At 33.2% G+C, this 115343-nt stretch carries 123 protein-coding genes, 1 other RNA gene and 1 pseudogene (2 of these 125 only partly in view); 90 read left to right on the plus strand and 35 right to left on the minus strand.

The genetic code is table 11. The features are described from left to right. Positions 1 to 1151, minus strand: the 5' portion of a protein-coding gene (gene hutI / locus MN581_RS05255) for an imidazolonepropionase (protein ID WP_117972628.1). The gene continues 115 nt to the left of window position 1, outside the view; 1151 of the gene's 1266 nt are visible here — the first part of the coding sequence; the start codon lies at positions 1149 to 1151; its stop codon lies beyond the left edge, outside the window. A gap of 247 nt (positions 1152 to 1398) precedes the next feature. Here hutI and MN581_RS05260 point away from each other — a divergent pair, with 247 nt between their 5' ends. From MN581_RS05260 to purD, 15 genes are all read left to right on the plus strand, one after another. Then, a complete protein-coding gene (locus tag MN581_RS05260; RefSeq protein WP_241699328.1) occupies positions 1399 to 3423 on the plus strand; it encodes a urocanate hydratase in 2025 nt (674 codons plus the stop codon). Between the two features lie 197 nt (positions 3424 to 3620). Then, the gene (locus MN581_RS05265; RefSeq protein ID WP_241699329.1) at positions 3621 to 6617 is read left to right on the plus strand and encodes an AAA family ATPase; all 2997 of its coding nucleotides are present in this window, start codon (positions 3621 to 3623) and stop codon (positions 6615 to 6617) included. A 120-nt stretch (positions 6618 to 6737) separates the two neighbouring features. Continuing rightward, complete coding sequence (locus tag MN581_RS05270; protein WP_241699330.1) at positions 6738 to 8138, plus strand: gluconokinase; 1401 nt, start codon at positions 6738 to 6740, stop codon at positions 8136 to 8138. A 49-nt stretch (positions 8139 to 8187) separates the two neighbouring features. Next, entirely contained in the window at positions 8188 to 8703 is a 516-nt protein-coding gene (purE, locus tag MN581_RS05275; protein WP_241699331.1) for a 5-(carboxyamino)imidazole ribonucleotide mutase, read from the plus strand. Continuing rightward, entirely contained in the window at positions 8687 to 9817 is a 1131-nt protein-coding gene (purK, locus tag MN581_RS05280; protein WP_241699332.1) for a 5-(carboxyamino)imidazole ribonucleotide synthase, read from the plus strand. The genes purE and purK overlap by 17 nt, the downstream gene beginning before the upstream one ends. A 14-nt stretch (positions 9818 to 9831) precedes the next feature. Next, positions 9832 to 11130, plus strand: a complete 1299-nt coding sequence (purB, locus tag MN581_RS05285) for an adenylosuccinate lyase (protein WP_117972633.1) — start codon at positions 9832 to 9834, stop codon at positions 11128 to 11130. Between the two features lie 213 nt (positions 11131 to 11343). Further along, the gene (gene purC / locus MN581_RS05290) at positions 11344 to 12057 is read left to right on the plus strand and encodes a phosphoribosylaminoimidazolesuccinocarboxamide synthase (protein WP_241699333.1); all 714 of its coding nucleotides are present in this window, start codon (positions 11344 to 11346) and stop codon (positions 12055 to 12057) included. A gap of 2 nt (positions 12058 to 12059) precedes the next feature. Further along, positions 12060 to 12311 (plus strand): phosphoribosylformylglycinamidine synthase subunit PurS, encoded by a 252-nt coding sequence (purS, locus tag MN581_RS05295; protein WP_241699334.1) that lies wholly within the window; start codon positions 12060 to 12062, stop codon positions 12309 to 12311. A 2-nt stretch (positions 12312 to 12313) separates the two neighbouring features. After that, positions 12314 to 12994: a phosphoribosylformylglycinamidine synthase subunit PurQ gene (purQ, locus tag MN581_RS05300; RefSeq protein ID WP_241699335.1), complete on the plus strand. Its 681-nt coding sequence runs from the start codon at positions 12314 to 12316 to the stop codon at positions 12992 to 12994. 1 nt (position 12995) lies between these two features. Continuing rightward, on the plus strand, positions 12996 to 15218 hold the full coding sequence (gene purL / locus MN581_RS05305) for a phosphoribosylformylglycinamidine synthase subunit PurL (RefSeq protein WP_117972636.1): 2223 nt from the start codon (positions 12996 to 12998) through the stop codon (positions 15216 to 15218). Continuing rightward, positions 15203 to 16621, plus strand: a complete 1419-nt coding sequence (gene purF, locus MN581_RS05310; protein ID WP_241699336.1) for an amidophosphoribosyltransferase — start codon at positions 15203 to 15205, stop codon at positions 16619 to 16621. The genes purL and purF overlap by 16 nt, the downstream gene beginning before the upstream one ends. Before the next feature lies 1 nt (position 16622). Then, positions 16623 to 17669, plus strand: a complete 1047-nt coding sequence (purM, locus tag MN581_RS05315; RefSeq protein ID WP_241699337.1) for a phosphoribosylformylglycinamidine cyclo-ligase — start codon at positions 16623 to 16625, stop codon at positions 17667 to 17669. After that, positions 17666 to 18244: a phosphoribosylglycinamide formyltransferase gene (gene purN, locus MN581_RS05320; RefSeq protein ID WP_117972639.1), complete on the plus strand. Its 579-nt coding sequence runs from the start codon at positions 17666 to 17668 to the stop codon at positions 18242 to 18244. Before purM ends, purN begins: the two co-directional genes overlap by 4 nt. Then, positions 18237 to 19781, plus strand: coding sequence for a bifunctional phosphoribosylaminoimidazolecarboxamide formyltransferase/IMP cyclohydrolase (gene purH, locus MN581_RS05325; RefSeq protein ID WP_117972640.1), 1545 nt, complete (start codon positions 18237 to 18239; stop codon positions 19779 to 19781). The genes purN and purH overlap by 8 nt, the downstream gene beginning before the upstream one ends. 14 nt (positions 19782 to 19795) lie before the next feature. Next, positions 19796 to 21049 (plus strand): phosphoribosylamine--glycine ligase, encoded by a 1254-nt coding sequence (purD, locus tag MN581_RS05330; RefSeq protein ID WP_241699338.1) that lies wholly within the window; start codon positions 19796 to 19798, stop codon positions 21047 to 21049. A 43-nt stretch (positions 21050 to 21092) separates the two neighbouring features. On the opposite strand, the gene MN581_RS05335 is transcribed toward purD, so the two are convergent. Together MN581_RS05335 and MN581_RS05340 are read right to left on the minus strand one after the other, a co-directional pair. Beyond that, complete coding sequence (locus MN581_RS05335) at positions 21093 to 21386, minus strand: bacteriocin immunity protein (protein WP_071457271.1); 294 nt, start codon at positions 21384 to 21386, stop codon at positions 21093 to 21095. Positions 21387 to 21454: 68 nt separating this feature from the next. Then, positions 21455 to 22273, minus strand: coding sequence for a MurR/RpiR family transcriptional regulator (locus tag MN581_RS05340; protein ID WP_241699339.1), 819 nt, complete (start codon positions 22271 to 22273; stop codon positions 21455 to 21457). Positions 22274 to 22419: 146 nt separating this feature from the next. Between MN581_RS05340 and MN581_RS05345 the strand changes: the two genes are divergently transcribed. From MN581_RS05345 to MN581_RS05400, 12 genes are all read left to right on the plus strand, one after another. Then, positions 22420 to 23121 carry an N-acetylmannosamine-6-phosphate 2-epimerase gene (locus MN581_RS05345; protein ID WP_079347626.1) on the plus strand — a complete coding sequence of 234 codons (702 nt, stop codon included), beginning with the start codon at positions 22420 to 22422 and terminating at the stop codon, positions 23119 to 23121. A 1-nt stretch (position 23122) separates the two neighbouring features. Beyond that, on the plus strand, positions 23123 to 24628 hold the full coding sequence (locus MN581_RS05350) for a PTS transporter subunit EIIC (RefSeq protein ID WP_241699340.1): 1506 nt from the start codon (positions 23123 to 23125) through the stop codon (positions 24626 to 24628). A gap of 55 nt (positions 24629 to 24683) precedes the next feature. Continuing rightward, positions 24684 to 25166: a PTS glucose transporter subunit IIA gene (locus tag MN581_RS05355; RefSeq protein ID WP_241699341.1), complete on the plus strand. Its 483-nt coding sequence runs from the start codon at positions 24684 to 24686 to the stop codon at positions 25164 to 25166. A gap of 193 nt (positions 25167 to 25359) precedes the next feature. After that, entirely contained in the window at positions 25360 to 25890 is a 531-nt protein-coding gene (locus MN581_RS05360; RefSeq protein ID WP_117972645.1) for a YqeG family HAD IIIA-type phosphatase, read from the plus strand. Then, on the plus strand, positions 25883 to 26992 hold the full coding sequence (gene yqeH, locus MN581_RS05365) for a ribosome biogenesis GTPase YqeH (RefSeq protein ID WP_117972646.1): 1110 nt from the start codon (positions 25883 to 25885) through the stop codon (positions 26990 to 26992). The genes MN581_RS05360 and yqeH overlap by 8 nt, the downstream gene beginning before the upstream one ends. A 20-nt stretch (positions 26993 to 27012) precedes the next feature. Next, complete coding sequence (gene yhbY, locus MN581_RS05370) at positions 27013 to 27324, plus strand: ribosome assembly RNA-binding protein YhbY (protein WP_241699342.1); 312 nt, start codon at positions 27013 to 27015, stop codon at positions 27322 to 27324. A 10-nt stretch (positions 27325 to 27334) separates the two neighbouring features. Next, positions 27335 to 27973 (plus strand): nicotinate-nucleotide adenylyltransferase, encoded by a 639-nt coding sequence (locus MN581_RS05375; RefSeq protein ID WP_241699343.1) that lies wholly within the window; start codon positions 27335 to 27337, stop codon positions 27971 to 27973. Next, on the plus strand, positions 27963 to 28562 hold the full coding sequence (gene yqeK / locus MN581_RS05380) for a bis(5'-nucleosyl)-tetraphosphatase (symmetrical) YqeK (RefSeq protein ID WP_117972649.1): 600 nt from the start codon (positions 27963 to 27965) through the stop codon (positions 28560 to 28562). The genes MN581_RS05375 and yqeK overlap by 11 nt, the downstream gene beginning before the upstream one ends. 27 nt (positions 28563 to 28589) lie before the next feature. Continuing rightward, entirely contained in the window at positions 28590 to 28931 is a 342-nt protein-coding gene (gene rsfS / locus MN581_RS05385) for a ribosome silencing factor (RefSeq protein ID WP_233519168.1), read from the plus strand. Further along, positions 28931 to 29671 (plus strand): class I SAM-dependent methyltransferase, encoded by a 741-nt coding sequence (locus MN581_RS05390; protein WP_117972651.1) that lies wholly within the window; start codon positions 28931 to 28933, stop codon positions 29669 to 29671. The genes rsfS and MN581_RS05390 overlap by 1 nt, the downstream gene beginning before the upstream one ends. 53 nt (positions 29672 to 29724) lie before the next feature. Beyond that, on the plus strand, positions 29725 to 30918 hold the full coding sequence (locus MN581_RS05395) for a nucleotidyltransferase (RefSeq protein WP_199500885.1): 1194 nt from the start codon (positions 29725 to 29727) through the stop codon (positions 30916 to 30918). Between the two features lies 1 nt (position 30919). Continuing rightward, positions 30920 to 31255, plus strand: coding sequence for a DsrE family protein (locus MN581_RS05400; RefSeq protein ID WP_241699344.1), 336 nt, complete (start codon positions 30920 to 30922; stop codon positions 31253 to 31255). 34 nt (positions 31256 to 31289) lie between these two features. On the opposite strand, the gene fni is transcribed toward MN581_RS05400, so the two are convergent. The 5 genes from fni to MN581_RS05425 form a co-directional block, all read right to left on the minus strand. Further along, positions 31290 to 32330 carry a type 2 isopentenyl-diphosphate Delta-isomerase gene (gene fni, locus MN581_RS05405; RefSeq protein WP_241699345.1) on the minus strand — a complete coding sequence of 347 codons (1041 nt, stop codon included), beginning with the start codon at positions 32328 to 32330 and terminating at the stop codon, positions 31290 to 31292. A gap of 6 nt (positions 32331 to 32336) precedes the next feature. After that, entirely contained in the window at positions 32337 to 33446 is a 1110-nt protein-coding gene (locus MN581_RS05410) for a phosphomevalonate kinase (RefSeq protein ID WP_241699346.1), read from the minus strand. 13 nt (positions 33447 to 33459) lie between these two features. After that, on the minus strand, positions 33460 to 34461 hold the full coding sequence (mvaD, locus tag MN581_RS05415; protein WP_199500891.1) for a diphosphomevalonate decarboxylase: 1002 nt from the start codon (positions 34459 to 34461) through the stop codon (positions 33460 to 33462). Beyond that, complete coding sequence (mvk, locus tag MN581_RS05420; RefSeq protein ID WP_117972657.1) at positions 34455 to 35405, minus strand: mevalonate kinase; 951 nt, start codon at positions 35403 to 35405, stop codon at positions 34455 to 34457. Before mvk ends, mvaD begins: the two co-directional genes overlap by 7 nt. Positions 35406 to 35991: 586 nt before the next feature. Next, positions 35992 to 36753: a peptidylprolyl isomerase gene (locus tag MN581_RS05425; protein WP_117972658.1), complete on the minus strand. Its 762-nt coding sequence runs from the start codon at positions 36751 to 36753 to the stop codon at positions 35992 to 35994. A gap of 305 nt (positions 36754 to 37058) precedes the next feature. Between MN581_RS05425 and obgE the strand changes: the two genes are divergently transcribed. From obgE to MN581_RS05450, 5 genes are all read left to right on the plus strand, one after another. Further along, positions 37059 to 38375 carry a GTPase ObgE gene (obgE, locus tag MN581_RS05430; RefSeq protein WP_117972659.1) on the plus strand — a complete coding sequence of 439 codons (1317 nt, stop codon included), beginning with the start codon at positions 37059 to 37061 and terminating at the stop codon, positions 38373 to 38375. A 117-nt stretch (positions 38376 to 38492) separates the two neighbouring features. Further along, positions 38493 to 39422 carry a ribonuclease Z gene (gene rnz, locus MN581_RS05435; protein ID WP_117972660.1) on the plus strand — a complete coding sequence of 310 codons (930 nt, stop codon included), beginning with the start codon at positions 38493 to 38495 and terminating at the stop codon, positions 39420 to 39422. Between the two features lie 15 nt (positions 39423 to 39437). Continuing rightward, positions 39438 to 40235 (plus strand): SDR family oxidoreductase, encoded by a 798-nt coding sequence (locus MN581_RS05440; RefSeq protein WP_256463836.1) that lies wholly within the window; start codon positions 39438 to 39440, stop codon positions 40233 to 40235. Positions 40236 to 40252: 17 nt separating this feature from the next. Then, positions 40253 to 40681: a LapA family protein gene (locus MN581_RS05445; protein ID WP_117972661.1), complete on the plus strand. Its 429-nt coding sequence runs from the start codon at positions 40253 to 40255 to the stop codon at positions 40679 to 40681. Between the two features lie 4 nt (positions 40682 to 40685). After that, complete coding sequence (locus tag MN581_RS05450) at positions 40686 to 41861, plus strand: FtsW/RodA/SpoVE family cell cycle protein (protein WP_241699347.1); 1176 nt, start codon at positions 40686 to 40688, stop codon at positions 41859 to 41861. A gap of 36 nt (positions 41862 to 41897) precedes the next feature. Here MN581_RS05450 and MN581_RS05455 read toward each other — a convergent pair whose 3' ends face one another. Further along, a complete protein-coding gene (locus MN581_RS05455; protein WP_117972663.1) occupies positions 41898 to 42551 on the minus strand; it encodes a metal-dependent transcriptional regulator in 654 nt (217 codons plus the stop codon). 158 nt (positions 42552 to 42709) lie between these two features. Between MN581_RS05455 and MN581_RS05460 the strand changes: the two genes are divergently transcribed. Beyond that, the gene (locus MN581_RS05460) at positions 42710 to 43066 is read left to right on the plus strand and encodes an arsenate reductase family protein (protein ID WP_117972664.1); all 357 of its coding nucleotides are present in this window, start codon (positions 42710 to 42712) and stop codon (positions 43064 to 43066) included. Positions 43067 to 43082: 16 nt separating this feature from the next. After that, entirely contained in the window at positions 43083 to 43364 is a 282-nt protein-coding gene (locus tag MN581_RS05465) for a glycine cleavage system protein H (protein ID WP_117972665.1), read from the plus strand. Between the two features lie 31 nt (positions 43365 to 43395). Here MN581_RS05465 and MN581_RS05470 read toward each other — a convergent pair whose 3' ends face one another. From MN581_RS05470 to MN581_RS05500, 7 genes are all read right to left on the minus strand, one after another. Next, the gene (locus MN581_RS05470) at positions 43396 to 43551 is read right to left on the minus strand and encodes an SPJ_0845 family protein (RefSeq protein ID WP_199500886.1); all 156 of its coding nucleotides are present in this window, start codon (positions 43549 to 43551) and stop codon (positions 43396 to 43398) included. Continuing rightward, positions 43552 to 44691 carry an FAD-binding oxidoreductase gene (locus MN581_RS05475; RefSeq protein ID WP_241699348.1) on the minus strand — a complete coding sequence of 380 codons (1140 nt, stop codon included), beginning with the start codon at positions 44689 to 44691 and terminating at the stop codon, positions 43552 to 43554. 20 nt (positions 44692 to 44711) lie between these two features. Next, on the minus strand, positions 44712 to 45590 hold the full coding sequence (locus tag MN581_RS05480; RefSeq protein ID WP_117972667.1) for a cation diffusion facilitator family transporter: 879 nt from the start codon (positions 45588 to 45590) through the stop codon (positions 44712 to 44714). Positions 45591 to 45712: 122 nt separating this feature from the next. Continuing rightward, positions 45713 to 45976 carry a hypothetical protein gene (locus MN581_RS05485; RefSeq protein WP_117972668.1) on the minus strand — a complete coding sequence of 88 codons (264 nt, stop codon included), beginning with the start codon at positions 45974 to 45976 and terminating at the stop codon, positions 45713 to 45715. A 62-nt stretch (positions 45977 to 46038) separates the two neighbouring features. Beyond that, positions 46039 to 47190, minus strand: coding sequence for a pyridoxal phosphate-dependent aminotransferase (locus MN581_RS05490; protein ID WP_117972669.1), 1152 nt, complete (start codon positions 47188 to 47190; stop codon positions 46039 to 46041). A 51-nt stretch (positions 47191 to 47241) separates the two neighbouring features. Continuing rightward, the gene (locus MN581_RS05495) at positions 47242 to 47964 is read right to left on the minus strand and encodes an amino acid ABC transporter ATP-binding protein (RefSeq protein WP_241699349.1); all 723 of its coding nucleotides are present in this window, start codon (positions 47962 to 47964) and stop codon (positions 47242 to 47244) included. Beyond that, the gene (locus MN581_RS05500) at positions 47957 to 49414 is read right to left on the minus strand and encodes an ABC transporter substrate-binding protein/permease (protein ID WP_241699350.1); all 1458 of its coding nucleotides are present in this window, start codon (positions 49412 to 49414) and stop codon (positions 47957 to 47959) included. The genes MN581_RS05495 and MN581_RS05500 overlap by 8 nt, the downstream gene beginning before the upstream one ends. Before the next feature lie 318 nt (positions 49415 to 49732). Here MN581_RS05500 and MN581_RS05505 point away from each other — a divergent pair, with 318 nt between their 5' ends. From MN581_RS05505 to MN581_RS05545, 9 genes are all read left to right on the plus strand, one after another. Beyond that, entirely contained in the window at positions 49733 to 49942 is a 210-nt protein-coding gene (locus MN581_RS05505) for a hypothetical protein (protein WP_241699351.1), read from the plus strand. Positions 49943 to 49955: 13 nt separating this feature from the next. Continuing rightward, on the plus strand, positions 49956 to 50099 hold the full coding sequence (locus tag MN581_RS05510) for a hypothetical protein (protein ID WP_158559381.1): 144 nt from the start codon (positions 49956 to 49958) through the stop codon (positions 50097 to 50099). A gap of 77 nt (positions 50100 to 50176) precedes the next feature. Then, complete coding sequence (locus tag MN581_RS05515) at positions 50177 to 50491, plus strand: hypothetical protein (protein WP_158559383.1); 315 nt, start codon at positions 50177 to 50179, stop codon at positions 50489 to 50491. A 220-nt stretch (positions 50492 to 50711) separates the two neighbouring features. Beyond that, complete coding sequence (locus MN581_RS05520; protein ID WP_117972674.1) at positions 50712 to 50843, plus strand: LPXTG cell wall anchor domain-containing protein; 132 nt, start codon at positions 50712 to 50714, stop codon at positions 50841 to 50843. Between the two features lie 54 nt (positions 50844 to 50897). Beyond that, positions 50898 to 52118 carry a peptidase T gene (pepT, locus tag MN581_RS05525; RefSeq protein ID WP_117972675.1) on the plus strand — a complete coding sequence of 407 codons (1221 nt, stop codon included), beginning with the start codon at positions 50898 to 50900 and terminating at the stop codon, positions 52116 to 52118. A 111-nt stretch (positions 52119 to 52229) separates the two neighbouring features. Then, complete coding sequence (locus MN581_RS05530) at positions 52230 to 53075, plus strand: NAD(P)-dependent oxidoreductase (protein WP_241699352.1); 846 nt, start codon at positions 52230 to 52232, stop codon at positions 53073 to 53075. Positions 53076 to 53222: 147 nt separating this feature from the next. Continuing rightward, positions 53223 to 53423: a helix-turn-helix transcriptional regulator gene (locus MN581_RS05535; protein WP_241699353.1), complete on the plus strand. Its 201-nt coding sequence runs from the start codon at positions 53223 to 53225 to the stop codon at positions 53421 to 53423. A 2-nt stretch (positions 53424 to 53425) separates the two neighbouring features. Then, positions 53426 to 53638: a hypothetical protein gene (locus MN581_RS05540; RefSeq protein WP_241699354.1), complete on the plus strand. Its 213-nt coding sequence runs from the start codon at positions 53426 to 53428 to the stop codon at positions 53636 to 53638. Continuing rightward, positions 53639 to 53935 carry a hypothetical protein gene (locus MN581_RS05545; RefSeq protein WP_241699355.1) on the plus strand — a complete coding sequence of 99 codons (297 nt, stop codon included), beginning with the start codon at positions 53639 to 53641 and terminating at the stop codon, positions 53933 to 53935. Positions 53936 to 53979: 44 nt separating this feature from the next. On the opposite strand, the gene MN581_RS05550 is transcribed toward MN581_RS05545, so the two are convergent. Further along, positions 53980 to 55014: a lactonase family protein gene (locus tag MN581_RS05550; RefSeq protein WP_241699356.1), complete on the minus strand. Its 1035-nt coding sequence runs from the start codon at positions 55012 to 55014 to the stop codon at positions 53980 to 53982. 250 nt (positions 55015 to 55264) lie between these two features. On the opposite strand from MN581_RS05550, the gene MN581_RS05555 reads away from it, so the two are divergent. Continuing rightward, positions 55265 to 56185, plus strand: a complete 921-nt coding sequence (locus MN581_RS05555) for an RluA family pseudouridine synthase (protein ID WP_117972680.1) — start codon at positions 55265 to 55267, stop codon at positions 56183 to 56185. A 186-nt stretch (positions 56186 to 56371) separates the two neighbouring features. Here MN581_RS05555 and MN581_RS05560 read toward each other — a convergent pair whose 3' ends face one another. Then, entirely contained in the window at positions 56372 to 56689 is a 318-nt protein-coding gene (locus tag MN581_RS05560) for a YxeA family protein (protein WP_117972681.1), read from the minus strand. Positions 56690 to 56721: 32 nt separating this feature from the next. Here MN581_RS05560 and MN581_RS05565 point away from each other — a divergent pair. The 13 genes and pseudogenes from MN581_RS05565 to upp all read left to right on the plus strand — a co-directional run. Further along, a pseudogene (locus MN581_RS05565) lies at positions 56722 to 56928 on the plus strand (ABC transporter ATP-binding protein); the annotation flags it as partial. A gap of 235 nt (positions 56929 to 57163) precedes the next feature. Beyond that, a complete protein-coding gene (locus tag MN581_RS05570) occupies positions 57164 to 57973 on the plus strand; it encodes a TrmB family transcriptional regulator (RefSeq protein WP_117972682.1) in 810 nt (269 codons plus the stop codon). Between the two features lie 2 nt (positions 57974 to 57975). Next, positions 57976 to 58854, plus strand: a complete 879-nt coding sequence (locus tag MN581_RS05575) for a sulfite exporter TauE/SafE family protein (RefSeq protein ID WP_117972683.1) — start codon at positions 57976 to 57978, stop codon at positions 58852 to 58854. Positions 58855 to 58867: 13 nt separating this feature from the next. Next, positions 58868 to 59851: an ornithine cyclodeaminase family protein gene (locus MN581_RS05580; protein ID WP_117972684.1), complete on the plus strand. Its 984-nt coding sequence runs from the start codon at positions 58868 to 58870 to the stop codon at positions 59849 to 59851. Positions 59852 to 60075: 224 nt separating this feature from the next. Next, positions 60076 to 60552 (plus strand): VTT domain-containing protein, encoded by a 477-nt coding sequence (locus MN581_RS05585; RefSeq protein ID WP_158559387.1) that lies wholly within the window; start codon positions 60076 to 60078, stop codon positions 60550 to 60552. An 89-nt stretch (positions 60553 to 60641) separates the two neighbouring features. After that, entirely contained in the window at positions 60642 to 62123 is a 1482-nt protein-coding gene (locus tag MN581_RS05590) for a DEAD/DEAH box helicase (RefSeq protein WP_117972686.1), read from the plus strand. 69 nt (positions 62124 to 62192) lie between these two features. Further along, on the plus strand, positions 62193 to 62546 hold the full coding sequence (locus MN581_RS05595; protein ID WP_117972687.1) for a prepilin peptidase: 354 nt from the start codon (positions 62193 to 62195) through the stop codon (positions 62544 to 62546). A 113-nt stretch (positions 62547 to 62659) separates the two neighbouring features. Further along, a complete protein-coding gene (locus MN581_RS05600; RefSeq protein ID WP_117972688.1) occupies positions 62660 to 63256 on the plus strand; it encodes a thymidine kinase in 597 nt (198 codons plus the stop codon). Continuing rightward, on the plus strand, positions 63249 to 64319 hold the full coding sequence (prfA, locus tag MN581_RS05605) for a peptide chain release factor 1 (RefSeq protein WP_117972689.1): 1071 nt from the start codon (positions 63249 to 63251) through the stop codon (positions 64317 to 64319). The genes MN581_RS05600 and prfA overlap by 8 nt, the downstream gene beginning before the upstream one ends. Continuing rightward, the gene (gene prmC / locus MN581_RS05610) at positions 64312 to 65151 is read left to right on the plus strand and encodes a peptide chain release factor N(5)-glutamine methyltransferase (RefSeq protein ID WP_241699357.1); all 840 of its coding nucleotides are present in this window, start codon (positions 64312 to 64314) and stop codon (positions 65149 to 65151) included. Before prfA ends, prmC begins: the two co-directional genes overlap by 8 nt. A gap of 14 nt (positions 65152 to 65165) precedes the next feature. After that, entirely contained in the window at positions 65166 to 66203 is a 1038-nt protein-coding gene (locus MN581_RS05615) for an L-threonylcarbamoyladenylate synthase (RefSeq protein ID WP_117972691.1), read from the plus strand. Between the two features lie 57 nt (positions 66204 to 66260). Then, a complete protein-coding gene (glyA, locus tag MN581_RS05620) occupies positions 66261 to 67499 on the plus strand; it encodes a serine hydroxymethyltransferase (protein ID WP_117972692.1) in 1239 nt (412 codons plus the stop codon). 81 nt (positions 67500 to 67580) lie between these two features. After that, positions 67581 to 68210: a uracil phosphoribosyltransferase gene (upp, locus tag MN581_RS05625; protein ID WP_117972693.1), complete on the plus strand. Its 630-nt coding sequence runs from the start codon at positions 67581 to 67583 to the stop codon at positions 68208 to 68210. A gap of 553 nt (positions 68211 to 68763) precedes the next feature. Here upp and MN581_RS05630 read toward each other — a convergent pair. After that, positions 68764 to 69375 (minus strand): FMN-dependent NADH-azoreductase, encoded by a 612-nt coding sequence (locus MN581_RS05630; RefSeq protein WP_117972694.1) that lies wholly within the window; start codon positions 69373 to 69375, stop codon positions 68764 to 68766. Between the two features lie 228 nt (positions 69376 to 69603). Between MN581_RS05630 and MN581_RS05635 the strand changes: the two genes are divergently transcribed. The 3 genes from MN581_RS05635 to nth all read left to right on the plus strand — a co-directional run bounded on the left by MN581_RS05635 (position 69604) and on the right by nth (position 72284). Continuing rightward, complete coding sequence (locus tag MN581_RS05635; RefSeq protein ID WP_117972695.1) at positions 69604 to 70527, plus strand: nitronate monooxygenase; 924 nt, start codon at positions 69604 to 69606, stop codon at positions 70525 to 70527. 399 nt (positions 70528 to 70926) lie between these two features. After that, positions 70927 to 71631 carry a DnaD domain protein gene (locus MN581_RS05640; protein ID WP_117972696.1) on the plus strand — a complete coding sequence of 235 codons (705 nt, stop codon included), beginning with the start codon at positions 70927 to 70929 and terminating at the stop codon, positions 71629 to 71631. 8 nt (positions 71632 to 71639) lie between these two features. Beyond that, complete coding sequence (gene nth / locus MN581_RS05645; protein WP_117972697.1) at positions 71640 to 72284, plus strand: endonuclease III; 645 nt, start codon at positions 71640 to 71642, stop codon at positions 72282 to 72284. Positions 72285 to 72331: 47 nt separating this feature from the next. On the opposite strand, the gene MN581_RS05650 is transcribed toward nth, so the two are convergent. Together MN581_RS05650 and recU are read right to left on the minus strand one after the other, a co-directional pair. After that, complete coding sequence (locus MN581_RS05650) at positions 72332 to 74578, minus strand: PBP1A family penicillin-binding protein (protein WP_117972698.1); 2247 nt, start codon at positions 74576 to 74578, stop codon at positions 72332 to 72334. Further along, positions 74568 to 75188, minus strand: coding sequence for a Holliday junction resolvase RecU (recU, locus tag MN581_RS05655; RefSeq protein ID WP_117972699.1), 621 nt, complete (start codon positions 75186 to 75188; stop codon positions 74568 to 74570). Before recU ends, MN581_RS05650 begins: the two co-directional genes overlap by 11 nt. 255 nt (positions 75189 to 75443) lie before the next feature. Between recU and gpsB the strand changes: the two genes are divergently transcribed. The 10 genes from gpsB (at position 75444) to MN581_RS05705 (ending at position 83885) form a co-directional block, all read left to right on the plus strand. After that, positions 75444 to 75872 carry a cell division regulator GpsB gene (gene gpsB, locus MN581_RS05660; protein WP_117972700.1) on the plus strand — a complete coding sequence of 143 codons (429 nt, stop codon included), beginning with the start codon at positions 75444 to 75446 and terminating at the stop codon, positions 75870 to 75872. A gap of 16 nt (positions 75873 to 75888) precedes the next feature. Continuing rightward, positions 75889 to 76262: RNase P RNA component class B (rnpB, locus tag MN581_RS05665), an RNA gene on the plus strand. A gap of 75 nt (positions 76263 to 76337) precedes the next feature. After that, entirely contained in the window at positions 76338 to 77495 is a 1158-nt protein-coding gene (locus MN581_RS05670; RefSeq protein WP_117972782.1) for a class I SAM-dependent RNA methyltransferase, read from the plus strand. A 1-nt stretch (position 77496) separates the two neighbouring features. Continuing rightward, the gene (locus MN581_RS05675) at positions 77497 to 78999 is read left to right on the plus strand and encodes a carboxypeptidase M32 (protein ID WP_117972701.1); all 1503 of its coding nucleotides are present in this window, start codon (positions 77497 to 77499) and stop codon (positions 78997 to 78999) included. Between the two features lie 103 nt (positions 79000 to 79102). Beyond that, a complete protein-coding gene (locus tag MN581_RS05680; protein ID WP_117972702.1) occupies positions 79103 to 80446 on the plus strand; it encodes a TrkH family potassium uptake protein in 1344 nt (447 codons plus the stop codon). Positions 80447 to 80554: 108 nt separating this feature from the next. After that, entirely contained in the window at positions 80555 to 81445 is an 891-nt protein-coding gene (locus MN581_RS05685) for a class I fructose-bisphosphate aldolase (protein WP_241699358.1), read from the plus strand. 69 nt (positions 81446 to 81514) lie between these two features. After that, entirely contained in the window at positions 81515 to 82195 is a 681-nt protein-coding gene (locus tag MN581_RS05690; protein ID WP_241699359.1) for an NAD(P)H-dependent oxidoreductase, read from the plus strand. Continuing rightward, positions 82195 to 82371 (plus strand): hypothetical protein, encoded by a 177-nt coding sequence (locus tag MN581_RS05695; RefSeq protein ID WP_241699360.1) that lies wholly within the window; start codon positions 82195 to 82197, stop codon positions 82369 to 82371. Before MN581_RS05690 ends, MN581_RS05695 begins: the two co-directional genes overlap by 1 nt. A 60-nt stretch (positions 82372 to 82431) precedes the next feature. Beyond that, positions 82432 to 83016 (plus strand): hypothetical protein, encoded by a 585-nt coding sequence (locus MN581_RS05700; RefSeq protein ID WP_241699361.1) that lies wholly within the window; start codon positions 82432 to 82434, stop codon positions 83014 to 83016. Positions 83017 to 83135: 119 nt separating this feature from the next. Beyond that, positions 83136 to 83885, plus strand: coding sequence for a tyrosine-protein phosphatase (locus MN581_RS05705; protein WP_241699362.1), 750 nt, complete (start codon positions 83136 to 83138; stop codon positions 83883 to 83885). A 10-nt stretch (positions 83886 to 83895) separates the two neighbouring features. On the opposite strand, the gene MN581_RS05710 is transcribed toward MN581_RS05705, so the two are convergent. Further along, positions 83896 to 84369, minus strand: a complete 474-nt coding sequence (locus MN581_RS05710) for a methylated-DNA--[protein]-cysteine S-methyltransferase (protein WP_117972707.1) — start codon at positions 84367 to 84369, stop codon at positions 83896 to 83898. An 81-nt stretch (positions 84370 to 84450) separates the two neighbouring features. On the opposite strand from MN581_RS05710, the gene MN581_RS05715 reads away from it, so the two are divergent. From MN581_RS05715 to MN581_RS05730, 4 genes are read left to right on the plus strand one after another with little or no spacing between them, the layout of a single operon-like run. After that, positions 84451 to 85818, plus strand: a complete 1368-nt coding sequence (locus tag MN581_RS05715) for a bifunctional UDP-sugar hydrolase/5'-nucleotidase (protein WP_241699363.1) — start codon at positions 84451 to 84453, stop codon at positions 85816 to 85818. Between the two features lie 18 nt (positions 85819 to 85836). Then, entirely contained in the window at positions 85837 to 86439 is a 603-nt protein-coding gene (locus MN581_RS05720; RefSeq protein ID WP_241699364.1) for a YutD family protein, read from the plus strand. A gap of 10 nt (positions 86440 to 86449) precedes the next feature. Next, positions 86450 to 87214 carry a TIGR01457 family HAD-type hydrolase gene (locus MN581_RS05725; protein WP_241699365.1) on the plus strand — a complete coding sequence of 255 codons (765 nt, stop codon included), beginning with the start codon at positions 86450 to 86452 and terminating at the stop codon, positions 87212 to 87214. A 3-nt stretch (positions 87215 to 87217) separates the two neighbouring features. Then, a complete protein-coding gene (locus MN581_RS05730; protein WP_241699366.1) occupies positions 87218 to 87850 on the plus strand; it encodes a TIGR01906 family membrane protein in 633 nt (210 codons plus the stop codon). 11 nt (positions 87851 to 87861) lie between these two features. Here the strand turns inward: MN581_RS05730 and MN581_RS05735 are convergent, their stop codons facing one another. Then, positions 87862 to 88368: a phosphatidylglycerophosphatase A gene (locus tag MN581_RS05735; protein ID WP_241699367.1), complete on the minus strand. Its 507-nt coding sequence runs from the start codon at positions 88366 to 88368 to the stop codon at positions 87862 to 87864. A 67-nt stretch (positions 88369 to 88435) separates the two neighbouring features. After that, positions 88436 to 89425, minus strand: coding sequence for an NAD(P)/FAD-dependent oxidoreductase (locus tag MN581_RS05740; protein ID WP_117972712.1), 990 nt, complete (start codon positions 89423 to 89425; stop codon positions 88436 to 88438). A gap of 150 nt (positions 89426 to 89575) precedes the next feature. On the opposite strand from MN581_RS05740, the gene MN581_RS05745 reads away from it, so the two are divergent. From MN581_RS05745 to manA, 6 genes are all read left to right on the plus strand, one after another. Then, positions 89576 to 90244 carry a TetR/AcrR family transcriptional regulator gene (locus tag MN581_RS05745; protein WP_117972713.1) on the plus strand — a complete coding sequence of 223 codons (669 nt, stop codon included), beginning with the start codon at positions 89576 to 89578 and terminating at the stop codon, positions 90242 to 90244. Positions 90245 to 90256: 12 nt separating this feature from the next. Next, a complete protein-coding gene (locus MN581_RS05750) occupies positions 90257 to 91975 on the plus strand; it encodes an ABC transporter ATP-binding protein (protein WP_241699368.1) in 1719 nt (572 codons plus the stop codon). Then, a complete protein-coding gene (locus MN581_RS05755) occupies positions 91972 to 93816 on the plus strand; it encodes an ABC transporter ATP-binding protein (RefSeq protein WP_241699369.1) in 1845 nt (614 codons plus the stop codon). Before MN581_RS05750 ends, MN581_RS05755 begins: the two co-directional genes overlap by 4 nt. Before the next feature lie 128 nt (positions 93817 to 93944). Beyond that, entirely contained in the window at positions 93945 to 94829 is an 885-nt protein-coding gene (locus tag MN581_RS05760; protein WP_158559391.1) for a VOC family protein, read from the plus strand. A gap of 74 nt (positions 94830 to 94903) precedes the next feature. Then, complete coding sequence (locus MN581_RS05765) at positions 94904 to 95926, plus strand: serine hydrolase domain-containing protein (RefSeq protein WP_117972717.1); 1023 nt, start codon at positions 94904 to 94906, stop codon at positions 95924 to 95926. A 52-nt stretch (positions 95927 to 95978) separates the two neighbouring features. Next, positions 95979 to 96941 carry a mannose-6-phosphate isomerase, class I gene (gene manA, locus MN581_RS05770; RefSeq protein WP_241699370.1) on the plus strand — a complete coding sequence of 321 codons (963 nt, stop codon included), beginning with the start codon at positions 95979 to 95981 and terminating at the stop codon, positions 96939 to 96941. Positions 96942 to 96988: 47 nt separating this feature from the next. Here manA and ald read toward each other — a convergent pair whose 3' ends face one another. The 6 genes from ald to MN581_RS05800 all read right to left on the minus strand — a co-directional run bounded on the left by ald (position 96989) and on the right by MN581_RS05800 (position 103899). Continuing rightward, positions 96989 to 98107: an alanine dehydrogenase gene (gene ald, locus MN581_RS05775; RefSeq protein ID WP_117972719.1), complete on the minus strand. Its 1119-nt coding sequence runs from the start codon at positions 98105 to 98107 to the stop codon at positions 96989 to 96991. Between the two features lie 126 nt (positions 98108 to 98233). After that, entirely contained in the window at positions 98234 to 98920 is a 687-nt protein-coding gene (locus MN581_RS05780; RefSeq protein ID WP_241699371.1) for an adenosylcobyric acid synthase, read from the minus strand. Position 98921: 1 nt separating this feature from the next. Next, the gene (locus MN581_RS05785) at positions 98922 to 100265 is read right to left on the minus strand and encodes a Mur ligase family protein (RefSeq protein ID WP_241699372.1); all 1344 of its coding nucleotides are present in this window, start codon (positions 100263 to 100265) and stop codon (positions 98922 to 98924) included. 140 nt (positions 100266 to 100405) lie between these two features. Then, entirely contained in the window at positions 100406 to 101785 is a 1380-nt protein-coding gene (locus MN581_RS05790) for a potassium transporter TrkG (RefSeq protein WP_241699396.1), read from the minus strand. A 194-nt stretch (positions 101786 to 101979) separates the two neighbouring features. After that, complete coding sequence (cls, locus tag MN581_RS05795) at positions 101980 to 103419, minus strand: cardiolipin synthase (RefSeq protein ID WP_241699373.1); 1440 nt, start codon at positions 103417 to 103419, stop codon at positions 101980 to 101982. 60 nt (positions 103420 to 103479) lie between these two features. Then, positions 103480 to 103899, minus strand: a complete 420-nt coding sequence (locus tag MN581_RS05800) for a ribonuclease HI family protein (protein ID WP_158559393.1) — start codon at positions 103897 to 103899, stop codon at positions 103480 to 103482. Positions 103900 to 103983: 84 nt separating this feature from the next. Here MN581_RS05800 and MN581_RS05805 point away from each other — a divergent pair, with 84 nt between their 5' ends. Continuing rightward, positions 103984 to 104409: an EbsA family protein gene (locus tag MN581_RS05805; protein WP_117972724.1), complete on the plus strand. Its 426-nt coding sequence runs from the start codon at positions 103984 to 103986 to the stop codon at positions 104407 to 104409. Between the two features lie 17 nt (positions 104410 to 104426). Here the strand turns inward: MN581_RS05805 and MN581_RS05810 are convergent, their stop codons facing one another. Then, positions 104427 to 104639, minus strand: coding sequence for a cold shock domain-containing protein (locus MN581_RS05810; RefSeq protein ID WP_117972725.1), 213 nt, complete (start codon positions 104637 to 104639; stop codon positions 104427 to 104429). 191 nt (positions 104640 to 104830) lie between these two features. Between MN581_RS05810 and lspA the strand changes: the two genes are divergently transcribed. After that, on the plus strand, positions 104831 to 105286 hold the full coding sequence (lspA, locus tag MN581_RS05815) for a signal peptidase II (protein WP_117972726.1): 456 nt from the start codon (positions 104831 to 104833) through the stop codon (positions 105284 to 105286). 66 nt (positions 105287 to 105352) lie between these two features. Continuing rightward, positions 105353 to 105799 carry a peroxide-responsive transcriptional repressor PerR gene (perR, locus tag MN581_RS05820; RefSeq protein WP_117972727.1) on the plus strand — a complete coding sequence of 149 codons (447 nt, stop codon included), beginning with the start codon at positions 105353 to 105355 and terminating at the stop codon, positions 105797 to 105799. A gap of 42 nt (positions 105800 to 105841) precedes the next feature. Here perR and MN581_RS05825 read toward each other — a convergent pair whose 3' ends face one another. Both MN581_RS05825 and MN581_RS05830 read right to left on the minus strand, forming a co-directional pair. Beyond that, positions 105842 to 107035 carry a toxic anion resistance protein gene (locus MN581_RS05825; RefSeq protein ID WP_117972728.1) on the minus strand — a complete coding sequence of 398 codons (1194 nt, stop codon included), beginning with the start codon at positions 107033 to 107035 and terminating at the stop codon, positions 105842 to 105844. Beyond that, positions 107035 to 107706, minus strand: a complete 672-nt coding sequence (locus MN581_RS05830) for a 5-bromo-4-chloroindolyl phosphate hydrolysis family protein (protein WP_241699374.1) — start codon at positions 107704 to 107706, stop codon at positions 107035 to 107037. The genes MN581_RS05825 and MN581_RS05830 overlap by 1 nt, the downstream gene beginning before the upstream one ends. Positions 107707 to 107890: 184 nt before the next feature. On the opposite strand from MN581_RS05830, the gene MN581_RS05835 reads away from it, so the two are divergent. Genes MN581_RS05835 through MN581_RS05850 form a run of 4 tightly spaced genes read left to right on the plus strand, consistent with a single transcriptional unit; the run spans position 107891 to position 109882 of the window. Continuing rightward, positions 107891 to 108439: an NUDIX hydrolase gene (locus MN581_RS05835; protein ID WP_241699375.1), complete on the plus strand. Its 549-nt coding sequence runs from the start codon at positions 107891 to 107893 to the stop codon at positions 108437 to 108439. A 10-nt stretch (positions 108440 to 108449) separates the two neighbouring features. Then, a complete protein-coding gene (locus MN581_RS05840) occupies positions 108450 to 108620 on the plus strand; it encodes a hypothetical protein (protein ID WP_158559395.1) in 171 nt (56 codons plus the stop codon). A gap of 12 nt (positions 108621 to 108632) precedes the next feature. Further along, positions 108633 to 109325 (plus strand): 5'-methylthioadenosine/adenosylhomocysteine nucleosidase, encoded by a 693-nt coding sequence (locus tag MN581_RS05845; RefSeq protein WP_117972731.1) that lies wholly within the window; start codon positions 108633 to 108635, stop codon positions 109323 to 109325. 11 nt (positions 109326 to 109336) lie between these two features. Next, the gene (locus tag MN581_RS05850) at positions 109337 to 109882 is read left to right on the plus strand and encodes an isochorismatase family cysteine hydrolase (protein ID WP_241699376.1); all 546 of its coding nucleotides are present in this window, start codon (positions 109337 to 109339) and stop codon (positions 109880 to 109882) included. Positions 109883 to 109927: 45 nt separating this feature from the next. On the opposite strand, the gene MN581_RS05855 is transcribed toward MN581_RS05850, so the two are convergent. Next, positions 109928 to 110932, minus strand: coding sequence for a putative sulfate exporter family transporter (locus MN581_RS05855; protein ID WP_241699377.1), 1005 nt, complete (start codon positions 110930 to 110932; stop codon positions 109928 to 109930). 108 nt (positions 110933 to 111040) lie between these two features. Here MN581_RS05855 and MN581_RS05860 point away from each other — a divergent pair, with 108 nt between their 5' ends. Beyond that, on the plus strand, positions 111041 to 111868 hold the full coding sequence (locus MN581_RS05860) for a LysR family transcriptional regulator (RefSeq protein ID WP_117972734.1): 828 nt from the start codon (positions 111041 to 111043) through the stop codon (positions 111866 to 111868). Positions 111869 to 111870: 2 nt separating this feature from the next. Here the strand turns inward: MN581_RS05860 and MN581_RS05865 are convergent, their stop codons facing one another. Then, complete coding sequence (locus MN581_RS05865; RefSeq protein WP_158559397.1) at positions 111871 to 113337, minus strand: helix-turn-helix domain-containing protein; 1467 nt, start codon at positions 113335 to 113337, stop codon at positions 111871 to 111873. A 301-nt stretch (positions 113338 to 113638) separates the two neighbouring features. On the opposite strand from MN581_RS05865, the gene MN581_RS05870 reads away from it, so the two are divergent. Together MN581_RS05870 and MN581_RS05875 are read left to right on the plus strand one after the other, a co-directional pair. Beyond that, a complete protein-coding gene (locus MN581_RS05870) occupies positions 113639 to 115063 on the plus strand; it encodes an amino acid permease (protein WP_241699378.1) in 1425 nt (474 codons plus the stop codon). After that, a protein-coding gene (locus MN581_RS05875; RefSeq protein ID WP_241699379.1) for a YhgE/Pip domain-containing protein crosses the window boundary here: on the plus strand, positions 115060 to 115343 show its 5' end (the start). It continues 2185 nt past the right edge of the window; only the first 284 of its 2469 coding nucleotides appear in the window; it begins with the start codon at positions 115060 to 115062; its stop codon lies beyond the right edge, outside the window. The genes MN581_RS05870 and MN581_RS05875 overlap by 4 nt, the downstream gene beginning before the upstream one ends.

The following is a 115343-nucleotide window of genomic DNA, read 5'->3' on the forward strand; positions in this document are numbered from 1 at the left end:
ATGTCAGCACGTTTTCCTTCTGTGAAACTTCCGATTGATTCCCCTAAACCAACTGAGTAAGCAGCATTGATTGTCACGGCATTAAATACTTGGATTGGTGTTAAATGCATTTTGAAACAACCAAGTTGCATAATAAATTGAATGTTTGCTGTTGGACAGCTTCCAGGGTTTGAGTCAGTGGACAATGTAATAGCCATACCAGCATCTAACATTTTTTTGGCAGGAGCGTAAGTATCAGCCATTAAACTGAACGTTGTTCCTGGTAATAAGTTACCAATAACACCTGCTTCACTCATTTTTTTGATCCCTTCATCAGTAGCAGCCATTAAATGTTCCGCACTCACTGTTTCAAGTTCTGCCGCCACATCAACTCCACCGATTGAGTCGATTTCATCAGCATGAATACGCAATTTGAAGTCTAAGTCTTTTGCTGCTTGAAGTAAGCGACGAGATTGCTCCGCTGTAAATACACCAGTTTCACAGAATATATCACAGAAGTCTGCTAAATTTTCTTCTTTTACTTTTGGTAGCATCTCAATGATGATTTGATCGATAAACGCATCCCCATCGTCATTAAATTCTTCAGGAATAGCATGAGCTGCCATAAATGTTGACACTAAATCAATTGGATGAGTATGATTTAATTCTTTTACCACATTCATTTGTTTTTTTTCTGTTTCCCAATCAAGACCATAACCACTTTTTGCTTCAACTGTTGTTACACCGTGGATTAACATCTCATCTAATAAATGACTTGATTTATCGTAAAGGGTGTCAAAAGAAGCACTCTTTGTCGAGCGTACAGTACTTAAAATACCGCCACCTTCTTTTAAAATATCTAAGTAAGAGACACCATTTAATTTTTTGGCAAATTCATTTTCACGGCTGCCACCATATACTAAGTGAGTATGACAATCAATCAATCCTGGTGTTGCAAGTTTTCCTTTATAATCATGGATTTTAGTATGATCACCAATTAGAGAGTCGTCAGGAGTCCCACTACCAATTTTTAAAATTTTACCATTTTTAATGGCAATGTAACCATCTTCAATAATGGTTGCTTCAGACATTTCTGCTCCCTTTAATGCTCGTTGTTTATCTATCGGTGAAAAAATTTGACTAAAGTGTACTAATAGTTTATCTGCTTTCATGAAGATTCCTCCTTTTATTCTTACACTAATTATAACCATTTAATGAGTATAATGTAGTCTTGTATCATCTAAAAAGGGTCAAAAAATTTTTTTTAGAAAAAAAAGAGAAAAAAAGAGACTTTTTGCTGTAAATTGACCCATAATAGACTATGGGAGGATAAACTAAAGCCATAACTTAATGATTCATTCACTTATGTCTGCAGGAAAAGAGATAAGTAACTCAAGATAAACTAAGGAGGAAGTAACAATGATTAAAAATACTGATATTAGTAAAGCAATGACGATTAAATTGCCAGATGTGTTACCAGATATTCCGAAATTCGAAGAAGGCATTCGTCGTGCCCCAGACAGAGGATTCCGTTTAACTGAAGCACAAACTGAATTAGCATTAAAAAATGCGCTTCGTTATGTACCAGAACAATTTCATGATCAAGTGATTCCAGAATTCTTAGAAGAATTAAAAACAAGAGGTCGTATTTATGGCTATCGTTGGTATCCAAAAGAACGCATCTATGGTAAACCAATAGATGAGTATAAGGGAAAATGTACCGCAGCTAAAGCAATGCAAGTGATGATTGATAATAACTTAGACTTTGACATTGCACTATATCCATATGAATTAGTGACTTATGGAGAAACAGGCCAAGTCTGTTCAAACTGGATGCAGTATCAATTAATTAAACGTTACTTAGAAGAGATGACTGATGAACAAACATTGGTTCTTGAATCTGGTCACCCATTAGGCTTATTTGCTTCTAAAAAAGATGCTCCAAGAGTCATCATCACAAATGGTTTACTTGTTGGGGAATATGACAATATTCACGACTGGGAAATCGCAGAACAAATGGGTGTCACAAACTACGGACAAATGACTGCTGGAGGATGGATGTACATTGGTCCTCAAGGGATTGTTCACGGAACATTTAATACATTATTAAATGCCGGTCGTTTGAAATTAGGAATTCCAGACGATGGAGATTTAACTGGAAAACTATTCATAACATCAGGTTTAGGTGGTATGAGTGGGGCTCAAGGTAAAGCTGGTGAGATTGCTAAATCAGTGACAATTGTAGCTGAAGTTGACCGCTCTCGTATCGATACTCGTTTAGAACAAGGATGGATTAGTCATGTGACTGAAACACCAGAAGAAACAATGACATTAGCTAAAGAATATTTAGATAACAAAGATTCAACATCTATTGCTTATCATGGTAATGTTGTTGACTTACTTGAATATGTTGACAAACATGATATCCATGTTGATTTATTATCAGACCAAACCTCTTGTCATAACGTATATGAAGGTGGTTATTGTCCAGTTGGTATCACATTTGAAGAAAGAACTCGTTTACTTGCTGAGGATCAAGAAACATTTAGAAAAATGATTGATGACACGTTAGCTCGTCACTTTAACGTGATCAAATCATTAACAAGCAAAGGAACTTACTTCTTTGACTATGGTAATTCATTTATGAAAGCTATCTATGACACAGGAATTAAAGAAATTTCTAAAAATGGTGTGGATGATAAAGATGGATTTATCTGGCCATCATACGTAGAAGATATTATGGGTCCTATGTTATTTGATTATGGTTATGGTCCATTTAGATGGGTATGTTTATCACGTAAACATGAAGACTTAATGGCAACAGATAGAGCTGCAATGGAAGTAATCGATCCAACTCGTCGTTATCAAGACCGTGATAACTACAACTGGATTCGTGATGCTGAAGATAACAAATTAGTTGTTGGAACAGAAGCTCGTATATTATATCAAGATGCAATGGGACGAGTGAATATTGCGCTTAAATTTAACGAAATGGTTCGCCGTGGGGAAATTGGCCCTGTGATGATTGGTCGTGACCATCATGACGTATCTGGAACAGACTCACCATTCCGTGAAACATCAAATATTAAAGATGGGAGTAATGTAACGGCTGATATGGCAACACAATGTTACGCAGGGAATGCTGCTCGTGGTATGAGTTTAATCGCTTTACATAACGGTGGTGGTGTTGGTATTGGTAAATCTATCAACGGTGGCTTTGGTCTAGTATTAGATGGAACTGAATTAACAGACGACATCATCAAATCTGCGATTGCATGGGACACTATGGGTGGAGTTGCTCGTCGTAGTTGGGCAAGAAATGACCATGCGATTGAAACATCAATGGAATATAATGAAGTGAGAAAAGGATCAGATCATATCACGATTCCATATTTAGCTGATGATGAAAAAGTAAAATCAGCAGTAAGTGATTTATTTAAATAACGATTAGAGTGGACTTCCTATCCAAATCTCTAAACCCTCTCGTTTTTTACATTGAGAGGGTTTTATTATCTTGATTTTTCCGAAAACGATTTCTTTTACTATAACAAAATAGTATAATTATGGTGACAGGGTATATGTGTATATCGTTAATATACAAAAAAGGTGTGATTTGTTAAAGTGGGGAGAGTTTTTACGGTATGGGAAATTATTTAAATTGTCGATTGTTTGGAACACCAGAAGTAAGTTTAGATGGTGAGATTGTTTTGTTTTCTTTTTCTAAAATCAATGCCATGCTTTATTATTTATTAATTAATAAAACCGTTAGTCGTGATGAATTATCAGGACTGTTATGGCCAGATAAGAGTGATAAGAATGCAAAAAAAAATCTTCGAAACGCCATTTACCAAGCAAATAAAAGTTTAGGCATGGAGCTAATTATTTCTCCAAATAAATCATTGTTAATGTTAAATGACACAATTAACTTCACAAGTGATGTGGCGCAATTTACTCAGGATCCTGAAACGTATTATTATCTTTATAAAGGTGAATTTTTGAAAGGGTTTTATTTAAAAGAATGTGAAGGATTTGATTTTTGGGTTGTTAGGATGAAAAGCTTTTTTGAGAAAAAGTTCGTTGAGACCGTTCATCGCCGAATAGAACAAGATATTGCCAATGGTGTGAATGAGCATGTGGAAGAAGCGATTGAACAATTAATGTTTATTGATGAATTTAATGAAATTAACTATCAGTATTTGATGACTTTTTATCAACAACAAAGCCGAGATAATAAAGTAGTAGATGTTTATCATAAGTTATCCAATTTGTTGAAATCAGAGCTTGGCGTTACACCAAACAAACAAACAAAAGTCATTTATGAAACGTCACTTGAGAGGATTTTGTCAGAAAATACGACGAACAATCAACGTTTTTCATCACTATTTTATGGTCGTTCAGAAGAGTTACAACAATTATCAGTCAATTTTGCGGCTTTTAAAAGTCGTCAGTCTTATCAATCTGTGGTGGTTCGTGGTGAAGCAGGTATTGGAAAAAGTGCGTTGATAAATCGGGCGATAGATAGCGTGTCAGATGAGTTTAAAGTCATCGAAACACAGTGCTATCAAGCAGAAGAAAATCATTTGTTACGTCCATGGAAAAAAATTATTGATCAATTGACGGTTATAATAGAAAATCAAGAATTAATTGATCCACTTGTTTGGCAAAAAGTGATTCGAAAAGTTTTTCCTAGTTTTACTCAGCCATTTCTTGAAGTGATTTCGCATGGAGAGACAGAACCTTACAAGGAAAAGATGTTGTCAGATTTGATGATAGAAGCTATTAATAAGTTATCTCAACAACAACAACTTATTTTCTTATTTGATGATATTCAGTGGATGGATGAATCCAGTTTAGATTTGTTGACGACTGTTATACTACATTGCCATACAAATGCGATGTTTCTGATGTCCGCTAGAAGTGTTGAGCGTTATCCATTGGACAAATTTATCAATACATTAAAACAGAGTGGTAAGTTAGCAGTTATCAATCTAGAACCTTTCTCATATGAGGAAACAGATGGATTTATTCGCAAAAAATTGCCGCATTTTGATGTGACAACTACAATAGTCGACAATGTGTATCAACATACGGAAGGAAACTTATTTTTCCTAATTGAGTACGTGTCCCTATTAAATAGCAATATGAATTTAAATACCATGACAGTGAAGATGAAAGATGCTTTACGAAATCGCTTTTTATATCTAACAGAAGAAGAACAAGAACTAGTGTCTATTATTTCTTATTTTTATGATTATGCCTTAATTGATAGTCTGGTGTTTTTAACCAATAGATCAAGTTATGACATCGTGGCGATGATTGAAAGCCTCGTATCGAAAAATATCTTAGTTGAAAAAGTGGTTAGAGATAAAATTGCGACAAGTTTTACTCATGTTAAGTTACGGGAGTTTGTTTATATGAATCAATCTCTTGCTAAAAAACGTGTACTTCATCACCGTATTGCTGAATTTTTAGAATTGCAACTTAAACCTGGAGGCAATGATATTCTTCAGTATGACACGATAGCCTATCACTACAAACATGGAAAAGATGAATTAAGTGGTTTGAAATATCGTCTAAAATATTTTGAAGGGTACCTGGGTTTTTATCATGAGCTATTCCCAGTTGAAGGACAATACGGTGTGGATCCATTTAGTTTCAACAAAGAATGGGCAACAGAGCAATTTGCAAAAATTAATCAACGATTAACACAATTAAGTCCAGATGATAAACAAACAAATATATATAACTTACTCAGACTTCAATATTTGTATCTGGAAGGTCGTTTTTTGATAAAATATGGAGAGTATGAGCGAGGTGTGGCAAACATTCAAAGCGTGTTGATTAGAGCAAGAGAATTAAACGAGAGCTCTTATTTATTAAATGGGTATAAGCAAATGATTTATTATTATATTCAGATAAATGAACCTAAAGAGATGATTTATTACATAGAACTGGCTTTGGATTTGTCGATTCGAGAAAACAATCATCAATCAATCGGTATTTTATTACGTCTTAAGGGACTTTATCATATGATGAGCGGTAATAATACGGTGGCTGAGAAGTTACTAAAAGAGTCTATTAATACGTTTATGTTGACTGATGAAATCAGTAAAAAGTATTCAGTGAGCATTGCAGCAGCCTATAACTACTTAGGTGAAATACGGATGAATAATGGAGCGTATCAAGATGCTGTGGGTATGTTTGAAAAAGCCATTGATTTGTGTCAAAGTAATCAAGCACTCTCAAGTTTAACAATATTCTATATTAATGTTGGCGTGGCGTTGTTTGCTTTAGAAAATTGTGAAGAAGCAGAAATCTATTTCTTAAAAGCAGAAGAAATTTTTTCTAGTCTAAATTTTTACTGGAAACGAGCTAAATTGGATGCATATCTTTCTATTTTGTATGCGCAAAAGAATCATATGCAGAAATCTCAATTTTATTTAATTCAAGGTGAAAAGCACGCAAAACGGATGGGGAATTGTCGTGATATAGGTATGGTAGAATATGCAAAATATATCAATTATCACGTGTACCATCATGACGCTATAGATGATTTTTTACCAGTTGAAACGATTTGTGAGTATTTAAATGACTACCAAGATGCTTATGAAATTAGTAAATTAAAAGAAATTAGATAATAAATTCAAGTCTCAATAAGAGGCTTGAATTTTTTTATCTTTAATCATCGAAGATATTTAGTGAAACCAGTGATTTGATGTTAAAATAAAACTATAAAGAAAAAGAAGGGTGGATATGGGATGTATCCTTTAGCGATTGACGTTGGGACAACCAATATTAAGTTACAAATTTTTGAAAAAGACACGATTATAGAAGAATTAGTCTTACCGATAGAAACATTTACAGATAGAGGAAGTAGAGTTTTCCAAAGTCCAGCTCACATTTATCGTCAAATTGTACGAGGTATTCGTACCATGACACAAGAGGGTTACAACATTGATTCAATCGTTTTGACAACAGCTATGCATAGTATTATGCCAATAGTTGAGGGACGAGACGAAGAGATGTATATTTGGCTAGATGCACAAAGCAAGCCATTTGTTGAAACAATAAAATCAGAAAAAAACTATCTAAATTATTATAAAAAAACGGGCACACCCATTCACGAGATGTCACCTTTTGCAAAAATTGGGCATTTCCAAAAAGAAAAATGGTTTAACGATGTTATTCGGTGGGTTGGAATGAAAGATTACTTAATGGAACGATTGACAGGAGAATTTGTCGTAGATTATTCCATTGCCTCAGCAACAGGCTTATTTAATATCCATGATAAGAAATGGGATGACACCATTTTGAAAAAAGTTGGAACAGATGAATCAATGTTAGCTAAGTTAGTTGATACGGATTATTCTGCCCCACTCCTTGAAGATGTTGCGGATGAATTATTCTTAACACCAAATATCCCAGTTTATATTGGTGCAAGTGACGGTTGTTTAGCGAGTTATGCTAGTTATGTCGCAAATGGTACGCTTAATACCATCACGATTGGAACGAGTGGCGCGGTGCGTAAATTATCTAAAACAATTGAGTTAGATGATAAAGGACAGACGTTTTGCTATTACTTAAACGATACTTATTGGGTCATTGGTGGTGCGACAAATAATGGCGGACAAATTATGACATGGGCTGAAAATATCTTTTTTGAAGGTCAGTCTATTTATCAAGAGCTAAATCATTCTCTTAGTCAATCACCAATCGGAAGTGACGGGCTACTATTTTTCCCTTATTTAACAGGAGAACGTGCCCCAATTTGGCAATCAACTCCTCAAGGAAAATACATTGGACTAAGTTTACAACACACTAAACATCATATGGTTAGAAGTATAGTCGAAGGTATTTTTTATAATTTACGCTATATCAGTGAATTAATTGAATTAGAGCCACGAGAAATTACTGTGAATGGCGGCTTTTTTGCGAATGAGTTATTAGCCATGATGGCGGCTGATATTTTTGGTCAAAATGTTGTTCAATCGGTTTATAATGAACCAAATTTTGGAGCAGTGAGCCTAATTCATCCAGTTAAGTCGTTTTTATTATCAGACCATCGTCGAACATTTTATACGGAAGATAACCATCATTTATATAATCATAGCTATGAATCATTTAAAAAAGAAATAGAAACGAACATTATAAACAAATAACTTTTGAAACTTACGTATATTTTTGACAGAATTTTTATCACTTGTTACAATGAACAAAAAGACAGAATGGAGAATAGTCATGAGTGATATTGCTGTGATTATGGGTAGTAAATCTGATTGGGATACGATGAAAGAAGCATGTGATGTCTTAGATGAACTAAATGTAACATATCAAAAAAAAATTGTCTCAGCTCACCGGACACCAGAGTTAATGTTCGCTTTTGCTCAAGAAGCAGAAAGTAAAGGCTATAAAGTCGTTATCGCAGGAGCAGGTGGTGCGGCTCATTTACCAGGAATGGTGGCAGCTTTAACGACGTTACCAGTGATTGGTGTACCAGTAGAATCAAAAAGTTTAAAAGGAATGGATTCACTTTTATCAATTGTTCAAATGCCAGGGGGAATTCCTGTCGCAACGACAGCTATTGGTAAACCTGGCGCTAAAAATGCTGGTTTATTAGCAGCTCAAATTATTGGCATTACAGATAAAAATATTGGAAAAAATCTGCATCAATATAGACAGCAGTTAAAGAAAACTGTACTAGAAAGTGGTGACTCTTTTGATTAATTCTATCTTGCCTTCGCAAACAGTTGGTATTATTGGTGGTGGACAACTCGGTCAAATGATGGCTCAAAGTGCAAAAGAAAAAGGATTTGTTGTTGGGGTACTTGATCCTAATGACAATTGTCCAGCTGCTCAAGTGTGTGATTTTCATATTCAAGCGTCATATGATGATATCTCTGCTATTAAGAAATTAGCTAATCAATCAGATGTTTTGACGTATGAATTTGAAAATGTCGATGCTAAAGTATTAGAACCATATGACAATATAGGCAAACTCCCTCAAGGGTTGAAACTATTAAAAATATCGCAAAATAGACAATTTGAAAAAGAATTTTTAGTTCAACATAGTATCCCAGTTTCTCCATTTGAAGTCATTCGTTCAGTCGACGAATTAAAAAAAGCACTTAAAGTGATTGGGTTTCCAAGTGTACTGAAAACGATCATTGGTGGGTACGATGGAAAAGGTCAAATTGTGTTGCGCAGTGAAGAGGATATAAAAGACTGTCAAGAATTACTAAAAAATGCGACATGTATTTTGGAAAAATGGGTGTCGTTTGAAAAAGAAATCTCTGTGATCATTTCAAACAATAAGCGTCAAGAGATTAGTGTGTTTCCTGTGGCAGAAAATAAGCATGTGAACAATATTTTGTTTACTAGTATCGCACCAGCTAGAATCAGTGAAGCATGTGCAAAAGAGGCTATATCACTAGCCAAGCGAATTAGTAAAGAACTTGAAGCATGTGGCACAATTACGATTGAAATGTTTGTAACTGAGACAGAAGAATTGGTAGTCAATGAAATTGCACCAAGACCACATAATTCTGGTCATTACACGATTGAATCGTGTTCAGCAAGTCAGTTCGATACACATATATTAGGAATCTGCCAATGGGCAATGCCTAATATCAAAAGTTTTAGTGATGCAGTGATGGTGAACTTAATTGGAGACGAACAAAGCAAAGCGAAACAGGTTGTCTCTGAAAAAAATAATTGGAATTTTCATTTTTATGGAAAAAAAGATGAAAAACCAGGTAGAAAAATGGGTCACATTACGATATTATCAAATAGTATGTCAGAAACATTAACAGAAATTCAAAATCAAGATATTTGGCAATAAGAAAGGAAAAGACAATGATAGAACGTTATACTCGTAAAGAAATGGGAAATATCTGGTCAGATGACAACCGTTATGCTGCATGGTTAGAAGTTGAAATTTTAGCTGCGGAAGCATGGGCAAGCTTAGGAGAAATTCCTAAAGAAGATACTGTATTGATTAGAGAGAATGCGACGTTTGATATTGATCGTATTTTAGAAATCGAACAAGAAACACGTCATGATGTTGTGGCGTTTACGCGTGCAGTTTCTGAGAGTTTAGGACAAGAGAGAAAATGGGTTCACTACGGCCTAACAAGTACAGACGTTGTTGACACAGCTTATGGCTATTTAATGAAACAAGCTAATGATATTTTACGTAAAGATTTGTCTGAGTTTCTTGAAGTAATAAAAGAAAAAGCATTAGAGCATAAATACACAGTTATGATGGGTCGAACGCATGGCGTACACGCGGAACCAACGACATTTGGACTTAAATTAGCGTTATGGTATTCAGAAATGAAACGAAACATCGAGCGCTTTGAACATGCTGCTCGTGGTGTTGAAGCGGGTAAAATTAGTGGTGCTGTTGGAACATTTGCTAATACACCACCTGAAGTTGAAGCGTTTGTCTGTGATAAGTTAGGGATTCGCGCGCAAGAGATTTCAACGCAAGTATTGCCTCGTGACCTACATGCTGAATATATTGCAACAATTGCATTAATCGCCACAAGTATTGAAAAATTTGCAACAGAGATTAGAGGGTTACAAAAATCTGAAACACGTGAAGTCGAAGAATTTTTTGCAAAAGGACAAAAAGGTTCTTCAGCTATGCCGCATAAACGTAATCCAATCGGCTCTGAAAACATGACAGGGTTGGCTCGTGTGTTGCGTGGACACGTGGTAACAGCTTATGAAAATGTGTCTTTATGGCATGAAAGAGATATCTCTCATTCATCTGCAGAACGTATTATTATTCCAGATTCAACGATTTTATTAGATTATATGTTACAACGATTTACTAACATTGTTAAAAATTTAACAGTATTCCCTGAGAATATGAAACGTAACATGGGTGCTACGTTTGGTTTGATTTATAGTCAACGTGTGCTATTGAAATTGATTGATAAAGGTATGTCTCGTGAGGAGGCGTATGATTTAGTACAACCAAAAACAGCTATTTCTTGGGATGAACAAACTGATTTTAGACCATTACTAGAATCTGATGAAAAAATTATGTCTGTCTTGTCTAAAGAAGAATTAGACGATGCATTTGACTATAACTATCACTTAAAACATGTTGATGATTTATTTGATAGAGTAGGATTAATAAAATAATGACTGAGGTTCGCGAAATCTATTTTCGTGGCCTTTTTATTTTGTCTAAAATCATACTAATTATATTAAAAGCGAACGTTTTAGAGAATGTTTTGTTTTATCGTTAATAATTAATTGACGTTCAAAAAAACTCTTGTTACTATATGTTTATTAAATGAATAATGTTAATAAAATATATGAAAATGTTCTTTAATGACGAAAGGAAGAAAAGAAATGTCAGAATTTTTATATTTAGGTAAGGCTAAAAGCGTACATTCGACAGAAAAAGAAAATGAGTTAAGGTTGGTTTATCTAGATCAGGCAACGGCATTAAATGGTAAAAAGAAAGATGAAATTATTGGTAAAGGTCAATTGAATAATTCAATTAGTTCTGAAGTGTTTCGATATCTATCTTCAAAAGGAGTTATACATCATTGGATTAAGCAACTTAGTGAGAATGAGCAGTTAGTTAAAGCTGTGACAATAATTTCGCTTGAAGTCGTCGTTCGAAACATTGCAGCAGGAAGTTTTTCAAAGCGTTTTGGTATAAAAGAAGGAACGATCTTACCAACACCCATTCTTGAGTTTTATTATAAAGACGATGCCTTGGATGATCCATTTATGAATGAAGATCATATTGATTATTTAGATATTGCAACAAAAGAAGAAGTGGCTTTTATTAAAGAACAATCTTTTACAATTAATGATTGTCTAAAAGAATTGTTTTCATCTATTGGATTGACATTAGTTGATTTTAAATTGGAGTTTGGACGAGATAGTGACGGACGCATTATTCTAGCAGATGAGGTAACACCAGATACGTGTCGTTTATGGGAAGATAAGACGAACAAATCATTAGATAAAGACGTTTACCGAAAAGACATTGGAGATTTGGTGAGTGTATATAAAGAAGTTGAAAAACGATTAAGCGAAAGAAAAGGAGAATAATCATGTTTAAAGTAAGAGTGTATGTAAACTACAAAGCATCCATTTTAGATCCGCAAGCTGCAGTTATTGATGGAGCTATCAAACGTTTAGGTGAAGATGGTGTATCAGATATTCGCGTGGGAAAAGTATTTGATTTTGTGATTAAAGCAGATAGCAAACAAGATGCTGAAGCAAAAGTTGATAAGATTAGTGATAATTTATTAGCTAATCCGAACATGGAGACCTATGACTTTACTGTTACGGAGGTTAACTAATCATGGCAAAATTTGGTGTAGTAGTATTCCCTGGTTCAAATGGTGATCAAGATTTATTGTTAGCTATTCAAGATGTGATTGGTGAAGAAGCCGAATATGTGTCACACAGAACAACTGACTTGTCAGAGTATGACGTTGTTTTATTGCCAGGTGGTTTTTCTTATGGTGATTACTTAAGATGTGGGGCTATTGCTAAATCAAGTCCAGTGATGGAAGCAGTAAAACAGTTTGCCAGTGAAGGAAAACCAGTCTTTGGCACATGCAATGGATTCCAAATCTTAACAGAGACAGGTCTTTTACCAGGTGTTTTATTAAATAACACATCGCTGAAATTCATTTGTGGCATGCAACCATTAAAAGTGAAGAATAATCAAACAATGTTTACAAATGAATATGAACAAGATGAAATCATTACCTTACCGATTGCTCACGGTGAAGGAAATTATTACTGTGACAATGCAACTTTAAAAGAATTAAAAGAAAACAATCAAATTATTTTTACTTATGAAAAAACAAATCCAAATGGCAGTGTGGAAGACATTGCAGGCATTACAAATAAGGAAGGAAATATTATTGGTTTAATGCCCCATCCAGAACGCGCGATGGAAGATTTATTAGGTAGTTCTGATGGCAAAAAACTATTTCAATCAATCGTAAATCATTTAAGAAAGGTGACGGCATAACATGGTAAAAGCACAAACAATGACTCCGGAAGAAGTGAAAGAATCTAAGATTTATCAAGAATGGGGTTTGAAAGACTCTGAGTATGAGTACATAGCTGATTCGATTTTAGGTCGTTTACCCAACTACACAGAAACAGGTTTGTTTGCTGTCATGTGGAGTGAGCATTGTTCTTATAAAAATAGTAAACCTGTGCTAAAACATTTTCCAACATCGAACCAACATGTTTTACAAGGGCCTGGTGAAGGTGCTGGTATTGTGGATATTGGAGATGGGTTAGCTGTTGTGTTTAAAGCAGAAAGTCACAATCATCCATCAGCGGTTGAACCTTATGAAGGGGCAGCTACAGGAGTTGGTGGAATTATTCGTGATATTTTTAGTATGGGTGCTAGACCGATTGCTATGTTGAATTCTTTACGTTTTGGTGAAATTAAAACTAATCGTACTAAATATTTAATTGAAAAAGTAGTCGCGGGGATTGGTGGCTATGGTAATAGTATTGGGATACCAACTGTTGGTGGCGAGATTGCGTTTGACGCGTGTTATGAAGGCAACCCATTAGTGAATGCAATGTGTGTTGGTTTAATTAGACATGAAGACATCCAAAAAGGACAAGCAAAAGGAATTGGCAATCCAATCATGTACGTTGGAGCAAAAACAGGACGAGATGGGATTCATGGTGCAACGTTTGCGTCAGTTGAGTTTGTAGAAGGTGAAGAACAACAACGTTCTGCGGTACAAGTAGGCGATCCATTCATGGAAAAAGGCTTAATGGAAGCGTGTCTTGATTTGATTTTAAATCATTCAGATTGTTTAGTCGGAATTCAAGATATGGGTGCGGCTGGTTTGGTTTCTTCAAGTTCAGAGATGGCGTCAAAAGCTGGATCAGGATTAGAACTTTACTTAGATGACGTGCCACAACGTGAAACAGACATGACACCTTATGAAATGATGTTATCTGAGTCACAAGAAAGAATGTTACTTTGTATCAAAAAAGGAAAAGAACAACAAGTCATCGAATTATTTGAATCTTACGGTTTAGATGCTGTAACAATTGGTCATGTAACAATGGACAAGCGTTATAAATTATTTTTCCAAGGAGAAAAAGTCGCGGATATTCCTGTTGACTCGTTAGCGGAAGATGCGCCGGTGTATCATAACGAACAAGAAAAACCAAAACGCATCATTGAATTTGAAAAACAAGAAGCATATAAACCTAAAATAAAAGACTTTAAACAAACAACATTATCTCTTTTAGCTCAACCAACTATTGCGTCAAAACAATCATTATACGGAACTTATGACTCACAAGTTCGTACTAATACTGTTGTAGGTCCTGGTAGTGATGCTGCTGTCCTACGTGTAAGAGGAACACAAAAAGCTCTTGCGATGACAACTGATTGTAATGGGAGATACTTGTATTTAGATCCAAAAGAAGGCGGAAAAATGGCGGTGAGTGAAGCAGCTAGAAATATTGTGGCAAGTGGTGCAAGACCATTAGCTATTACAGACTGTTTAAACTTTGGTTCACCAGAAAAATCTGAAGGATTCTATGAGTTAGATCAAGCAGCAAGAGGAATTGCTCGAGCGTGTGAAGCATTTGATACGCCCGTTATTTCAGGTAATGTTTCGTTATACAATGAAACGAATAATCAGTCTATCTACCCAACACCTATGATAGGAATGGTTGGCGTAGTTGAGGATTTATCCCATGTTACAACTCAAGATTTTAAAGAAGCATCAGATTTGATTTATGTGTTAGGTGAAACGAATGCTGATTTTTCAGGTAGCGAAATTCAAAAATTATTAACTGGTAAGATTTCAGGGACTATATCAGCTGTTGAATTAGAAGAAGAAGTGGTCATTCAAGCTAAATTATTACAAGCTATTCAATCAGGTTATGTAAAAAGTGCTCATGACTGTGCTGAAGGTGGGCTATTAATTAGTGTGATTGAATCAACATTTGGAAATGGATTAGGTGTTGATATTAAGACGAACCTAGCAACAGAATTAGTGTTTGCCGAGACATCAGGACGATTCGTTGTCAGCGTGTCACCTGAAGATAAAGATGCATTTGAATCTGTATTAAAGAAAGATGCTACTTTATTAGGAAAAGTGACAAATGATGGTGTGATAAAAGTTAGTACAGCCGACGATTCATTAGAATTACCAGTTGCAAAAGCCAAAGAAGTATGGGAGGAAGCAATACCATGTCTCATGAAATAAAAGGGATAAATGAAGAATGTGGTGTGTTTGGTGTATGGAACCATAAAGATGCCAGTCAAATGACTTATTATGGCTTACATAGTTTACAACATAGAGGACAAGAAGGTGCAGGGATTGTGTCATTAGAGAACAATCGCCTGCATGGTCATCGAGGACTAGGGTTATTGCATGAGGTATTTGCTAACCCTGATTTATTAACACAATTAAAAGGCCACTCTGCGATTGGTCATGTGCGTTATGGAACAAGTGGCGGGGGAGATATTATTAACATTCAGCCCTTTTTATTTCGCTTTTACAATGCTGAAATGGCATTAGCTCATAATGGAAATTTGATTAATGCTAAAACGTTACGTAAAGAATTAGAAGAAGAGGGGGCTATTTTTCATTCTAATTCTGATACAGAAATCTTGATGCACTTAATTCGTCGTAGTAATAAAGACACATTCATCGACAAATTATCTGAAGCGTTGACTATTGTCAAAGGCGGGTTCGCTTATTTACTGCTAACGGATGATGCCATGTATGCAACGCTTGATCCAAATGCTTTTCGTCCTTTATCTATTGGCCGTACGAGTAATGGTGCTTATGTTGTCTCAAGTGAAACGTGTGCTTTAGATACGATTGGAGCAATGTTTGTCAGAGATGTCGAACCTGGTGAAATTATTGAGATCAGCGATAACGGATTAAAAAGCTACCGTTACACTGATGAGACGATGTATTCAATTTGTTCAATGGAGTACATTTACTTTGCACGACCTGATTCAAACATCAAAGGAATTAATGTTCACTCTGCTCGTAAACGCATGGGAAAAACATTAGCTAAAGAACATCCTGTTGAAGCAGATATGGTCATTGGTGTGCCTAATAGTTCTCTTTCAGCGGCTAGTGGGTATGCTGAAGCAAGTTCTATTCCTTATGAAATGGGATTGGTAAAAAACCAATATGTCGCTAGAACGTTTATTCAACCAACACAAGAACTGCGAGAAGAAGGTGTTCGATTAAAGCTATCTGCTGTTCGTGGTGTTGTGGAAGGAAAACGCGTGATTTTAGTGGATGATTCAATCGTCCGTGGGACAACATCAAAACGTATTGTTCGTTTGTTAAAAGAGGCTGGTGCAACAGAAGTTCATGTTAGAATTTCATCACCTCCATTAGCATATCCATGTTTTTATGGGATTGATATTCAAACAAAAGAAGAATTAATTGCTGCAAATTATTCAACAGATAAAATTAGAGAAATTATTGAAGCTGATTCGTTAGAATTTTTAACAGAAGAAGGTTTGATTAACTCGATTGGATTAAAGTTAGATGCCCCTTATAACGGGTTATGTATGGCGTATTTCAATGGTGATTACCCTACACCTTTATATGATTATGAATACAGAGAAAACAAGGAGGACTAGTATGTCAACAGCATATGAAAAATCAGGAGTCAATGTTGAAGCAGGATACGAAGTCGTAGAAAGAATTAAAGCTCACACAAAAAAAACAGAGCGTTTAGGGATGATGAGTGCATTAGGTGGATTTGGTGGCTGCTTTGATTTAAGTCAGTATCATGTGAAAGAGCCTGTCCTTGTTTCTGGAACAGATGGTGTGGGAACAAAATTAATGATTGCCATTGAAGTAGACAAACATGACACAATAGGGATTGATTGTGTTGCCATGTGTGCAAACGACATTTTAGCTCAAGGAGCGGAACCTTTGTTCTTTTTAGATTATATTGCTACAGGAAAAACATATCCTGAAAAAATCGAAAAAATTATTGAAGGTGTAGCTAGTGGCTGTGTGGAATCCAAAATGGCTTTAATTGGTGGCGAAACAGCTGAGATGCCTGATATGTATGGTGAAAACGATTATGATTTAGCTGGATTTGCGGTTGGATTGGCAGAAAAATCAGAATTAATCGATTCATCAACTATTTCTGAAGGTGATGTATTAATCGGCGTTGCATCAAGTGGGATTCATTCAAATGGTTTTTCACTAGTCAGACAAATCTTATTTAAAGATCATGATTTTTCTTTAGATACAGTTTTAGATGAGTTAAATGGAAAAACTTTAGGTGATGTGTTATTAACGCCAACAAAACTTTACATAAAAAGTGTTTTACCATTAATTAAAATGCAAAAAATTAAAGGCATTGCTCATATTACTGGTGGAGGTTTCTATGAAAATATTCCTAGAATGTTACCAGAGAATATATCAGCCACTATAACAAAAGGTACGTGGCCAGTACTACCTATTTTTGATTGTTTACAAAAACTTGGAAATATCAGCGAAAAAGATATGTTTAGTACATTTAATATGGGAATTGGTATGGTACTAGCAGTTGATAAAAGAGATGCTCAGACAGTTTTAGATTATATCAATGATCATGATGAACTTGCTTATACAATTGGACAAGTTGAACTAGGTGAGACAAGTTCTGTTCACATTAAAGGAGAGAGTCGATGAGATTTGCCATTTTTGCTTCAGGAAACGGATCAAATTTTGAAGCAATAGTTAAAGCGAGTCAACAAGGAAATATTGCTGGAACATTGGTCTGTTTATTTTGTGATAAAAAAGATGCCTACGTGATTGAACGAGCAAAAAAGTATGACGTGCCTTATTTTGTGATGGAAAAAAAGGTACATCAGACAAAAGAAGCGTATGAACAAAATATTTTGACGATGCTAGAAAATGAAGACATAGATTTCATTGTGTTAGCAGGCTATATGAAAATTATCGGCCCAACACTTTTGAATCAATACAAAAAGAAAATCATTAATTTGCATCCATCCTTATTACCAAAATATCCGGGAAATAAAAGCATAAAAGAAGCCTATGAAAGCACTGATGAAAAGACTGGTGTGACGATTCATTTAGTGGATGAAGGTGTGGATACTGGCCCAATTATCTATCAAGAAAGTTTAGCAATTAACCGTGAGCTTTCTTTAGAAGAATTTGAGGAAGAGATGCATCAATTAGAGCATCATGTATTACCAATTATTTTAAATCAATTTATCTTGGAGGAATTTAAGAATGTCTAAAAAGCGTGCACTCATTAGCGTTTATGATAAAACTGGTGTAGCAGATTTTGCAAAAGAGTTAGTTAAGTTAGGTTATGACATTATTTCAACTGGCGGAACAAAACGAATACTTGAATCTGAGGGAATTAAGTGTTTGAGTGTGGAAGAAGTAACGAAGTTTCCAGAGATGCTTGATGGACGAGTAAAAACACTGCATCCATTTATTCATGGTGGATTATTAGCTAGACGAGATAATTCAGAACACATGAATACATTAAAAGAACACCATATAGAGATGATTGATTTAGTGTGTGTCAATTTGTACCCATTTAAAGAAACCATTGCTCAACCTAATGTGACACAAAATGAAGCGATTGAACAAATTGATATTGGTGGCCCGAGTATGTTACGAAGTGCCGCGAAAAACTTTGCTAGTGTGACGGTTGTTGTTGATAGTAGTGATTATGAGATTGTTTTAAATGAATTGAGTGAAGCAGGGGACACAACACTTAAAACAAGACAATCATTAGCAGCAAAAGTATTTGCAACCACATCAGACTATGATGCAAGCATCGCTAATTACTTGTCAGAAGAAAATGATGAAAAAGGGTTACCAAACCAATTGTCACTAAACTATACAAAAGTTGATACTTTAAGATATGGTGAAAACAATCATCAAAAAGCGTATTTCTATCAATCAGATGATAATCAATCAGAAATCGGAATAGGAACAGCAAAACAATTACATGGGAAAGAATTATCTTATAACAACTATAAAGATACTAATGCAGCGATACATTTAGTCAAAGAATTTGATGAACCAACAGTGGTTGCTGTGAAACATATGAATCCATGTGGTGTTGGTTTTGGAAAAACGATACATGAAGCTTACAGCTTAGCTTATGAAAGTGATCCGATTTCGATTTTTGGTGGCGTACTAGCTTTTAATCGTGAAATTGATGCTGATTTGGCTGAAAGTTTAAATCAATTGTTTTTAGAAATTATTATTGCCCCAAGTTTTACAGCTGACGCTTTAGAGATATTAGAGAAAAAGAAAAATCGTCGTTTGCTTCAATTAGACACAACGAAACCAAACCAATCTGAGTGGGAGTTAGTCAGTGTCTCAGGTGGTTTACTAGTGCAAGAGTCTGATACTAAAATTGACGATGAGACAGAATGGACAGTTGTTACGGAGACATTACCAACAGTTGAAGACATTGATGCATTGAAAAAAATGTGGCTAGTGGTTAAATCTGTAAAAAGTAATGCGATTGTTGTCGGTAACGCTCGCCATACATTAGGTATTGGTGCTGGACAAATGAATCGTGTCGGGTCAGTAAAATTAGCAATTGATCAAGCAGGTGATTTAGCCAAAGGTGCTGTATTAGCTAGTGATGCCTTTTTCCCAATGCCTGATAGTGTGGAATATGCAGCAAAACATGGGATAAAAGCAATCATACACCCAGGTGGTAGTGTGAAAGACCAAGAATCAATTGATGTAGCAAATGAGTATGGTATTGCAATGATTGTCACTGGAACAAGACATTTCAAACATTAAGAGGAGAAGACTTGATGAAAAGAAAACTATTGGTAATTGGTAGTGGTGGACGCGAGCATGCGATTGGTAAAAAATTATTACAAAGTCCACTAGTTGAAACAGTCTATTGTTTACCGGGAAATGCAGGAATGGTCATAGATGGGATTCAGTTAGTAGATGGAAACGAAAGTGATCAAGAATTTATTGCATCATTTTGTCAGGATAAAGAGATTAGTTGGGTATTTGTCGGACCTGAAGTGCCTTTAATAGATGGATTAGTTGATTTTCTAGAGACAAAAGGGATAAAAGCGTTTGGACCTAAAAAAAATGCAGCCATTATTGAAGGTTCAAAAGATTTTGCAAAACGACTAATGGCCAAATATGATATTCCAACGGCAAATTATGAAACATTTACTGATAGAGATGATGCAATTGCCTATTTATCAACACAGGAATTACCGATTGTCATCAAAGCAGATGGATTAGCTGCAGGTAAAGGTGTTGTGATTGCCCAAACCATTGAAGAAGCAACACAAGCTGTTGATGATAATTTATTAAATAATGTTTTTGATAGTGAAGAACCTAAAATTGTGATTGAAGAATTTTTAGTTGGTAAGGAATTTTCTTTATTGTCATTTGTGGGAGACTCTTTTGTGTACCCAATGGTTGCAGCGAAAGATCACAAAGCAATTTTTGATGGAGACAAAGGACCAAATACTGGTGGAATGGGTGTATATACTCCTGTGCCGTATGTGACAGATTCAGTGTATCAAGCGTCACTATCAAAAATAGTTTCCCCAACAGTAGATGCGATGAAAAAAGAAGGAAGAGCTTTCCAAGGGATTTTATATACTGGATTAATCCTGACAAAAGATGGTCCGAAAGTCATTGAGTATAATGCTCGCTTTGGGGATCCTGAAACACAAGTATTGCTTGAAAGATTAGAAACAGATTTAGTTGAAGTAATCGAATCTATTTTGGATGGTCAATCATTAGAAGTTTCTTGGAAAAATACTGGATTTGACTTAGGGGTTGTTGTCTCTGCAAAAGGATATCCAAATAGTTATGAAAAAGGAAAACCTTTAAACATTGATACAACGAATAAAGAAGTGAACCTTTTCTTTGCAGGAGTTGCAAAGAAAAATGATTCTCTTGTCTCAAATGGTGGTCGAGTATTTATGGCTGAAAGTAGTGGAGCAACACTCGAAGAAGCGAGACAAAAAGTATATGGTTGGTTATCTGAGCAACAGTTAACTGATTTTTATTATCGAACAGATATTGGAAAATAAAACAAGCTGACTAGGACTATTTTAACCTGGTCAGCTTGTTTTATTATTTTAAATTATTGCCAAAAACACTGATTAATCCGCCGCCCAAATTATTATTAGTATAGGGATAATTTGTGATAGTCAGATACAATTCACCGGTTTCTTTTGATAACTGTCCACTTACAGCTAATGGAGTAAGTGACGCTCTTAAATCAGAAACGACACGTGGTAAGTAGCTGTTATTCTCAAGAGTTGTTTTAGCTTTTGTTAGTATCGCTTTTTCATTTTTGGGAATTTCTTTAAGTATCAGCTTATCAATACAACATATAAACTCCTTGTTAGACATTTGTTTTTGCATGAAATATCCTCTTTTCGTTTTTATGATAATATTACGACATGTTTTACTCTGTGTAGTAATAAAAGTTATTATTCTAGACGTTTGTCAATAATGGAACGTAGCACTTTTTCTCTTAATTCAAGGGAATCAACATTATATTTAATTTCATATCCTTTAATTAGTAAATCACAAATATATAATTGGGACATTTTACCGGCAATTGATCCACCATCTAAAAATTCATCAACAGTTGTTTGAAGTACAACATCTGCTAATTGAGCGATTGGTGATAACAAATAATTTGTAATGGCTATAATTGTTGCTTGATTTTGTTTCGCGATTTTTAAAGAGCTATAGGTGTCCTTAGTCTTACCAGAAAGAGATAATCCAATCACCAAATCTTCTTTGGTTAGTAATGAGGCAATTTGTGCTTGTAAATGGGGATCAATACTTGCATTAGCTTGAAGGCCAACTCTTAAAAACATAGATTCTAAATCATTGGCGGTGTTCCCGCTTGATCCCATGCCAAAAATATGAATGTTTTTGGCCGAGCTTAGAAGATTAATGGCTGTATCCAAAGCATGATTATCTAATATCTTTTCTGTCATTTTTAACGTATGAGCCAAATTAGTAGCAAAATCACTGTAGAAAAAGGTCGAATTATTTTGTTTTTTTTTGTTGGTGAAGTCTTCTTTAGCAATTTCTATTTTTAAGTCAGTAAAGCCAGAAAATCCTAATTTTTGACAAAATCTAATTATTGTAGCGTCTCCAACACCTGTTTCTTGTTTGACTTCACTCATTGTAGAATGGATAATTTTTTCATTAGTGGTTGTAATATAATCAGCAATTTTTTTCTCTGATTTAGTTAATGTTTCGTAATGATCCTGCAATAGCTGTTTAAAGCTCATAATAACCCTCCGTCAATATAGTTACTGTTATAAGTATACGATAAAAAAAATAAATTGACTAATCTATTTACATTTATGAAAACGTATGCTAAGTTAATTTTGGAGAATAAATCCGAAATTAATTAAAAACGGAGCGGAAGTGGAGTATGAAGAAAGAAGAATTTTTATCGCAAATTCATAAAGGCTTAATTGTTTCCTGTCAAGCATTACCGGGAGAACCCCTATATACTAAAGAAGGTGGTGTAATGCCTTTATTGGCTTTAGCAGCAAAGGAAGCTGGAGCAGTTGGAATCAGAGCAAATTCAGTTAGAGATATTCAACAGATTAAAGAAAAAGTTGATTTGCCAGTCATTGGTATTATTAAGAGAGATTACTTACCTGAGAAACCTTTTATCACAGCAACCATGAAAGAGGTAGATGAATTAGTAGAAACAGGTGTAGAGGTTATTGCTTTAGACTGTACGTTAAGACAACGTCATGATGGCTTAACGATTAATGAATTTATTAAACAAATAAAAGAAAAATATCCACAACAACTATTTATGGCAGATATCGCTACATTAGAAGAGGGGATAAATGCCCATAAAGCAGGGATTGATTTTATTGGGACAACACTTTGTGGCTATACAGAAGAAAGTAAGGATATGGTAGTACCAAATGATGATTTAATTAAATCATTGATTGAATGCGGAGCTAATGTAATAGCTGAAGGACAAATACATACACCAGAAGTAGCAAAACGTATCATGGATTTAGGTGTGAGTGGCCTAGTCGTTGGTGGTGCAATTACACGTCCAAAAGAGATAGCAACTCGTTTTATTAACGAATTAAATAAGGAGGAAAACTAATATGTTTAAAAAATTTTCTCAATTGGGTAGAGCATTTATGTTACCAATATCGATTTTACCAGTAGCAGGATTGTTACTTGGTTTAGGCGGTGCGTTAACAAATGAAAGTGCTGTGGCTGCCTATCCATTTTTAAATCAAGGTTGGTTACAAACGATATTGACTGTGATGAGTTCAGCAGGAAATGCCGTGTTTGCTAACCTAGCATTAATTTTTGCTATTGGTATTTCTGTTGGGTTAGCTAAAGGAGACAAAGGAACAGCTGGATTAGCTGGTGGTGTAGCCTTTCTAGTTTATACAGCAACTATTAGTGGGTTATTACAATTATTTTCAGCAGAAGGTGCCACGATTGATACAGGGGTTGTTGGGTCAATCGTTATAGGTGTCACTGTTGCTACGCTACATAATAAATATCGTAAAATTCAATTACCACAATTTTTAGGTTTTTTTGGTGGGTCAAGGTTTATTCCAATTGTTTCATCATTTGCTGCAATTATTATAGGTAGTTTCTTCTATATTATTTGGCCACCAATTCAAGATATGTTAGTTGTCGCAGGAAATCACATTGCTGATATGGGAAGTATCGGAACGTTTTTCTATGGATTCTTATTACGTTTAACTGGTGCAGTTGGACTACATCATACAATTTACCCAATGTTTTGGTATACCTCTCTTGGTGGTAGTGAAGTTGTGGCAGGTCAAACGATTTCAGGTGCACAAAATATCTTTTTCGCTCAGTTAGCTGATCCTCAACATACAGGACTATTTACTTATGGAACTAGATTCTTCGCTGGTCGTTTTATTACAATGATGTTTGGGTTACCTGCTGCCTGTTATGCTATGTATCGTGCTATTCCGAAAGCTAATAGGGAAAAAAATGGCGGATTATATTTTAGTGGAGCTTTGACATCATTTTTGACAGGTATTACAGAACCAGTTGAATACATGTTCTTATTTGTTGCGCCATGGTTATACGTCATTCACGCATTTTTGGATGGATTAGCCTTTTACTTTGCTGATATTTTAAATATTCGTATAGGTAATTCTTTTTCTGGTGGATTAATCGACTTTTTATTATTTGGTTTACTTCAAGGTGAAGATAAAACAAATTGGATAAAAGTCATTCCTTTAGGGTTATTATGGGCAGTTATATACTACTTAGTATTCACTGTATGCATTAAAAAATTCCATGTTGCCATTCCAGGAATGGAAGATGCAAGTAGTACGTTAAATGAAGTTGATGTAGTGGATAAAAATAGTACATTGCATGAAGATGCTGTGAAGATTATTGAAGTGTTGGGAACAGAAGAAAATATTGAGTCTGTTACAGCATGTGCAACACGTTTAAGAGTATCAGTGAAAGATAGTCAAAAAGTTCAAGTAGATGTATTTAAAACTCTTGGTGCAACAGCAGTATTTGAAGTTCAAGGAGGAATTCAAGCTGTATATGGTGGTAAAGCCGATTTGTTAAGTCAAGAAATTAATCAAATTTTAGGGTTGGATGAGTAAATTTTTTAGTCGAATAAATGAATTAATCTAATCTTAATTATGTGAGGTGTTTTAAATGTTTAAGATGTTTAAAAAGAAAGAAAAATCAATATATGCAGTAGCAACAGGACAATTGATTGAATTAGCTAATGTGTCTGATGCGATGTTCTCTCAAAAAATGATGGGAGATGGTTTTGCAGTGTTACCAACAGATGGTAATGTGTCATCACCTATAGATGGAAAGGTAATGTCTGTTTTTCCAACGAAACATGCTATCACATTGGAAACAAATGATGGCTTAGAGTGTTTAATTCATATGGGGGTTGATACGGTTGAATTAAATGGAGAACCATTTACTATCCATGTTCAGGAAGGAGATAATGTATCTTCAGAGACGTTATTAGCAACTATCGATTTAGATAAACTAAAATCAGCAAGTAAACATATAGATATTATCGTTGTTTTTCCAAATTATGCCGAAAAAATTAAATTAATGGAAATGGACACGTTAAAGCAAGTTGTTTCAACAAATCAAATAGGCAAGCTAATTTTAAAATAAATAAATGGTATATCTGACACACTAAGAGTTAAGTGAATCATTCTGACTTTTAGTGTTTTTTTTATTATAGACTTCTTTTTTTTTCGATAGAAATTAATTAGTCGTAACGGATGAAATATCATTAAAAATAGCGTATAATAAGAATTGACGTAGAGTGCCTAGGAGCCTCTATTTTTTTTGAAAGGAAGAAACTATGTTTAATCAATATAAACCGACATGGATGGTAGATAAAATTTACAATATTACGCCTGCGCAATTGAAATCAAAAGGGATTGATGCAGTGTTGACTGACTTAGACAACACTTTAATTGCTTGGAATAATCCTGATGGAACGCCTGAGTTATTGGAATGGATTAAAAATATGAAAGCAGCTAATATTCCAGTAATTGTCGTGTCTAATAATAAAGCATCACGAATTGAACGAGCTGTTAATTCATTAGGTCTTGATTATGTGTCACGAGCGATGAAACCTTTTAATAAAGGATTTAAGGAAGTTGAAAGACGCTATAATTTACCAAATAAACATCTAGTGATGATTGGTGACCAGTTGATGACGGATATTAAAGGAGCTAATAGTGCGGGTATTCGTACTATATTAGTAAAACCGATTGTTGAAACCGACGCTTGGAACACCCAATTTAATCGTGCGATGGAAACGAAGATCATGTCTTATTTAGTAAAAAAACATCCAGATATGAAATGGAGGACGTCATTAAATGACTGATGAACTAAAATGTATAGGGTGTGGCTCAACTATACAAACTGAAGATGCCGATAAAATAGGTTATACACCTCAATCTGCCTTAGACAAAGGAATGGAATCTGGTGAGTTATATTGTCAAAGATGTTTTCGTTTAAGACATTATAATGAGATTCAAGATGTGGATTTAACAGATGGTGATTTTCTAGCTTTGTTAAATAAAATAGGTGATGCGGATGCATTAATTGTCAATGTTGTGGATATTTTTGATTTTAATGGAAGTTTAATTCCAGGTTTACATCGATTCGTCGGTGATAATCCTGTTCTTTTAGTTGGAAATAAAGCGGATATTTTACCTAAATCACTTAAAAAACCACGCTTAATTCAATGGATGAAGGAACGCTCTCACGAAGCTGGTTTACGACCAATAGATGTGACGTTGACTAGTGCTAAACGTAAGCAAGATATAAGTGATTTACTTGAGTTGATTGATAAGTATCGTGATGGTAGAGATGTATATATAGTAGGTGTAACAAATGTTGGTAAATCAACATTAATCAATGAAATTATTAGACAATCAGCAGGTGTTGATAATGTTATTACAACGTCTCAATTTCCTGGAACGACACTTGATTTGATAGAAATTCCATTTGAAGATGGTAGTTGTTTAATTGATACACCTGGAATCATTCATCGTCATCAGATGGCGCATTATCTTGGAAAAAAAGATTTACGATTAGTGTCACCAACTAAAGAAATCAAGCCAAAAGTGTATCAATTAAATGATGGGCAAACACTCTTTTTAGGAGGATTAGCTCGTTTTGATGTGATTCAAGGTGAAAAAATGGGATTTATTGTTTATGTTTCAAATGAACTAGTTCTTCATCGGACAAAGCTTGCAACGGCAAGTGAATTTTATGAAAAACATGTCGGTGGATTGTTACAACCACCTAGAGAAGACGAAGTAGAAGAATTTCCAGAGCTTGTTCGGTTTGAATTCTCTATAAAAGAAAAGACAGATTTAGTATTTGCTGGACTTGGTTGGGTTACTATACCAAAACCATGTGTCATTGCAGGATGGGCACCAAAGGGCGTTGATGTTATCATCAGAAAAGCCTTGATTTAAGAAAGAGGGATAAAACATATATGGAATTACGTGGAAAACAAAAACGATTTTTAAGAAGTCAGGCACATCATTTAGATCCAATCGTACAAATTGGTAAGCATGGCTTAACTGATACAGTATATGATCAGGTAGATGATATTCTAGAAAGACGTGAATTGATTAAAATAACGTTATTACAAAATACTGATGAAGATATTCAAGACGTTGCTTGGCGAATGGAAGAAGAACTTGATTGTGCGGTTGTTCAAATAATTGGACGCATTATAGTGCTATTTAGACCTTCTTCAAAAGAAAAATACCAAAAACTATCACCTCTTGTCAGAAAAATGTAGGAGTAGAGCTATGTTAACTCATGTAGATAACCATACAATCGTACACGAAAAAACGGAAATGATTAATGAGCCAAGAAAACGAGTTGGGATTTTAGGTGGAGGGTTTAATCCAGTTCATCTAGGGCATTTGGTGATGGCAGAACAGGTGTATGCCCAACTAGCTTTAGATGAGTTTTATCTCATGCCAACTTATCAACCACCGCATGTTGACAAAAAAACAGTGATTGATGCAAGCCACCGAGTTGCAATGTTAGAATTAGCGACAAAATCAAATCCTCATCTTAAGGTTGAATTAGAAGAAGTATATCGTGAAGGAAAAAGTTATACGTTTGATACGATGGAGTCTTTAATTGCAAAAAATCCAAATACGGATTATTATTTTGTTATAGGTGGAGATATGGTTGACTACTTACCAAAATGGTATAAAATTGATGAGTTAATGAAGATGATTCAATTTGTTGCGATTAAACGGAGTGGTTTTCCACAAACATCTGATTACCCATTAATCTGGGTCGATTCTCCAATGATGGATATCAGCTCGTCTTTGATACGACAAAATATTCAAAGAGGATGCCCAATTAAGTATTTGGTACCTGATAACGTGATTGACTATATACAAAAAAAGGATTTGTATCGCCATGACAACTGAGTTAGTTTATAGCAAACAATATACTGATTTAACTCGTGAAGACTTAATGCAAAAAGTATCTGAACAAATGTCTGATAAACGATTTCAGCATGTGTTACGAGTAGAAAAAAAAGCATTGGAATTAGCGAATAACTATCAAATTGATAAAGAAAAAGCAAGTATTGCAGCGTTAACTCATGATTACGCAAAGGAAAGACCTGATGAAGAGATGATCGATATCATTCAAAACGAAGGTTTTTCTCGTGAATTATTGGAGTATGGAAATGCGATATGGCACGGCATACTAGGTGCTTATCTGGTGAAAATAGAATTAGGTATTACTGATCAAGAGATTCTTGATGCGATCACGATACATACGACTGGTGCTAAAGAGATGAGTGATTTGGCTAAGGTGATTTATGTGGCAGATTATATTGAGGATGGTCGTGATTTTCCTGGTGTTGTCGAGGCAAGAGAAAGTGCAGAAAGAAGTTTAGATGAAGCTGTTTCATATGAGACATATCACACCTTAACTTATTTATTAAAAAGTAAAAAGAAAATATACCCAAAAACATTAGAAACATACAATTATTGGGTTGTAAGTCATTAGGAGGGATTTATTATTAATAGTGAGCAGATTTTAGAATTAGTAGTAAAGGCAGCAGATGATAAACGTGCAGAGGATATCGTTGGTTTAGATGTATCAAAGGTGTCTCTGTTAGCAGATTATTTCGTAGTTTGTCATGGAAATAGTGACAAGCAAGTATTAGCGATTGCAAAAGAAATTATTGACGAAGCATATAAACATGAGGTTGATGTTAGACGTGTTGAAGGAAAAGAGTCAGCTCGTTGGATTTTAATTGATTTAGGTGATGTCATTGCACATATTTTTTACGGAGAAGAACGTGAATTTTATAATCTAGAAAAATTATGGTCAGATGCACCACTTGTTAATATCGATCATATGGTAGTTAGTTAATGACAATTTATAAAACGTTCGCTAAGATTTATGATGAGGTCATGGACGAAACATTATATGAAGATTGGTTGGATTTTACAACGCGTCATATTGGAGAGTCACAAAAAGATATTTTAGAACTTGCGTGTGGGACAGGCATATTATCGGTTGAATTAGCCAATATCGGTCATCAGGTAACAGGACTAGATTTGTCTGAAGAGATGATTGAATTAGCGAAAGAACGAACAACAGAAGATGATGAATTGTTATCTTTTGAAGTTGGAGATATGCTAGATTTGAAGAAAACGAACCAATATGATGTGGTAACGTGTTTTTCAGATTCATTGTGTTACATGCCAGATGAAGAAGCAGTTCAGACTGTTTTTAATGAAGTAAATCGTGCGTTGAAATCAGGTGGGATATTTTTATTTGATGTTCATTCTATTTTTAAAATAGAACACGAATTTCCAGAATATAGTTATCATTATCAAACGGATGAATTTGCCTTTTTATGGGAAAGTTATCCAGGAGATGTACCGTATAGCGTTGAACACTTTTTGACATTTTTTGTAAAAGAAACAGAAGAAAAGGACATCTTTAAACGTTATGATGAACTGCATGAAGAACGTACTTATTCAATCGAAACATATGAAAAAATGCTTTCTAAATCAGGGTTCACTGATATTAAAGTCGTTGCTGATTTTACAGATAATGAACCAAATGACGAAAGTATACGTTGGTTTTTCATTTGTCAAAAATAATTATGTAGCTTAGAGACTCGTTCTCTGAGCTATTTTAATACGTTGGGAGTAGTTTGATGAGGTTAACAAGTTGTGGTGTTATTGTAGAGTATAATCCATTTCATAATGGACATATCTACCATTTGAAAGAAGCAAGGAAAAAGTCAGAAGCAGATGTGTTAGTTGCGGTCATGAGTGGTAATTTTTTACAACGAGGAGAACCAGCTATCATTGATAAATGGCAAAGAGCCGAAACAGCCCTACATAATGGAGCTGATTTAGTTATAGAGTTGCCTTTTGCTTATGCGGTACAGTCAGCAGATTACTTTGCAAAAGGTGGTGTTAAGTTGCTTCATAGTTTAAACGTGGAGTCCCTTTGCTTTGGAACAGATTTAACACAGTCAATGGATTATGAATTATTTGGTCAAACATATGTAGAAAAAGAGGAACTTATTAATCAACGATACCAAGAAATAAAAAATAATGGACAGAGTTATCCGCAACAAATGACACAGATTTATAGGGAGTTATTACAACAAGTTCCGCTTGATTTCTCATCACCAAATCATATTTTAGGGATGGCTTATGCCAAAGAAAATGCAAGGTATAATAACCCGATGTCACTCATTCCTATTACTAGACAAGGTTCCGGTTATCATGATGAAACCATAAAGTCACAAGAGTTTTCTAGTGCAACAGCTATCAGGCAACGTGTTTTAGAAAAAGATATGACAAGTATTTCTCATACAGTACCAAGTGAAACACGTGAGTTTTTAAAAAATAATAACTTACATTCTTGGGAGGATTATTGGCCATTATTAAAGTATCACTTGTTAACTCACTCTTTTGAAGAATTATCTGATACTTATCAACTAAGTGAAGGAATTGAGTATCGATTGAAAGAATTGGTAAAAAAAGCGGCTAGTTTTTCAGATTTTATGTCTCTTGTTAAAACGAAACGGTACACATGGACAAGGTTACAACGTTTAGCAACATACTTATTATTAAATGTGACACAAGAAGAAATCGAGCAAGTTTGGACTCACTCCTATCTTAGAGTACTTAGTTTTAATGAAACAGGTAGGCAGTATCTAAAACAAGAAAAAAATATGAGCGAACTACCAATTATTACTAAAATTAGCCAAAAAAATGAACGTCAATTGTCTTTAGATATACGCGCTGGTCAGATTTATCAGTTAATTGAAAAAGATATTGCCAGTGAGCAAGATTATTATCGCTCACCCATTTATTTAAGAGAGGAGTGTTAACATGAGAGTGGTTTTTCATATTCATGATGAGTCAATGTGGATAACTTGTTTAGCAAATGTTAAAAATTTTTTAGAAATGGGTCAAGATGAGCAAGAGATTAAGGTCGAAGTGGTAGCAAATGGTCCAGCTATAAAGGGATACCTCAATGGGTCTATATGTCAAAAGATAGAACATTTTATCCAAACGGACCATGTTACTTTTTCAAGTTGTCAGAAAGCCATGGTAAATCAAGGAATAAAAGAGAGTGATTTTTTAACAAAGATAACAATAGTTCCCTCAGGTGTGTTTCGCTTAGTTGAGTTACAGCAACAAAAATTTGCCTATATAAAAGTGTAGCCTACCTGTTAGATAAAGGTGTGCTACACTTTTTTTAATTTATTGGTAGATGTCGTTGATAACACCAATTTGTTAGATGACTATCTAAAACAAGTGGTTGATCTTTTATAGTCGAAATTGATTGTGCTCCGACTAAAACCATTAAGTGTGTTAATTCTGCTTTGAAACGTTCAATTTGCTGAATCGTTTCATCCGTTCCTTTTGTTAAAATAAGATGTAGAAATTCACCAGATAATCCAGTTGCTACCGCGCCTAATCCAAAGCTTTTTAACATATCAAGTGGTGTTTTTATACCACCGGAGGCAACAATCGCTGCTTGTGATGAAAATTTTCTAGCTTCTAGTAGCGATTCAGCAGTTGTTTGTCCCCAATCATATAAATAAGAATATTCTTTCAGTTCTCGTCGTTGATTTTCGATTTCAATAAAGTTGGTGCCACCTTTTCCTGCCACGTCGATGATGGTTACCCCAACATCAATTAGTTGTTGAATCGTTTCTTTAGACATACCAAATCCAACTTCTTTAACAATCACAGGGACATTAAGTCTATTAACAATTGATTCAATATTTTTTAGCCAACTCGAAAAGTCACGATCACCCTCTGGCATAACGAGTTCTTGTGGTGTATTTAAATGAAGTTGTAAAGCATTTGCTTCAATCAAATCAACGGCTCTTTTAGCATTTTCAACAGAGTGATGGGCACCTAGATTGGCAAATATAACACCATTAGGGTTTGTTTTTCTGACAATTTTAAAAGATTCTTGCTGTTTCGTGTCATTTAAGGCAATACTGATAGAACCCACAGCCATAGCTACATTTGTTTCACGAGCCACATAGGCTAAGTTTTTATTGATGATAGTTGCTTTATCACTACCACCAGTCATAGCATTAATAAAAAAGGGAACAGTCAATTTTAAAGTACCCAAATTGGTGTGTAAGGATACATCCTTCACGCTAATTTCAGAGAAAGATTGATGAACAAATCTTACACCATCTAAGCCATTAGATTTGGATTGGTTGTATTGCATCTCAGCATAATGAATATGTTGATCTTTACGATTCCAAGAGGTTGTCATAGAACATTAAACCTCCGATACAATGGCTTGATGTGTGGTATTAGGAGTACGGTAAACTTTTAGTGGTAAATTTGTAATACCATGTTCTTCCCATTTTTTCAGTATTGAAGAAGCATTATCTTCTTTTTTAAATAAAACAATGCCGCAATCACCACCACCAGCACCAGAAGATTTAGCAGCTCCACCAAATTCTTCTGCACTTTGACACAAGTTTAATAAGGCTTCAGTTTCAATATCAACTCCACTTTTTTGTGCTAATGATGTGAGAAGAGAGCGATTCAAACGAATACCTTCTTGGAATGATTCAATGTTTCCGTCTTTGAAAGCTTTAATTAAATCTTTGACACATTTTGCACTTTTTTCTAAAAAGTCTCGGTAAAAACCGTTCATTTCATGTTGCTCATCGTTCATTGTGTCAACAAGTAACGTCGTTGAAGCTGGTGTTCCTGTCCAACCAATATACAAATCTAAATTCGTTGGGGCTTCAAGTGGTTCAATCATTAGTTTTGGCCATGGTTTTTTTAATAACTCTACCAAAGTAAGTGACTTATTTTCTAGGTGGTTTAATACCCAATCTTTTTCAAAGCATGAGTAAGCAACCCATCCTTCAAATGAACTGGCAGCTAGGTCTCCAAATGATCCGTTACTGTGCAATGAAAGATGAGTAATTGCTGCTAATTTATAAAGTAATTCTGCGTTATAGTTAATATCATAAAATTGTAACATGGCTTTAATAGTAGCAATAGTAACCGCACCACTTGAACCAAGCCCATATTTTCGTCCATCTTTATTATCTAATTCACTTTCAATCGTTAAATCAAAATATTTTAATGGTAATCCTAGTTCTTTTAAATACGATTCAACAATCATTACAGAGCTAGCAATGTAAGAAAAAGGATTATCGCGCTCATCCATGTAAAATTTTCCATTTTTTCTTGTCCACGGAATGGAAATACCATTTGAATAAGATGAACAAATGCTTCCTTGTGTATCTGCTTTTTTTAGCGTTACAGTAATAAATTGATCTAATGCAACGATTAGCGCAGGGTTTCCAGGTTCTAGTACAGCATATTCACCAGCTATGTACAATTTCCCTGGTGCACTTGCTTTAATCAAAAAAATCTCCCCTTTAGTAACTCCATTCTGTATCAGTTAATTGTTTAATTCCTTCTCCAACAGCGGAACAAATTAACTGATCATTTGTAAAACTTTCTTTTAATTTATCTAATATGTCAGACATTTGTGATTGCCTACATAATACTTTTACATTCGGTCCAGCGTCCATTGTAACATAACAAGGGATACCATTGTTACGAATTTCTTTCACTTTATTAATTGCTTTAACACTATCAGGTTCCCAGTATGAAATAGGAGGAGTTGCTCCAAGCATTGTTGCATGCATTTTCATCCCATTTGATTCGGTGATTTCTCCTAGCGTGATAAAATCTTTTTGTTTGATAGCCTCTTTCATAGCGATTAAATCCTTTTTCGCTTCAGTTACCCATACTGGGTAAAATGGTGAGGTATCGACTGTTAGTTTCATACCAACACGGCTTGATAATTTCTTTTTATGCTTGTTAATCGCAATGACAATCATTCCGATGTCCCATGATGCGTCATCAATTTCGATTGCGTAACTGGATTCAGATATATCTCCTTCTCCCATGTTCCATTCAACTAAACCACCGTAGATACTTCTAGTTGAACTTCCACTTCCACGACGAGCGTAAGTAGAGAGGGTTTGTTTGTCTAAATTAAGTTGCCAAGCAGTATTTGCAGCACCAGCAAGGGCAGCAAAAGCTGAAGCAGAAGAAGCAAGACCTGCAGCAGTTGGTACATGATTGTAGCTTTCAATTTTAGCATGTACATCTCTGTTTGCTGTTTGACGAAATAAATCAAGAAAGCGGCTAATTTTTTTTGTTTCGTCTTTATTTTGTTTTATTCCATTTAGGAAAAATTCATCCGTTTCAAGATTAGAATCAAGAGTAACAGAGGTATCAGTATAAAAAGCATCTAAGGTTAAAGATAGACTACTATTCATTGGTAAAAAAAGATCACTATTTCTTTTACCCCAATATTTAATTAAGGCTATATTTGTATGGGCACGACAGCGTCCAATTTGTCTCATAATAGTTGTTCACTCATTTCATAAACCCATGTTTGTTTTGCTCCATGAACTTCTAAAGCTTGAGCAATTTCATGAGCCGATTTTTTATCCATCGCTAATGCTATCATACATCCACCACGACCGCCACCGGTTAATTTTGCCCCAAGAGCGCCATGACTTAGGGATTCTTCAACAAGTTTGTCTAATTTTTCGCTAGATACATCTAACTCTTTTAAGATATTGTGAGCTTGTGTCATATAATTACCTAAAATCGTTGCTTGATTAGTCTCTAATGCAACTTTTCCTTTTTTTGGTAAGTCACCAAGAGAGCTGATTAAAAATTGATAATGTAGAGAATTTTTTTGTTGTAGCTTTTGGTTAATACTTTCAACAGCCTCTTTTGTTTGTCCAGTTTCACCAGTATCGGCAACGACTAAGTAAGCTTCTAAAACCATATTTAAAGGAACCTCTTCTTGTCCTTTAATAAAATAATAAGGTGAAGAGGAACTTGTCATTAGGGCATCTAACCCACTTGGGTTACCATGAGCGATTTTTTCAGATGTGTTGACCAGTTCGAGTAGTTTTGATTGTGTTAATTCAGTATCAAAATAATCAAAAATCCCTCTAACAGTCGCCACAGCAACTGCAGCACTTGATCCCATACCGCGTTCAGCAGGAATGGTGCTCTTTATAGTGATAGATAAAGGATAAGTTTCTTGATTTAATGTCTTCAGACTTAGGTGAATCGCTTCTTTTAAGCTATCTAATAACTCTGGCATATCATCAAGTAATCCAGTATAAAAGTCACAAGAGATAGTTTGATGAGATGTCGCTTTTTCTACGATTGTTTGGATAGATGTTTTAGGAAAAGGTATAGCAATCGACGGATAATTATAAACTACTGCATGTTCTCCTAGCAAGATAATTTTTCCATGTGATTGCCCCATTCCAGTTTGTTTTGGTACCATGTACAAACTCCTTTTATAACGTGACATGTTTCATAAAAAATGAATCTCTCTTAGCATAATACAATAAATGACTATATAACAACTAAAACTAGCCAATATTTTATAAATTCTTATATTATTTTTAGAAAAAAATGTTTAATGAACGAATCATAGTTATATGTTTTTTTATATTAGACAATGAACAATTGAAAAAGTTTTAATTAATAAAATGGAGGAGGTTATATGAATAAAAGTATGATTGATTCAATCCCCTGGAATGGTTGATACTAGTAGTTACGTACTTGTTAGTATATTATCTTTTCCAATTACTTTGTTAGGTACATATGCTGTAAAAAATGTTTCTATGATAGATTGGCTTCACAAAAAATTTCCAGTATACCATTATCAGTTGCCTTTACCATAAATATGGTATTGTTTTAAATTCTACTGATAGGCATATTACCTTCGTGGGGGAATCTTTTAATATCGTGTTAACATTGTTAATGGTTTTATGGTCTGTTTTATCGAGTTTATCAGAGCTTTACTTTTTAAATAAAGCATAAAACATTCTACTAACTGTTATCTATCAGCTAGTAGAATGTTTTAATTATTTAGTTGCTTCTTGAAGAATATTGATTTTTTCAATCTTAATATCTTTTTTAGGTTTATCATTTTCTCCTGTTTCAGCTTTTGCAATGTTATCAACAACATCCATGCCTTCAATAACTTGTCCAAACACAGTATGTCTTCCATCTAAGTGAGGTGCGCCACCTTTTTTATAAGCGTCGATAATTTTAGTTGGAACATCTTCTGCTAATAATCCATCAGACATGTCATCACTATTTTGAACGATAAAGAATTGACTCCCATTTGTATTTGCACCAGAGTTTGCCATAGATAGAGCACCTCTTAAGTTGTACAATTGATTTGAGAATTCATCTTCAAATGGTTTATTCCAAATACTTGCTCCACCTGTTCCGTTTCCTTCAGGATCGCCACCTTGAATCATGAAATCATTTATAACACGATGGAAAATTAACCCATCATAGTACCCATCTTTTGCGTGTGTCATAAAGTTTTCCACAGCTTTAGGAGCAATTTTAGGGAATAATTTAATTTTGATTGAGCCTTCTGTTGTCACCATTTCAACCAAGTCTTCATCTTTTGCTACCTCAGTTGATAATTGTGGTAGCTCTAAAGAATTAATATCTACTGATTCTGAAGTTGCTGTACTTGAAACAGCTGTTGATTGTTCTGTTTTACTTGTTGCAGTTTCTTTTTTTGCTGAATCGTTATTACCACAAGCGGAAAAGAGAGCCAAAGATAAAAGAAGAGTTGTTGAAGCAATTAGCCATTTATTATTTTTCATTAATAAAGCCTCCGTATGTTATTTAATTTATAACCTCCTCATAATAGTAACAGACTTTAAAACTCTTGCCAATTACAAAAGGAGGTATAAAAGTAATTATATTAAAAATAAAAACAGTTTCATCAACAATTTTTATGTAATTTTTTTGTTTTAGTTGCGTTAATGAATAAAAGCCTATATTCTATAGTATGGAACTAGGTTCAATAGTAGGAAAGCAAAGTGAAGAATTGATGAACTTTGTAGACAAACAAAAAATGAACCGATACAATAGAAAAGAGATTTTAATAGAAAAGAGGTGGACTAACATGTCCATGTTTTTAGATCAAGTCACAATTGATGTGAAAGCCGGTAATGGTGGAGACGGAATGGTGGCATTTAGACGAGAGAAATATGTTCCAGATGGAGGACCAGCTGGTGGAGATGGTGGTCGTGGTGGAAGTATTATATTTCAAGTAGATGAAGGATTACGAACTTTAATGGATTTTAGATACAATCGTCACTTTAAAGCACATCCAGGGGAACATGGGATGAGTAAAGGGATGCATGGTAGAGGAGCAGAAGATACTTATGTCAGTGTCCCACCAGGAACGGTTGTAAGGGACGTTGAGACAGGTCAAATTTTGGGTGATTTACTAGTCAAGGGGCAAACACTTTTAGTGGCTAAAGGCGGTCGTGGTGGTCGCGGAAATATTCGATTTGCGACACCAAGAAATCCTGCACCGGAAATATCAGAAAATGGTGAACCAGGACAAGAAAGAAAAATCGAGTTAGAATTAAAAGTTTTAGCTGATGTTGGTCTTGTTGGGTTTCCTTCAGTTGGAAAATCAACGTTGTTATCTATTGTATCAAAAGCTAGACCCAAAATTGGCGCGTACCATTTTACAACGATTGTTCCTAATTTAGGAATGGTCACAACAAGTGATGGACGCAGTTTTGTTATGGCTGATTTACCAGGATTAATCGAAGGAGCTTCTGAAGGAGTAGGACTTGGAACGCAATTCTTACGCCATATTGAGCGAACACGCGTTATTTTACATGTGGTTGATATGAGTGGAATGGAAGGGCGAGATCCATTTGAAGATTACTTATTGATTAATAAAGAGCTAGAATCTTATGATTTACGTTTGATGGAAAGGCCACAATTAATTGTGGCTAATAAAATGGATATGCCAGATTCAGAAGAAAATTTAGCCATTTTTAAAGAAAAATTAGCAGAGTTGAAAACAGATGAATGGGAAGATGATATTAAAATATTCCCAATTTCAGGTGTCACACAACAAGGTGTTGCGCCATTGTTAAATGCAACGGCTGATTTATTGGAAGTAACACCAGAATTTCCTCTTTATTTTGAAGATGAAGAAGAGGATGATGTGGTTAACTATACCTTTACAGAAGATGAACCTGAATTTGTGGTATCTCGTGAAGATGATGCGACATGGGTCTTATCAGGTGATAAACTTGAAAAATTATTTGTTATGACAAACTTTGATAGAGAAGAAAGTACCATGAAATTTGCTCGTCAATTACGTGGAATGGGTGTAGACGAAACACTTAGAACGATGGGAGCAAAAGACGGTGATTTAGTTCGTATCAAAGATTTTGTGTTTGAATTTGTGGATTAATCAAAATGAGAAAGAGTTATTCTTTCTCATTTTTTTATTTTTTAAGGTGCGATACTCTGTAAAAATTGATACAATAGTTGTTATAATTAAAAAGAATGAAAGAAAAGCAGGGGAAAAATGGAATTACAATTTTTAGGAACAGGTGCAGGAGTACCTGCCAAGCAACGTAATGTGACTAGCATTGCTTTAAAGTTATTAGATGAAAGAAATGAAGTTTGGTTATTTGATTGTGGGGAAGGAACACAGCAGCAAATACTGCACACGACCATTCGTCCTCGAAAAATCGCTAAAATATTTGTGACGCATTTACACGGGGATCATATCTTAGGATTACCAGGGCTTATTAGTAGTCGTTCATTTCAAGGAGGGTCAGACCAACTTGAAATATATGGGCCAAAAGGAATCAAAGACTATATTGAATTAACTCTTAGGATTTCTGATACACATTTAAAATACCCTATTAAATTTATTGAAATAGATAAATCAGGGCTTATTTTTGATGATAAAACCTTTAGTGTGTATTGTGATTATTTGGATCACCGGATTGAATGTTTTGGTTACAGAATAGTAGAAAAAGATTATCCTGGTGAATTAAATGTTCAAAAATTACGTGAAGAGCAAATTATGCCAGGACCGATTTATAAAAAAATAAAAGACGGTGACATAGTGACTCTACCTGACGGACGAATAATTAATGGAAAAGATTATTTAGGCCCTAATATCAAAGGTCGTATTGTGACGATATTAGGTGATACTAGAACACATCCTAATTGCTACACATTAGCCGAACAAGCGGATTGTTTAGTACATGAGAGCACATTTAGTGCCTCAGAAGGTAAGTTAGCGAGAAATTATTATCATTCCACCAGTTTACAAGCAGCAACAGTAGCTAAGAAAGCAAACGTTAAGCAATTGTATTTAACGCATATTAGTGCACGATACTTAGGAAGACAGGCACTTGAATTACAACATGAAGCACAGACTGTGTTTAAATCTTCTACAATTGTAAAAGATTTTGATGTGTTTGATATTCCTTTAACAAAATAAAAAGGAGGAGTCAAATTGACAGTAAAAACATTGAAAAATAACTATGTATTAATCACAGGAGCATCTAGTGGACTGGGTGAAATGATTGCTTATGAGGCGGCAAAAAAAAATGCCTCTTTAATATTATGTGCTAGAAATATGGAAAAATTAAAAAAAGTGGCAAGTATATCTCAAGCTATGACAACGGGGAAAGTATTGATTCAGTCATTGGATATTTCTGATTATAATAGTGTAGAACAATTAATGACATTTATTGAAGAAAATGAGCTACCTATTGATGTATTAGTTAATAATGCAGGGGTTGGTATTTTTAAACCATTTTTAGAGACAAGTCAAGAAGAGATAGATATGATGTTTTCAGTTAATATTTTAGGATTAATGACTTTAACGCAAAAAGTAGCTGTGATGATGGCTGAAAATAAAAAAGGTCATATCATTAATATCGCATCACAAGCAGGAAAAATGGCAACACCGAAATCTAGCGTGTATGCGGCAACAAAATTTGCTGTGATTGGATGGTCCAATGCACTAAGATTAGAATTAAAACCATTTGGTATTAAAGTGTTAACCGTTAATCCTGGACCGATGAGAACGAATTTTTTCGATACAGCAGATCCAACAGGTGACTATTTAAAACAAGTTTCAGCGTTTGTTACAGAACCTGAGCGATTAGCTAAGAAGGTTGTTAATACGATTGGTAGTAATAGACGTGAAATTAATACACCATGGATGATGGAAGTTGGCAGTATTGGTTACACGTTATTTCCAAGAGTGGGTGACTTTTTAACTGGGGGATTATTTAATAAAAAATAAGGAGTGACATAAATAAAATGAAAAATACAACTAAAACGATTGTGATATTATTACTATTGTTTGTCGTCGTGTTATTTGCTGTGATTAATGCTCAACCTATTGCGATTAATTTTATCTTTACTAAACAAAGGGTACCATTAGTATTAATCATTATTACTTCAGTCATCATTGGAGCATTAATCGCTTTAATAGGCACTATAGGTACTATCTGGAAGAAAAATCGTTTAGTGAAAGAATTAAATCAACAATTAGTTGATTCAAAAAATACTCAATTAGAAGGGGATGACAACCAACAACGAGTTGAATTAGAGCAAAAGTTAAAAGAAAGTCAGCTTGAGATTTCTGATTTAAGACACAAGTTAGTCAACCAAATGATGTCTAGTTCAACAACTACGTCAACTCCTGAAGAAGAACCTGAAATTGTTGAAGTAACAAAGAAGGATTGATAGTATGTTACGAGTAGAAAAAAGGGAGTTACATCAGGTTGATTATCGAATCTTATTGCCAGTTTTTTTATTAAGTATTATTGGGTTAATGTCAATGTATGTTGCTATTAGTGGGGAGTATTCTTCTGCTGAGGCCATAAAAAAAATGATGCAGCAAATTTTATGGTATGCCATTGGGGGAATTGCTTTATATGTCACAATGGTGATTAAACCGGATACCATTTGGAAATTAATACCATATGCCTATATTATAGGGATTATATTAATGATTGCGCTACTGTTTTTTTATGATGCAGCTCTTGCTATAGAAACAGGATCGAAAAATTGGTTTCGATTTGGACCATTAACGTTTCAACCAGCAGAACTAGTCAAAATATTATATATATTAATGCTATCATACGTCGTGACAAGGCATAATCAAGAATTTGGAAAACGAGATATGAAAACGGATGGATTATTAATAGGTAAGATGTTGTTGGTTACCTTGCCTATTGCTATATTACTTAATCTACAAAATGATTTTGGAACGATGTTAGTATTTTTGGCTATATTAGGAGGTATATTTTTAGTTTCTGGTATTTCGTGGAAAATTGTATTATCCGTTGTGGGAATCTTTTTAGTATTAGGTGTCACACTGATTTTTTTAGTGACAACAGAAAATGGTCGTCAATTTTTGTACAGATTGGGATTTAAATCTTATCAGTTTGCTAGAATTGATGCATGGATTAATCCATTTTTTGATCCGACAGGTCAATCCTATCAACAAGTTCAAGCATTATTAGCTATAGCGACTGGTGGCTTTTTTGGTAAAGGATTCAATGTATCTGATGTTTATGTTCCTGTTAGATCATCTGATATGATTTTTTCAGTAATTGCGGAAAATTTTGGTTTTGTGGGTAGTATTTTCGTGATTCTTTTATACTTACTACTGATTTATCGAATGATTCATGCCTGTTTTGAAACAAAAAATGTATTCTTTTCTTATGTGACAGCTGGTGTGGTGATGTTGATTCTTTTCCATGTTTTTGAGAATATTGGAGCAAATATTGGTTTGCTTCCCTTAACTGGAATTCCTTTACCTTTTATTAGTCAGGGTGGTTCAGCTTTAGTCAGTAATATGATTGGTGTGGGCTTAGTTATGAATATGAGATATCATTATTCATCGAAAAAAACAAGCTAGCGTAGTTTAATAACTATGTTAGCTTGTTTTTGTAGCTTAATTTGTTGAAAAAATAATATTGGCTTGTTTATTACTAATATGATGTTGTGAGTCATTTTTATTAATCTTAAATATAATTAATTCATTGAAGTCATCGATATCTAAAATAGTGATGGTATCACCAATAGATAAGTTGATACTATCCAGATAAGTTAAGACAGATACATCATCCATCACTCGTCCAATAATTGGCATATCGCCAATTTTAAATTCAGTTAAGGGAATAATCGCTTGTTCGCGGTAATTTTCTTCTGTTGGGATAATACCACCATGGGGACAATTTGTTGGGTTACCTAGATAGTCATAGAGTCTATCAAAAAAGACAGAGTCTTTGACATGTTCTAATTCTTCAGATAAATGGTGTAAATCATATAAAGAGTATCCCAATTTATCATATAAGAATGTTTCGATGATACGATGATTTCGAATGATGATAATTGTTTGATTTAATCCTTCTAAAGTTAATTTAGCACCAGTATAAGGTTTATACTCAATCAAGCCATCTTTCTGCAGTTTTTCAACCATTTCACTAACAGATGCTGGGGATACATGAAGATGTTGGGAGAGTGTCTTGTTTGAAACAAATTCGTCAATTCCATTATTTTCATAAATTGCTTTTAAATAGTCTTCTTTATTGGAAGATCTTGACATGCTTGTCCCTCCTACAAAATAATTGCTAAAATATATTAACTAATTTATTCTATCATAAAATTTAAAATTATATTAGAAAAAAGAAAAAATGAATCTTTTTTTTAATAATTGATATGCTATACTATAAACGTATTAAATAAAGAAGTGAAGGTGAGAAAATGACAACTTTTTATTGGTATCCTAAATGTTCAACTTGTAAAAAAGCGATAGCTTGGTTAGATGAACATAATATTGAGTATAACTTAATAGATATGATTGAATCACCACCTACAAAAGAACAATTAATTCATTGGATGGAGACAAATGACTATCCAATTCGTCGTTTTTTTAATACAAGTGGTGTACGTTATAGAGAACAACATTTAAAAGAAATTGTAAATGATTTTTCTAAAGAAGAGGCTGCAACACGTTTAACTGCTGACGGTATGTTGATTAAGCGACCTATTTTAGAAGTAGGAGATAAAGTGTTATTAGGCTTTAAAGAAACAGATTATGAGTCATTATTGTTAAACTAAATAAGGAAGTGTTAATATGTCAGAAGAAACATTATGGGTTAAAGACGTTGAGAAGGGGAAAATGGTTGGCTTAACTTCTACAGCTCAAGACGATTTAGGAAGTATCACATTTGTGATGTTGCCAAAAGTAGGTAAAGAGATAAAAATAGGCGATCCTATCGTTGAATTAGAAGCTGAAAAAGCAGTTGTTGAATATGATTCACCTGTTTCAGGTACTATTGTATCCATTAACGAAGAAGCTGAAAAAAATCCTAAGTTACTTGATGAAAAAGATGCTTGGCTATGTATTATTAAATAGAAAAGAACCCACATAATGTGTGGATTCTTTTTTATTTTCTGTCCTTATCAGTAGGGGATGGCTTGACTGAAAAATTAACGGTTGTTTTTTCTTTTTCAGGTTTATCTTTTTTATCCTCTTTTGGTTCTATTGCAAATTCTTCAAACATCTTTTCAAGTGAGTCTTTTCGTTTAAATGTTAATCCCATTTATAATTCCTCCCAGGTTATAGGTTTGATATAGTGATTGGGTTGAGCTTTATACCTGTCAAAATTTGTTTCTTTCTTTAATAACCAGTCTACCAATGTTTTACCAATTATTGGTCCAGTTGTCAAACCAGAAGACCCTAAGCCACTGGCAACCCACAAGTTTTTAAGGCCTTTTACTTCGCCAAAAAATGGTAAAAAATCTGATGTGTAAGCACGAGTTCCCACTCTGTGTCGTGTGATAGGTAATTCAACTAAAGAATTAATAGTATCACTTGCCACCAGTTTTAGATGCTCTAATTGTGTATAATCGGGTGTTAAGTCAAATCCTTCATCATTTTCATGAGTAGCACCAATTAATATGTTTCCATCATAAAAAGGGATGATATCAGATTCTCCAACAGGCATGATAACAGGTAAATCTGCTGTAGAAAGATTAGATTGTACTTCAATGAGTTGTCCTTTTTGTGGTCTAATATCAACATGATAGTGAAGTGGTTCTAACAACTGAGGTAACCATGCTCCAACACTTAAAATTAATGAATCAAACATCAAAATGTCATGTTTAGTATGGACGTTCCATTGATGATTCATATATTCTATCTTGGATACGCTCGTTTTTATTAACTGATCACTTTCTTTTAAAATAGAATGAATCCCATTGATTAGTTGTTCTCCATCAATTTTAGCACCACCTGTAATAAATAAGGCATCATCTGTTGATGTGATAAATGGGTACAATTGGTTGATTTCTTTGTCTGATAGATGAGAGATATCGCCAATTTCTGGAGCATCTACTAAACGTTTGTGAGCCATTGATTCTAATTTATCAAGAAGTTTAGGCGTTTTTTTATAAAGTAACGTTCCAGTTTTATGATAGATTTTTGTTGTATCTAAAAAATCTGATAAATCTGACATGTACCGAGTGTAAAACTTAGCCCCTTCTTTAGCTAGAAAGTACCACTCCTTATTTCTTCTTTGTGATAACCAAGGTGAAATGATACCGGCAGCAGCTGAGCTGGCTTGACCAGTTCCATCATCAAACAAGGTGACATCAATAGTTGGTTCCTGAGATAAATAAAAGGCGGCAGTTGAACCAACAATACCGCCACCTATAATTCCTACTTTATGTTTTAATGACATATTATCATATCCTTTTAGCTTTATTTACTTGGATAAAAAGGCTCGACATGGACATCAATGTCAAAAATATCATATTTTTCTTTTAGCTCAGTTTCTAATTGATCGACTAATTGATGACTATTTTCAACAGTTAGAGTTGGATTCATTGAGACAACAACGTCTAAGAACACATTAGCCCCTAAACTTCTAGCACGAATGCTAACGACATCCATAATACCATCCATATTCAGGATATCATTTTTATATACTGTTAACAAATCTTTATCAAAACCATCAGATAAATAAAATGTACTTTCTTTGAAAATTTCATAAGCTGTTTTCAAAATGATACAGCCAATAATAATCGCAGTTAATGTATCAAGCCAACCTAATTTAAATGAAGCAGCAAAAACAGCAATAGAAGTACCAATACTTGTTAGCATGTCACTAAAATTGTCTTTGGCGACGGCATGTAAAGCTTGACTGTTATTTTTTTCTGCAATTTTTTTATTAATCAAGTAAACCCCATACATAATTGAAGCAGAAAATAGACCAACATAGGCAGCTAATTGACTTGGTTGTTCCATTTGCCTATCTACAATAGAACGGATACCATCCATCACCACTTGAACCCCCACAGCAAACATAATTAAAGAAGTTAATAAAGAGGCGACGTTTTCTGCTTTCCAATGCCCATATCGATGCTCATTATCAGCAGGTTTACGAGAAACTTTTAGTCCAATTAAAACAGCAATAGAAGCAATCATATCTGTGAAGTTATTCAACCCATCAGCAGATAAAGCTTGAGATTTACCATAATAACCAGCAGCTAATTTGATAAAAGCTAAAAAAATGTACGTAAAAATACTAATAAGGGCGCCTTTTTCTGCTTGTTTAATTTCATTAATCCTTTTTGTCAATAAACTCACTCCTTAAATGATACGAGAGTTAGTATAACAGACAAATGACCATTTAGAACAGATAGAAAAAAATATTAAGGCAACCTAAAAAATAAAATAAAAAGCCCCAAAATTAATTGAGACTAAGCTGCAGGATTAATTAATACCCCGTTAATATTATGGACTGTTGTTAAATTAATACGTTCATCATATTTTTCATCTGTTCCTTTTTTAGAAAAATTAAAGTATAGGTCATCCCCGTTATAAACTAATTCAAAAAAGTCGATATCATCATAGATAAAACGTTCAGAATTATTATAGATAACGACAATTCGTCCTTTTGTAATATATAAATTTGATAATAATACTTTATTTTTTAACTCAATAAGTGAATGTTTTCTTGGCATAATTATCTCTCCTTTTGTATGTAGTGTATCATAAATAACAGAGTTGATAAAATAATTAGAAATTATTCAAACGTTAGAGTTTCTAAACGATCAAAAGCTTCTTCTAAAACAGGAATATCTTGTGTCGCTGCTAATCGAATAAAGTTTGAACCACTTTCTCCAAAGGCTTGACCTGGGATAACAAGAATTTGTTTTTCTGTTAATAATTTCTTAGAAAAGGCGACAGAGTCCAAACCTGTCCGACTAATGTTAATGAAGGCATAAATACTTCCTTTTAGTGAGTGAACACTTAAAAATGGAATGTCTTGGATACGTTTTTCAATATATTCTAAACGTTCTTTAAATAAATGAACCACTTCTTTTGATACATCTTGATAGTGGTCTAAAGCATAAATACCAGCCCGCTGAGAAGGAGTAGGAGCAGAGTAAGTCACATCTTCAGATAATAAATGACAGGCATCGTTAATATATTTTGGTGCAATCATATAGCCTATTCTCCAACCAGTCATAGCAAATGTTTTTGAAAAACTACTAAAGGTAATCGTATTATCTGGCGCTAATGAAGCCATAGGAGTAAAAGGTTCGCCAAAAGTGAATGCTTCATAAACTTCATCTGATAAGATAAATAAATTATGTGTTATTGCGAGTTCCGCTATTTTAGTTAAGGTACCTTTAGAAAAAACGGCACCAGTTGGATTATTTGGAGAGTTAATGATAATGGCTTTTGTTTTTGTCGTAATAGCTTTTTCTAAAATAATTGGATCAATTTGAAAGTCATCTTTCTCATAAGTTGGAATGATAATAGGTGTTCCACCAGCCTCAATAACTTGTGTTTTATAAGGAGAAAAGTAAGGTTCATGTATAATGACTTCATCTCCTTCATTTAATAAAACTTGAAGAGTAAGATACATACCTTGTAAAGCACCCACAGTAGCGCGTACTTGATTTTTTTCAAAAGATAAATCATATTGTTTTTTATAAAAATTGATAACGCTTGTTAAAAAGTCGTCACTTCCATCAGAAGCAGTGTAATGCGTGTGTCCGTTATAAGTGTCTTTAAATGCCGAGTCAATAATTTCTTTAGGAGTTGTGATGTCGGGATCGCCAATAGATAGATTTAATAGGTTAGGGGTTTTACTGGCTAAATCAGTAAATTCCATTAATAAATTTTCGCTTGGTATTTGGTAAAAAGTATTTAACATTGTTTTATTCATTGATATCCTCCTTAATAATAAAAAAAGTCAAAGGTTTCTCCTTTGACTTTTTTATAGTACTTTTTCTAAAAAGCCTTGTGTTCTGTCATTTTTTGGGTGTAAAAAGATATCATCAGGGGCTCCTTCTTCTTGAATTACCCCTTTATCCATAAAAATCACTCGATCGGCTACTTCTCGGGCAAATCCCATCTCATGAGTCACGACGACCATGGTCATGCCTTCTTCGGCTAACGCATTCATAACGGCTAGAACTTCACCAACCATCTCAGGATCTAGCGCACTCGTTGGTTCGTCAAATAACATGACATCTGGATGCATCGCTAGGGCACGCGCGATCGCGACACGTTGTTGTTGACCACCAGATAAACTTTTTGGGTATTGATTGGCTTTATCTTTTAGTCCAACTCGTTCTAATAGAGCAAGTCCTTCTCTGTCAGCTATGTCTTGTGACTCATTTTTTACTTTTACTGGGCTAATAGTCAAATTTTCTAACACTGTTTTATGTGGGAAGAGGTTAAAGTTTTGGAACACCATCCCCATTTTTTGACGGAGTTGATTGATGTCTACTTTTGGATCAAGTAGGTTGGTTCCCTCAAATTCAATCATACCACTAGTCGGTGTTTCGAGTAAATTTAAACAACGTAGAAACGTACTTTTTCCGCTACCAGAAGGGCCAATCACTACAACCACTTCACCTGCTTTTATATCTAGATTAATTCCTTTTAAGACGTCATTATCACCAAAGGATTTTTTTAAATCGTGTATCTTAATCATTGGTACCAATTCTCCTTTCAGCTACACCTAATGCACGAGATAAGGTGAAGGTTAATACAAAATAAATCAATGATGCAATTAAAATTGGTAAGAATGGTTTGAAACTTGCACCACGTACTACGCCTGCTTGGAACATTAATTCAGATACCCCGATAACAGATACCACAGATGATTCTTTAATGACAGTCACAAACTCATTTCCTAAAGCAGGTAAAATATTTTTAATCGCTTGTGGCATGATAATATATCGCATCGCTTTTTTCTGACTCATACCTAGAGATCGTGCCGCTTCAGCTTGTCCTTTATCAACGGCGTTTAACCCAGCACGAATGATTTCAGCTACATAAGCCCCACTGTTTAGTGATAAGGCCACACAACTTGATGCAAGAGCACTTAGGTTAATTCCTAAAACATTTAGTCCAAAGAACACTAAAAAGATTTGAACCAGTAGGGGAGTCCCACGCACGTATTCGATGTAGATGACTGAAATCCACTTAAATAATTTATTTTTCGATTGTTTCATTAACGCAAGCAGTGTTCCTAAAATACTACCAAACAGTACCCCAATAATGGCTAGGAAAATCGTGTAGCCAGTCCCTTTAATGTAGTAGGGAGCATATTTTTTCATAAAAGACTCATCTTGGAACATATAAGGAATGACTTCTTTTTTGTACTCAGTCATTAAATCTTTATCATTAATTTCCTTTATAGAAGCATTAACTAAATTTAAAAAATCAGGTGCATTTTTTTGTATAGCCACTGCCGTTCCTTTATTTGCATTATCAAGTCTAATATCAGCAAACATTAATGAGTTGTCTTGTGTTAGGTAAGCTTCAGCGACTGGCTCTTCAATGACAGCAGCATCAATTTTCTTTTTTTGGAGTTGTAAAATAATATCAGGTACTTGTTGGAGAGAGACTGTATTGGCATGTAATTCATCGTTAGAAAGTTCTTCTTGCATGGATTGAACTTGTGCTCCAACTTTTATACCGTTAAAATCATCAACTGTTTTAAATTTATCTTTGTCTTCTTTTCTAATAACTATTTTTTGTTCGACTGTCATATAAGGATCAGAAAAATTAACTTCTTTTAATCGTTCTGGAGAGGGAGACATACCAGAGATAATTAAATCAATTTTTCCAGTTTTAAGCGCCCCAATTAACGCATCAAATCCATACTCTTCGACTTTTAATTTAACGCCCATATCATCTGCAATTTTTTGAGCGATTAAAATATCAGTCCCAACGACTTGATCTTTTCCATCCATTGTTGCGTGGAACTCATATGGAGCATAATCAGCAGACAAACCAACTGTCAATACCCCTTTATCTTTAATATTTTTCAAAATAGTCTCTTCTTCTGCAAATGTATGTAATGGCACTATAGTAGTTAGTACACCAATAATAAGTGTAAATAATAGCATTAACTTTTTTCTTAGTGAGCGTTTCATTACAAAACTCCTTTCTTTTTATCATGTTTTTCATTATAGAACAAATATAATTATTATTCAATATTTTTTGGATAAATGTATAAAAATGACTTATATTCAATTTTTTAAGACTGTTTATACATTTTAAGGATAATTATATTTTTATAATGATAAAAATTAAAAAATAATTAAAAATAGATTGAGTTTGTTATAATCAAGCAGGTTGAATAAACCTCATTAGATGGAAGAGGAGGAGTAGGATGAATAAAAAATAAAAATTGGGTTAGCGCTATTTGGTGCAACAGTACCGAGAAGATGCAAATCTTGTTGGGGTGCCTGATGGTAGAACCATTTATTGAGAGACGAATCAAGAAAAAAGATAAATATTTTGACAATTTAAACTTACGTAAAGCTCTATCATATGCAATAGATGGAGAAGCCATTATCAACCATGTACTAGGAGATGGATCTAAGATTGTATGCGGGATTGTATCTAAAGGGCTTTCGTCAAATCCCAAAACAGTAAAAGATTTTGTTGCAGATTCATAGAAGTACAAAGAGTTTGATGAAAAAAGAAAAAGAATATTTTGAAAAAGCTAAAAAAGAGTTGATTATTGATACGCATCGTTTCGAGATTTTAACAGATGATCATGACTCAACGAAAACATTGCTGAGTACATTCAAAGTGCTTATAAAGATGTATTAGGAATTGAAACAAACGTAGCAATTACCACAAAACCCATTCGTCCTGACTGTACGACTGCAAAAGGGGGGGAGATGGTCGTGACTGGTTGGGGAGCAAATTATAACGATGTGAGTTCATTCTTAAATTTATTTGTGACAGGAAATAGTTACAACAAAGGGAAATATTCTAATCCTAAATACGATAAATTAATCGAAGGATCTAGAACAACGCATGCAACTAATTTAGAAGCGAGATGGCAAAATCATTTGGATGCTGAAAAAGTATTGTTGGGTGAAGGTTATGCTGTCATTCGACTATATCAAGTAGTTGAAGGACATTTAATTAATCCTAAAACAAAGGATATGGTCGTCATGTTGCTGGAGCTCCCTATGATTATAAATATATGTCAGTAGAGTAATCATAAATTTGAGTATAGAGATTTTACTTAGAATAGTTTTTATATAATTAATCAATAAAATGTAACAAAGTACCCCGTTGAATTCATGTAAGAGTGAAGCTGAACGGAGGTGTTTTTTATTTTTAAATTTGTTTTGAGTATCAAATTAAAATGATTTTTGTTATAATTAGACAATAGTTACTGAATGTCTAGATGTCTAAAGGAGGCGTATTTGTATGTTACCACAAACAGGAGAAGTTATTATGAATTGGCTGCCATATATAGGCATTGCACTTGTTGTCGTTGTAGCTTTTTTATTGTTTAAGAAAAAAAAATCTAATGACGATGAAGAACAAAATGAACCATAACACAAGAAGCACCTTTTTAGGTGTTTTTTTGCTATAAAGAAAAGGAGAGATAATATGTCAAAACTACTAGAGCGTTTTATTACATATGTCAAACTAAATACACGTTCAGATGCAAGTAGTAGCACCATCCCAACGACTTATTCTCAAGTGGAATTTGCCTTAATATTAAAAAAAGAATTAGAAGAAATGGGATTAGATAGTATTTTTTATAATGAAAAAAATGGTTTTTTGACAGCCAAATTACCTAAAAATAGTGATGAAAAGGTGACGTCAGTTGGATTTATTGCACATTTAGATACAGCTGATTACAATGCTGATAATATCACACCACACGTCTTTTCTAATTATGATGGTGGTGATGTGGTATTGAATAAAGAAACGAACATCATCATGAAGGTGGATGAGTTTCCTAACTTGAAGGACTATGTAGGAGAAACATTAATTACAACTGATGGAACAACTCTCTTAGGTGCAGATGATAAGGCAGGAATTGTGGAAATATTAGAACTGTTGGACTATTTCATTAGTCATCCAGCGATTGAGCATGGAGATATTTATGTTGCTTTTGGTCCTGATGAAGAAATTGGAACAGGGGCAGACCATTTTGATGTATCATATTTTCCAGTGGACTATGCTTATACTATTGATAGTGGACGTATCGGACACTTTGAGTATGAAACGTTTAATGCTGCTCAAGCCACGTTAACGATAGATGGGACAAGCGTTCATCCAGGGACAGCATATGGCATGATGGTTAATGCATTAAAAGTGGCAATAAATATAGATGCACAACTTCCTCAATTGGATGTACCAGAAAAAACACGAGGTTACGAAGGATTTTATCTACTTCATGATTTAGAGGGAAGCATTGACTCAGCGACAATGACTTATATTATTCGAGATCATGATAAAGCTCGCTTTGCTGAGAGAAAAGACTATATGACACGACTTGTTGATGAAATGAATAAGACGTTTGATCGTCCAAGAATTTCTCTTCAATTAGTTGATCAATACTATAATATGAAAGACATCATAGAACAAGATATGAGAAGTGTTGATGTTGCTGTTAAAGCAATGAAACAGTTAAGTATTGACCCAATTATTACCCCTTTTAGAGGTGGAACAGATGGTTCAAAAATATCATTTATGGGTGTGCCTACACCAAATATTTTTACAGGTGGAGAAAATTTTCATGGGCAATATGAATTTATTACATTAGAATCGATGGAAACTGTTGCAAAATTATTGATAGAAATTGTTAAATTAAGTGATTAAAAGGAGGAACAATTTATGACTTAATGGTTATTAACATGTGTCGATTTAAAAGAAGAACAAAAGATTTACCTTCAGGATAATTTTCCAACAATTAGGGTTGTTTCAATTGACTTGTTAGCTGTATCAGATTACGAAAAAGTGACTATTATCTATGGATGGTCTGATAAGCTTCCTTCATTGACTCATTTTCCTTCTTTAAAATGGTTACAAACTCTTTCAGCTGGAGTGAATTATTTACCATTAGAAGAATTGGCTAAACGAGATATTCTGGTGACAACAACAAGTGGTATTCATGGTCATCAAATGACTGAGAGTGTTCTAGGAATGCTGTTTAGCTATACTAGAAATATTCGCGAATCTATTTTAAAACAAGAAAAACATGAATGGGGGATAGTAAATACCGGAACTGATTTAGTTGATAAACGGGTGTTAATTTTTGGGACAGGAAGTATCGCACAACAATTAGCAAAAACGTTACAAGTATTTGGTTGTGATGTCTTTGGAATTAATCGAAGTGGAAGACAGGTGGATCATTTTACACAAACGTTTAATTATCAAGAGGGGAAAAGTAAGTTAAATACAATGGATATTGTAATTAACTTACTGCCTGGGACAAAGGAGACGTATCATTATTTTAATGACGATCTATTTTCTAATATGAAAGATGGTGTGGTCTTTATCAATATGGGACGTGGTACTTCAGTTAGTACAAGTGATTTAATTTCTCATATTAAGATAGAAAAAATAGGATTTGTAGCACTGGATGTTTTTGAAGAAGAACCTTTACCTAAAGACAGTGAGTTGTGGAATTTACAAAATGTTTTAATTACCCCCCACATATCCGGTGCAACGGATAAATATAATGACCGTGCATTTACTATTTTAACGGATAATTTAATTAAATTTATGAATCATGAAGAGTTAAAAAATGTTGTGGATTTAAATTTAGGGTATTAACTTAATTATAAGCAGGGAGCCTCTTATTTTTATAAGGGGCTTTTTGATAATGCTTTGTAGGATATGTCATATATTTTTGATAAAAAGTGTTTAGAGAATTATAGTTAATTTAGTCATATATATATGTCATTTTTTAGAGAGGAAATTATGAATCGCATAAAAGAATATCGTAAGCAACAAGGAGTATCACAAGCTGAACTGGCAAAACGTGTCGGAGTGGCACGTCAGACGATTAACTTAATTGAAAATACAACGTATAATCCATCATTAGAATTATGTATAAATATAGCCAAAGAACTTCAAACAGACTTGAATACACTATTTTGGAACGTAGAAGGTGAGGAATAAAAATGAAGAATATAGAACAAACATTACTTAAACATTTTGTTGGTTACATTGATGATAGAGATGAATACCAACAAAAAATGATTATTAAAATATTGGCAGATGCTAATATGATGACCTTTATTTTACTAACGGTTTGTATGATGATTAGTTTTATCTGGGATGCTTGGCATCATACAGTGTCATTAGGAACAATCTTTTTATTTTTAATTCAGTAATTGAATTCTTATTATATTTTAGTAAAAACAAAGAAATTTGATGTTCTTAAAACAGAAGTATTTGATGAAAATAGCTATAAAAAAGAATTGGGTAAAATTAAAAAAAGTGCCATTTTATCAGGCATTAACTGGGGGATTTCCATGTTCGCTTGGATGGAATTTTTATTTCCACTTATACTAAATGAGCCCATTGAATTAAAATGGTTTAATGTATGTGTGTGGTTTATTGCAAGTATACTATTTGGTGGATCAGTGTATGTAATTGGTAAAGGAAAATTGAAATTAATCAAAGAATAAAAAAGATTAGGTTATCCAATAAACTGAATAACCTAATCTTTTATTTATTTATTTTTTACACACACCACTTCAGGAGCAAAGACATCTTTTTGTAAAAGAGTCAGTAAGCCAGTTTCTTTGTTTCTTTCAAACAGAGTTAAGTTATCTGAATTTTGATTTGCTACAACAATAAAGTCTTCATTTTTTGATAGGTTAAAGTCACGAGGGAAATCTCCCTCCACTGAAATCCACTGTAATGTGTTTAGTGTTTTACCATCTTCTGATACTTCATAAACCACAAGTGAATTATGTCCCCTATTAGATGCATATAAGAATTTACCATTTTTTGAAATACGAATAGCAGCCCCACCGTTAAATTCAGTATGAGTTTCAGGTAAAGTTGAAATGGTTTGAAGTGCTTTAAAGCTACCAGTTGCAACATCGTAATCTAAAGCAATCACGTTGCTTGATAATTCACCGAATAAATAAGCGATTGGTTTTGTTGGATGAAATACAAGATGACGAGGTCCAGTGCCAGGAGTAGCTATAAATTTAGCTACTTCAGTTAATTTACCATTATTGTCGACATCATAGGTATAGACTGTGTCATTTCCTAAATCGCAGACTACTAATCGGTTATCAGGTGTTAAATCGGCATAATGGACATGAGGGCCGTCTTGATTTTCATGGGGACCGTTACCAGTATCTTGGATTTTATCAGCAAGTGAGACAGCCCCGTTTTCATCAATAGTATAAGAATATAAAATTCCTTGATGATAGTTTGCTCCGTAGACCACTTGTCGCTTATTATCAACAGCGACATAGCAAGGAGGAGCTCCTTCTACCATGACACGATTGATTAAAGTATACTCTCCATTTTCTTCTGTTTTGTAGCTAGCGACTCCACCTAGATTGCCTTCTTTTGCTACTGAATATAAAATCCCTTTGTTTGATACATCTAGATAAGTTGGGTTGTCTTCGTTTATTAAGTGATTTAAGTGAACAAGCTCTTTCTTTTTTGTATCTAATGAGATTTCATAAATCCCTTCACTGATTCTTCTTGTATATGAGCCTAATAAAAATTTTTCCACGTCACTCATTCCTTTCGCGTTGATGCGTTTATTATAACATTAGAATAAATTATACGCACTTTTGAGATAAAATATGAAATGAAATATTCTTTTGTTTATTAGATAATACTAGGAATCTATTGTTATGATGATAAAATTAGTGAAATTCCCATACAGAAGAGAGGATGAAAAAAGACGGTCAACCTTGTTTATTGGTTACTGATTGTAGTAAGATGATGAATGAAGGATATTATGTAATAAGGAAAGAGTAAGGTAGATAATGAAAAAAAAGACAAAATCACAACACATAAAACCTAAAAGTTTTCAAAGCACTCGTTTTACTGTCGAACAAGAGGATGAGTTATTACCATTTCTATTGACACACATTAATAAAAGTCGTAATGCGGTAAAATCTATTTTAACTAGAGGGCAAGTTGAGGTAAATAATACTCCGACAACAAAACACAATTATAAATTAACAAGTGGTGATGTTGTTAGTATTCAAAGTAATGAATCTTTAATGAAAGAAAAAGCGTTAATAGGCTTATCAGTTGTTTATGAAGATGATGATATTATTGTGATTGATAAGGAAGCAGGGTTATTATCAGTTGCCACTGATAAAGGAAATGAACCCACAGCACATAATCAACTAATGGGATATGTGAAAAGAGACCATCCTAAAAATCGAGTGTTCATTGTACATAGATTAGATAAGGATACATCTGGTGTCATGTTATTTGCTAAAAAAGAATCTGTGAAACATGCCTTACAAGATAGTTGGAAAGAGTCTGTTCAAGAAAGATTGTACACGGCATTAGTTGAAGGCAAAGTAAAAAAAGAAAATGACACGATTACTTCTTGGTTAACTGAAAGTAAAACCTTTAAAGTTTATTCAAGTCCGAATGACAATGGCGGGAAAAAAGCGATTACCCATTATAAAGTAACGCGACAAAATAATGATTATAGTTTGTTGGAAGTGTCACTTGAAACTGGACGGAAAAATCAAATTCGAGTTCATATGGAAAGTATTGGTCATCCTATTGTTGGCGATAAAAAATATGGCGCAACGAGTAATCCATTGAAACGGTTAGGATTGCATGCTACGACATTAGTATTTAGTCATCCCACTACTGGAAAAAAAATGGTGTTTAAATCTAAAATACCACGTTCATTTATAAAGAAAACACAAGTAAGTAAATAAATTTTTTGTTTTTCTACTAAGTAAATATTGAGTGGTATTTTAATTGATTAACAGTACATTATGTTAAGAAGAAAATAAATATAATAAAAAAAGAGTAACCATTAAACTTCAATTATAAGGTGTATGGTTATTCTTTTTTTTATTTAATTTTTCTTTTGCTTTAGTTGAAATATTATCTTTTTGAGTTTATTCCCAAGTAAGAACGCCTTTAATATCATTTACTTTTATTTTTAAATAAGCATGTTCTTTTAATGGTTTATCTTTGTAAGCATCAAATTCAAGTTCTTTTTCCGTTCCTTTATCGTCAAAACTAGCAAGATTATAAGCATAGATTGAACCCTGTTTAATCTCTCTATCATCTAGTGCCTCTTTAGTCTTAGAAGGTTCTTTCGTAACTTTTGTATAATAGTATGTACCACCTTGGTACTTGTGGTAAAGAGACATTGGTGTTGCAATACAGGCGATTAAAATAAGTGCTAATATTATTTTTTTGTAGTAGGTCATGATAAATCCCCCTCTCTTCAAACATTAGTATAGATAAAAATGTTATAACATTAATGATTACACATAACATGGAAGATGCTATAAAATATGGAAATCGCTTAGTCATGTTACATGAAGGGAAAATTGTCGTGGATATCAATCAAAAAGAAAGAGAAGGGTTGAAGGTCCAAGACTTAATGGATTTATTTCAAAAAAATAGTGGAAAATCATTGACAGATGATGCACTGATATTATCTTAATGTCTTATTTAAAAAACTCAAATCAAATTGATTTGAGTTTTTTTTTTCGTGAAATTTTTATTTTAATATTTGTGATTAAAGTTCTTTTATAAGCATTTTAATCAAATTTAATCTTGTGAAAACATTATAAAAAGGGTTTATTTAATGTTAAAAATATCACAAATAGATTGTGTAAACGTTATTTTATGATATAGTAGTTACTAAGGTAGCTACTAAAAAAGAGGTTGAAAAAATTATGGAAACAATAATACAAATAATGAAAAAATATCATTTTTCTGAGATGGAGACATTAGTGTACACCACACTGTTGGAACAAGATAAGCTAACAGGTTATGAAATAAGTAAACAATCTGGTGTACCACGCTCAAAAGTGTATAACATTTTAGAAAAGTTATTGAAAAAAAATTTAGTTATTGTGAATAAATCAGAACCAAAGTTGTATCGAGCGATATCTTCAGATGAATTTATTGAACGCTTAGAAAAGGATGTCAAACAGGATTTAGCTGTTTTGGATAAGCAATTAGGCGAGATAAAAGAAGCTGAAGAAGAAGAGTTATTATGGAAAATTGAAGGGTATTCTCATGTTTTGGAAAAAGTTGAGCATTTAATCAAGCACTCTAAAAAAAGTTTGTTGGTTCAAATATGGAAACAAGATATCAGTAACGAGCTATTATTTTTATTACAAGAAGCTGAGAAACGATTAGACGAGTGTGTGGTGATTCTATTTGATACAGAACATCATTATAATCTGCCATTAAATCATTATTATCAACATGGGTTTGAAGAAGAAAAATTAAAAGACTTTGGATCTAGGTGGATTAACATTGTTCGAGATGAAAAAGAAGTGGTGTTTGGTACATTATCAGAAGAAACAAGTCAAACAGACGTCACGTGGACAAAAAATAATGCGATGGTTAGTTTATCAAAAGAATACATTAAACATGATGCTTATACATTGAAAATTATTGAAGAATTGCCTCAAGAATTGCGTAGTAAATATGGTCACGAGTTTGAAAAAGTGCGTTCAATATTTAAGGGGGAATAGTTATGGTCAGAACAGTTTTATTAACATTAATTATATTAGTCAATGGATTTTTCGCTTTTACTTTTGTGAAAGATTTAATGAGTCATAAAGAAGAATTTAAAGAAGAAAAAGCGAATGTAAAATGGTTGCCTTTTACATCATTTATCATGTTTTTCCTATCAACATTTGGTATTTCAGATTTTGCAATAGGAACCGTTCTTTATCCAAAATTAGGTTGGGTAAATATGAAAAAATTACCAGGAACATTAAACACACAATGTGTTATACCTGTAGCAGCAATGGCATTATCATATATTTCAGGGGTAAATGTTGGGATTAAAACATTAGCCATTTGTATTGTGGCACAAGTTATTGGTGCTTATATTGGACCAAAATTTGTTGTAAAATTACCTGAAGATACCATAAAAAAATTCGTTGGTGTTGGGTTAATTATTGCCGCATTCTTAATTTTTGCGGGACAAGTTAATTGGATTCAATCAAATGGGACAGCAACAGAGTTATATGGTGGTAAACTAGTCCTAGCAGCGTTTTTATTATTTGTATATGGGGCATTAAATAATATTGGGATTGGGTCATATGCTTTGACAATGGTTACAGTTTACTTATTAGGAATGGATCCAATTGCCGCTTTCCCAATTATGATGGGAGCGTGTACCTTCTCAGTGCCAATCGGAAGTGTTCAATTCATTAAATTTGGTGAATATAGCCGTAAAATCACATTATTTACGTCAATATTTGGTGTTCTAGGGGTATTGGTAGCAGTCTTTTTAGTGAAATCACTAAATACTTATATGTTGAAATGGGTTGTTATCTTTGTTCTTTTATATAGCTCATATTCAATGTTAGCAGCACAACTTAAAAAAGGATCACAAACAGCTTAAGGGGGAAAAGAGTATGTTATTTTTGAAAAAAGAAGATATTGAAAAATGTTTTGATATGAGAGCGGCAATGGATGCATCACTAGAGGCATTAAAAATTTATTCAGAAGGTCGGGCAAGTATTCCGTTACGAACAAATATTCCAGTACCAAAAGCAGAGGGACAAAGTCTTTATATGCCTGGTTATGTTGAATGTGACAGTGGAAAAGATGCATTAGGTGTTAAAATTGTGTCGGTTTACCCAAAAAATATTGAAAAAAATATCCCAAGTGTTCCAGCGACAATGGTCGTTCTTGATGCGGAAACAGGGATTGTGAATGCGATGCTTGATGGCACTTATTTAACACAATTAAGAACAGGGGCTGTGCAAGGAGCTGCAACAGAACTTTTGGCGAGAAAAGATGCAAAAATAGGGGCACTGATTGGAACAGGTGGACAAGCTGAAAGTCAATTATGGGCGATGTTGACAGCAAGAGACTTAACAGAAGTACGTATCTTTGATATTGATTTTGAAAGAGCCTCTGTATTTGCAAAAGAAATGGCAGAAAAATTTAAGGTTACAATGATTCCAACTCAAACAGCACAAGAATGCGTTGAGGGTGCTGACATCATTACAAGCGTAACAACATCTAAACGTCCGACATTCTCTAGTGAGTGGGTGAAAAAAGGAGCTCATATAAATGGAGTGGGAGCATACACACATGATATGTGCGAAATTCCACGAGAAATCATTAAAGAATCTGACTTAATTATCTTTGATACAATGGACGGTGTGTTACAAGAAGCAGGCGACTTTATGCAACCACTAGAAGATGGCTATCTATCAAAAGATAAATATGCTGGTGAATTAGGAGAGCTTGGTTTAGGTAAATTAACTGGTAGAGAACATGATGAAGACATTACTATTTTCAAAACAGTTGGTTCAGCTGTACTAGATGTATACGTGGCGCAAAAGATGGTTGAACAAGCGAAAGAAAAAAATATTGGTTTAACTGTATAAGAATAAAAAATCAATCACTTATGTGGTTGATTTTTTTATTAGACAAAAATAGTTATAAAACAATCATATTTATTTATTATTTAAATGTTTAAATGAAAAGAATAAATAAGTAGAGGTGATTAAATGAAAAAACTAAGCAAAGCCATATTTATTGTAGGATTAGTAATAGTGATTGTTGCCATTTTTTTGCTTTTAAATATAATTTATTTCAAAATCCGGTCATCTTGAAAAAATTTGTTCATCGATTTGGCTTTTTTGGTCCAGTTATCTTTATTTTAATTCAAATCATTCAACCAATTGTGCCGATTATTCCTGGTGGGGTAAGTGATGTTGCTGGGATTTTATCTTTTGGTCCTGTTCTTGGTGTATTGTATGCTTCAGCTGGATTAGTAATAGGAGAAATCATATTATTCTTACTTGTGCGTAAATATGGTAGAAAATTTGTTTTATCAATCACATCAGATAAAAATATGCCCCGTTTAGAAAGGCTAGTTGATGTCGGAAATAAACACACTATTTGGATGTTAATTATTGTGTTTCTGATGCCATTTGGTCCAGATGATTTAGCGTGTCTAGCTTCTGGGTTTACAAAGATATCTTTAAAAGATTATATTAAAACGATTATATTATTAAAACCAATTTCTGTAGCTATTCATTGTTATTTATTGCTAGATGTTTTTAAAATGGTGAAAATAAACTAATAGTGCTAGTAATTTAGATAAAACATGTTACACTGATAAAGCTAAAATAAAGAAAATAGGCGAGTGGCTTATTTATGAAGGATGTTAACATGGTAAAAAATAAATTTAATCTATTTGGTATTGATGAGTCGATAATTGAGGCATTAGATGTTTTAGGTTATACAACCCCCACAGAAGTTCAGAAAGAAGTGGTACCATTACTTCTTGAAAAAAAAGATATGGTGGTACAATCTCAAACAGGTAGTGGGAAGACAGCCGCTTTTGGTATTCCTGTTTGTGATACAGTAGAGTGGGAAGAACGATACCCTCAAGTGTTAATTCTAACGCCAACTAGAGAATTGGCGACACAAATTCAAGAGGAATTATTTAATATAGGTCGTTATAAGCGATTAAAAGTCGTGAGTTTATTTGGAAAAAGTTCTTTTCAAATGCAGGTTAAACAATTGAAACAACGAACACATATTGTAGTTGCAACACCTGGTCGGTTGTATGACCATATCATGCAAAAAACAATCAACCTAAGTAAAATCAATCAAGTGATTATAGATGAAGCAGATGAAATGTTTGCGATGGGATTTATCGAGCAATTAGATCAAATCATGCCGAGATTACCTAAAAAAAGAAATACGGCGCTATTCTCTGCTACAATGCCAGATGCGGTGAAACGATTATCTAAAAAGTACCTACATAATCCAGTATATGTTGAAATAAAAAAAACGGATGACCAGAAGAAACGTATTTCACAATACTATCAATGGACAGCTGATGATGAAAAAAATGCGCAGTTTAAAGATACATTGATTGTTGAGAATCCTGAGACAAGTATTATTTTTTGTAATACAAAGGTTATGGTTGAAGAGTTAACGAAGCAACTAAAAAATCTAGGTGTTAATTGTGAGATGTTACATGGTGGGATGGAGCAACGAGATCGAACACGTGTGATAAAAGATTATAAACGTGGATACATTCATTGTTTAGTCGCAACAGATGTCGCAGCTAGAGGGATTGACGTATCAGACATTAAGCTAGTTGTGAATTATGATATTCCTGATAAAGTTGAAACCTATACGCATCGAATCGGCCGTACAGCTCGTTTTGAAAAAAGTGGGAAAGCTATATCATTTGTCAATTCGAAAGATAAATCCTCTTTTAAAGCGATTTTGGCTAAACAAGGCGATAGTCTTGAAGAAATGCGTTGTCCCAATCAAGAGTTAGTAAAAGAGATGAAACGTCCATTTTTAGATAGACAATTAGAATCTCCAAAATTACGTAAAGAAAAAGGGTTGTCTTTTAATGAAGACATTATGAAAATTCATATTAATGCAGGGAAAAAGCAAAAAATGCGTGCCGGTGATATTGTTGGAGCCTTATGTCAAATTGATGGTATGACTGCAGATGATATTGGTGTGATCGATTTATTAGATATTTCAACTTTTGTCGACATTTTAAATGGTAAAGGTGATTTGGTATTAAAAACACTTCAAACAAAACCAATTAAAGGACGTTTGAGAAAAGTAAACAAATCAAACGTTACAAAGTATGAGCAAGATTTACAAAAATATCAACGCTAAAAAAGAGTTCTTTTAAGAGAGCTCTTTTCTTTTTTCGAATGTTTATAGAAAGAAGGGTGTGATGATTGAATGGTTTTATCAAGCTTATTGTTTTTCTTAGGGGCATCTTTGGCTTCTTTTTTTGTATTAGTGGGTGAGAGAGTATCTAAACAGGAATCCATTGTCCTACCTAGGTCTCATTGTTCTTATTGCCAACATGAGTTAAGGTGGTCTGAATTAGTTCCAGTGTTTTCTTATTGTTTCTTGAAAGGTCGCTGTTTATATTGCTTTAATCATATTGGTCATGCTAGTACATTGTGGGAATTATTTTCAGGTCTTTTATTTATGTTATTATATAGTTTAGAGGTAAACACATTACAAGGTGTTTTATTCTGTCTAGTTTGGTTTATCTTACTATCAAGGTTGAATCAGACAGATTATTAAAAAAACTCTCTATGAAAAAATCTATTATAAATAGTAAAAAAGTATTTGATTGGATGATTTTTTTCTAAATTTACAGTATACTATCATAGGATAAACTAAGGAGAGTAAAATAAATGGCTCAATTATTTTTTAAATATGGTGCGATGAATAGTGGGAAAACGATTGAAATTTTAAAGGTTGCTCACAACTATGAAGAACAAAATAAACCAGTCGTTTTGATGACCAGTGGATTGGATACAAGAGATGAGATTGGTGTTATATCCAGTCGCATTGGATTACGACGAGAGGCTATTCCGATTTTCCATGAAACCAATGTTTATGATATAGTAAAAAAGATGACTGATAAACCATACTGTATCCTAGTAGATGAGTCTCAATTTTTAGAACAAGCTCATGTGGTTCAATTTGCTAAAATTGTGGATGAATTAGATATTCCAGTAATGGCATTTGGACTTAAAAATGATTTTAAAAATGAGTTGTTTGAGGGCTCTAAGTATTTATTATTATACGCAGATAAAATAGAAGAATTAAAAACAATTTGTTGGTTTTGTCATAAAAAAGCCACAATGAATCTAAGAATGGATAACAATAAACCTGTTTATACAGGTGAACAAATTCAAATAGGTGGCAATGAAGCTTATTACCCAGTTTGTCGTAAGCATTATGTGAATCCGCCGTTGTCAAATCGAAAGGATGAAGAAAATGTTTGATCAATTACAATCAATCGAAGACCGTTATGAAGAATTAGCGGAGTTATTAAGTGACCCAGATGTCGTCAGTGACACGAAACGCTTCATGGAGCTATCTAAAGAAGAAGCAGGAACACGTGAAACAGTAGAAGTTTACCGTCGTTATAAAGAAGTGATAGAAGGAATTTCGGATACAGAAGAATTATTAGGTGAGAAACTTGATGATGAGATGCAAGAAATGGCAAAAGAAGAGTTGTCAGAGTTAAAAACAGAAAAAGAAGAATTAGAAGAACGGATTAAGATTCTTTTATTACCAAAAGACCCTAATGATGATAAAAATATCATTTTAGAAATTCGTGGCGCTGCTGGTGGAGATGAAGCGGCATTATTTGCAGGTGATTTGTTTGAAATGTATCAAAGTTACTCTCAAAATCAAGGTTGGACATTTGAGGTGATGGACGCTAATATCACTGATATTGGTGGTTACAAAGAAGTGACTGTGATGATTACTGGTAATAGTGTTTTTTCTAAGTTAAAATACGAAAGTGGTGCACATCGTGTACAACGTGTCCCATCAACTGAATCACAAGGTCGAGTGCATACATCAACGGCAACAGTTGTTGTGTTACCAGAAGCAGAAGAAGTTGAATTAGATTTAGAAGATAAAGACATTCGTGTGGATATTTATCATGCAAGTGGAGCTGGTGGACAGCACGTTAATAAGACTGCCTCTGCTGTGCGTTTGACACATATCCCAACAGGCATTGTTGTTGCGATGCAGGATGAGCGTTCTCAGTTAAAAAACAGAGAAAAAGCAATGAAGGTATTACGTGCTAGAGTGTATGACCAATTACAACAAGAAAGTCGTAGTGAGTATGATGCAAATCGTAAATCGGCTGTTGGTACAGGGGATCGCTCTGAACGTATTCGCACTTATAATTTTCCACAAAATCGTGTCACTGATCACCGAATTGGCTTAACGATTCAAAAATTAGATCAAATCTTAGCAGGAAAATTAGACGAAATTGTAGATGCTTTAATTATTTATGATCAAACAGCTCAATTGGAGAAATTAAATGGATAAGCCTATTACATATTTTGAAGTCCTGAAATGGGCTTCTTCTTTTTTAGAAGCACATGATAAAGACGCTTCAATTGCTGAATATTTATTACTTGAGTATAATCAATGGACAAAAACAGACTTGTTGTTACATTTTAAAAAAGATGTTCCCCAAGATTTATTGGACAGATTATCAAATGATTTAGAAAAGGTCAGTCAAGATTACCCACCCCAATATTTGATTGGCTCATGTGAATTTTATGGTGAACGCTTTTTAGTGTCAGAAGACACCTTAATTCCAAGACCAGAAACAGAAGAACTGGTAGAATGTTGTTTAACAGAAAATGATTTTCAAAACAAAGTTGTGGTGGATGTTGGAACAGGAACAGGTATTATTGCCATTAGTTTGAAAAAGAACAGACCTAATTGGACGGTTAGGGCGATTGATTTATCACCCGAAGCATTGGAAATAGCACAAAAAAATGCCAAATATTTAGAAACTGACATTGAGTTTTATGAAGGAAATACCCTTGAACCAGTAGCAAATCAGATGTTTGATATTATATTATCTAATCCACCTTATATTAGTGTTGATGAATGGGAAGAAATGGATGAATCAGTAAGAAATTATGAACCAAAATTAGCGTTATTTGCTAACGATAACGGGTTGGCTATTTATGAAAAACTAGCAAAAGAAGCAACGCAATTATTAACAAGTGATGGAAAGATTTATTTAGAGATAGGATATAAACAAGGAAGTAGCGTAGCACAGATATTTCAAGAGTATTTCCCTAATAAAATAGTAGAAATTGTAAAAGATATGTCAGGACATGACCGAATCGTTAAAGTTTACTAAAAGGAAGTGTAAAGATGGGTACAACAGTATATCATCATGATGAAATAAAAGAAGCAGCAAAAATTATTAAGCAAGGGGGACTCATCTCATTTCCAACTGAAACCGTTTATGGATTGGGAGCAGACGCAACCAATACAGAAGCGGTGAAAAAAGTCTATCTAGCTAAGGGACGTCCCAGTGATAACCCTTTGATTGTTCATGTGAATTCAAAAGAGATGGTAGAAGAATATGTTGATACTATTCCTGATAAAGCTTTACAGTTGATGAAGATATTCTGGCCAGGACCATTAACGCTTATTTTTAATTTAGCACAGAACAATAATTTATCAACCAGTGTAACAGCTAATTTAAATACAGCTGCTTTTAGAATGCCTAATAACTTTGTCACACTGGAATTGATTCGTCAGTCAGCTACACCACTAGTTGGTCCAAGTGCTAATACATCAGGTAAACCAAGTCCAACTACTGCCATTCACGTATTGAATGATTTAAGCGGAAAGATTGAAGGGATACTAGATGACGGTGAATGTGAGGTTGGGATAGAATCGACTGTGTTAGATATGAGCAATCCTAACATGCCGACTATTTTAAGACCAGGAGCGATTACAAAAGAAGAGATTGAAGAAGTTATTGGTGAAATAGCGATAGATACACACTTAATTGATGAACACAACGCCCCAAAATCGCCAGGTATGAAATACAAACATTATTCTCCTGACACACCAGTGGTAATGATAGATAGTGAATTAGATAATTGGGAAGAAGCGGTTGAATATTACCAACAATTAAATAAAACAGTTGCTATTTTATCTAATAAAGAAATAGTGAGTCGTTTAGTGGATTATTCGGTATTTGCTCATTATATACTATCAGACAAAAAAGATGTTAAATCTGCTATGCATCATTTGTTTGGTGGATTAAGGGCCCTCGATGCTGAATTATTAGGATATAATGGTGTAATTTTAGCAGAAGGGTATCCTGAAGTAAGCCAAAATATGGGTTATATGAATCGACTAAAAAAAGCAGCAAATCAAACATTTTTTAGAAAATAATAGTAATCATAAAGAAATATGGTACAATAGTATAAAAAATCGGGAGTGTGTTTGCATATGGATTATAAAAAAGAAGATGCTGTTTTGTGGGATGCTATAGCGAATGAAAAACAAAGACAACAAGAAACAATAGAGCTAATTGCTTCAGAAAATTTTGTATCTGAGGCTGTTATGGCAGCCCAAGGAAGTGTATTAACAAATAAATATGCAGAAGGATATCCTGGACGCAGATATTATGGTGGATGCGAATTTATTGATGTGGTAGAAAATTTAGCGATTGATCGTGCGAAAGATTTATTTCAAGCTGATTTTGCTAATGTTCAGGCTCATTCAGGTTCACAAGCTAACACTGCAGCCTACTTGTCTTTAGTTGAAGATGGGGATACTATTATGGGAATGGACCTAACAGCAGGAGGGCATTTAACGCATGGCTCTCCAGTAAACTTTAGTGGTAAAACATATAACTTTGTGTCATATGGTGTAGATCCAGTGACAGAAGTTATCGACTATGAAGTGGTGAGAATTTTAGCAAGAAAACATCAACCAAAACTGATTGTAGCTGGAGCAAGTGCATACTCTAGAGACATTGATTTCAAGAAATTTAGAGAAATAGCAGATAGTGTTGGAGCTAAATTAATGGTTGATATGGCTCATATTGCTGGACTTGTTGCAACAGGTCTCCATCAAAATCCAGTTCCGTATGCAGATATTGTGACATCAACGACTCATAAAACATTAAGAGGTCCTAGAGGTGGCCTTATTTTAACTAACTCTCCAGAATTAGCTAAAAAGATAAATAGTGCTATTTTCCCAGGTATTCAAGGGGGTCCATTAGAGCATGTTATAGCAGGAAAAGCTGCGGCATTTAGAGAAGCGCTATTACCAGAATTTAAAGATTATAGTAAACAAGTATTAGCAAATGCTAAGGCTATGGCTCGTGTAATCAATCAAACACCAGGAGCTCGTTTAATTAGTGGGGATACAGATAATCATTTATTATTAATAGATGTGACAGGGTTTGAGTTAACTGGTAAAGAAGCAGAAGCTATTTTAGATAGTGTACATATTACAGTTAATAAAAATACCATTCCATTTGAGAGCCAAAGTCCATTTGTAACAAGTGGTATCCGTATTGGGACACCCGCAATTACAACACGTGGATTTAAAGAAGAAGATGCTAAAAAAGTAGCTGAATTAATTGTTGAAGCACTAACTTATCATGGAGAAGAAAGTGTGTTAGAGAAAGTAAGAAAAGAAGTAGCAGAATTATTAAAGAGCCACCCACTTTATAAATAAAATTTTTAGGGAATTGACTAGTCAATTCCCTTTTTTTCGGCTACAATAGATAAGAATAAAATTTAAAAGGAGAATCGCATTATGGGAAAATTTCAAGTGATAGATCATCCGTTAATCCAACACAAGTTAACAATTATCAGAGAAAAAAATTGTGGAACAAAGGTTTTCAGAGAAGTTGTTGATGAGATTGCTATGTTAATGGCTTATGAGGTATCTCGTGATATGCCATTAGAAGACATTGAAATTGAAACACCAATGGGAACGTCAGTACAAAAAACGTTAACTGGTAAGAAAGTAGCGATTATCCCAATCTTAAGAGCAGGTATTGGAATGGTTGATGGTATGTTAGAATTAATACCAGCAGCTAAAGTTGGACATGTGGGTTTGTATCGTGACCATGATACTTTAGAACCAGTTGAATATTTTGTTAAATTACCAGCAGATATTGCTGAAAGACAATTATTTGTTGTAGACCCAATGTTAGCAACAGGTGGCTCAGCTATTATGGCAATTGATTTATTAAAACGTCGTGGCGCAACAAATATTAAATTTGTTTGTTTAGTAGCTGCTCCTGAAGGTGTCAAAGCTCTTCAAGAAGCTCATCCAGATGTTGATATCTATACTGCCGGTTTAGATGAAAAATTAAATGAAGAAGGTTACATTGTTCCTGGTTTAGGGGATGCTGGTGACCGTTTATTTGGTACAAAATAATAAGATTTAAAAGAGATCAGACTACATATTCTGGTCTTTTTTTTGTGAAAAAATCTCTTTTTCCAATTGTCAATAGGACAAACCTATTAAAATAACTATTAGATTCCATAATATTCCATAATATTCTGTAATTTATAATCGGTTACCAATCATTATAAATTAAACTTATATTTTGCGAGAATATAATAAAATAAATATAAGAGAGAAGGTTATGGAAAATATTTGTATTAACTTAACTATTATCAACGTATTGTTATTCAATTAATCATTGTGATAACTATTGGCTCAGTATTAGGAATACTTTAGCTTAAAACACTTCATTTATGGCCTTTTGGAGGAAATCATTTAGGATTAGAGCATCCTATGCTAGGTATTCTAGGTGGTCAATTCGTTTATATGATGCCAATGCTATTTATGAATACTTTCTTTGATAAATGGCCAATGTCGTATTATAAAGAGAAATAATAGTTTAAAACCGTCAGACAGAAGGTTTTTTTCTTTGAGTAAAATTTAAAAAATGGTTACATCAATTAGTTATGATGTAACCATTTTTTTAGAAGGCTTTAGCTAATTCTTTTGTGTTTTCAATAATAGATGCCAAGATGTCATCAGATTTGTCTGGTTGATAGTCTAATCCCTCAATGATAATAGAATCTGTTTCTTCTACGCCAACAAAGTTAAAGATTTCTTTGACATATTTAGAGGAAGTATCTTCACCAGAGTGAATGCCCCCACTTGCTTGAATATGCAACATCTTTTTCCCTGGAACCAAGGGGATTTTACCAGTTTCAGTGTATTTAAACGTCTTGCCTGCAACAACGATGGTATCAATCCATGCTTTTAATTTAGTTGGAATATTTAAATTCCATAAAGGATTAGCTACGATAATTTTATCTGAATTCAGAAATTGTTCTGTCAATTCAGAAAAACGTTCAATTTTTTTGGCTTGTTCTTCCGTAATTTCTTTTCCTTCTCTTAAATTAGTCCAACCAGTTAAGATATCTTTATCAATTTCTGGTATGAAATCATCATAAACATCAACAAATTCAACCATATCTGTTGGGTGACTTTCTTTGTAAGATGTCAAAAAGGCATCTAATACTTTAAGGGTACGAGAATCATCTGTTGTTAAGGGGTGTGCTTTAATAACTAATACATGTGACATATAATTTCCTCAATTTATTTATATTTTACTTATTATTTATCAGTAAATATAAATATATAGTATTTTTTGAGAAATAGCAAAGTTTTTTTATTTGTGCTATAAACAAACAATTTATCATGTATTATTTTTAATAATAGAGTCCTTAAGAAAAAGTGATTTGAAATCGTTAACAATAACAGGTACTATTAACTTTATTAAAAGTAATATGAAGGAAAGAGGAATATTGCGATGTTAATTAATGAGTTATTAGGAATAAAATACCCAATTATTCAAGGAGCAATGGCCAAAATATCGACATCAGAATTAGTTAGTGCCGTATCAGAAGCAGGAGGACTTGGTGTTATTGCTTCTGGTGGTATGACAACGGAACAAGTAAGAGAAGAAGTCCGAAAAACGCAAAAACTAACAGATAAGCCATTTGCGGTTAATGTGATGTTGATGATGGAAAACCGAGATGACATTATTGATGTAGTGATTGAAGAAGGGGTTAAAATTATTACCTCAGGTGCAGGAACACCAAAACCATATATGAAACGTTTAAAAGAAGCAGGCGTTATTGTCATACCTGTTGTTCCAAATGTTGACATTGCCTTAAAGATGGAAAAATTAGGAGCGGATGCTGTGATTGTCGAAGGGATGGAAGCAGGAGGACATATTGGAGAAGTTTGTACATTTCCACTAGTGTCTGCGGCAACACAAGCGTTGAGTATTCCAGTTGTGGCTGCAGGAGGATTATCGAATGGCCAGTCATTAGCTGCAGCGTTAGCATTAGGTGCAAAGGGAGTCCAAATGGGAACAGTTTATCTAGCAACAAAAGAGTGCCCAGTCTCAGATGCGTATAAAGAACAAATCCTTTTATCTAATGAAGCATCAACCGTTGTGACAGGTCGAAAAAATGGGGCCCCTGTAAGAAACATCCGCAACGAGATGACAAGTCACTATTTAGAATTAGAGGATAAGGAAGTATCAAGAGATGAATTAGAAGCTTTAACCATAGGCTCCTTGTATAAAGCTGTTAAAGAAGGGGATATGGTGAATGGTTCGGTGATGGCTGGACAAATTATTGGGACAATTTCGACAATAAAAACAGTTCAAGAATTACATGATGACATTCTAGAGCAGTATAGAAAAGTATCACTGCCTAAAATATAGATAGAAAGGACGACTTACGTGAGTCGTCTTTTTTGTTTTGTGTATAATAAATGGTCAAAAGGTATTTTAAATAATAATTGAAAGTACAGATATTAGAAAGTAGATTAGCACCTATTGAGTGACTAATAATAAAGGTTTTAAAATGGTGGTATTATTTTGATGTAAATTATGAATCGAATTTAAACAAATGATGTATCTTTCTTTATGTTAATGTAGGGAGAAACCAAAATAATTGTTACGTCATAAAATCGTTCCAATAATCATAAATATTCAGAAAAGTAAAAAAACACATGATGCGTATTGTTTTAATAGTTAACTGATAGGTTGAACTTCTTTTTTAAGGCAGTGTTCTGTTTTTTTATTTTTTATTTGTTATACTTTAAAAGAAGGGGTGGGCAAATGTTATCACTAGATTATTACTTAAATTCAGGGACAACAACTGTTTCAAATTTATTGTTTAAATATTATAAAAAAATTGGTATGACGGACTCTGAATTGGTGTTTTATTTACAATTATTACAATGTAGTCAAAAAGGAAATGATTTTCCAACAATGGATATCATGTCACAATATATGGGCATAACAAATGAAATAGGCTATCAAATGGTTCAACAATTAATGACAAAAGGCGTTTTATCTATTGAAACGAGTCGTAATGAATTTGGCAAAACAGAAGATCGCTATGATTTAACGTTAGTCTATGAAAAGATAGAAAATGTTATGAATCAAGAAGCAGTTCAGACAACAGAAAAAATTCAAGAAGATAAAAAAGTAAATTTATTTAATAAGTTTGAACAAGAATTTGGTAGATCTTTATCACCAATTGAAATGGAGACTATCCAACAGTGGCTAAATGAGGATAAATATTCCGTTGAGTTAATTGAATTAGCTCTTCGTGAAGCCATACTAAATCAAGCTTATAGTTTAAAGTATATGGACCGAATTTTATTAAATTGGGAAAGAAAAAATTTGCATTCTAAACAAGCAATACAAAAGGATCAAAAACAGCGTTTAAAAGAAATAGATGAAAAAAAACTGACAACGACTGATGAGAAACTGCCAGAAATACCGATGTATAATTGGCTAAATCCACATGATAAATAGGAGAAGATATGTTATCTAAAAAAAGAACGATAGAAGCCATTGATTTGATGAAAGAACTCTATCCAAATGCTAAAGGGGAATTAAATCATGATACCCCATTTCAGTACTTGATTGCAGTGATATTAAGTGCTCAAGCAACAGATGTGTCAGTAAATAAAGCGACACCTTTTTTATTTGAGGCATACCCAACAGCAAAAGATTTAGCTAAAGCACCACTAGAAGATGTGATGAGGCGTATTAGAACAATTGGACTTTATAAGACAAAAGCTAAAAATATTATTAAAACATCTCAGATGTTAGTTGATAAATTTGATGGAGAAGTTCCTCGTACAAAGAAGGAATTAATGAGTTTACCCGGAGTAGGGAGAAAGACAGCCAATGTGGTGGCTGGAGATATATTTAATGTTCCTTCTATAGCAGTTGACACGCATGTCGAACGAGTTAGTAAACGGTTAAGAATTTGTAAGCAGTCTGCCACAGTTGATGAAGTGGAAGAAACATTGATGAAAAAAGTACCCGAAGAACGTTGGATAGATACTCATCATACGATGATTCTATTTGGTCGTTACCACTGTACAGCTAGAAAACCAAAATGTGAAGGATGTTTGTTATTAGATTTATGTGCTGAAGGACAAAAAAATATGAAAAAATAAAAATACCTTATAATGATTTTACTTGTAAAATCATTATAAGGTATTTATTAATTATTATTATGAGATTGAGAGGTTGTAGGGGAGGATGCATTGTTTTCTTCGCTATTATTCGTCTCATTATTTTGACCATCATTGTTATTCTGATTACCGTTATTTTGGTTGTTGTCATTAGTTGTTGGTTTTTCTTTAGTTGCTTCAGGCGTTTCCTCTTTTTTTTCAGATTTAGTCTCTTCTTTGCTAGCTGAAGGTTTTGTTGCTTTAGATTCTTCTTGTTGATAGTAGTTATAATTAGTTACTCCTTCTGATTGTTTATAGTAATTGTAACTTGGTTGAGTTTGTTGTGTGTAACCTTTAACATAAACCTCATTTCCAATTCTTACTACGTTAGAAGGTTGCTTCCAGTCTGTTGGTTCAATATTTTGGTAAAGATAAGACATAAATTCCCTGTAAATATCCATAGCTAATTGTTGATTATATAAAGTGATGGGTTGGAAATAATCGTCATATCCTGTCCAAACAGCTAGGGAATATTTTGGTGTATATCCGACAAATGTAATATCCGGACTTCCCTCACCCTTTACTTTGTAAAGCACATCGTCATCATAATTACTCGTTCCAGTCTTCCCAGCTTGAACCACACCATTTATTTGTGCCTGAGTACCAGTACCACGGTTAATGACATCTTTTAACATATCAGTAATGATAAAAGCAGTTGATTCCTTCATTGCACGTTTTCCTTTGGAATCAAAAGATTCTTCAGTTCCATCAGAATATACAACTTTGTTAACATAGCTTGGTTCATAATAGATTCCACCATTAGCAAACGCAGCGTATGCTGCTGCAAGTTTTTCAGAAGAAGATTCGAATCCAATAGCAGTTCCTTCATAAACTTTATTTGTTAAACCTAAACTTGAAATAAAGTCTTTTGACTTATCATCGCCTACTTCTTTCAACGCTTTTAAAGCAGGAATATTTCTAGAATCAACGAGAGATTCTCTCATAGTTAAGTTTCCACGATATGAACGATCATAATCGTATACCTCAGTTCCGTCAGAATATTGATAGGGCATATCGGCATAAATTTGACCAGATCCATAATTTAAATCTTCAATGGTTGGAGCATAAGCTACCAGGGGTTTAGCTGTTGACCCAATATTTCGTTTAGCTGTGACTGCTTTATTATCATTTAGAGCACCATCACCTAATTTTCGTCCACCAATTTGTGCGCGGACATCACCATTTTTTACATCAATTAAAGTAGCAGTTGCTTGAAATTCATCATCAGGAAAATTAATAGCAGATTCATCACTATTTACGAGATTATATAAATAAGTTTGTGCATCTAAATCCATATTTGTATAGATATCTAATCCATCAGTATACACATTTTTATTTGTTTTTGATTGTACTTCATCAATGACTTGTTTAACGTAGTTATCTGTCACAACTTGCGTGGTAGAATCTTTCTTTAATGGCATTAGACCATCTTCTACTTTTGTTCCTTTAGCTTCTTCATATTCTTTTTGAGAAATAATTTTATCTTTTAACATCTCACTTAAAACTAAATCACGTCTTTTTTTTGCCATATCTGGATGAGTGTATGGGTCATAATCAATTGGAGCTTGTGGCATACCAGCTAAAAGAGCATACTGGGCTAATGATAGTTCATCTAGATTTTTATTGAAATAGTTTTTTGCGGCTGTCTGCATTCCGTATATACCATTTGCCATATAAACTCTGTTAATATAGTAAGTTAGTATTTCATCTTTTGATTTTTTTTGTTCTAATTTAACTGATAGCCATGCTTCTTGGGCTTTTCGCTTAATTGTTTGATCTTCCTTTTTAGTTGAGAAGAAAGACAGTTTAATTAACTGTTGTGTTAAAGTACTACCACCTTGTCGGCTAGTTCCTTTTATGTTTGAAATAGCAGCTCCAGCAATCCGAATAGGGTCAACTCCTTTATGTTTTTCGAAACGTTTATCTTCGATAGAAATAATGGCTTCTTTTAACATTGGAGGAATTTGATTTGGTTCAATAATTTCACGTTTTTTCTCCCCAATTTCTAAAATCATATCTCCGTTCATCGCATAAATTTTTGAAGAACGTGTATCCTCTAATTTTTTATAGTCGAGGGTAGGTGCATCCTTCGCGTAATAAAAGAATAATCCAGCTCCGCCGATGACGGGTATAACGATTAGAGCAAGTAAGACAGCTAGGAAAATAAGTATCCCTTTTTTAACATTCCTTTTTTGTCTTTTTTGTGGCTCTTTTTTTCCGTTAAAACTATTTTTCATAAATAGAATCTCCTTTTAATATATAGTGATCAATAATTGAAAGATAAGGAACAATTGGCGCAACACCTAATTGTATTTCATACCCATAATTTTCTATCATTTTTAATGGTAAAGACTTTCGTTGCGTGTCACTATTTTCCCAATAATCAATGACGTGGTTGGCAGAAAGAAAAAAACATCGTTGCAACGAAGAAAACCAAATAAGGACAAAAACGATACCATGATGGTTAATACATTGTTTCATATGCTTAATCTGATGTGCATGAAAATTATGAAGTGGAAAAGATGTTTTATTTTTTGTTTCTTTTGCCTCAAAATCAAGATACCTACCTTTGTAAACACCATTATAATCTGTTGTAGAAGCTTCTCTAAAATAAGCTTCAGTAATAACAGCAGCACTTCTGTTGGGATAATTAACATGAACAATTTGGATAGGGGTCGGTTTTTTGTGAACAACTGCCATTTCTTTGGATAAATAGTATAAATTGCTTTGATTGATGAATTCTTCAAAAGACATGCCACGATTAGAAAAAGATGGTTTTTGCTTTTTTTTTATTTTTTCTTCTTTTTGGTAACGCTTTGGGATACCGTTAGGGTAATTAATAGTCAAAATACCACACTCCTTTGTTTATTATATCAAACCTTGAAATACAATGAAAAGAAAAACGAAGAATCTTATTAGAATGTTCAACAAATTAGTTAAAATTTTAATATTTTTATTAAAACAGTTGTGTTACAATATAAAACTGATTATAGTATAATATGGAGGGAAATATTTATCTAATCTTTTTTATCAGATAAATTTTTTATAACACTCAGTGATTTAGAAAGTATTTTAAAATGATATGTAGATGAGGTGTAATAAGTGACTAAATTAAATTTATCAGCAAAAGATATTTTGCAAAAAGAATTTAAATCAAAAGTTCGTGGTTACGATCCAGTTGAAGTTGACGAATTTTTGGATACCATTATTAAAGATTATGAAACATACAATCAAGAATTATTAGCATTAAAAGAAGAAAATCATCGTTTGGTTAACAAAGTAGACCAATTAACACAAAGTCAGGCAACGTTATCTCGTATGAAACAAGAAGTGCCAAATCCATCTTCTGTGACAAATTTTGATATATTAAAACGATTATCTAATTTGGAAAAAGAAGTTTTTGGTAAAAAATTAGAACAACCTTCTAGTTCATCTTCTGTTAGTATGAATGAGCAAGCTCGTGAGTCTTTATCTTCAGTTGCTCAAAAATTTTTAGACAATGAAGACTTAGGAGCAACACGTCGGTATTAAAATATAATAAATTGTAATTTTCGGATAATCGCAGTTTACTTTAAGTAAGGTGAGGAAAGTCCATGCTCGCACAGACTGAGATGTCTGTAGTGTTCGTGCTTAATGAAACCATAAATTAAGGTACTTCTTTTTAAAGAGGTAACGGCAGGAAAAATAGCTAAGGTTTATGCTATGCTAGAGTATCCTTGAAAGTGCCACAGTGACGAAGTGATTTTAGAAATAAAATCAGTGGAACGGGTAAACCCCTCGAGCGAGCAACCCAAACAATGGTAGGGGCACCTATCCCAAGGAAATGAACTTAGGGATGGGACAGAAAAATTTCTGTAGACAGATGATTATCGTTGATTAGTGTTACCTGGCAGTAATCAATACAGAACATGGCTTATAGAAAATTACAACATCAGGGTGCCTTCCAGTTTGATGGAAGGCTTTTTTTCTAAAATAAAGTTAATTGGAGTTACAAATATGACAGAATATAAATTAATAGCAACAGCAGCTAGTGGTATTGAGGCACTTGTTGGACGAGAACTAAGAGATATGGGAATTGAATGTGAGGTAGAAAATGGTAGAGCCATTTTTTATGGAGATATTGAAACCATTGGTCGAGCCAATTTATGGTTAAGAACAGCAGATAGAATTAAAATTGTTATCGGTGAGTTTGAAGCTAAAACATTTGAATCATTATTCGATCAAGTTAAAGCCTTGCCTTGGGAAGATTTTTTACCAATGGATGCTAATTTTCCAGTATCAGGAAAATCAATCAAATCAACGTTATTTAGTGTGTCAGATTGCCAAGCTTTGACTAAAAAAGCAATTGTTAATCGTTTGAGTGACTATTACTCAAGATATGGTCGCTTACCAGAAACAGGGGCACAATTTCCAATTGAGGTGGCACTTTTAAAAGATAAAGTGACGTTAACAATTGATACAACGGGGCCAAGTTTGTTTAAGCGTGGTTATCGTCTAGAAAAAGGTGGCGCACCATTAAAAGAAAATATGGCAGCAGCCATTATTTCTTTAACAACTTGGCGAAAAGATAGACCATTTTATGATCCAGTTTGTGGGTCTGGAACGTTTTGTATTGAGGCAGCTCTAATCGGTCGAAATATGGCGCCTGGATTTAACCGTGAATTTTTATTTGAAACATGGCCATGGGTAGATGAATCTGTCATGGAAACATTACGAGCTGAAGCGGATGCACAAGTTGATTATGAAACAGAATTAGATATTTTAGGGACAGATATTGATCCAAAAATGATTGACATTGCTAAGAAAAATGCGGAAGAAATTGGTTTGGGTGAAGATATTACCTTTAAACAAATGCAATTGCGTGATTTTACCACAGATAAAGAGTATGGTGTAATCGTTGCTAATCCTCCGTATGGTGAACGTCTAGGAGAAGAAGATGCGGTAAGAGAATTATATAAACAAATGGGAGACGTTTATCGTCCACTTAAAACGTGGAGTAAATATATCTTAACAAGTGATTTACAGTTTGAAAGTTTTTACGGGGCAAAAGCCACGAAAAAACGTAAACTATACAATGGCGCGTTACGAACAGATTTATTCCAATACTGGGGAACTCGCCCACCAAGAAAGCCAAAAAATGAAGGAGCAAACTAATATGAGTCAAGAACAAGAATTTTTAGCTTATTTGAAAGAAATTGCTTTATTAAATGAAGCGGTTGGTCTAGCTGAATGGGATAGTCAAACAGGTATGCCAGAAAAAGGTGCGTCTTATCGTGCTGAAATGTCTAGTTATTTAGCAGGTATGGCTTTTGATAAATCAACAAATGAGACAATGAGAAAATACATGGAGTATTTTTCAGATCATCCAGAAGAATTATCGGATTTTGGGAAACAAGTATTTGAAAAAACAAAAGAGAACTATGATTTAAACAATAATATTCCAGCTGATCGTTTTCAAGAGTTTTCTCGTTTACTATCAAATGCTCATAGTGTATGGGTAACAGCTCGTGAGAAACAAGATTTTTCAATTTTCGAGCCAATTTTAACCGACATTGTAGCAATGACGAAAGAATTCATTCCATTGTGGCGTAAAAATGAAGCCACAGACTACGATGTCTTACTAAATCAATACGAACCTGGTATTACAGTTGAAGTATTAGATAATGTATTTGACCAAGTAAAAGAAGGAATTATGTCGATTCGCAAAGAATTAGAAGAAAAAGGGACAGCACCTAACACGGATTTTATTAACCGCACAGTGCCAAAAGAAATCCAAAAAAACTTTGTGACACAAGTTGTGGAACAATTAGGCTATGATTTTTCTAGAGGTCGTTTAGATGATACGGTTCATCCATTTATGTTAAATCTGAATCGTAATGATGCGCGTATTACAACACGTTGGGATGATAATGACTTTATTATGGCAACTTTAGGTGTGATACATGAAGCAGGTCATGGGATGTATGAACAAAATGTTGATGCCAAATTTGACTACACACCACTTGCAGGTGGAACGTCGATGGGAATTCATGAGTCACAATCATTGTTTAATGAAATCATCATTGGGGGAAGCCAAGCCTTTTGGTACAAACAATTTGATTTATTAAAACAATTAACTGGTGATACCTTTGCAGATGTTTCGACTGAAGATTTCTACAAAGGATTGAAATTAACGCAACCAAGTTTAGTGAGAATTGAGTCAGATTCACTCACTTACCCACTTCATATTATTATTCGTTATGAAATTGAAAAAATGCTTTTCAATGGCGACTTAGAAGTGAAAGATTTGCCAAAAGTTTGGAATGATAAATATGAAGAATACTTAGGTATTCGTCCTGGAAATGATACAGAAGGTGTCTTACAAGATGTTCATTGGGCAGGTGGAAGTTTTGGTTACTTCCCATCTTATGCTCTAGGTTATATGTATGCGGCGCAACTTTATCATGCTATGAACAAAGATATTGATGTAGAAAACGTTTTATCAAGTGATGATTATTCATCCATTAGAGAGTGGTTAACTGAACATATCCATCAATATGGAAGCTCAAAAAAACCAACTGAACTAATAGTTGAAGCAACTGGAGAAAATTTAAATCCACAATACTTGATTGATTATATGCGTGATTTATATTTCAACGTTTATGAAATTGAAGCATAAATTTTTAAAAGTTACAGATGATTCTGTAACTTTTTTTGTTGAGAAAGTGTAGGGCAAAGGGTACAATAAGTCAATATGATTAGTTTAGAGGAGAACATATTACATGGAAAGTCATAAAAAAGGATTAAGAAGAATCAATACGGTCCAATTTATCACCCTGATGTTTTTAATTATTATTTTTATTGGATCTTTTCTATTATTTTTACCGATAAGTCATCAAACAGGGAAGCAGTTGACTTATATTGATGCACTATTTGTTGCGACATCATCTGTGTGCGTCACCGGATTAACTCCTATTAATATTTCACAAGTACTTAGTCCTTTTGGGCATATTGTTATGATGATTTTGATTGAAATTGGTGGTTTAGGATTTATGTCGATTGCATTAATCGTGGCCATGATGTTTCGAAAAAGAGTGTCATTGCAATCGCGTTTAGTTATTAAAGAGATGCTTAATTTAAATAACCATGGTGGCGTAGTAAAATTACTTAAATTTGTGGTGAAATTTTCTGTTAGTGTTCAGTTATTAGGTGTCATTTTATTAGGATTTCAGTTTATACCTGAATATGGAGTGAAACGTGGGATATTTTATAGTATATTTCATGCTGTTTCTGCCTTTTGTAATGCAGGATTTGATTTATTTGGTGATAGTTTATTGGGTTATCAACAGAATCCTTATGTGTTATTAGTTATTTCTGGACTTATTATTTCGGGTGGATTTGGATTTATTGTATGGTACGACTTAATTCATTGGCAAGATCATCGTCGCTTTTCTCTACATACCAAAATTGCTTTGATGGTTACGTTAAGTTTGTTGATTGGTGGAACAGTTCTATTTTCTATTACGGATAGATTTTATGAGATGTCGTTTGTAAAACAGCTTACTAATTCATTTTTCTTAAGTGTGACACCTCGTACAGCAGGATTTGCTTCAATTGACTATGGTTCAATGAGTTATGCAGGTCTCATTTTAACAATAGTTTTAATGTTTATTGGCGGAACATCCGGTTCAACAGCTGGAGGAATCAAAACAACAACATTAGGGGTTCTTTTGATTCAATTAGTCAGTACATTAAAAGGCCGAGATGAAGCAGAATGGCAAGAGCGTTCTATTCCACGAAATATTGTGATGAAATCTTTTGTCTTATTTTTCTTTGCGAGTTTATTATGTTTACTAAGTGCGTTGGTATTATCTATGACAGAATATAGTCCACAACATTCTGGGATAGAGTATGTCTTGTTTGAAGTAGTTTCAGCATTTGCAACAGTTGGTTTAACAATGGGATTAACACCTCATTTGACTCTATTTGGTAAACTACTTATTATGTGTTTGATGTTTATTGGTCGAGTAGGACTCTATACAGTCATGTATGCTTTATTAAGAAAAGAATTAAATGAACTAGGTAATAAGTTTAATTATCCAAAAGAAACTGTTTTGATAGGTTAAGATACCTCTTTTTTAAGAAAAGTATTTTTGAAAATTTTCAAATTTTAATTTAAATTTTTGTGTGTTATGTATTATAATGAGCATATTAAAATTAAAGGAGAATGTGACATGCTAGATGAAAAAACATTAACTATTATAAAGACACATCCAGGATTTATTGCAGCGATGGATCAGGGTGATTTGAGTACTCCAGGTGCTTTAAGACAGTATGGTGTGCCAGATGAAACGTATCAAACATCTGAAGAGATGCATAACATTATTCATGATATGCGCACACGTATGATTATTAGTGATGAGTTTTCGTCAAAATATGTATTAGGTGTTATTTTATACAAAGATGCATTAGAAAGAACTATTTTTTCAGAACCTGTACCAAACTATTTGCGGCATAAGAAAGGTATGTTGCCGTTTTTGAAAATTGATCAAGGTTTAGCTCCTCTTAGAGAGGGCGTCCAATTGATGGATGAGTTAACAGAATTTGATGTGCTTGTGGAAAAAGCAAAAAACTTCCCTTTTATTGGATTTAAATACCGTTCATTAATTTGTTCAGCTAATGAAGAGGGCATAAAGCAACTGGTCAAACAACAATTTGATTTAGCAAAAAAAGTGTATGCACTAGGTTATTTACCAATGTTAGAGCCTGATATTGAGTTACATATTCCAGACAAAAAGCAAGCAGAAGTTTATTTGAAAAATGCATTAAGAGAGGAATTAAGTCAATTAGATAATGACGTGAAAATCATGTTGAAATTGACGTTACCGACAGAAGCAGATTTTTATCATGATTTATTAGATTATCCAAATATTGTAAGAATGTTGGCTTCTTCCAGTGGTTTAAGACAAACAGAAGCGGACAAAAAATTAAGTGAAAATCATGATATGATTGCTAGTTTTTCAAGAGCACTAACAGAAGGATTGAGTTATCAAGAAAGTGACATGGAGTTTGATTTTCATTTAAGACAAACGCTACATGCAATTTTTGATGCATCAAATACATAGTCAATTGACAGACCATCTGAAATAAACAGATGGTCTTTTTATGAGAATGTTTTAGATTAGGAGAAATATATGAAAACTTTAGTAGTTATTGCCCACCCAAATTCACATGAATCGGGGTTGCAATCATTTTTAAAAGAGAGCTGTTCTTCTTTAGAAACAGTAAAAATATACGATATACAGGAAGATTTAAAAACATTTAATTTAGTTGAGGTACAAAAACTATTAAAAAAACAAGATAGAATTATTTTTCAATTTCCAATGTATTGGTATGCCGCTCCCGATATTTTGTATAAATGGTTGGAAAAAGTATTAACAAAATCATTGTATAAAGATTCTTTAAAGGGAAAAGAGCTAGGAATTGTTGTTAATATGGGACAGAAATTATCGTCTTTTCAAGCAGGAGCATCTGAACATTTCACTATTTCTGAACTATTAAGACCTTTTCAGGCAATAGCTTATAAGTGTCAAATGACATATCTGCCACCTTTTTCGATTCCGTTATTTTCTTACTTAAACGAAAAAGATAAAAAAAAATTGTTAATTAACTACCAACATTATGTGACCAAAGAAAATGATAGTCGATTTTTAATTAGAGAGAATTGGGCTATTGAACGTCTAATTGAATTAGAAAAGAAGCGAGTTATTAAAGATGAAGAAAATAGATTAACGTCAATACGGGATGCATTAGAAGATAACCGTCTAGAATTGGATAGTCTATTAATGTCTCTTGAAGAAATGAGGGATGAGTAGTGAATGAGAAAGAATGGTTGCTAAATGAATTATCTCTATTAAAAGGGGAAACTCAAACATATGAGGTGAGTGCTTTTTTAAATGAGTTAGAAGATATTTTAAGCGAACAATATAAACGAATTGAACAAGCAAAAGCTGAGATAGATGGCTTATTATGGAGTCCAAAGGAGTGGTAGTATTTATTTTTTAGACTAAATTTGTTATAGTAAAGAAAAACATATTTAATAGGAGAACCAATGAAAAATATAAAATACTTAATACTACTTCTATTTTTAGTTGGTCTAAGTGGTTGTGGAAATAAAAAAAGCAATACAAAAGAAACAACTGAGAGTACGGTTGGTATGGTAATTAAAGATAAAAAAAGGAAGCGCAGTACAGTTGTTAATAATATGCTTGTAGGTCACTCTAAAATTAGTTTTAATAATGAAAAATATGACGTATTATCTGAAGGAAAATTTAGTCAACAAACATTATGGGGAACTTTTCAACAGGAAAATAATCGAAATACTTATATTCAAATAGATGCGTTTGACAATACTCAAAAAATGTATGGTGATATCTCAGGTTATGTATTAGATGGTGTTAAGTGGGGAGAAGAAGAACCTGTTCAATATTTAGGAGTGATGGAAGAAGTTCTTCAGCCATCTAAAGATAAAAAAGCTCTGATGTATAAGGGGAGGACGGGAGATGTTATCTTTTCAGTAACGATGTTTGGAAAAGATAAATTAACCAATAAAGAAATACTAGATTTAAAAGAAATAGCTAAAAGTATTAAAGTTGAGTATGTAGCAGGTCAAATGACAACTGTAAGTGGTGAATAACTTCATCACTTTTTTTATATTTTTTTGAAAAAAATTCAAAATTAACCTTACTAAAAAAAACGTGAGTTTGGTAAACTGTGAGATGTAGCATATTAAATGATTTTTTTAGGAGGAACAGAATGGATACATTAGTCAATTTTAGAGATTTAGGCGGTATTGTGACCTTAGATAATAAAAAAGTAGTCAATCATCAATTTTTAAGAAGTGGTGAAGTAGTCCATATTTCAACAGAAGATAAAGAAGAATTAGTTAAGTCATATAATTTAAAAAAAATTGTTGATTTTAGAGGGGACACTGAGGTTAGTCAAAGTCCTGATGATATTATAACAGGTGTATCCTATGAGCATATTGATATTTTAGGTGAAACAGCTAATCAAGGAGCTAGTCTAGAAGAATTATTAAATCCCAAATATAATCCTCAACAAGCGATGATGACGATTTATGAAGAGCTTGTTTTATCAAAAGATGCACAAAAAGGTTACTCTAAATTTTTAAGTGATTTTTTGACTGAGCCAAATGAAGCAACATTATTTCATTGTTTTGCTGGAAAAGACCGAACAGGATTTGCAGCTGCTTTGATATTATCTAGTCTAAATGTATCCAAAGAGGCAATAGATGAAGATTATTTAAAAACAAATGATTCTAGAAAAGCGGCAAATGATGCCATTTTAAATGAATTGAAAGAAAAAGGAGCCTCAACTAAACAATTGGCTAATATGTTAGTGATGTTAACCGTTAATAAAGATTACCTTGATTATGCCTTTGAATTAATTAACCAACATTTTGGTAGCGTAGAAAATTATTTTACAGATATTTTAAAACTTCCAACAACATTTTCTAAAGATATGCAAACATTATATACAATCTAGAAAAAGGAAATCATTCGTGATTTCCTTTTTCTAATGTAATAAGTGATTGTTTAATCGTTAAGCCAAATTCAGATGTTCCAAAGTAGCCTGTTAATTGTCCTGATTGACTGATGACTCGATGACAGGGAATAATTATTGGAATAGGATTTTTTTTACAAGCTTGGCCGACAGCTTGATAGGATCTTGGTTGATTTATTTTTATGGCGATATCTTTGTAGGTACATGTTTGACCATAAGGAATATCTAACAGTGTCGACCAAACTTTTTGTTGAAAAGCTGTTCCTGTATTTAAGTCTAGTGGTACAGTAAATTGTTTTCTATTGTATGATAAAAATTCATGTAGTTCAATTAAACATTGAATTATTATGGAATCAGTAGGTTTATTAATATTTGATACGTCTGTAGGATGGATAAAATGGATACGTGATATTTTTTGATTTTTTTGTTCAATATCTAAAAAACAGTTATTAATTTTATAAGCCATATAATCGACTCCTTTAGTTATCATAATACCCAATTTTAGTGAGATATGATAGTATAAAAGATATGAGAAGGGATGCTAGTCATGAAAGAGATTATTCATTTATTACATACAAATGATATACATTCACATTTAGAAAGATGGCCTAAAATTCGTCGTTGGCTAAATGAGGAAACTAAAAATTATGAAAATCAAGGAAGCAATGTTTTTAGATTTGATGTGGGAGATTTTCTGGATAGAGTACACCCTTTAACTGAAGCAACAGATGGCATAGCAAATGTAAATTTGATGAATCAAGTTTACTATGATGCTGTCACAATTGGAAATAATGAAGGTATTACAAATAGTAAGAGAGTATTAAATCATCTATATAAACAAGCAAATTTTCCTATTGTTTTAAGTAATTTAAAAGATAAATTAACTCATGATTATCCAACTTGGGCAAAACCTTACACTATTGTGGAAACTACTCAAAAGGTAAAAATAGGAGTGTTTGGTTTAACGGCACCAATGGTACTGAGTTATAGTCCATTTGGTTGGGATGTGGTTGATCCATTTGTAGCCGCAAAACAGATGATTGATGAGCTTTCCGAAAAAGTAGACATTATCATTTTATTATCCCATTTAGGTATTATGGATGATAAGAAAATGGCAAATGAATATCCACAAATTGATATTATTTTAGGAGCACATACGCATCATCTATTACCAAAGGGATTAATCGAAAATGGTGTATTATTATGTGCCGCAGGTAAGTTTGGAGAATATGTAGGAGATGTATCGATTGAATGTCATAATGGAAAAATTATAAAAAAAACAGCTAAAACGATTGATATAAATCTATTATCACAAGAGATTTCGGATATAAATGAAATTACTAGTTACAAAAATCAGGGGGATCAGTTATTAGAAAGTAGGCATGTGGGCAACGTGACGGGTAAGCTAAATAAACGAGATTCTTTAATAAAAATAGCCTTAAAGGCCATGGAAAAAAGTAGTGGATGTGACGTGGCGATGGTTAATTCTGGATTATTTCTGACAGATTTAGGACCAGGAGAGATAGATGAAAAAGACCTACATGATTGTTTACCTCACCCAATGAATTTAATAAAGGTAACACTACAAGGAAAAGACTTAATTAGATTGGCTAAAGAGGTTGTGAAAAATCGTGATTTTTTACTTAAATTTCCTATTATCGGCATGAAATTTAGAGGCAAATATTTTGGTGAAATATGGTATGATGGCTTTAATTATAATGAAAAAACACATGAAGGATTTTGGTTAGGAAAGCCAATTGAAATGGATAGATTTTATAGTTTTGTGACAGTTGACCATTTAGCATTTATACCATTTTTTCCTACCATCGAAATAGCAGGCGAAATTGAAATATTAGGACCTAGTTTTTTAAGAAATAGTGTGGCAATGTACTTAAATAAACAAAATGATGATTAAAAGATAGAGGTAAGAATGATGGCGAAAAAAAATAAAAAAATAGAAGAAGCAGAAGATATCGACGTTCAGCCAGAGGAAGTAGATGAAGTTCTTTTGGAGATGTTAGAAAATTATCATCCAGATTCTTTCCCATTAGCTGATGGGACATATCGATTGGTAAAAGAATATCGAGATGGATTTGATTATGAAACAGTTATTAAACGATATAATGAAGTTTTATCAAAATATGATTATATTGTTGGTGATTGGGGTTATGATCAATTAAGATTGCGTGGTTTTTTTAAAGATGATTTTAAGAGCGCACCGCTTGATGCTAAAATTAATACATTAAATGATTACTTATATGAATTTTGTAATTTTGGATGTGCCTATTTTGTTATTGAGCAAATTGGAGATTTTAAACGAAAGGGGCGTTCTTCCACCTTTAAATCGTCTAAAAATAAAAATCAAGCACATACTAGTGAAAAAAAGTATGACACTAAAAATAATAAAAAATCAAAACCTAAAGGAAGCAATCAATCAAGAAACAGTCAATCGACTAATAAAAAAAATAATAAACCACCTAAAAGTAAAGAAGGCACTAAAGAACGTCACTTTAAAATAAAGAAAAAAGAAGATTAGGAGAGAAAAAATGACTTATAAAGGCTATTTAATCGATTTAGATGGTACCATTTATTTAGGAGACAAGCCAATTAAGGCTGGTAAGCGATTTGTTGATCGGCTAAAAGAAAAGAATATTCCTTTTTTATTTGTAACCAACAATACAACTAAGACACCTCATGTAGTAAAAAAAAGATTACAAGACTCTTTTGACATTGATGTTTCTACTGATACCATATATACAGCAAGTCTAGCTACAGTTGATTATATGAAAGATAAGGGCTTAGGAAAAAAAGTGTATGTGATTGGTGAAGAGGGATTAAAAGAGGCCATCTTTTCTTCAGGTTTTGTGTTAGATGAGGAACATCCTGATTATGTGGTTGTGGCTCTTGATACAGATTTAACCTATGAAAAATTAGCAGTTGCGACACTAGCTATTCAAAAAGGGGCACACTTTATTGGCACAAACCCTGACAAGAATATTCCAACTCATCGTGGTCTGATGCCAGGAGCTGGAAGTTTGATTGCAGGAATTGAGACAGCAACGCAAAAAAGTGCAACTTATATCGGGAAACCAGAAGCCATTATGATGGAAAAAGCTTTAGAGCGGTTAAAATTAGCTGCGAATGAAGTCATGATGGTGGGCGATAATTATGAAACGGATATCCGAGCAGGAATTGATAATGATATAGATACATTATTAGTTTTAACAGGATTTACAAAAAAAGAAGATGTGGTAACACTTCCTATTGCTCCTACAAAGGTCATTGATTCTTTAGATGAATGGCAGGTATAGTTAGTGGTAAAATCAAAAGAGATAGTAAACAGGGTTGTCTTAATTCTATTTTTATTAAGTCTAGCGATTACGTTGACGATTAATGCTAGATGGTTATACGTGTTTGATATTCATTATTTAGGCATTACAGAGTACACAGAATATAGTAAACAAACTATTTTATCTAACTATGATGATTTGATGCGATATTTAAACTTCTTTTGGGTAAAAACACTATCGATGAAAGATTTTCCAACTTCATCTGAAGGGGCATTTCATTTTTTTGAGGTTAAACGGTTATTTCAAATGAACTATGCTATATTGTTGATTACGTTAGTGCCAAGCCTAAAATATTTATACCATTTATTTAAAGATAAGATGGTTTGGACTCTTACTACAATGATACAGGGTATTTTACTAAGTTTAGGAGCATTGGCTTTTTTTATGGTTGTTGCTTTCAATCAATTTTTTGTCTTATTTCATGAAGTTTTCTTTAATAACGATGCCTGGATTTTTTACCCTGAGATAGATCCTATTATTTTAGTTTTGCCTCAGGACTATTTTTTCCATTGTTTTATTTTGTTTTTTGTTTTATTTATTTTCTTTTTAATGATATTATTTATTAAAGGAAAAAAAGAATTAAAAAAAAACCAGTGATGCGTAAAGTATCACTGGTTTTCGTTTAGTCGATCGGGTTCAGAGTGAGCTAGACGACTTGCTGCAGCAGCTGCGATAGCTCCGACAATATCATCTAAAAAGGTATGAACTTGATTTCCTCCATGTGAATTCAATTTTTCTAAAATACCTGGTTTGACTTTATCTATGTAACCATAGTTAGTAAAACCGATTGAACCGTATATATTAACGATAGATAATGCTAATATTTCATCAATTCCATATAAACCTTCATCAGTTTCAAGAATTTCTTGTAAAGGTTCTAACACTTGATGATTTTCTGTGGCGATATCAAGTTGAATCCCTGTTAAAATAGCATTTTGAACTTCTCGTTTATTTAAAACAGCCTCAACGTTTTCTAAACACATATCAAGAGTTAAATCTTGTACGTATTTTTCTTGTAGAAAGTAAACTAGCTCTGCGATGTCTTTAATTGTTACACCACGATCTAATAATAATTGTCGAGACATTTTTTTTAGCGTTTCTTTTTTTATTGTCATTATGTCACCTTCTTAATTTGTATTGTTAACTAGTATAACCTAGTGTCAGAGTTGTAACAAGCATGAACTATTGGTCAAATAAACTAGTACTATGCATTGGTTGAATACGTTCTTTAGGATTTATGTGGTTTACTGCGTGGTTAACGGCAATCGGTGCTTCACCAAATCCAGTTGCGATAAGTTCAACTTTCCCATCATACGTCGAAATATCCCCAATCGCAAAAATACCATCAACAGACGTTCTAGTAGCAGAATCCGTTACAATTGATTGACGTGTTAATTCAATTGGCCAATTCTTTATTGGCCCTAGTGAAGAAGAAAAACCGTAATTAACGAGTAAATCAGATACGTCAATCGTTTTTGATTCATCTTCTTTTGGATTAAATAGGGTAACACCTGTTAAGTGTTCTCCATCTCCATGTAATTCTTGAATAACAAAAGGCGTTTCGATTTCGACACTGGATTGTTCTAATAAGCTGATACTATGTTCATGTGCTCTAAACGTTGGACGACGATGTACCAGTTTGACAGATTTAGCAACATTTTCAAGCATCAATGCCCAATCAACCGCAGAATCACCACCACCACAAATCATGATATCTTTTCCTCTAAATTGTTCCATATCAGTCACAAAATAGTGTAGTCCTTTTCCTTCATAATACTCATGACCCTCAGTTGTTAATCGTTTTGGTTGAAACGCACCATTACCGGCAGCGATGATTACCGTTTTGGAATAATGTGTGCTTTTTTTTGTAATAAGTTTAAACATGTCATCTTCTTTTTCAATTTGTAACACTTCTTCATCTAAACAAATCGTTTGATTAAACGGTTTAATTTGTTCAACTAATTGATCGACTAATTGTTGTGCTTTTATATTTGGAAACCCTGCTACATCGTAAATGAGCTTTTCCGGATAAAGTAAACTAAGTTGTCCTCCAAGTTGTGGTAGAGATTCAATAATTTTAGTTTTAGCTTGTCTCATTCCAGCGTAAAAAGCAGCGAAAATCCCAGCAGGTCCACCACCAATAATTGTAATATCGTATATTTCTTTTGTCATGTGAAACTCCTTTACTAAATCAATACACAAAGTATAAATGACATTTTTAGATAAAGAAACTATTTTGAATTTTGAAGTGTTTTTAATTGTTTTATGACACAGTGTCATATACAATGACACTATGTCATAAAACAGTTAGGAGGTAGATTTATGCCAAGTCCTACATTTTTTCGTTTAGAAGAAGAAAAGCAGCAAAAAATTATTGCAGCATGTGAAAAAGAATTTTCTGATGTTCCAATCCATCAAGCATCAATCGCTAATATTGTAAAGTATGCTGGTATACCAAGAGGAAGTTTTTATCAATATTTTGAAGATAAAGATGATGTCTTTTACTACATTTGTGATAATTTAGTAAAAGAACCTGAAACAACATTCATGGCATTATTTAAAGAAAACAAAGGAAACTTATTTTTAACCATGCAAGAATTTTTTGATTATTTTATTTATTTGATTTTGAGAAGTGATCATGCAAAGTTATTAAAAAATATCTTTATGTATATGGATTACAAACGTTCAAGTGAAATTTTTGATGAATTAAATATTGATCGAAAAACAGAAAAACATTTGAGAGGTCGAAAAAAGCAACGTTATCACCAATATGAAGAATTAATTGGAAATATTGATTATTCATACTTAAAAATATCTAATGCAAAAGAATTAAAAGTATTATTAAGATTATTGTTTTATACGATGCACGCATCAATTAATGAAATTTATCGTTCAGAACAAATGGGAAAAAAAGTAAATATTGAAAAAGCGAAAGCGGAGTTTAATATGAAGTTAGATTGGATAGCTTACGGGGTAATTGAAGATAAATAGGAGGATAGAAGCATGTTAAGAATCATAAAACGAATGTCTCTACCAGCAGTTTTAGGGGCTATTTTATTCATCGTAATTCAAATTACGAGCGATTTGTATTTACCAACGCTCACGTCAAATATTATTGATAATGGTGTTACTAAGGGAGATATCTCATACATCTGGCGCGTTGGTTTTGTGATGATAGGTATCTCATTTATCGGCATATTAGCATCTATTGCTAATACCTTTATTGCCACAAGACAAGCGCAAAAACTAGGAAAAAAATTGCGTTCTGAGATTTATGAAAAAGTAGAATATTCATCTCAACGTGAATTTGACAAGATTGGAACAGCGTCTTTAATTACCAGAACAACCAATGATGTTAATCAAATTCAAATGGTTAGTCAAATGTTCTTAAGAATCATGATTAATGCACCAATCACATTAATAGGTGCAAGTGTTTTGGCTTTTTATCGTGACAGAGAACTGACAAAAATATTTTTATATGTCATTCCAATGATTATATTAGTTGTGGGCGTCACAATGTATTTTGCGATTCCATTATTTAAAAGTTTACAACAAAAAACAGATAGACTGAACTTAGTATTTCGTGAAGGACTAACAGGTGTACGGGTTATCCGTGCATTTAATCAAACAAAATTTGAAGAGCATCGTTTTGATGATGCTAATAAAGACTACACGAATACTGCCATAAAGGTAAATACACTGATGTCATTCTTATTACCTGTGATTACGTTCATTATTAGTGTGACAAATGTATCTATTATTTGGTTTGGTGGTCATAATATCGCGGAAGGAACGCTTGAAGTAGGGAACATGATGGCGTTTATGACGTATGCTATGCAAATTTTAATGAGTTTTGTGATGATGGCGATGATTTTTGTATTTGTACCCCGTGCTCAAGCATCAGCTGTTCGTATTAATGAAGTACTTGATATGAAAGACGATATTAAAAATCCAGATTCACCAAAAGCATTTAATTCAGATAGTTCATTAACATTTAAAGAAGTTAGTTATAGCTACAGTGGTGCCGAAAAACCTGCTTTATCTGATGTTGATTTTACCGCAAAAAAAGGTGATACGGTTGCGATTATCGGAGGGACTGGTTCAGGTAAATCGACGTTGGTCAATTTAATTCCACGTTTCTTTGATACAACAGAAGGTGAGATATTAGTGGATGAATGCAATGTAAAAGATGTCTTGAAACATGAACTAAGAGAAAAAGTCAGTTTTGTACCACAAAAAGCAGTGCTATTTACCGGAACAATCCGATCAAATATGCAATATGGGAAAGAAAATGCAACAGACGACGAGATTTGGAAAGCTTTAGAAACAGCACAAGCAAAATCATTTGTTTCTGAATTACCAGATGGTTTGGATAGTAAAGTTGAGCAAGGTGGAACAAACTTCTCAGGTGGACAGCGTCAACGTCTATGTATAGCTAGAGCACTTATAAAAGACGCGTCAGTTTATGTATTTGATGATTCCTTCTCAGCACTTGATTTTAAAACAGATGCTGCTCTTAGAAAAGCATTGAAAGAGTCGATTACTGAAGCAGTAGTCGTCATAGTAGCGCAAAGAATTAGTACCGTGGTGGATGCTGATACGATTCTCGTATTAGATGATGGTGTCATGGTAGGTCGTGGCGATCACCAAACGCTAAAAGCAACAAATGATACCTATCAAGAAATTATTTCATCACAGTTGAGTAAGGAGGAAATAGCATGAGACAGCACGGACCTGGTGGAGTAAAAGGAAAAAAAGCCAAACCAAAGAATTTTTGGAAAACAACCAAACGATTGATGTCATATATGTTAAAACGATGGTATTTAATAGCATTAGTGTTTGTGTTAGCTACCGCCTCAACAATATTTCAAATCCGTACCCCTAAAATATTAGGGGAAGCAACAACTGAAATTTTTTCTGGGTTAATGAAAGCCAAACAAACGATGATGAGTGGTGGAAAAGTAGGGAAAATCGATATCGATTTTGATAAAATTGCTAGTATTTTAATGATTGTTCTAGCGATGTATATTGCTTCTGCTGTTTTTAGTTTTCTACAACAGTTTATTATGACACGAATTTCTCAACGAACAGTGTATCAATTAAGAAAAGAATTTAAAGAAAAAATGGGACGTGTCCCTGTTTCTTACTATGACACGCATTCAAATGGTGATATTATGTCTCGTGCGATTAACGACATGGATAATATTGCTACAACCCTCCAACAAACGTTAACTCAGTTTGTAACAAGTATTTTAATGTTTTTCGGGGTACTGTGGATGATGTTAACAATCAGCTGGAAGTTAACAATTGTTGCAGCGTTGACAGTGCCACTAAGTTTAATCATCACAATGATTATTGCACCAAAATCTCAACGTTATTTTGGCAAACAACAAGCGAGTTTAGGTTTATTAAACAATCAGATTGAAGAAAGCTATAGTGGACATGCAGTTGTTAAAAGTTTTAATCATGAAAAAGATAATATAGATGTATTTGAAATTCAAAATCAACAGTTATATGAATCTGGTTGGAAATCGCAATTTATTTCAGCGATTATTATGCCATTGATGAACTTTGTAAAAAATATTAGTTATGTCTTTATTGCTGTATTAGGTGGGATTCAAGTAGCAAATGGATACATGCCTTTAGGGGACGTACAAGCTTTTATGCAATACACTAACCAATTTGCTCAACCTCTAAGTCAAATGGCGAATCTGTTAAATACAATCCAATCAACAATTGCTTCGGCTGAACGTATTTTTGATGTATTAGATGAAATGGAAATGAGTGATGCAATAGTTGATGATTCACTTGCTAAACCAACAGATGCAGTTGTGTCATTCCAACATATGGCATTTGGGTATGATGATAGTGAATTATTGATGAAAGACTTTAACTTAGATGTATTTAAGGGACAAAAAGTTGCCATTGTAGGACCAACAGGTGCTGGTAAAACAACGATCATCAATTTACTTGAGCGTTTTTATGACGTTTCAGGTGGATCGATTTTGTATCAAGGAAAAGACACTCGTAATATTAAACGTGAAAAACTACGTTCTCATTTTTCAATGGTTTTACAAGATACTTGGTTATTCACTGGTTCAATTGTTGATAACATTCGCTATGGAAAAATGGATGCTAGTGAAGAAGATGTTATTCGTGCAGCAAAAGCAGCACGTGTAGATGAATTTGTTCGTCGTTTACCAGAAGGATATGATACCGTGTTAAACGAAGACGCATCAAATATTTCTCAAGGACAAAGACAGTTAATCACCATCGCTCGGGCTTTTTTAGTTAATCCAGATGTCTTAATTTTAGATGAAGCCACTTCAAGTGTTGATACAAGAACTGAAATATTGATACAAGAAGCAATGGATAGATTATTAGAAGGTCGTACAAGTTTTGTTGTGGCTCACAGATTATCAACGATTCGCGATGCAGATAATATTATTGTGATGGATCAAGGGGACATCGTTGAAACAGGAAATCATGATCAATTACTTGAAAAAGCCGGTTTCTATGCTGAATTGTATAATAGTCAATTTTCAACAGGGGTAAGTATTTAATAAAGAAAATGATATTCATCTAATTTTCTGAATATAATAATGGAATTTCTTGGATAAAAGGTGTTACAATGTAAAGTGATATTGAGGGAAAAGACATTGATTCGAAAATTTAGGGGGAAATGAATATTATGGTTAACTTTTCATTAAATCCAAACACCAAATTAACTTCTGTTGCCATTAAGGTAAAAGATTTTGACAGAATGTTAAGTTTCTACCAACAAGTTGTTGGGTTTGATTTGATTAATGAAGAAAATGATATGGCGATTTTAGGTATTGGTAGCCAGAAAAGAAAATTGCTGGGATTGATTTCGACACCAGATGGCGTGGAAGGGTCAAATATTCAGACAGGATTAAACCATACATCGTTTGTTTTTCCAACTCGAGACGATCTTGCTCGTTTTATTAAGCATCTCATGTTATTAAATTATCCAATTGAAGGCGAAAGTGATCATGGTTTTTGTGAGTCAGTTTATATCAGTGATCCTGAAAATAATCGTTTAGAATTTAGTTGGGATAAGCCAAAAGATGAGTGGCCAATGGTAGATGGTAAAATAGATGGTGTAACAAAAGAATTAAACATTCAACAATGTTTAAACAATGTGAAAGGTGAATACACATCAGTTCCAGATGAAACAAAAGTGGGACATGTTCATTTATCAGTATCGGATTTAGAAATGGTTTATAATTTTTATGCTGAGACATTAGGATTCAAAATAAAAGATGATGATTTTAGTTCAACTCATTTATTGTCAGTTAACGATTATCATCACCAGCTAGCCATTAATGAATCACAATCAAATGACATGTCACCTGTTATTCGTGATACTGACTTAGGAGTAGACCATGTAACGTTTGATGTCCCAACAATGGAGGATTTACTTTCATTAAAGGAGAATCTTGAGACACTTGGTAGTGACTTCTACTATAATAAAGGCAAGAGAATTATTGGATTATATGATCCAAGTGGTATTCATTTGTGGTTTATTGTATTTAAAAAAGAGAACAAAAAATAGCAATAAGGCTGATAATCTCTACTGGTAAGACTAGTTAGAATTATCAGCTTTTTTGTGGATAAGAAGGAGATAGAATGTATTCTAAAACCATTCAATTTATTGAGTCATTGTGTAAAGAAAGCATCATTCCAGGTGCTAATTATTTGTTTTTTAGTCAAGATAATGTTGTAAGGGGAAGTACGGGGTATAAACAATTTTTACCTGTTAAAGAAAAAGCAACCTCTAATGTCTTATATGATATGGCATCACTTACGAAAGTTATGATGACTAATACTGTCGTATTAAAATTAATTGAACAAAATCAACTAAATATTGATGTGCCTTTTAACACGTATTTACCCATATGGCATGAAGACAAGGTGACGTTAAGACATCTGTTAACGCATACCTCAGCTATTTCAGGGTACATTGATAATAGAGATGAGCTATCAGCTGAAGAATTAAAAGAGGCGTTGTTGACGTTACCAGTAGATTATAAAAAAATGGGCAGAGAAAAAAAATATACAGATACGGGAACATTATTAATAGGATTTATGCTTGAAGAGATTTATAGACAGAATGTTCATAATATATTTGAAAAGGAAGTTTTAATCCCCTTAAATATGGTGCATAGTGGTTTTAGTAAAATAAACACTTCTTTATGTGCACCAACAGAGTTAACGAAAAATAGAGATTTAATTAAAGGAGAAGTACATGATCCAAAAGCATATCAATTAAAGGAACACTGTGGCAGTGCGGGGTTATTTAGTAATATTGACGATAGTTTTAAATTTGTTCAAATGATGTTAAATAAAGGAAGGCTACCAAATGGAGAAGTATTTTTAGAAGAAGAAACAGTGATGTTATTATTAAATGATTTTACACCGAATAACGATTTATCTCGTTCACTAGGTTGGGATTTAAAGTATCATTTAGAAAAAAAACATCCGATATTATATCATACTGGTTATACTGGTACTTTTATGTTGATAGATATTATTGAACAAGAGGCTTTTATTTTTTTATCAAATCGAGTCCATCCTTATGATAATAGACAAGATTATTTAAGAAAACGTGATGAATTAATTGAAGTTTATCAAAAAGAACAGACGAATTAAACAAGAAATGATATACTATTTTTATCAATATAGATGAGGTGAGGGGAAAAAGATGGCAGAACCATTATTTTTAAAACCAGTATTCCAAGAAAAAATTTGGGGTGGAGAAAAATTATCGACTGAGTTTGGTTATGAATTAACTAGTAAAACGATAGGGGAATGTTGGGCAATTAGTGCGCATCCTCATGGTGTTTGTACGGTTGAAAATGGGGAGTTCAAGGGAGAAAAGTTAGATGATTTATGGAAAAAACATCCGGAACTTTTTGGTAATCCAAAAGAAGACGTATTTCCATTACTGACTAAAATTTTAGATGCTGAAGATGACTTATCTGTTCAAGTCCATCCTGATGATTTTTATGGGTTAAGTCATGAGGGAGAATTAGGAAAAACGGAATGTTGGTATATCATTAGTGCAGAACCTGGAGCGGAAATTATTTATGGTCATCATGCTAAATCAAAAGAAGAATTAAAAAAAATGATAGACTCAGGTGAGTGGAATCAATTATTGAGACGTATACCTGTTAAAAAAGGTGATTTTTTCTATGTTCCTAGTGGGACCATTCATGCCATTGGTAGTGGGATTATGATTTTAGAAACGCAACAAAGCAGTGACACAACTTATCGTGTATATGATTATGACAGAACAGATGATAATGGAAACACACGTGAATTACATATTCAACAATCACTAGATGTGACGACTATTCCTCATATTGACCCTAAATTAGAAATAACGCAATTAAATGAGAATCAATCAAGTGTAACAACCTTTATTGAATCAGATTATTTTGATGTATTTGAGTGGAATGTCGATGGCATATTAGATATCAAATCTCATGCACCATACACATTAGCGAGTGTTATTGAAGGGTTTGGTTATTTAAAAATCGGTGCTAATCAAACGTATGAACTCTCAAAAGGAATGCATTTCATTATTCCCAATGGTATTGACACATGGGTATTAGAAGGTGATATGGATATCATCGCATCAGAGCCTGGAAAAAAGAATAGATAATAAAAAAGACATCATGTTGCAAAATCAACATGATGTCTTTAGTTTCATTATAATAATTCTGTGATTGGTTTATAGTCATCTAAACGATTTTGATCTTCAGCAATTACGTTTGAATTTAAACTACCATTGTATGTATTAAATCCATTTCTTAGAGCTTCGTCAGTTGCAACAATTTCTTTTAAAGATTGATTAGCCAACTTAACAATATATGGTAACGTATTATTTGTTAAAGCAAGAGTTGATGTGCGAGCTACTGCACCAGGCATGTTTGCAACTGCATAATGAACAACGTCATGTCTAATATAAGTTGGATTATCATGGCTTGTTACGTGGTCAGTCGTTTCAAAAATACCACCTTGGTCAATTGCAATATCAATGACAACAGAACCAGGTTTCATTTGTTTAATCATATTTTCAGTAACAAGTTTTGGTGCTTTACGTCCAGGTATTAAAACGGCACCAATAACTAAATCAGCTATTTTAACTGATTTTTCAATGTTATGAGAATTAGAAATAACAGTTTCAATGTCATTTCCAAAAATATCTTCTAGTTGTGCTAATCGTTGTGGATTAATGTCTAAAATTCTTACTTTGGCACCTAAACCAATGGCAATTCTAGCAGCATTCATACCAGCAACACCACCACCAATAATAACGACTTGTCCTTTTTCAACACCAGGAACAGAAGACAATAAAACACCTGAACCTTGGTTAATAGATTGTAAGAAGTATGCACCAGTTTGTGGCGCCATACGACCAGCAATCTCCGACATTGGTGTTAATAAAGGCAATGACCCATCGGGTAAACGAACGGATTCATAAGCAATTGCTGTAATCTTATTTTCTAGTAAAGCATCAGTTAATTCTTTATTAGGGGCTAAATGAAGATATGTAAATAAAATTTGATTAGGTTTGAATAAATGATATTCAGATGCTAATGGTTCTTTAACTTTTAGGACCATATCAACATCCCACGCGTCTTCTTGATTTTGAACGATGGTTGCACCCATTTCTTCATATGCACTGTCTTCAAAGCCAGCACCTACTCCTGCTTGAGTTTGTACGAATACTTCATGCGACTTTTCCACTAAAATTTTGACAAATGGTGGAGTCAAAGCAACACGGTTTTCATTGTTCTTAATTTCTTTTGGTACGCCTATTTTCAATTTTTTTCACTCCTATTCTGTCATAACCTGTTAAGATTACGATGGTATCATTATACATAAAATGTAAGAATAATGCTAATAATATACTATTTTTAAGAAAAAAGAACACTAGTTTTATCTTGTGTTCTAATTCAAATCATCCAAAGAAAACGTGACATGATATTTTTTTTTCATAGCCATATTGATTAATCTCAGTGCTAATTGCTTATTTTTTGCTAACAAGGGACCATGAAAATAGGACCCCATGACATTTTTATAAACAACCCCTTCAGTTTTGTCTTTCCCATTATTTCCATATCCTTTTACAACTTCTCCAAGAGGTTTTTCACCTTCTCCTAAAAAAGTCATACCATTATGGTTTTCAAAGCCGTAATATGTTTCATCAAATTCTTTATTATAAATCTCAATATCACCGATAAAACGGTTATTATCCTGGCTAAGAGTATAGTGGGGAAGAGCGGAGATTCCTTCAATTTTTTCACCTTGAGCGCCGATGTAATACTCACCTAATAATTGGAAACCTCCACAAATAGCAAGCATGACACCATCATTTTCAATGTAACGAGTGATAGCGTCTTTTTTTGTTTGAATGTCTTCAGAAACGATTTTTTGTTCATAATCTTGCCCTCCACCGAAAAAGACAAAATCATATTTCGTCTCATCGAAGTCTTCAAACACACTGATGATTTCAGTATCAATTGTAATACCTAATTTTTTTGCGTAGTAATTTAGTAAAAGTAGGTTACCATTGTCACCATATGTATTCAATAAATTTCCATACAGGTGACAAAATGTTAAATGATAGTTTGTCATACTAGGCTTCCTCCTTGATAAACCCTTGTTGGATTAATTCTTTTCTTAAGCCTAATACTGCAGTGTATGTGGCTAAAATATAAACATGTTCAGTTGGTGCTGATTTTATTTCTTCGATGACTTGTGTAAGTGACGATGTTTCAACTAATTTTTCTTCGTTAATACCGGCTACTTTTAATCGAAGTGACATATCACTCTGACGTTCTCCACCTGAGATGACTTTAGGAATATTTAATTCACCTAACACTTCTAATTGACTATCCCAAATCCAACTGACATCAATTCCATCAGCATAGTTTGCATTAAGTAGTGCAGTCAGTGAAAACGGATAAGGAGATAATTTCATCGTATCAATCACTTGATTTAGCCCAACTGGATTTTTAACTAAAACAAGGGTGCATTTTTTATCCCCAATCTCAATGACTTCTTGACGGCCAAATACTTTTTCGTCGTACGCTAAACCTTTTCTGATTTTTTCTGATGAAATATTATAATGTTTCGCTACAGCTGTTGCTGCTAGTGCATTGTAAATATTGTACATACCACCTACTTCAATTTGGTAGTCATGTTCATCAATCGTAAAGGTAGAAGAGACATTAGTCATATGTTTAATGTCAGTTAAAGCAACATTAAGTTCAGGACGTTTGAAATCACAATTAGGGCAATAATAATCACCCAAGTTACTGTAAGTAATCATTTTATAGTGAAGAATGTGATGGCAATGAGGACACAGAACACCATCAGTATTATAATGAGCCATCTGTTCTTCATCATCAGCATGACTAAATCCATAATATTCTCTTGGGTTGATAGTGTCGATAGAGTTAAATATCGGTAAATCACCATTCATTAAAATAGGTGCATTTGGTGCTTTTTTCGCCCCATCAACGATTAATTGATAAGTCGTGTAAATTTCCCCATAGCGATCCATCTGATCGCGAAAAATATTGGTAAATAAGAATAACTCAGGTGTTAAAAATTCTGTCACTTTATTTAAACTGGCTTCGTCGATTTCTAAAACAGCGACGTTTTTGCCATGCTTATTTTTCTTTCCTTGAAGGAAGGTTGATACAATACCTTGTAACATATTTGCTCCTGTTGTGTTCGTAACAACAGAATCGAATTCCTCTTTTAATATATTAACGGTTAAAGCAGTAGTTAATGTTTTACCGTTTGTTCCTGTCACAACAATCACATCATAGTCTTTTGCTAAACTTGAAAGAATTGTTGGATCTATTTTTAAAGCCAATTTTCCAGGTAAGCTACTGCCACCTTTGAAAAACGTTTTTAATAGCCATTGTGAAGATTTACCAACAGTTGTCGCTAATCCACTTTTAAAACTCATATACATTCCTCCTGTGTATACATTAACTTAATCATGATACCATAAAATAAGAATTGAAAGATTAAAAAAATACATAAGATTCTATGATAAGATAACAAAAACTACTTAGAACATGAAAAAATATGTTCTAAGTAGTGACATTAGCCAATAATAATTTTTTCAGTTGGATAAATATAGCCACGGTCATGTTTTTCTTTTGGAATAAAAATCATTAAGGTGTAAAGCATGCCAATACGTCCAACAAACATTAAAATGGCAATAACAATTTTACCAATTGGGGAAAGAGAAGAGGTAATGCCTAGTGATAATCCTGTTGTTCCAAAGGCAGAAGCGACTTCTACAATTAACGCAATCATTGTTTCATTTTCTGTAATCGTTAGTATCATAATAGACAAAAAACACATAAAGACAGATAAATTAAACACAACGATGGCTTTTTTTATGTCTGTTCGATCAATTCTTCTATTAAATATAGTGACATTTTCTTGTCCTTTTATAAAGCTATACATATATAATCCTAATATCGCAACGGTTGTTGTTCGCACACCACCACCAACAGAACTGGGGCTACAACCAATGAACATTAGCATTGAAAAAAGTAATAGGGTAGGTGTTTGAAAATCATTTAGATTATTTAATTGTAAACCAGCATTTCGTGTGGTAGTAGAATAGAACATAGACGTCAGCCATTTTTGTTGTTCGCTCATATCAATAAATAAATGGTTTTTTTCTAATAAATAGATTAAAATTGTTCCAACGATAAATAATACAATATAGATACTAATCGCTAATCGACTGAATAGGGAAAAACGAAAAGGTAACTTATGATTGTCTCTTCTATAAAATAACCACTCTTTTACTTCCATTAAGACTGGAAACCCAATCCCGCCAATCATAATAAGTAGCATCAAAATAGGTAAAAAGAAAAAGTCGTTTTTATAAGGGGTGACCGACTCACCTGTTACATCAAACCCAGAGTTTGTTACTGCTGAGATGGATTGATAAAATCCATGGAACAACGAATCAACTAAATCAAGATGATGTTCGGCAAAATAAAAATGGGTAGAAAAAACAAGACCAAATAGCAATTGTATGACTAATACAGTCAGCATAGTATTTTTGATTAATCGAATACTTCCGCTAAGCTTTGGAGAGTTCATATCAGTCATGATTAATTGTCGACGCTTTAGAGAAATTTTCTTTTTTGATAAAATGAAGAAAAAAGTTGACACCATCATAATACCAAAGCCACCTATTTGAAAGAGAATTTCAAGTAAAATAATCCCACGTTGGTTAAATACTTCATTAATATTGAAAGTACTTAAACCTGTCACACTAACCGTACTAATAGCCATAAAAATCATATCAAAGGTTGAATAATTAGCATTATCTTGATGGAAAAATGTTAAATTAAGTAAAAAGTAAGCGACAGTTGTAATTAACACATAATATAGAAAAATAATTTGGATACTCGAAAGGTGTTGGTTAATGTACCGAGTGCTTAGGTGCTTTAATTTCATATACGAAAACTCTAAACGAGGCATAGTATTTCCTCCTTGTCTGGTAATATCTCAACTAGTATAACAACTTATGTCTGATTAAACTAGTCTTAACAAAAAAGACTCTAAATTTGGGTGCTTCTATTTATGACTCTTAGTAATAAAAAATAAGTGATAACAATTAAAAAAAAATAATTGTTATCACTTATTTTTTATTACATAATTGGTGAAAATAATCGTGCTGTTTTTTGTTTGAATTTCAACCAAATAGACATGTCATCAATCATTTGCTGTGTTAATTCTTTGGATTGCTTTAAGTCTTCTGTAAAATAATGAGATAAAGCACTATTGATAGATTTATCATACATAACAGCACTCGCTTCAAAATTCAGTTTATAACTACGAATATCTTGATTAGCTGAACCCACGATGCTTACTTCATCATCCATAATAAGAACTTTAGAATGAAGAAATCCACCTTCATAAATAAAGACATCAACATCATGTTTCATAATCACTTGAGCAAAATATTGTGTTGCCCTATAGATAAAAGGATGATCTGGTTTATTTGGAATCATAATTCGTACATCTACACCGGACTGTTTAGCAATTTTTAAAGCATCAAGAATTGTATCATCTGGTATAAAGTATGGTGTTTGAATCCAAATCCGTTTTTTAGCACTGGTGATAAGTTTTGTAAAAGCTAATTTAATTTGTTGCTTCTCATCATGTGGTCCACTAGCAATAATTTGAATATCAGTTGTGGCTTTCTCATTTGGTTTTTCATGATATAAATAATCAAGCTTTCCAATAAGTTTTTTATCATCAGGGACGGAAACATTCCAATCGGATAAAAAGCGTAATTCTAAGATAGAGGTAGCGGGGCCGTCAATTCTAAGATGGGTGTCACGCCAGTAGCCAAATTTTTTAGTTGTTTCAACGTACTGATCTGCGATATTAAATCCACCAACATAACTAATTTTTCCATCGATTACAGCGATTTTTCGATGGTCATGATAGTTGACACGAAATTTTAAAATAGCCTTCTCACTGGTAACAAAAGTTTGGATTCGTCCACCAGCTTCAATTAATTTAGAAAACTTTGTTTTCTTAACTCCTTTAGAGCCTAATTCATCATATAATAGGCAAACTTCTACCCCTTCTTTTACCTTTTCAGTTAATAGATCAACTACTCTCATACCCGTTTTGTCTGTCACAAAAGCATAATATTCAATATGGATAAACGTTTTAGCGTGTTTAATATCATTTAATAAAGCTTCTAATTTTTTCTCTCCATCGGTTAATATGGTGACGTTGTTATGGTGCGTTAAAGGTGTATGATTTAAATTAGACATGAAGTAGGCAAGCTGAGCATATTTATTATCTGAAGGTGTATCATCATATAATTGCGATGTTGGATCGTAAATATCATCTAGCGAGCTAAAATCCATTGTAATTTGATTTTTAATTTCATATCGTTCCTTTTTACTTAGCCCAAGACCAAAAAATAAATATAAAATAAATCCTAAAAATGGGATAAACATAAAGACTAATAACCACGCCCAAGTAACACTAGTATCACGCTCTCTATAAAATATTAAAAACAGAGCAAATAGTAAGTTGATTAAATATAAAATGATTAACAGGACACTCATGAATATACCCCTTTCTTTGATACTTTATTTTAGCAAAAAAATAGCGATATACCTAGCTAATTATTTAGGACTCTTTTTTTGACGTTTTAATTCTTTTTTTAGTGCTTGTTTAGCATGATGGTCAGCCATTTTATTTGATTCTTGTGGAATCCATTCAATCATTAAATCGCTAAATTCCTGACTTAAAACAAGTAATTTTGATAATAAAGGTAGAAAGCGATCATTTTTTACATAACGTTTATGAAATGATTCAACCACAATCCTACTGTCAGAATAAATAAAAATTAAGTCTTTTTGCCAATTATTTTGTAGACAGTATTCTAAAGATAGAATCATGGTCTGAAATTCTGCTATATGGTTATCTGTCGCATCTAAAGGAAATGTTTCTACGATTGTCTGATTTTCTTTTTTTATAATAAAACAACCAGCACTTACTTGGTATTTAGGATGTGTTGAAGCATCAGTATTAATTTTTATCATAAAATTCCTCATTTCATTTTTTTATTCGTATATATTGTGTTAAGATTATATCCTAGAGTAAAGTGATTGTAACGGAGGTTAGTGATGAGTGAGAATAAAATTCACATATATAGATACCAACCAATACTAGCTGATACAGTGATTTATTGGTCGTTGACCTTTGTATTATTTTTTGCCAGTATGATCGGTTTATTAGAAGAACAAGGGCGGATTAATCTATTTAGTATTGTGACATTTTTTATTTTTTTATTTTTTTTCTATTTAGGAACAAGGAGAAAATTAATCTTAACTCAAGAGCAGATTAAAGTGAATGCGGTATTAAAAAAAAATGAATACACGATAGATATTAGTAAAATAAAAAAAGTGTTAGTGGGGAAATATGGCTTTACACTAGTCACAAATCAACATGAACGTTCTTATTTAATGCTACCATCATCTAAAACGAATTTTATTCATCATTTAGAAGAGTCAGCCCAGTTATCTTGCATGGTAAATGGGTATAAAAAATGAGTTGACGATTAATCAACTCATTTTTTTTCATCTATAACAGAAACGTTCGATGCTTGTAAGCCGCGAGCTCCTTCTTTAATATCAAATTTAACTTGTTGTCCTTCAAAAAGTGTTTTAAACCCATCCTGTTCTATTGCAGTAAAATGAACAAAGATTTCCTCATCTTGATCGTAAATAATGAATCCATATCCCTTTTTTACATCAAACCATTTCACTAAACCTTGTTTCATTTCACATTCCTCCAGGTTTTTTCTTGTCTCATACTGATTATTATACGTTTAGAACGAATATTCGTCAAATAACAAAAATTTATACAAAAGCATCTAGAAATAAAGTTTGTTCTTTCAAAAAAATGTTATATACTGTACTTATTGTTTAACTAGATTACAAGATATTATTTATCGATGAGGGAGATGAACCAATGTTTCTTTATATTTTTATTATTATAGGGAGTATTATTTTAGATCAATTAACTAAATTGATGGTGGTACAACATTTAGATTTGTATGATACAACGATGACTAATCCTATTTTATCCATTACCCATATCAGAAATGAAGGAGGAGCCTGGAGTATATTTGAAGGCCATATGTGGTTTTTTTTATTAGTTGGAGTGATTGCTTTAGGTATTTTTTCTTACCTACTATATAAACATAGATATAAAAATAAATGGTTAACAGTGGGGCTAAGTTTTGTCATTGGTGGAACTATTGGTAATTTCATTGACCGATTTAGACAAGGGTATGTGGTGGATATGTTTCAAACAGAGTTTATTAGATTTCCAATTTTTAATGTAGCAGATATTTTTTTAGTTATTGGTGTTTTGTGCATCTTTATTTATATTCTACTTTATGATGAAGAAAAGTCTCATAGATGAGTATCTTGCGAAAATCAATAAAGAGTAGTAGAATGGAATTAATATAATTTGTGAGGATGATGCTATATGTCAAAGGATCACTTAGTTGACGAAGCGATTGAAAAGTTAAAAGCAGCTGATATAAGAATAACGCCACAGAGATACGCTATTTTGGAATATCTAATCGAAAGTCACACACACCCTACGGCAGATGATATCTATAAAGAGTTGGAACATCGTTTTCCAAACATGAGTGTGGCGACTGTTTATAACAATTTAAGATTGTTTACTGAGATTGGTTTTGTTATCGAAATGACATATGGTGATTCTTCAAGTCGGTTTGATTTTACAACGGAGAAACATTATCATGCCATTTGTGAAAAGTGTAAAAAAGTAGTAGATGTTAATTATCCTGGCTTGGGTGATGTTGAAGCGGCTACTGAAAAATTAACTGGTTTTAAGATAAATGATCATCGTTTAGAAATGTATGGTATTTGTCCAGATTGTCAAAAATTAGAAGAAGAGGTTATATAAAAAAGTCCATATTTCTCTTTATGAGAAGTATGGACTTTTTTATTAGTTATTACCTGACATATCAAGTAATTTATTTTTTAAATCTTCTTCCATCATCGCTAATTCTAATTCAGCATTACGGCGTTTTTCTTTGCCTTCTTGTTGAATTTTAAGTGTTTCTTGGATGGTTTCAATTAAATCATTTTGTGTCTTTTGTAGTGTCTCAATATCAACAATGCCACGTTCGTTTTCTTTTGCTGTTTCAATAGCTGAAATTTTTAGCATTTCAGAATTTTTAGCTAACAAATCATTTGTTGTTTCAGATACTTGACGCTGAGCTGTAACCGCATCTTTTTGCCTTAAAAGAGTTAAAGCAATCGCCACTTGATTTTTCCATAAAGGAATGGCTGTATTAATAGAAGCTTGTATTTTCTCAGCTAGTGCTTGATTTGTATTTTGAATCAAACGAATTTGTGGTGCTTGTTGAATCGTAATCTGTCTCGCTAGTTTTAAGTCGTATGTTCTTTTTTCAAGACGATCAACAAATTGGTTTAAGTCATTCACAATTTGTGTATCCATTTGGTCACCAGTTTTTTCAGCTAAAGCCATTGCTTCTGGAATCGTTTTTGTTTGAAGTTCTTCAATTTTTAATTCCCCAGCTGCAATATAGATATTCAAGGCATCAAAGTAGTCCTTATTTTTATGATAAAGTTGTTCTAACATGCTATTATCTTCAAGTAATCCATTTTTTTCATGATCTAGTTTAACAGCTATTTTATCAATCTGAGCACCAATTTTTTGATATTTTGCTGTTGTTTCATAAATGGATTGCTTTACCTTTCCAAACATGCGTTTAAATAGATTTCCATCTTTTGCTTCAAGTTCACTAGGACTTGCTTCATTTAAACGATACATTAATTCAGTTAGAGAATCTCCCATTGGACCAATATCTTGTGTTTGAACATGATTCAACATGGTATGTGAAAATTCACTTAATTTTTGTTGTGCCGCAACACCATAGCTTAAAATGGATTGGCTATCATTTGTATCGATTTGATTGGCTAATTCTTGTGCTTGTTGTTTTCGTTCATCTGATAGTCTATCAATGACTTTTGTTGACGTTTGGGCTTTTGTTACTTGTTGTTTTTTTTCAGCCTGATTTAATAAGTCAGATTGTTCCAATTCTGAAAATGGATTACTTAGTAAATCATCTAAAGTATTATCAATGGGTTCAGCTTTTTTTAATTCATCCGACATTACAATTCCTCCTGATCATCAGATATATTGTGTTTAAAGGCTTCTTTATTAGCATTTTGTTTGGCAATTGAAATTTCTACTTCTAAATCTTCGATATCATCTGAAACAAAATTTTCATAATCTTCTATGATAAGACGAGAGACATTTTCGATTGCACCAATACTATTATTTAGTGTATCATATGTCTCTTTACTTTTGATTTCATGATTAGAAATGTCTGCATATTTATTCGTCATTTCAACTAGATTAGGCAAATGAGTATACAAAAATTTATCTGCCAAATGAAGTTTTTTAGGTTCTTTAACAATTTCTTTGAACATCGCTTTTGCTACTTTCAATGTGTCATATCTCAAGTTAATGGCATTTAGCTTCGGAATATTATAGAAGTTTTTTTCTAATTGATCAATTTGTCCTTTTGTTTCTGATAGCGTTGTTCTAAAAAAAACAATCTCTTTGTCAGACATGCCAGCTTCATGATAATGTTCTTGTTTCTCTCTAGTCAGTTCAGGAACGACTTCTTTGTTTTTTCGTTTAGAAATCTTTCGATAAATTATCCAACTGATAGCAATTAAGATAAATACGGTACCAAGATTTTCATTAATATCCGTTAAAACGCACATTCCTATTAAAAAACCAATAACACCGACGATTGTGTATTTCATTCTCTTCATTTTGTCACTCCTCTTTTCAAGTATTTTTTGTATAGTATTAGTTTAGCATAAGGAAGTAAAAACATTATCAGTCCTAAGTTTGATTTATAAATAAGTATTAAGGATACAGCGAGTTTTGTTGAAATAACGACTCTTTAAAGGTATCATAAACATAAATAAGTGAATTGACAAGGAGCAGGCATGAATGAAAGATAAATTTAATGAAGAAACGCTCAAAAGAAAAGAGGTATTCAAAGGATCAGTGATTGATGTGTGTGTTGATACGGTTGAATTACCTAATGGGAAAACATCAAAACGTGAATTGGTTTTTCATAAAGGAGCAGTTGGTATTTTAGCCATTACACCGATGAATCGCATTGTGTTAGTCAAACAATTTCGTAAAGCAATAGAAAAAAGTATTTTAGAAATACCAGCAGGAAAAATTGAAGCATATGAAGATAACCCGTTAGAAACAGCTAAGCGTGAACTAGAGGAAGAAACCTTTTATCAATGTGATTCAATGGTTGAAGTGGCCGATTTTGTTACATCTCCAGGTTTTTGTAATGAAAGAATGGTCTTATTTCAAGCTAATGGTATCAAAAAAGCCGATAATCCTTTACCAAGAGATGAGGATGAATTTTTAGATATCGTGGAGTTATCTTTAGAGGAAGTGAAAGAGTACATTCGTCTTGGTACAATTTGTGATGCTAAGACATTATATGCTATTCTATTATGGGAAATGCAAATGAAATAAGGAGTTTATCATGTCGAAAGAAAAACAAAAGAAAGTAGAAACAACGTCAAAACAAATTTTAACAAGAAGTCGTGTAAGAGAACATAATAAAAACGAACAACGTAATGCATGGTTAAACCGAGCGATTGTGATTATCGTCATCTTATTAGTCATTATGTTGTATGCTATTTTTAAACTGTAAGGGAGTTTATGTATGAAAATTGGAATCATTGGGGCAATGGAACAAGAAGTTGTGTTATTAAAAAACCAACTAGAAAATAAAAAAGAATGGCATGAAGCAGGTGTGTCATTTTATTCAGGAAGTATTGGAACACATGAAATTGTAGTAACACAATCAGGTATAGGCAAAGTTTTAGCTGGGTTAACAGCGACGTTACTAATTAGTCATTATCATGTTGATTGTTTAATTAATTCAGGATCTGCTGGTGGTATTGGTAAAGGTTTATCGATTGGAGATATTGTCATTTCTGATAAATTAGCTTATTTTGATTCGGACGTTACAGCATTTGGTTATGAATATGGGCAAATGCCACAGATGCCATTATTTTATGAAGCAAGTAATCAACTCATGAGTGTAGCGATAAAAGCAGCTGAGGATAAGCAATTAGCAACACACATTGGGTTGATTGTTTCAGGAGATACCTTTGTCCATAGTCAAGAACAAATAGCCCACATAAAAAAACATTTTCCTGACGTTTTAGCTAATGAGATGGAAGGCGCGGCGATTGCTCAAGTGGCGCATCAATATAAGTGTCCATTTGTTGTGATTCGTGCCATTAGTGATGTAGGCGATGAAAATGCTAGTGTAAATTTTGATGAGTTTATTATTGAAGCAGGAAAAAAATCTGCTGAAATGGTCGTTGAATTAGTGAAACAATTAAACTAAGGAGAGAAGACATGAAAGCTTTGATATCAATAGATTATACAAATGATTTTGTTGCAAGTGATGGAAAATTAACGACTGGTGAATTCGGTCAAGCCATTGAAACAGAGATGGTCCGTTTAACTAACCAATTTATTGACGATGGAAATTACGTTGTTTTTGCTATTGATTGTCATGATGACACAGATAAGTATCATCCAGAGAACACTTTATTTCCTCCTCATAATATTATTGGAACAAAAGGAAGAGAATTGTATCAAGGATTAAATGATGTGTATCAAAAAAATAAGGAGAAAGATACGGTGTATTGGATAGATAAGCGTCACTATTCAGCTTTTAGTGGCACAGATTTAGATATTCGATTAAGAGAAAGAAAAATCGATACAGTTCATTTAGTAGGAGTGTGTACAGATATTTGTGTGTTACATACCGCTATCGATGCTTATAATTTAGGATACAATATTGTAATTCACGAAAAAGCTGTCCAAAGCTTTGATCAGGTTGGCCATAAATGGGCTTTAGGCCATTTTAAAAATACGCTTGGTGCGACAATTGTTTAAATCAAAAAGCAAGCTCCTATGATTTTAGGGCTTGCTTTTTATTTATTAAATGGATAATAATTTTATTAAAGTAATGGCAACAATCGTTTGAACAATTCCTACACTTCCAGCATACGCTAAAAATCGAGGGCCTTCTTTAAAAAATTCTTTTGCGTTAATACGTAATCCAATAGCTGCTAAAGCAGTAATTTCAAACCAGCCACTAATTGAGTGCGTTGTTTGGCTTAATATAGTTGGAAAATGAATGACACTATTTAAGACACAACAAATGATAAAGCCAATGATATACCAAGGAAGCGGAAATTTTTTCTTAGCCTTTTCTTGTATTGTTAGGTTGTTGTCTGTTGATTGGTTAGCAATTTTTCCAAAAGCAAATACAACGACTACTAAGAACATGATCCGTAAAATTTTAAATAAAGTTGCCATTTCTACAACTTGTGAACTAACCATATTGGCACTGGCAATAACTTGACCGACTGATTGAAGCGTTCCACCGATTAAGGCACTTTTAGCCATCACATTATCTGTAAAAACTGTACCACCAATAATAGGAAGAGTCAGCATCATCACAGTTCCTAATAAATTGACTAAGGTAATAATTTGTCCTTTTTCTTTATCTTTAGCCCCAATTTCTGGTGCGATTGCACCAATAGCTGATGAACCACATACAGCATTTCCTCCTGCCATCAGTAATGACATCGTCTGGTTAAATTTTAATTTTTTCCCAATAAAGTAAGCTGATAGAATCGTTAGTGTCATTTGACACATAATAAATAGAATACCAGAACCCCCAATTTGTACAATAGTTTGAAAGGTTACGGTAGTTCCAAGTAGAACAATGGATAATTCCAATAGTGTTTTTTCTGAAAATTTAGTTCCCTTTTGCCAAACTGATTGATTAAAAAAAAGATTTCCTAATAAAATACCTAATAAAATAGCAATGGTTCCAGCTCCGAGTGACGGTAACCATATGGCGAGTATTTTTGATAAGCTAGCAATCGCTAGGGATAAGAGAAGACCAGGGTAGATAGTTTGTTTCAATTGTTTCATATTCATTCCTCCAAAGTTAACATAATTTGATTATACTGGTTTAGTTTACATTTTAAAAATAAATAGTTAGAATATTAACTATTACAAAAACAAATAGTAGGTGTAAAGATGTTTAAATTATTTTTAACATTTAAAGAAGCATATGAGACGAGAAACTTTACAAAAGCGGCTGAAAATTTATTCATTTCACAACCGGCTGTTTCTAGTCAAATGAAACAATTAGAAGAAGAACTAAATTGTAAATTGTTTATTAGAAAAACGAAACAAGAGATGTCTCCAACAAAAGAAGCAACTATCCTGTATACAAGGCTATTAAATTTAGAAGATGACTGGTTAGAAACCAAGAGGTTGATTAAACAGGTTGGAAATAATCCAGTAAAATGTGTTATTAGTGCATCAAATACTTTTTCTATCTATTACTTACCTGATTTAATGAGTTGGTTAGTTAAGAGATTTCCTGAGGTATATTTTGAACTTGATATGCATAATTCCGAAGAAGTTCTGGAAAATGTCTTACAGCATCGAGCGCATTTTGGATTTATTGAAAAACCATTGGAAACAGGTCCTGTATGCCGAAAAGAGTTTTTAACAGATGAGTTGGTGATTGCTGGTAATCTTGATAGTGATCTGTGGTTGTGTCGGGAAGATATTTCAGGTGTATATCATTATACCAAGCGATATTTTTTACAAGAAAACATTCAACCAAAGCGTTTATGTGTAAAAAATAATGAAATGATTGTGAGATTACTTGAAAAAGGTATTGGAAAAAGTATTATTTCACGTGTGTCAGTCCCTAAACATATGTTCTATCAAGAATTGGGTATGAATTATAAACGTTTATTTTATTTTTTAAAAAAAGATTATTTGACACATCCCACGTTTTTAGAAATTGAAGCAGTCATTGAACAGTACGCAAAAGAAAAAGGCGGAGAATGAAATCATTCTTCGTCTTTTTTTTGTTTTTCTTTAATGATGGTCTCTACTTTTTGAAGAAAGGTTAGGTTAAGTGGAAATTTTACCATAATAATGGGTGTATCTTTGTAGAGTGAATGTTTACTCGTTTCATGAAATGGCGTTAAGACAATATCTGTCTGCTCTTTTGAGTAAGAGTCTTGATAGTTTATTTGATGATTAAAATATAAATCCAAATAGTCTTTCATTTGCTTTTGGTGCAGATAGTCAAACGCTGGTTCTATATGAATCGATACGACTTTATATAGGTGTTCTGAATCAACAAAATAAAGAAAACGAAAAAAATATTGTTGTAAAAGAATCGTTAGTTGACTATTCGGAATAAAGCCTGTTTCAATCAAATGTTTTTTGATAACCGTTGTAAATTTTGCAGTGGTAAAAGGGTATTGTTCTAAATTATAGTGAACAGTGACACCATATTTATATTCGAATACTAATTGATTAAATACCATTGTAATAAAACTAGTATAGAAAATATCTCTCTTTATTAAGTAAATATCCTCATCTGATAAGGGGCGAAATAATGGAAATAAATCGCAAAAAATTAAATCAGTTATCGTCATTAGTTCTAATTGATTTTCATTAAAAAAATTGTAAACAAGATTGGTGTTCTGTTTTCTATTTAGCTCTTCATCAAGTGTCATAATATAGAAAAAATAAGCAATTTCTTTTTGATTAAAAACGTAATAATGATGGAATAATTCTTCAACATAAGGATAGATAGGATGAGAAGCTAGAAAGCGATTGAATTTATCACTAATGATAATAAGTTGATTAAAACTAATCCGCTGTAAATGAATTAAAAAAATATTGATCGTTTTTTGCTTTTTAACATCAGATATTTGAAAATTTGCTTTCTTAAAAAAATCATCAAAGTTCTGTTTTAGATCCTCATAATTTATACCGTCGAGTAAAAAATAAGCATTTCGACTAGCCATTGTATCAAATAAAGCAATGAAATATCTTATTTTACGTTCATCACCAACTAATTTTAAATGAACTAAATCAATTCCATAAACGTGACAGGCTTCTCTAATTCGTTTGAGATTTTTTCTAACTGTTGTTTCACTTAAAAAATGCATTTGGCAATAGTTTGTTACGGAGACGATTTGTTGATTAATGATGTCATTTAATAGAATCATAGTTTGACTACTTTGAACAACGAATTTTTTAAAATCTTCAAAGTCATTTGAATAGTCAGTAATTTTTATTCCTTTCATTTTTAGATAATCAATAGAAAGTTGATTCTTTGTTATTAAATCATACTCTTTTTTTCTTTCTAAAATGTCTTTTATGTAATGTTGGACTGTCCTTTCAGAAATCGCTAATTCTTTAGATAGGTAGGAGGTTTGTGTCCAATCGTAATGATTGTAAATGATACTAATGACAGAGATAGTCGTTTTTATTTTTGGTTCAAGTAATAAATCAATCAATGATGTCATTCCTTTCAAGAAAATAAATCAGACATACTAGTGAAACAAGTATAATCTGTTTTATAAAAAAAGACAATTCGCATAAAAATTAATTTTAGGTCAATAAAATCAAAGTTTTTTAGTTTTCTTTTCATTGGATGTTCTAAGTTAAGTATGAATTAAGCGATATACTTATCGTTGCTATAGAGATAGAAGATAGATTAATAACATGAATACTTACAATGCTATTTAATATTTGATGTATTGTAAAGAAATTTAACAAATCAGTTATTTCTAATGTTTAGTAGAGAGGATTTAAATCATGCAGAATACAAAAAAATTATCTTTATTCAGTTTTTTTGCCATGACGGCTTCGTTATTTATCACGGTCTATGAGTACCCAACGTTTGCTGAATCGGGGAAGACACTTATTTTCTTTTTATTAGTATGTGGTCTATTCTGGTTTTTACCAGTTGCCTTATGTGCAGCAGAAATTGGTACTGTAGAGGCGTTTGATGGAGGGGGGATTTTTGGATGGGTAGGTAAAACGTTAGGAGAAAAATTTGGTTTTGCTGCCATTTTCTTCCAGTGGTTTCAAATCACAGTGGGATTTGTCACAATGAGTTATTTTATCATTGGTGCGTTATCATATGCGTTAAAATTTCCAGAGATGAATGACAATAAGCTCATTAAATTTTTAGTGGTAGTTTTAATTTTTTGGTTATTAACATTTTTACAATTTAAAGGGACAAAAACCACATCTCAAATTGCGAAAGCAGGTTTTGTGATAGGCATTATTATTCCTGTAACTGTCTTATTAATTTTTACTATTAAATATGTTGCTACAGGTCATGCTGTAACACATTCATTTTCAGATAAATCATTTTTCCCGAATAAGCAAACCTTCTCATCATTGGTGACTTTTATTTTAGCCTATGTTGGGGTGGAAGCTTCAGCATCCCATATTAAATCACTGGATAATCCACAAAAGAATTATCCGTTAATGATGGTTTACTTAGTTATTACAGGAATCGTATTAAGTACTATTGGTGGCACGACTGTTTCAATGGTCGTACCAGCAAAACATCTGTCGTTAAATAGTGGGGTGATTCAAGCATTTGAAATATTGATTTTGAAAGGTAATCCTCATCTATCATGGTTAGTCGAAATCCTTGCGATTATGTTGGCATTTGGTGTGCTAGCTCAAGTTAGTTCATGGATTGTCAGTCCAACAGAAGGCTTGCGTTATGTTGCCGATCAAGGATTGCTCCCTAAAAGCTGTCAAAAAATTAATAAAAATGGAGTGCCAACTTCTTTACTAATCATACAAGGTGTTATCGTGACCATTTGGGCTGCCGTTTTAACTTTTGGTGGAGGAGGAAATGCTGTGTCATTTTTAACCGCCATTTCATTAACCGTTGTGATTTATTTATGTGGCTATTTATTATTTTTTATTGGGTATTTCGTTTTAATTTTTAAGAAATCAAATCAAGCATTAAAAAGAGCTTACGAAGTACCAGGAGGAAGAAAAGTAAAAGCGTTGTTAGCAAGTTTGGGTATGGGGATGTCTTTATTAGCATTAGTTTCTTCCTTTATTGCGCCAAGTGAATTAAAAGAAAATGAAGCGAAAACCTACTTAATAACATTAGCTTTTAGTTCTGTTATAACCGTATTGTTACCATTTGTGTTTTATCACATATATGGGAAAAAACATTCGATTAATTTAAACAATGAAGAAAGAAAGTGATTAACGTGCAAATGATTAAACAGGAATTTAAACAGTTATTTCATAATAAAATACTACTAATTTCTGTGATAGCTATCTGTTTTATTCCGATATTATATTCGAGTGTATTTGATAAATCTGTTTGGGATCCATATAACCGTTCGAGTCATTTGCCTGTAGCCGTGGTAAATGAAGATCAACCAGTTGAGATGTTAGGCCAAAAAGTTGATGTTGGGAAGAGTGTCATTGATGAATTAAAACATAACAAACAACTTAAATGGGAATTTGTTGATGAAAAGCA

It is taken from the genome of Vagococcus sp. CY53-2 (assembly GCF_022604695.1).
Classification (GTDB): domain Bacteria; phylum Bacillota; class Bacilli; order Lactobacillales; family Vagococcaceae; genus Vagococcus.

What these genes read in the sequence shown, in the direction of transcription:
- MN581_RS05265 (WP_241699329.1), top strand. Translation starts at nt 3,621, where the DNA reads ATGGGAAATTATTTAAATTGTCGATTGTTTGGAACACCAGAAGTAAGT.
- MN581_RS05540 (WP_241699354.1), top strand. Translation starts at nt 53,426, where the DNA reads ATGAAGAATATAGAACAAACATTACTTAAACATTTTGTTGGTTACATT.
- MN581_RS05850 (WP_241699376.1), top strand. Translation starts at nt 109,337, where the DNA reads ATGAAAGCTTTGATATCAATAGATTATACAAATGATTTTGTTGCAAGT.
- lspA (WP_117972726.1), top strand. Translation starts at nt 104,831, where the DNA reads ATGTTTCTTTATATTTTTATTATTATAGGGAGTATTATTTTAGATCAA.
- MN581_RS05520 (WP_117972674.1), top strand. Translation starts at nt 50,712, where the DNA reads ATGTTACCACAAACAGGAGAAGTTATTATGAATTGGCTGCCATATATA.
- MN581_RS05855 (WP_241699377.1), bottom strand. Translation starts at nt 110,932, where the DNA reads ATGAAACAATTGAAACAAACTATCTACCCTGGTCTTCTCTTATCCCTA.
- MN581_RS05845 (WP_117972731.1), top strand. Translation starts at nt 108,633, where the DNA reads ATGAAAATTGGAATCATTGGGGCAATGGAACAAGAAGTTGTGTTATTA.
- MN581_RS05630 (WP_117972694.1), bottom strand. Translation starts at nt 69,375, where the DNA reads ATGTCACATGTATTAGTTATTAAAGCACACCCCTTAACAACAGATGAT.
- MN581_RS05810 (WP_117972725.1), bottom strand. Translation starts at nt 104,639, where the DNA reads ATGAAACAAGGTTTAGTGAAATGGTTTGATGTAAAAAAGGGATATGGA.
- perR (WP_117972727.1), top strand. Translation starts at nt 105,353, where the DNA reads ATGTCAAAGGATCACTTAGTTGACGAAGCGATTGAAAAGTTAAAAGCA.
- MN581_RS05735 (WP_241699367.1), bottom strand. Translation starts at nt 88,368, where the DNA reads ATGACAATAAAAAAAGAAACGCTAAAAAAAATGTCTCGACAATTATTA.
- MN581_RS05640 (WP_117972696.1), top strand. Translation starts at nt 70,927, where the DNA reads ATGTTATCACTAGATTATTACTTAAATTCAGGGACAACAACTGTTTCA.
- purM (WP_241699337.1), top strand. Translation starts at nt 16,623, where the DNA reads ATGTCAACAGCATATGAAAAATCAGGAGTCAATGTTGAAGCAGGATAC.
- yqeH (WP_117972646.1), top strand. Translation starts at nt 25,883, where the DNA reads ATGACTGATGAACTAAAATGTATAGGGTGTGGCTCAACTATACAAACT.
- MN581_RS05760 (WP_158559391.1), top strand. Translation starts at nt 93,945, where the DNA reads ATGGTTAACTTTTCATTAAATCCAAACACCAAATTAACTTCTGTTGCC.
- MN581_RS05635 (WP_117972695.1), top strand. Translation starts at nt 69,604, where the DNA reads ATGTTAATTAATGAGTTATTAGGAATAAAATACCCAATTATTCAAGGA.
- glyA (WP_117972692.1), top strand. Translation starts at nt 66,261, where the DNA reads ATGGATTATAAAAAAGAAGATGCTGTTTTGTGGGATGCTATAGCGAAT.
- MN581_RS05595 (WP_117972687.1), top strand. Translation starts at nt 62,193, where the DNA reads ATGGTTTTATCAAGCTTATTGTTTTTCTTAGGGGCATCTTTGGCTTCT.
- manA (WP_241699370.1), top strand. Translation starts at nt 95,979, where the DNA reads ATGGCAGAACCATTATTTTTAAAACCAGTATTCCAAGAAAAAATTTGG.
- MN581_RS05715 (WP_241699363.1), top strand. Translation starts at nt 84,451, where the DNA reads ATGAAAGAGATTATTCATTTATTACATACAAATGATATACATTCACAT.
- MN581_RS05490 (WP_117972669.1), bottom strand. Translation starts at nt 47,190, where the DNA reads ATGAATAAAACAATGTTAAATACTTTTTACCAAATACCAAGCGAAAAT.
- MN581_RS05570 (WP_117972682.1), top strand. Translation starts at nt 57,164, where the DNA reads ATGGAAACAATAATACAAATAATGAAAAAATATCATTTTTCTGAGATG.
- MN581_RS05710 (WP_117972707.1), bottom strand. Translation starts at nt 84,369, where the DNA reads ATGGCTTATAAAATTAATAACTGTTTTTTAGATATTGAACAAAAAAAT.
- MN581_RS05725 (WP_241699365.1), top strand. Translation starts at nt 86,450, where the DNA reads ATGACTTATAAAGGCTATTTAATCGATTTAGATGGTACCATTTATTTA.
- MN581_RS05720 (WP_241699364.1), top strand. Translation starts at nt 85,837, where the DNA reads ATGGCGAAAAAAAATAAAAAAATAGAAGAAGCAGAAGATATCGACGTT.
- MN581_RS05375 (WP_241699343.1), top strand. Translation starts at nt 27,335, where the DNA reads ATGTTAACTCATGTAGATAACCATACAATCGTACACGAAAAAACGGAA.
- purD (WP_241699338.1), top strand. Translation starts at nt 19,796, where the DNA reads ATGAAAAGAAAACTATTGGTAATTGGTAGTGGTGGACGCGAGCATGCG.
- MN581_RS05835 (WP_241699375.1), top strand. Translation starts at nt 107,891, where the DNA reads ATGAAAGATAAATTTAATGAAGAAACGCTCAAAAGAAAAGAGGTATTC.
- MN581_RS05765 (WP_117972717.1), top strand. Translation starts at nt 94,904, where the DNA reads ATGTATTCTAAAACCATTCAATTTATTGAGTCATTGTGTAAAGAAAGC.
- MN581_RS05470 (WP_199500886.1), bottom strand. Translation starts at nt 43,551, where the DNA reads ATGGGATTAACATTTAAACGAAAAGACTCACTTGAAAAGATGTTTGAA.
- MN581_RS05705 (WP_241699362.1), top strand. Translation starts at nt 83,136, where the DNA reads ATGGATACATTAGTCAATTTTAGAGATTTAGGCGGTATTGTGACCTTA.
- MN581_RS05790 (WP_241699396.1), bottom strand. Translation starts at nt 101,785, where the DNA reads ATGAAATTAAAGCACCTAAGCACTCGGTACATTAACCAACACCTTTCG.
- nth (WP_117972697.1), top strand. Translation starts at nt 71,640, where the DNA reads ATGTTATCTAAAAAAAGAACGATAGAAGCCATTGATTTGATGAAAGAA.
- purS (WP_241699334.1), top strand. Translation starts at nt 12,060, where the DNA reads ATGTTTAAAGTAAGAGTGTATGTAAACTACAAAGCATCCATTTTAGAT.
- MN581_RS05500 (WP_241699350.1), bottom strand. Translation starts at nt 49,414, where the DNA reads ATGAAACGCTCACTAAGAAAAAAGTTAATGCTATTATTTACACTTATT.
- MN581_RS05740 (WP_117972712.1), bottom strand. Translation starts at nt 89,425, where the DNA reads ATGACAAAAGAAATATACGATATTACAATTATTGGTGGTGGACCTGCT.
- MN581_RS05555 (WP_117972680.1), top strand. Translation starts at nt 55,265, where the DNA reads ATGAAAAAAAAGACAAAATCACAACACATAAAACCTAAAAGTTTTCAA.
- MN581_RS05575 (WP_117972683.1), top strand. Translation starts at nt 57,976, where the DNA reads ATGGTCAGAACAGTTTTATTAACATTAATTATATTAGTCAATGGATTT.
- MN581_RS05535 (WP_241699353.1), top strand. Translation starts at nt 53,223, where the DNA reads ATGAATCGCATAAAAGAATATCGTAAGCAACAAGGAGTATCACAAGCT.
- obgE (WP_117972659.1), top strand. Translation starts at nt 37,059, where the DNA reads ATGTCCATGTTTTTAGATCAAGTCACAATTGATGTGAAAGCCGGTAAT.
- MN581_RS05840 (WP_158559395.1), top strand. Translation starts at nt 108,450, where the DNA reads ATGTCGAAAGAAAAACAAAAGAAAGTAGAAACAACGTCAAAACAAATT.
- MN581_RS05580 (WP_117972684.1), top strand. Translation starts at nt 58,868, where the DNA reads ATGTTATTTTTGAAAAAAGAAGATATTGAAAAATGTTTTGATATGAGA.
- MN581_RS05690 (WP_241699359.1), top strand. Translation starts at nt 81,515, where the DNA reads ATGAAAACTTTAGTAGTTATTGCCCACCCAAATTCACATGAATCGGGG.
- MN581_RS05260 (WP_241699328.1), top strand. Translation starts at nt 1,399, where the DNA reads ATGATTAAAAATACTGATATTAGTAAAGCAATGACGATTAAATTGCCA.
- purQ (WP_241699335.1), top strand. Translation starts at nt 12,314, where the DNA reads ATGGCAAAATTTGGTGTAGTAGTATTCCCTGGTTCAAATGGTGATCAA.
- MN581_RS05870 (WP_241699378.1), top strand. Translation starts at nt 113,639, where the DNA reads ATGCAGAATACAAAAAAATTATCTTTATTCAGTTTTTTTGCCATGACG.
- MN581_RS05495 (WP_241699349.1), bottom strand. Translation starts at nt 47,964, where the DNA reads ATGATTAAGATACACGATTTAAAAAAATCCTTTGGTGATAATGACGTC.
- purC (WP_241699333.1), top strand. Translation starts at nt 11,344, where the DNA reads ATGTCAGAATTTTTATATTTAGGTAAGGCTAAAAGCGTACATTCGACA.
- MN581_RS05805 (WP_117972724.1), top strand. Translation starts at nt 103,984, where the DNA reads ATGAGTGAGAATAAAATTCACATATATAGATACCAACCAATACTAGCT.
- MN581_RS05675 (WP_117972701.1), top strand. Translation starts at nt 77,497, where the DNA reads ATGAGTCAAGAACAAGAATTTTTAGCTTATTTGAAAGAAATTGCTTTA.
- prfA (WP_117972689.1), top strand. Translation starts at nt 63,249, where the DNA reads ATGTTTGATCAATTACAATCAATCGAAGACCGTTATGAAGAATTAGCG.
- MN581_RS05650 (WP_117972698.1), bottom strand. Translation starts at nt 74,578, where the DNA reads ATGAAAAATAGTTTTAACGGAAAAAAAGAGCCACAAAAAAGACAAAAA.
- MN581_RS05340 (WP_241699339.1), bottom strand. Translation starts at nt 22,273, where the DNA reads ATGAGCTTTAAACAGCTATTGCAGGATCATTACGAAACATTAACTAAA.
- MN581_RS05785 (WP_241699372.1), bottom strand. Translation starts at nt 100,265, where the DNA reads ATGAGTTTTAAAAGTGGATTAGCGACAACTGTTGGTAAATCTTCACAA.
- MN581_RS05475 (WP_241699348.1), bottom strand. Translation starts at nt 44,691, where the DNA reads ATGTCATTAAAACATAAAGTAGGAATTATAGGTGGCGGTATTGTTGGT.
- MN581_RS05800 (WP_158559393.1), bottom strand. Translation starts at nt 103,899, where the DNA reads ATGATAAAAATTAATACTGATGCTTCAACACATCCTAAATACCAAGTA.
- fni (WP_241699345.1), bottom strand. Translation starts at nt 32,330, where the DNA reads ATGACAACCTCTTGGAATCGTAAAGATCAACATATTCATTATGCTGAG.
- upp (WP_117972693.1), top strand. Translation starts at nt 67,581, where the DNA reads ATGGGAAAATTTCAAGTGATAGATCATCCGTTAATCCAACACAAGTTA.
- MN581_RS05485 (WP_117972668.1), bottom strand. Translation starts at nt 45,976, where the DNA reads ATGCCAAGAAAACATTCACTTATTGAGTTAAAAAATAAAGTATTATTA.
- MN581_RS05860 (WP_117972734.1), top strand. Translation starts at nt 111,041, where the DNA reads ATGTTTAAATTATTTTTAACATTTAAAGAAGCATATGAGACGAGAAAC.
- MN581_RS05460 (WP_117972664.1), top strand. Translation starts at nt 42,710, where the DNA reads ATGACAACTTTTTATTGGTATCCTAAATGTTCAACTTGTAAAAAAGCG.
- yqeK (WP_117972649.1), top strand. Translation starts at nt 27,963, where the DNA reads ATGACAACTGAGTTAGTTTATAGCAAACAATATACTGATTTAACTCGT.
- purH (WP_117972640.1), top strand. Translation starts at nt 18,237, where the DNA reads ATGTCTAAAAAGCGTGCACTCATTAGCGTTTATGATAAAACTGGTGTA.
- purL (WP_117972636.1), top strand. Translation starts at nt 12,996, where the DNA reads ATGGTAAAAGCACAAACAATGACTCCGGAAGAAGTGAAAGAATCTAAG.
- MN581_RS05685 (WP_241699358.1), top strand. Translation starts at nt 80,555, where the DNA reads ATGCTAGATGAAAAAACATTAACTATTATAAAGACACATCCAGGATTT.
- MN581_RS05345 (WP_079347626.1), top strand. Translation starts at nt 22,420, where the DNA reads ATGAAGAAAGAAGAATTTTTATCGCAAATTCATAAAGGCTTAATTGTT.
- MN581_RS05750 (WP_241699368.1), top strand. Translation starts at nt 90,257, where the DNA reads ATGTTAAGAATCATAAAACGAATGTCTCTACCAGCAGTTTTAGGGGCT.
- MN581_RS05680 (WP_117972702.1), top strand. Translation starts at nt 79,103, where the DNA reads ATGGAAAGTCATAAAAAAGGATTAAGAAGAATCAATACGGTCCAATTT.
- MN581_RS05615 (WP_117972691.1), top strand. Translation starts at nt 65,166, where the DNA reads ATGGGTACAACAGTATATCATCATGATGAAATAAAAGAAGCAGCAAAA.
- MN581_RS05550 (WP_241699356.1), bottom strand. Translation starts at nt 55,014, where the DNA reads ATGAGTGACGTGGAAAAATTTTTATTAGGCTCATATACAAGAAGAATC.
- prmC (WP_241699357.1), top strand. Translation starts at nt 64,312, where the DNA reads ATGGATAAGCCTATTACATATTTTGAAGTCCTGAAATGGGCTTCTTCT.
- MN581_RS05360 (WP_117972645.1), top strand. Translation starts at nt 25,360, where the DNA reads ATGTTTAATCAATATAAACCGACATGGATGGTAGATAAAATTTACAAT.
- MN581_RS05390 (WP_117972651.1), top strand. Translation starts at nt 28,931, where the DNA reads ATGACAATTTATAAAACGTTCGCTAAGATTTATGATGAGGTCATGGAC.
- MN581_RS05455 (WP_117972663.1), bottom strand. Translation starts at nt 42,551, where the DNA reads ATGTCAAGATCTTCCAATAAAGAAGACTATTTAAAAGCAATTTATGAA.
- MN581_RS05670 (WP_117972782.1), top strand. Translation starts at nt 76,338, where the DNA reads ATGACAGAATATAAATTAATAGCAACAGCAGCTAGTGGTATTGAGGCA.
- MN581_RS05825 (WP_117972728.1), bottom strand. Translation starts at nt 107,035, where the DNA reads ATGTCGGATGAATTAAAAAAAGCTGAACCCATTGATAATACTTTAGAT.
- MN581_RS05400 (WP_241699344.1), top strand. Translation starts at nt 30,920, where the DNA reads ATGAGAGTGGTTTTTCATATTCATGATGAGTCAATGTGGATAACTTGT.
- MN581_RS05590 (WP_117972686.1), top strand. Translation starts at nt 60,642, where the DNA reads ATGGTAAAAAATAAATTTAATCTATTTGGTATTGATGAGTCGATAATT.
- MN581_RS05350 (WP_241699340.1), top strand. Translation starts at nt 23,123, where the DNA reads ATGTTTAAAAAATTTTCTCAATTGGGTAGAGCATTTATGTTACCAATA.
- MN581_RS05270 (WP_241699330.1), top strand. Translation starts at nt 6,738, where the DNA reads ATGTATCCTTTAGCGATTGACGTTGGGACAACCAATATTAAGTTACAA.
- MN581_RS05465 (WP_117972665.1), top strand. Translation starts at nt 43,083, where the DNA reads ATGTCAGAAGAAACATTATGGGTTAAAGACGTTGAGAAGGGGAAAATG.
- MN581_RS05335 (WP_071457271.1), bottom strand. Translation starts at nt 21,386, where the DNA reads ATGCAAAAACAAATGTCTAACAAGGAGTTTATATGTTGTATTGATAAG.
- purB (WP_117972633.1), top strand. Translation starts at nt 9,832, where the DNA reads ATGATAGAACGTTATACTCGTAAAGAAATGGGAAATATCTGGTCAGAT.
- MN581_RS05425 (WP_117972658.1), bottom strand. Translation starts at nt 36,753, where the DNA reads ATGAAAAATAATAAATGGCTAATTGCTTCAACAACTCTTCTTTTATCT.
- MN581_RS05445 (WP_117972661.1), top strand. Translation starts at nt 40,253, where the DNA reads ATGAAAAATACAACTAAAACGATTGTGATATTATTACTATTGTTTGTC.
- MN581_RS05600 (WP_117972688.1), top strand. Translation starts at nt 62,660, where the DNA reads ATGGCTCAATTATTTTTTAAATATGGTGCGATGAATAGTGGGAAAACG.
- yhbY (WP_241699342.1), top strand. Translation starts at nt 27,013, where the DNA reads ATGGAATTACGTGGAAAACAAAAACGATTTTTAAGAAGTCAGGCACAT.
- MN581_RS05830 (WP_241699374.1), bottom strand. Translation starts at nt 107,706, where the DNA reads ATGAAGAGAATGAAATACACAATCGTCGGTGTTATTGGTTTTTTAATA.
- purF (WP_241699336.1), top strand. Translation starts at nt 15,203, where the DNA reads ATGTCTCATGAAATAAAAGGGATAAATGAAGAATGTGGTGTGTTTGGT.
- MN581_RS05780 (WP_241699371.1), bottom strand. Translation starts at nt 98,920, where the DNA reads ATGACAAACTATCATTTAACATTTTGTCACCTGTATGGAAATTTATTG.
- purN (WP_117972639.1), top strand. Translation starts at nt 17,666, where the DNA reads ATGAGATTTGCCATTTTTGCTTCAGGAAACGGATCAAATTTTGAAGCA.
- MN581_RS05355 (WP_241699341.1), top strand. Translation starts at nt 24,684, where the DNA reads ATGTTTAAGATGTTTAAAAAGAAAGAAAAATCAATATATGCAGTAGCA.
- mvk (WP_117972657.1), bottom strand. Translation starts at nt 35,405, where the DNA reads ATGGTACCAAAACAAACTGGAATGGGGCAATCACATGGAAAAATTATC.
- pepT (WP_117972675.1), top strand. Translation starts at nt 50,898, where the DNA reads ATGTCAAAACTACTAGAGCGTTTTATTACATATGTCAAACTAAATACA.
- cls (WP_241699373.1), bottom strand. Translation starts at nt 103,419, where the DNA reads ATGAGTGTCCTGTTAATCATTTTATATTTAATCAACTTACTATTTGCT.
- MN581_RS05700 (WP_241699361.1), top strand. Translation starts at nt 82,432, where the DNA reads ATGAAAAATATAAAATACTTAATACTACTTCTATTTTTAGTTGGTCTA.
- MN581_RS05745 (WP_117972713.1), top strand. Translation starts at nt 89,576, where the DNA reads ATGCCAAGTCCTACATTTTTTCGTTTAGAAGAAGAAAAGCAGCAAAAA.
- MN581_RS05505 (WP_241699351.1), top strand. Translation starts at nt 49,733, where the DNA reads ATGGTAGAACCATTTATTGAGAGACGAATCAAGAAAAAAGATAAATAT.
- purE (WP_241699331.1), top strand. Translation starts at nt 8,188, where the DNA reads ATGAACAAAAAGACAGAATGGAGAATAGTCATGAGTGATATTGCTGTG.
- rnz (WP_117972660.1), top strand. Translation starts at nt 38,493, where the DNA reads ATGGAATTACAATTTTTAGGAACAGGTGCAGGAGTACCTGCCAAGCAA.
- MN581_RS05755 (WP_241699369.1), top strand. Translation starts at nt 91,972, where the DNA reads ATGAGACAGCACGGACCTGGTGGAGTAAAAGGAAAAAAAGCCAAACCA.
- MN581_RS05560 (WP_117972681.1), bottom strand. Translation starts at nt 56,689, where the DNA reads ATGACCTACTACAAAAAAATAATATTAGCACTTATTTTAATCGCCTGT.
- MN581_RS05450 (WP_241699347.1), top strand. Translation starts at nt 40,686, where the DNA reads ATGTTACGAGTAGAAAAAAGGGAGTTACATCAGGTTGATTATCGAATC.